This is a genomic window from Cellulomonas sp. KH9 (genome assembly GCF_900114185.1).
Taxonomy (GTDB): domain Bacteria; phylum Actinomycetota; class Actinomycetes; order Actinomycetales; family Cellulomonadaceae; genus Cellulomonas.
Genome location: NZ_FOSE01000003.1, coordinates 343,669 through 459,011, shown reverse-complemented (window position 1 = coordinate 459,011; position 115,343 = coordinate 343,669). Strand labels below are relative to the sequence as shown.

89 protein-coding genes, 1 tRNA gene, 1 pseudogene and 1 riboswitch (2 of these 92 only partly in view) are annotated in these 115,343 nt (G+C 74.1%); of the genes and pseudogenes, 33 read left to right on the top strand and 58 right to left on the bottom strand.

Going from position 1 to position 115,343, the window contains the following annotated elements; genetic code table 11:
• The 5 genes from BMZ16_RS11950 to BMZ16_RS11925 form a co-directional block, all read right to left on the bottom strand.
• Positions 1-1,536, bottom strand: the 5' portion of a protein-coding gene (locus BMZ16_RS11950) for a DEAD/DEAH box helicase (protein WP_369822554.1). 633 nt of this gene lie to the left of the window's left edge; the window shows 1,536 of its 2,169 coding nt (coding positions 1-1,536); its start codon is at positions 1,534-1,536; the stop codon falls past the left edge of the window.
• Between the two features lie 473 nt (positions 1,537-2,009).
• The gene (locus tag BMZ16_RS11945; protein ID WP_089800696.1) at positions 2,010-3,938 is read right to left on the bottom strand and encodes an endo-1,4-beta-xylanase; all 1,929 of its coding nucleotides are present in this window, start codon (positions 3,936-3,938) and stop codon (positions 2,010-2,012) included.
• 449 nt (positions 3,939-4,387) lie between these two features.
• Complete coding sequence (locus BMZ16_RS11935) at positions 4,388-5,689, bottom strand: GmrSD restriction endonuclease domain-containing protein (protein ID WP_255366594.1); 1,302 nt, start codon at positions 5,687-5,689, stop codon at positions 4,388-4,390.
• 100 nt (positions 5,690-5,789) lie between these two features.
• Positions 5,790-13,397 carry a hypothetical protein gene (locus BMZ16_RS11930; RefSeq protein ID WP_089800694.1) on the bottom strand — a complete coding sequence of 2,536 codons (7,608 nt, stop codon included), beginning with the start codon at positions 13,395-13,397 and terminating at the stop codon, positions 5,790-5,792.
• 80 nt (positions 13,398-13,477) lie between these two features.
• Entirely contained in the window at positions 13,478-14,218 is a 741-nt protein-coding gene (locus BMZ16_RS11925; protein ID WP_143082820.1) for a hypothetical protein, read from the bottom strand.
• Positions 14,219-14,772: 554 nt separating this feature from the next.
• Between BMZ16_RS11925 and BMZ16_RS19555 the strand changes: the two genes are divergently transcribed.
• Complete coding sequence (locus tag BMZ16_RS19555; protein ID WP_218143352.1) at positions 14,773-16,680, top strand: HNH endonuclease family protein; 1,908 nt, start codon at positions 14,773-14,775, stop codon at positions 16,678-16,680.
• Positions 16,681-16,743: 63 nt separating this feature from the next.
• Here BMZ16_RS19555 and BMZ16_RS11915 read toward each other — a convergent pair.
• Positions 16,744-16,816: transfer RNA gene (locus BMZ16_RS11915), tRNA-Arg, on the bottom strand.
• A gap of 461 nt (positions 16,817-17,277) precedes the next feature.
• On the opposite strand from BMZ16_RS11915, the gene BMZ16_RS11905 reads away from it, so the two are divergent.
• Genes BMZ16_RS11905 through BMZ16_RS11895 form a run of 3 tightly spaced genes read left to right on the top strand, consistent with a single transcriptional unit; the run spans position 17,278 to position 20,285 of the window.
• On the top strand, positions 17,278-17,568 hold the full coding sequence (locus BMZ16_RS11905; protein ID WP_089800688.1) for a hypothetical protein: 291 nt from the start codon (positions 17,278-17,280) through the stop codon (positions 17,566-17,568).
• Between the two features lie 21 nt (positions 17,569-17,589).
• On the top strand, positions 17,590-19,689 hold the full coding sequence (locus BMZ16_RS11900; RefSeq protein WP_143082819.1) for a hypothetical protein: 2,100 nt from the start codon (positions 17,590-17,592) through the stop codon (positions 19,687-19,689).
• The gene (locus BMZ16_RS11895) at positions 19,686-20,285 is read left to right on the top strand and encodes a hypothetical protein (RefSeq protein ID WP_089800684.1); all 600 of its coding nucleotides are present in this window, start codon (positions 19,686-19,688) and stop codon (positions 20,283-20,285) included. The genes BMZ16_RS11900 and BMZ16_RS11895 overlap by 4 nt, the downstream gene beginning before the upstream one ends.
• Positions 20,286-20,320: 35 nt before the next feature.
• Here BMZ16_RS11895 and BMZ16_RS11890 read toward each other — a convergent pair whose 3' ends face one another.
• The 7 genes from BMZ16_RS11890 to BMZ16_RS11855 all read right to left on the bottom strand — a co-directional run bounded on the left by BMZ16_RS11890 (position 20,321) and on the right by BMZ16_RS11855 (position 24,602).
• A complete protein-coding gene (locus BMZ16_RS11890; protein WP_089800683.1) occupies positions 20,321-20,770 on the bottom strand; it encodes a hypothetical protein in 450 nt (149 codons plus the stop codon).
• Positions 20,771-20,803: 33 nt separating this feature from the next.
• The gene (locus tag BMZ16_RS11885; protein WP_089800681.1) at positions 20,804-21,067 is read right to left on the bottom strand and encodes a hypothetical protein; all 264 of its coding nucleotides are present in this window, start codon (positions 21,065-21,067) and stop codon (positions 20,804-20,806) included.
• A complete protein-coding gene (locus BMZ16_RS11880) occupies positions 21,061-21,330 on the bottom strand; it encodes a hypothetical protein (protein ID WP_089800679.1) in 270 nt (89 codons plus the stop codon). Before BMZ16_RS11880 ends, BMZ16_RS11885 begins: the two co-directional genes overlap by 7 nt.
• A gap of 400 nt (positions 21,331-21,730) precedes the next feature.
• A complete protein-coding gene (locus tag BMZ16_RS11870; protein WP_089800675.1) occupies positions 21,731-22,627 on the bottom strand; it encodes a hypothetical protein in 897 nt (298 codons plus the stop codon).
• Positions 22,624-22,836, bottom strand: coding sequence for a hypothetical protein (locus tag BMZ16_RS11865; RefSeq protein ID WP_089800673.1), 213 nt, complete (start codon positions 22,834-22,836; stop codon positions 22,624-22,626). The genes BMZ16_RS11870 and BMZ16_RS11865 overlap by 4 nt, the downstream gene beginning before the upstream one ends.
• A gap of 175 nt (positions 22,837-23,011) precedes the next feature.
• On the bottom strand, positions 23,012-23,275 hold the full coding sequence (locus tag BMZ16_RS11860; RefSeq protein WP_143082817.1) for a hypothetical protein: 264 nt from the start codon (positions 23,273-23,275) through the stop codon (positions 23,012-23,014).
• A gap of 85 nt (positions 23,276-23,360) precedes the next feature.
• Positions 23,361-24,602: an alpha-amylase family protein gene (locus BMZ16_RS11855; protein ID WP_089800669.1), complete on the bottom strand. Its 1,242-nt coding sequence runs from the start codon at positions 24,600-24,602 to the stop codon at positions 23,361-23,363.
• Between the two features lie 300 nt (positions 24,603-24,902).
• Between BMZ16_RS11855 and BMZ16_RS11850 the strand changes: the two genes are divergently transcribed.
• On the top strand, positions 24,903-26,726 hold the full coding sequence (locus BMZ16_RS11850; protein WP_255366593.1) for a BCCT family transporter: 1,824 nt from the start codon (positions 24,903-24,905) through the stop codon (positions 26,724-26,726).
• Between the two features lie 131 nt (positions 26,727-26,857).
• Positions 26,858-27,256 carry a DivIVA domain-containing protein gene (locus BMZ16_RS20050; protein WP_089800667.1) on the top strand — a complete coding sequence of 133 codons (399 nt, stop codon included), beginning with the start codon at positions 26,858-26,860 and terminating at the stop codon, positions 27,254-27,256.
• 13 nt (positions 27,257-27,269) lie between these two features.
• On the opposite strand, the gene BMZ16_RS11840 is transcribed toward BMZ16_RS20050, so the two are convergent.
• From BMZ16_RS11840 to BMZ16_RS11825, 4 genes are all read right to left on the bottom strand, one after another.
• Positions 27,270-27,941 carry an AIM24 family protein gene (locus tag BMZ16_RS11840; protein WP_089800665.1) on the bottom strand — a complete coding sequence of 224 codons (672 nt, stop codon included), beginning with the start codon at positions 27,939-27,941 and terminating at the stop codon, positions 27,270-27,272.
• Between the two features lie 111 nt (positions 27,942-28,052).
• Positions 28,053-34,949, bottom strand: coding sequence for a DUF5979 domain-containing protein (locus BMZ16_RS11835; RefSeq protein ID WP_089800662.1), 6,897 nt, complete (start codon positions 34,947-34,949; stop codon positions 28,053-28,055).
• 217 nt (positions 34,950-35,166) lie between these two features.
• Positions 35,167-36,270: a helix-turn-helix transcriptional regulator gene (locus tag BMZ16_RS11830; RefSeq protein ID WP_143082816.1), complete on the bottom strand. Its 1,104-nt coding sequence runs from the start codon at positions 36,268-36,270 to the stop codon at positions 35,167-35,169.
• Positions 36,271-36,385: 115 nt separating this feature from the next.
• A complete protein-coding gene (locus BMZ16_RS11825; RefSeq protein WP_255366592.1) occupies positions 36,386-36,793 on the bottom strand; it encodes a transferase in 408 nt (135 codons plus the stop codon).
• Positions 36,794-37,030: 237 nt separating this feature from the next.
• Here BMZ16_RS11825 and BMZ16_RS11820 point away from each other — a divergent pair, with 237 nt between their 5' ends.
• Together BMZ16_RS11820 and BMZ16_RS11815 are read left to right on the top strand one after the other, a co-directional pair.
• Positions 37,031-37,570 (top strand): OsmC family protein, encoded by a 540-nt coding sequence (locus BMZ16_RS11820; protein WP_255366590.1) that lies wholly within the window; start codon positions 37,031-37,033, stop codon positions 37,568-37,570.
• A gap of 3 nt (positions 37,571-37,573) precedes the next feature.
• Entirely contained in the window at positions 37,574-38,398 is an 825-nt protein-coding gene (locus tag BMZ16_RS11815; RefSeq protein WP_255366589.1) for a hypothetical protein, read from the top strand.
• A 114-nt stretch (positions 38,399-38,512) separates the two neighbouring features.
• Here the strand turns inward: BMZ16_RS11815 and BMZ16_RS11810 are convergent, their stop codons facing one another.
• Positions 38,513-39,505 carry an aldo/keto reductase gene (locus tag BMZ16_RS11810; protein ID WP_089800657.1) on the bottom strand — a complete coding sequence of 331 codons (993 nt, stop codon included), beginning with the start codon at positions 39,503-39,505 and terminating at the stop codon, positions 38,513-38,515.
• Between the two features lie 33 nt (positions 39,506-39,538).
• Between BMZ16_RS11810 and BMZ16_RS11805 the strand changes: the two genes are divergently transcribed.
• From BMZ16_RS11805 to rocD, 3 genes are all read left to right on the top strand, one after another.
• On the top strand, positions 39,539-40,027 hold the full coding sequence (locus BMZ16_RS11805) for an SRPBCC family protein (protein ID WP_089800655.1): 489 nt from the start codon (positions 39,539-39,541) through the stop codon (positions 40,025-40,027).
• A 139-nt stretch (positions 40,028-40,166) separates the two neighbouring features.
• Entirely contained in the window at positions 40,167-40,994 is an 828-nt protein-coding gene (gene ddaH, locus BMZ16_RS11800; RefSeq protein ID WP_089800653.1) for a dimethylargininase, read from the top strand.
• Positions 40,991-42,217 carry an ornithine--oxo-acid transaminase gene (rocD, locus tag BMZ16_RS11795; protein ID WP_089800651.1) on the top strand — a complete coding sequence of 409 codons (1,227 nt, stop codon included), beginning with the start codon at positions 40,991-40,993 and terminating at the stop codon, positions 42,215-42,217. Before ddaH ends, rocD begins: the two co-directional genes overlap by 4 nt.
• Positions 42,218-42,242: 25 nt before the next feature.
• Here rocD and BMZ16_RS11790 read toward each other — a convergent pair whose 3' ends face one another.
• The 5 genes from BMZ16_RS11790 to BMZ16_RS11770 form a co-directional block, all read right to left on the bottom strand.
• Entirely contained in the window at positions 42,243-43,730 is a 1,488-nt protein-coding gene (locus BMZ16_RS11790; protein WP_089800649.1) for a hypothetical protein, read from the bottom strand.
• Between the two features lie 165 nt (positions 43,731-43,895).
• Positions 43,896-44,828: a universal stress protein gene (locus BMZ16_RS11785; protein ID WP_089800648.1), complete on the bottom strand. Its 933-nt coding sequence runs from the start codon at positions 44,826-44,828 to the stop codon at positions 43,896-43,898.
• Positions 44,829-45,035: 207 nt separating this feature from the next.
• Positions 45,036-45,530, bottom strand: coding sequence for an HNH endonuclease (locus BMZ16_RS11780; RefSeq protein ID WP_369822579.1), 495 nt, complete (start codon positions 45,528-45,530; stop codon positions 45,036-45,038).
• Positions 45,531-45,786: 256 nt separating this feature from the next.
• Positions 45,787-46,569 (bottom strand): C40 family peptidase, encoded by a 783-nt coding sequence (locus BMZ16_RS11775; protein WP_089800642.1) that lies wholly within the window; start codon positions 46,567-46,569, stop codon positions 45,787-45,789.
• Positions 46,570-46,572: 3 nt separating this feature from the next.
• Positions 46,573-46,797, bottom strand: a riboswitch (cyclic di-AMP (ydaO/yuaA leader).
• A gap of 319 nt (positions 46,798-47,116) precedes the next feature.
• Positions 47,117-47,806, bottom strand: a complete 690-nt coding sequence (locus BMZ16_RS11770; protein ID WP_089800640.1) for a metal-dependent transcriptional regulator — start codon at positions 47,804-47,806, stop codon at positions 47,117-47,119.
• A 127-nt stretch (positions 47,807-47,933) separates the two neighbouring features.
• Here BMZ16_RS11770 and serC point away from each other — a divergent pair, with 127 nt between their 5' ends.
• A complete protein-coding gene (gene serC / locus BMZ16_RS11765; protein WP_255366588.1) occupies positions 47,934-49,076 on the top strand; it encodes a phosphoserine transaminase in 1,143 nt (380 codons plus the stop codon).
• Between the two features lie 99 nt (positions 49,077-49,175).
• Here the strand turns inward: serC and BMZ16_RS11760 are convergent, their stop codons facing one another.
• From BMZ16_RS11760 to BMZ16_RS11745, 4 genes are all read right to left on the bottom strand, one after another.
• A complete protein-coding gene (locus tag BMZ16_RS11760; RefSeq protein WP_089800638.1) occupies positions 49,176-49,868 on the bottom strand; it encodes an LPXTG cell wall anchor domain-containing protein in 693 nt (230 codons plus the stop codon).
• Between the two features lie 153 nt (positions 49,869-50,021).
• Entirely contained in the window at positions 50,022-51,923 is a 1,902-nt protein-coding gene (locus BMZ16_RS11755) for a DUF4012 domain-containing protein (protein ID WP_255366587.1), read from the bottom strand.
• 95 nt (positions 51,924-52,018) lie between these two features.
• Positions 52,019-53,419, bottom strand: a complete 1,401-nt coding sequence (locus BMZ16_RS11750) for an MFS transporter (protein ID WP_089800636.1) — start codon at positions 53,417-53,419, stop codon at positions 52,019-52,021.
• Positions 53,416-53,898 carry a MarR family winged helix-turn-helix transcriptional regulator gene (locus BMZ16_RS11745; protein ID WP_089800634.1) on the bottom strand — a complete coding sequence of 161 codons (483 nt, stop codon included), beginning with the start codon at positions 53,896-53,898 and terminating at the stop codon, positions 53,416-53,418. Before BMZ16_RS11745 ends, BMZ16_RS11750 begins: the two co-directional genes overlap by 4 nt.
• A gap of 102 nt (positions 53,899-54,000) precedes the next feature.
• Here BMZ16_RS11745 and BMZ16_RS11740 point away from each other — a divergent pair, with 102 nt between their 5' ends.
• Positions 54,001-55,299: an EAL domain-containing protein gene (locus BMZ16_RS11740; RefSeq protein ID WP_143082815.1), complete on the top strand. Its 1,299-nt coding sequence runs from the start codon at positions 54,001-54,003 to the stop codon at positions 55,297-55,299.
• Positions 55,296-55,949 (top strand): CAP domain-containing protein, encoded by a 654-nt coding sequence (locus BMZ16_RS11735; RefSeq protein ID WP_089800630.1) that lies wholly within the window; start codon positions 55,296-55,298, stop codon positions 55,947-55,949. The genes BMZ16_RS11740 and BMZ16_RS11735 overlap by 4 nt, the downstream gene beginning before the upstream one ends.
• Positions 55,950-56,009: 60 nt before the next feature.
• Here BMZ16_RS11735 and BMZ16_RS11730 read toward each other — a convergent pair whose 3' ends face one another.
• Positions 56,010-57,335 carry a UDP-glucose dehydrogenase family protein gene (locus BMZ16_RS11730; RefSeq protein WP_089800628.1) on the bottom strand — a complete coding sequence of 442 codons (1,326 nt, stop codon included), beginning with the start codon at positions 57,333-57,335 and terminating at the stop codon, positions 56,010-56,012.
• A 111-nt stretch (positions 57,336-57,446) separates the two neighbouring features.
• On the opposite strand from BMZ16_RS11730, the gene BMZ16_RS11725 reads away from it, so the two are divergent.
• The gene (locus tag BMZ16_RS11725) at positions 57,447-57,920 is read left to right on the top strand and encodes a VanZ family protein (protein ID WP_089800626.1); all 474 of its coding nucleotides are present in this window, start codon (positions 57,447-57,449) and stop codon (positions 57,918-57,920) included.
• 5 nt (positions 57,921-57,925) lie between these two features.
• On the opposite strand, the gene BMZ16_RS11720 is transcribed toward BMZ16_RS11725, so the two are convergent.
• On the bottom strand, positions 57,926-59,419 hold the full coding sequence (locus BMZ16_RS11720) for an NCS2 family permease (protein WP_089800624.1): 1,494 nt from the start codon (positions 59,417-59,419) through the stop codon (positions 57,926-57,928).
• A 253-nt stretch (positions 59,420-59,672) separates the two neighbouring features.
• On the opposite strand from BMZ16_RS11720, the gene BMZ16_RS11715 reads away from it, so the two are divergent.
• From BMZ16_RS11715 to BMZ16_RS11705, 3 genes and pseudogenes are all read left to right on the top strand, one after another.
• Positions 59,673-61,163 (top strand): sugar transferase, encoded by a 1,491-nt coding sequence (locus BMZ16_RS11715; protein ID WP_089800622.1) that lies wholly within the window; start codon positions 59,673-59,675, stop codon positions 61,161-61,163.
• Between the two features lie 157 nt (positions 61,164-61,320).
• Complete coding sequence (locus BMZ16_RS11710) at positions 61,321-62,526, top strand: lipopolysaccharide biosynthesis protein (RefSeq protein WP_143082813.1); 1,206 nt, start codon at positions 61,321-61,323, stop codon at positions 62,524-62,526.
• A gap of 590 nt (positions 62,527-63,116) precedes the next feature.
• Positions 63,117-63,389 (top strand): annotated as a pseudogene (locus tag BMZ16_RS11705) (integrase core domain-containing protein); the annotation flags it as partial.
• A gap of 29 nt (positions 63,390-63,418) precedes the next feature.
• On the opposite strand, the gene BMZ16_RS18960 reads toward BMZ16_RS11705, so the two are convergent.
• The 8 genes from BMZ16_RS18960 to BMZ16_RS11665 all read right to left on the bottom strand — a co-directional run bounded on the left by BMZ16_RS18960 (position 63,419) and on the right by BMZ16_RS11665 (position 73,261).
• Entirely contained in the window at positions 63,419-64,231 is an 813-nt protein-coding gene (locus tag BMZ16_RS18960; protein WP_177199680.1) for a polysaccharide pyruvyl transferase family protein, read from the bottom strand.
• Positions 64,232-64,550: 319 nt separating this feature from the next.
• Positions 64,551-65,447 carry a glycosyltransferase family 2 protein gene (locus BMZ16_RS11695; protein ID WP_089800615.1) on the bottom strand — a complete coding sequence of 299 codons (897 nt, stop codon included), beginning with the start codon at positions 65,445-65,447 and terminating at the stop codon, positions 64,551-64,553.
• Positions 65,448-65,645: 198 nt separating this feature from the next.
• Complete coding sequence (locus tag BMZ16_RS11690) at positions 65,646-66,905, bottom strand: hypothetical protein (RefSeq protein WP_089800613.1); 1,260 nt, start codon at positions 66,903-66,905, stop codon at positions 65,646-65,648.
• Positions 66,906-66,908: 3 nt separating this feature from the next.
• Positions 66,909-67,808, bottom strand: coding sequence for a glycosyltransferase family 2 protein (locus tag BMZ16_RS20045; RefSeq protein WP_177199678.1), 900 nt, complete (start codon positions 67,806-67,808; stop codon positions 66,909-66,911).
• The gene (locus tag BMZ16_RS11680; RefSeq protein ID WP_255366586.1) at positions 67,805-68,683 is read right to left on the bottom strand and encodes a glycosyltransferase; all 879 of its coding nucleotides are present in this window, start codon (positions 68,681-68,683) and stop codon (positions 67,805-67,807) included. The genes BMZ16_RS20045 and BMZ16_RS11680 overlap by 4 nt, the downstream gene beginning before the upstream one ends.
• Before the next feature lie 310 nt (positions 68,684-68,993).
• Positions 68,994-70,562, bottom strand: coding sequence for a tyrosine-protein kinase domain-containing protein (locus BMZ16_RS11675; RefSeq protein ID WP_089801082.1), 1,569 nt, complete (start codon positions 70,560-70,562; stop codon positions 68,994-68,996).
• 201 nt (positions 70,563-70,763) lie between these two features.
• On the bottom strand, positions 70,764-71,306 hold the full coding sequence (locus BMZ16_RS11670; protein WP_089800609.1) for an LPXTG cell wall anchor domain-containing protein: 543 nt from the start codon (positions 71,304-71,306) through the stop codon (positions 70,764-70,766).
• A 62-nt stretch (positions 71,307-71,368) separates the two neighbouring features.
• Positions 71,369-73,261, bottom strand: a complete 1,893-nt coding sequence (locus BMZ16_RS11665) for a DUF4012 domain-containing protein (protein ID WP_143082811.1) — start codon at positions 73,259-73,261, stop codon at positions 71,369-71,371.
• A 436-nt stretch (positions 73,262-73,697) separates the two neighbouring features.
• Between BMZ16_RS11665 and BMZ16_RS11655 the strand changes: the two genes are divergently transcribed.
• Together BMZ16_RS11655 and BMZ16_RS11650 are read left to right on the top strand one after the other, a co-directional pair.
• The gene (locus BMZ16_RS11655; protein ID WP_089800603.1) at positions 73,698-74,267 is read left to right on the top strand and encodes an arsenate reductase/protein-tyrosine-phosphatase family protein; all 570 of its coding nucleotides are present in this window, start codon (positions 73,698-73,700) and stop codon (positions 74,265-74,267) included.
• Between the two features lie 80 nt (positions 74,268-74,347).
• Complete coding sequence (locus BMZ16_RS11650; RefSeq protein ID WP_143082810.1) at positions 74,348-74,668, top strand: DUF2530 domain-containing protein; 321 nt, start codon at positions 74,348-74,350, stop codon at positions 74,666-74,668.
• Positions 74,669-74,730: 62 nt separating this feature from the next.
• Here BMZ16_RS11650 and BMZ16_RS11645 read toward each other — a convergent pair whose 3' ends face one another.
• From BMZ16_RS11645 to BMZ16_RS11630, 4 genes are read right to left on the bottom strand one after another with little or no spacing between them, the layout of a single operon-like run.
• Positions 74,731-75,528, bottom strand: a complete 798-nt coding sequence (locus BMZ16_RS11645) for a CAP domain-containing protein (protein WP_089800601.1) — start codon at positions 75,526-75,528, stop codon at positions 74,731-74,733.
• Positions 75,529-75,584: 56 nt separating this feature from the next.
• Complete coding sequence (locus BMZ16_RS11640; RefSeq protein ID WP_089800599.1) at positions 75,585-78,710, bottom strand: sacsin N-terminal ATP-binding-like domain-containing protein; 3,126 nt, start codon at positions 78,708-78,710, stop codon at positions 75,585-75,587.
• On the bottom strand, positions 78,707-79,684 hold the full coding sequence (locus tag BMZ16_RS11635) for a DUF3027 domain-containing protein (RefSeq protein ID WP_089800597.1): 978 nt from the start codon (positions 79,682-79,684) through the stop codon (positions 78,707-78,709). The genes BMZ16_RS11640 and BMZ16_RS11635 overlap by 4 nt, the downstream gene beginning before the upstream one ends.
• Before the next feature lie 2 nt (positions 79,685-79,686).
• Positions 79,687-80,070 carry a cold-shock protein gene (locus BMZ16_RS11630; RefSeq protein ID WP_089800595.1) on the bottom strand — a complete coding sequence of 128 codons (384 nt, stop codon included), beginning with the start codon at positions 80,068-80,070 and terminating at the stop codon, positions 79,687-79,689.
• 189 nt (positions 80,071-80,259) lie between these two features.
• Between BMZ16_RS11630 and BMZ16_RS11625 the strand changes: the two genes are divergently transcribed.
• Both BMZ16_RS11625 and BMZ16_RS11620 read left to right on the top strand, forming a co-directional pair.
• Complete coding sequence (locus BMZ16_RS11625) at positions 80,260-82,017, top strand: hypothetical protein (RefSeq protein WP_143082809.1); 1,758 nt, start codon at positions 80,260-80,262, stop codon at positions 82,015-82,017.
• Between the two features lie 34 nt (positions 82,018-82,051).
• Positions 82,052-82,390, top strand: coding sequence for a TraR/DksA family transcriptional regulator (locus BMZ16_RS11620; RefSeq protein WP_089800591.1), 339 nt, complete (start codon positions 82,052-82,054; stop codon positions 82,388-82,390).
• A gap of 48 nt (positions 82,391-82,438) precedes the next feature.
• Here BMZ16_RS11620 and BMZ16_RS11615 read toward each other — a convergent pair whose 3' ends face one another.
• Positions 82,439-83,707 (bottom strand): M20 metallopeptidase family protein, encoded by a 1,269-nt coding sequence (locus BMZ16_RS11615; RefSeq protein ID WP_089800589.1) that lies wholly within the window; start codon positions 83,705-83,707, stop codon positions 82,439-82,441.
• A 139-nt stretch (positions 83,708-83,846) separates the two neighbouring features.
• On the opposite strand from BMZ16_RS11615, the gene BMZ16_RS11610 reads away from it, so the two are divergent.
• The 6 genes from BMZ16_RS11610 to BMZ16_RS11585 all read left to right on the top strand — a co-directional run bounded on the left by BMZ16_RS11610 (position 83,847) and on the right by BMZ16_RS11585 (position 93,231).
• Positions 83,847-85,082 carry a hypothetical protein gene (locus BMZ16_RS11610; RefSeq protein ID WP_143082808.1) on the top strand — a complete coding sequence of 412 codons (1,236 nt, stop codon included), beginning with the start codon at positions 83,847-83,849 and terminating at the stop codon, positions 85,080-85,082.
• Positions 85,083-85,116: 34 nt separating this feature from the next.
• Complete coding sequence (locus BMZ16_RS11605; RefSeq protein WP_089801080.1) at positions 85,117-87,456, top strand: helicase-associated domain-containing protein; 2,340 nt, start codon at positions 85,117-85,119, stop codon at positions 87,454-87,456.
• Positions 87,457-87,491: 35 nt separating this feature from the next.
• Complete coding sequence (locus BMZ16_RS11600; protein WP_089800585.1) at positions 87,492-89,138, top strand: DNA repair helicase XPB; 1,647 nt, start codon at positions 87,492-87,494, stop codon at positions 89,136-89,138.
• Between the two features lie 4 nt (positions 89,139-89,142).
• A complete protein-coding gene (locus BMZ16_RS11595) occupies positions 89,143-90,183 on the top strand; it encodes a GNAT family N-acetyltransferase (protein ID WP_089800583.1) in 1,041 nt (346 codons plus the stop codon).
• A gap of 101 nt (positions 90,184-90,284) precedes the next feature.
• Positions 90,285-92,351: a TPM domain-containing protein gene (locus tag BMZ16_RS19960; RefSeq protein WP_177199677.1), complete on the top strand. Its 2,067-nt coding sequence runs from the start codon at positions 90,285-90,287 to the stop codon at positions 92,349-92,351.
• 100 nt (positions 92,352-92,451) lie between these two features.
• Positions 92,452-93,231, top strand: coding sequence for a PspA/IM30 family protein (locus BMZ16_RS11585; protein ID WP_089800580.1), 780 nt, complete (start codon positions 92,452-92,454; stop codon positions 93,229-93,231).
• Positions 93,232-93,315: 84 nt separating this feature from the next.
• On the opposite strand, the gene BMZ16_RS11580 is transcribed toward BMZ16_RS11585, so the two are convergent.
• Positions 93,316-94,098, bottom strand: coding sequence for a type 1 glutamine amidotransferase (locus BMZ16_RS11580; protein WP_255366583.1), 783 nt, complete (start codon positions 94,096-94,098; stop codon positions 93,316-93,318).
• A 191-nt stretch (positions 94,099-94,289) separates the two neighbouring features.
• Between BMZ16_RS11580 and BMZ16_RS11575 the strand changes: the two genes are divergently transcribed.
• The 3 genes from BMZ16_RS11575 (at position 94,290) to BMZ16_RS11565 (ending at position 97,573) form a co-directional block, all read left to right on the top strand.
• Complete coding sequence (locus tag BMZ16_RS11575; RefSeq protein ID WP_089800579.1) at positions 94,290-95,018, top strand: response regulator transcription factor; 729 nt, start codon at positions 94,290-94,292, stop codon at positions 95,016-95,018.
• A complete protein-coding gene (locus tag BMZ16_RS11570) occupies positions 95,015-96,694 on the top strand; it encodes a sensor histidine kinase (RefSeq protein ID WP_255366582.1) in 1,680 nt (559 codons plus the stop codon). Before BMZ16_RS11575 ends, BMZ16_RS11570 begins: the two co-directional genes overlap by 4 nt.
• A gap of 84 nt (positions 96,695-96,778) precedes the next feature.
• Positions 96,779-97,573: an HD domain-containing protein gene (locus tag BMZ16_RS11565; RefSeq protein ID WP_255366581.1), complete on the top strand. Its 795-nt coding sequence runs from the start codon at positions 96,779-96,781 to the stop codon at positions 97,571-97,573.
• A gap of 79 nt (positions 97,574-97,652) precedes the next feature.
• Here the strand turns inward: BMZ16_RS11565 and BMZ16_RS11560 are convergent, their stop codons facing one another.
• Positions 97,653-97,943 (bottom strand): WXG100 family type VII secretion target, encoded by a 291-nt coding sequence (locus BMZ16_RS11560; protein ID WP_089800577.1) that lies wholly within the window; start codon positions 97,941-97,943, stop codon positions 97,653-97,655.
• Positions 97,944-98,146: 203 nt separating this feature from the next.
• Here BMZ16_RS11560 and BMZ16_RS11555 point away from each other — a divergent pair, with 203 nt between their 5' ends.
• Positions 98,147-98,410: a DUF4031 domain-containing protein gene (locus tag BMZ16_RS11555; RefSeq protein ID WP_089801075.1), complete on the top strand. Its 264-nt coding sequence runs from the start codon at positions 98,147-98,149 to the stop codon at positions 98,408-98,410.
• A gap of 42 nt (positions 98,411-98,452) precedes the next feature.
• On the opposite strand, the gene BMZ16_RS11550 is transcribed toward BMZ16_RS11555, so the two are convergent.
• Both BMZ16_RS11550 and uca read right to left on the bottom strand, forming a co-directional pair.
• Positions 98,453-99,433: an energy-coupling factor ABC transporter permease gene (locus BMZ16_RS11550; RefSeq protein ID WP_089800575.1), complete on the bottom strand. Its 981-nt coding sequence runs from the start codon at positions 99,431-99,433 to the stop codon at positions 98,453-98,455.
• A gap of 99 nt (positions 99,434-99,532) precedes the next feature.
• Positions 99,533-103,159 carry an urea carboxylase gene (gene uca, locus BMZ16_RS11545; protein ID WP_089800574.1) on the bottom strand — a complete coding sequence of 1,209 codons (3,627 nt, stop codon included), beginning with the start codon at positions 103,157-103,159 and terminating at the stop codon, positions 99,533-99,535.
• 247 nt (positions 103,160-103,406) lie between these two features.
• Here uca and BMZ16_RS11540 point away from each other — a divergent pair, with 247 nt between their 5' ends.
• Positions 103,407-103,865 carry a hypothetical protein gene (locus BMZ16_RS11540; protein WP_089800572.1) on the top strand — a complete coding sequence of 153 codons (459 nt, stop codon included), beginning with the start codon at positions 103,407-103,409 and terminating at the stop codon, positions 103,863-103,865.
• A 10-nt stretch (positions 103,866-103,875) separates the two neighbouring features.
• On the opposite strand, the gene BMZ16_RS11535 is transcribed toward BMZ16_RS11540, so the two are convergent.
• The 12 genes from BMZ16_RS11535 to BMZ16_RS11480 all read right to left on the bottom strand — a co-directional run.
• Complete coding sequence (locus BMZ16_RS11535; RefSeq protein ID WP_089800570.1) at positions 103,876-104,583, bottom strand: GntR family transcriptional regulator; 708 nt, start codon at positions 104,581-104,583, stop codon at positions 103,876-103,878.
• 78 nt (positions 104,584-104,661) lie between these two features.
• Positions 104,662-105,354 (bottom strand): urea ABC transporter ATP-binding subunit UrtE, encoded by a 693-nt coding sequence (gene urtE / locus BMZ16_RS11530; RefSeq protein ID WP_089800568.1) that lies wholly within the window; start codon positions 105,352-105,354, stop codon positions 104,662-104,664.
• Entirely contained in the window at positions 105,354-106,253 is a 900-nt protein-coding gene (gene urtD, locus BMZ16_RS11525; RefSeq protein ID WP_177199676.1) for an urea ABC transporter ATP-binding protein UrtD, read from the bottom strand. Before urtD ends, urtE begins: the two co-directional genes overlap by 1 nt.
• Entirely contained in the window at positions 106,250-107,449 is a 1,200-nt protein-coding gene (urtC, locus tag BMZ16_RS11520; protein ID WP_255366580.1) for an urea ABC transporter permease subunit UrtC, read from the bottom strand. Before urtC ends, urtD begins: the two co-directional genes overlap by 4 nt.
• Positions 107,446-108,330: an urea ABC transporter permease subunit UrtB gene (urtB, locus tag BMZ16_RS11515; protein WP_089800566.1), complete on the bottom strand. Its 885-nt coding sequence runs from the start codon at positions 108,328-108,330 to the stop codon at positions 107,446-107,448. The genes urtC and urtB overlap by 4 nt, the downstream gene beginning before the upstream one ends.
• A 114-nt stretch (positions 108,331-108,444) precedes the next feature.
• Positions 108,445-109,731 (bottom strand): urea ABC transporter substrate-binding protein, encoded by a 1,287-nt coding sequence (gene urtA, locus BMZ16_RS11510; RefSeq protein ID WP_089800564.1) that lies wholly within the window; start codon positions 109,729-109,731, stop codon positions 108,445-108,447.
• A 235-nt stretch (positions 109,732-109,966) separates the two neighbouring features.
• Positions 109,967-111,154 carry a glycerate kinase gene (locus BMZ16_RS11505; protein ID WP_089800563.1) on the bottom strand — a complete coding sequence of 396 codons (1,188 nt, stop codon included), beginning with the start codon at positions 111,152-111,154 and terminating at the stop codon, positions 109,967-109,969.
• Positions 111,151-111,897: a GntR family transcriptional regulator gene (locus tag BMZ16_RS11500; RefSeq protein ID WP_177199675.1), complete on the bottom strand. Its 747-nt coding sequence runs from the start codon at positions 111,895-111,897 to the stop codon at positions 111,151-111,153. Before BMZ16_RS11500 ends, BMZ16_RS11505 begins: the two co-directional genes overlap by 4 nt.
• A gap of 11 nt (positions 111,898-111,908) precedes the next feature.
• A complete protein-coding gene (locus BMZ16_RS11495; RefSeq protein WP_089800559.1) occupies positions 111,909-113,267 on the bottom strand; it encodes a C69 family dipeptidase in 1,359 nt (452 codons plus the stop codon).
• Positions 113,268-113,322: 55 nt separating this feature from the next.
• Positions 113,323-114,147: an ABC transporter ATP-binding protein gene (locus BMZ16_RS11490; protein ID WP_177199674.1), complete on the bottom strand. Its 825-nt coding sequence runs from the start codon at positions 114,145-114,147 to the stop codon at positions 113,323-113,325.
• Positions 114,144-115,178, bottom strand: coding sequence for an ABC transporter ATP-binding protein (locus tag BMZ16_RS11485; protein WP_089800555.1), 1,035 nt, complete (start codon positions 115,176-115,178; stop codon positions 114,144-114,146). The genes BMZ16_RS11490 and BMZ16_RS11485 overlap by 4 nt, the downstream gene beginning before the upstream one ends.
• Positions 115,175-115,343, bottom strand: the end of a protein-coding gene (locus BMZ16_RS11480) for an ABC transporter permease (protein ID WP_089800553.1). 722 nt of this gene lie beyond the right edge of the window; 169 of the gene's 891 nt are visible here — the last part of the coding sequence; its start codon lies off the right edge, out of view; it ends in the stop codon at positions 115,175-115,177. The genes BMZ16_RS11485 and BMZ16_RS11480 overlap by 4 nt, the downstream gene beginning before the upstream one ends.

Sequence of the window (115,343 nt, the reverse complement as noted above, 5' to 3'; positions counted from 1 at the left end):
CGCCAGGTCCAGGTCCAGCCCGTCGACGGACGGGTCGCCCGTGCGCGCCTCCAGGGCGGCGCGGTACCGACCGAGGAGCCGCTGCGCCAGCGCCGCCTCGGCCGCGCGGATCGAGCGCCCCGTGGCCCCGTCGAGCTCGACCGGCAGGTCGGCCACGCGGCGCGCGGGGATGTCGGCGGCGACGTCGACCTTGCGACGACGCACGATGCCCATGTCGATGACGGCGTTGCGCGCGGCGGTGTAGAAGCCCGGGTCGGCGGGCGTCAGACCCGTCTCCTCCAGCGCCGTCATGAGCCGGCCGAGCGGCTTGGTGTCGTCGATCCACCCGAGGAACTGCCAGATCGCGCGGAAGTCCTCGATGTCGTTGATGAGCGGCGTGCCGGTCAGCGCCATCAGCAGCGGGCGGCCCGCACGGGCGCGGATGCGCTCGGACAGCGCGAGCACGTGCTGCGAGCGCTGCGACGTCTTGTTCTTGATGAAGTGCGCCTCGTCGACGACCATCCCGCGGAACCCGAAGTCGCCGAGCCACCCCACGTGCCGGTCGAGGATGTCGTAGTTGACGATGACGACGTCCGCGAACGCGTCGACCTGCTCACCGTCGCCGTGCACGACCGTGGCCTGACGGAACGGCGTCCACAGCCCGACCTCGTGCGCCCAGTTGGTCTTGACGACGTTGGGGGCCACGACGAGCAGCGGGTAGGCGTCGGCGGCCTGCGCGGCCAGCAGCGCCTGGGCGGTCTTGCCCAGGCCGGGCTCGTCGGCGAGCAGGAACGTGCGGTGGCCGGTGGCGGTCGCGGCGACGACCTGCGCCTGGTGCGGCATGAGCTCGCGACCGGCGGGCACGGGCACGACCCGCGGCGTGGGCAGCGGCATGCAGGCGGGTGCGCCGGTGGCGCCGTACTCGAAGGAGCGGAACAGCGGCTCGAGCAGCTCCCAGCCGGCCAGCCGGCGGGGCTGCGCGGCCCGGCGCTCGGCGGCGGCCTCGAAGTCCGGTGCGAGGAACGGGTTGGCGAGCTGGCGCGAGCGCACCGACTGCGGCACCACGCGGTTCTCGGGGACGACGACGGGCGTCGTCGGGGCCGCGGGGGCGGGCTCCTCGGCAGGCGGCTCCATGCCGGCCGCGCGCATCACGGTCGCCTTGTACGCGTGCGCCGCGTCGGACAGCCGGGCGTCGTCGGCGAGCAGCGCGAGCAGGGACGTGTCGCGGGCCGCGGTGCGGGCGAGCATCGTCGCGATGTCGTCGAGCCGCTTGAGCTGCTGGCTGCGGCGGGACTGCCCGGTCTGCTCGTCGGCCATGAGGCGTGCGCGCTCCTCGCGGACCAGCAGCGCGACGACCTGGAACTTCGTCCGGACGGACGGGCGGGTGGGTGTGCGCTGCACGGCGCGGTCGACCTCGCGGGCGACCTCGGCGAGCACCGGGACGAGCCCGCGCTCGACGGCGCGCGGCGCCTTGCGGCGCTGGACACCGGTACCGGCGCGCGAGCCTCCGGTGCCCGCTCGCGAGCCTCCGGACCGACGTCGGCCTGCTCCTGCCACATCTCCTCCTTCGCACATCCGCACCCGCGACCACGGCACAGCACCGGCGCCCACGCCGCCACGGGTCGTGCGCCGGTGACCGGTCCGGCGCGCGGCAGCCCGGGCCGGGCACCCACCTCGGGCACCGGGTCGCCGGACGCCTGCGTGGAGCACCGGGGCGGGGTGGTGGCCCCGCGTCATCGCCGTTCCGAGGATCGCTCGCCGACGTCGCCGTGCGGTGACCGAGGGGCTCGCCGTGCACCTGGCGGTGTCCGGTCGGGGCGGCGGCTCACGGGGACCGGAGCCGCGCCTCCTTCCCAGGGTACGCGCACGGCGCCCACGGGGGCGGGACCAGCGGCCGGTCGCGCAGAGCACGGTTGGGTCACGATCCGGGCGTCGGGGCGGCCTGACGCCGCGCGGCGGGGCGGGTGGAGACGGCGAGGCCCCCGCAGGCGCGCCGGCTGCCACCGGCGACCCGCGGGGGCCTCGTCGACTCAGCGGTGCGGGCCGTGCGGCGGCTTCGGCGGCTTGGGGCCCTTCGGTCCGTTCGGCTCGAGCGCGGCGATCGCGTCGAGCAGCGCCGCGGTCGCCTCGTCGACCTTGGCCTGCGGCCCGCCCTTGGCCAGGACGTGCGTGGCCTGCCCGAGCGCCTTGCGCACGGCGCCGACGCTCTTGCCGGTGTACGTGTGCCCGCGCAGGTCGAGCGCCTCGGCCTGGTCGACCGCCTCCTGGAGCTTCGAGGTGTCGGACAGGTGTCCGCGGATCCCGAGCCACCGCTCCGGGTCGGCCACGGCGACGGCTCCCAGCTTCTCGGAGAAGTCGCTGTTGAGGATCAGCGGGTTGTGGGTCGAGCGCCAGCTCAGCTGGTCGTTCAGGCCCCAGAACGTCACGCGGTCGATGTCCGTCGCGTAGGTCTTGTAGACCGCGAAGTACTCGGCGAACCGCTGCGCCTGGATCCGCTCCAGCTCGGCGCGGTTCTCGATCTTGCCGACCCAGTAGGTGAAGCCCTCGCGCGAGATGCGGTCGGCGACGGTCGGGTCGCTCAGGTCGCGGTACGCGGCGCGGTCGTCACCCTCGGGCTGGCCGTTCCACGCCTCCCACACCTGCAGGTCGAGCTCGCTGATGCTGACCTCGAACCCGGCCTCGGTGATGAGCTGGATCGACCGCTCGACGGACGCCTCGTCCGAGCACGCCCCGGGCTGCCACTCGGCGGCGGCGTCGTCCACGAGCCGCGGCAGGCGCGTGAGGCTCGAGCACGCGAACGCCGGGGTCTGGTTGATGTAGTTGTGCGACTGCATGCCGATGGCCTCGACGAGCGGACGCGGGTCCTCGGGGTGCTCGGCGGCGTAGCGGGCGTTGAGGTCGGTCGCCATCGCGATGATCGCCTGCGCCTTGCCCTCGGACTGGAAGACGTTGAAGTCGTTGTACTCCAGCCGCATGTCCGGGTCGTAGGTGCGGGCGAACAGGAACGCGTCGTAGAGGAAGTCCGCCGGGTGCTCCCCCGCGGCGGTGTCCGCGCCGTTGGCGTACGCGGTGTACCAGCGGGAGAACCCGCCGTTGGGCCCGCCGCGCAGGAAGTCGCGCCAGTCCTGCGTCGCCGGGTCGAACTCCGCGAGCCCGTCGACGAACGCCTCGTTGACGACGTCCCAGGAGACGGCGCGGCCGTCGAAGTGTGTGAGCACCTCCTGGATGTACCGCTCCATGTTGGCGCGGGCCTGCTGGCGCGTGCCGCCCGTCTCACCGCTGTTGAGGCGCGGCGGCGATTGCCCGTGCCACACCAGCACGTGCCCGTGCACCTTCATGCCACGCGCGAGCGTCTCGTCGACGAACGCGTCGGCCTGCGCGAAGTTGAACGTGAACTCGCCCGTCACCGGGTCGATGTTGTCGTTCGGCAGCAGCTGGTCCGGCTTCATGGCGTTCTCGGCCGTCATCACGCTGTAGTGCCGGGCGATCGTCTCGGACGCCGGCGACCCCTGCTCGTACGTCCCCGCGTGCGACCAGATGTTGCCGACGTCGAAGTAGTCGCGGTACACGTCCTTGAGCGGCTTGATCGCCTTGCGGAACGACGTCTCCAGGACGACGTCCTGCTCCGGCATGGTGAACGAGCCGACGCGGGCTCCGATCCACCCCAGCTCGGGCGACGTCCACCCGCCCCACACGTGGCCCCTGCCCGGCGTGGCCGTCAGGTCGACGGTCTCACCGGCCTCGTAGCTGCCGGCGCCCGTGACCGTGCCGCCGCGTCCCTCCACGCGGATCTCGACGTCGAACGTCCCGTCCGTGCCGGCGGCCTGGACCGGCGCGGCGACACCCACCGCCGCCAGCGTCACCGCGGCGGCCGTCCCCAGCCAGCGCGCGGCCAGGCGGTGGGCGGAGCCCGCCCTCGTCCCGGGCGCCCCGTCGGGTCCTCGTGTGGTCGTCCTCATGGTCGCTTCCTCCCCCGGGCCCTGCCGCACCGTCGCCGCGGGCCCTTGATCCGGTCGACATGACCGTGCGCCACCCGGCGCCCCACCGGTCGTCGGCGACCGGCGCGTGGGCCGAGGCAGCCCACTTCCTCCCGCCCCGTCGTTTTTAACGTTAGACGCGGCAGATGGGTGACAACGTAAGGAGCCGTTCGGGTGACGTCAAGGGTGGGTGTGACGCAGGCGACCGCGGCCGGCCGCCGGAGGACCCGTGAGCGGAAGGTGTGGACGACCTCGGTGGCGCCGACGACGTCGTCGTTGAGCTCCTCGAGCCGCTCGGCCGGGATCCAGTACTCGCACGGTCCTCGTTGAGCACCGGGGAGAAGTTGGCCTGGTCCAGCATCTTTCGATTCCCGGAGTCCGTGGTCAGGCAGCGTGCCAGCGCTCACGACGTCCAGGCCAACCCTTTCGGGTCACTTCTCGCAGCCGACGCCGTCCTTGTCCCGGTCGAGGTGGGTGCCGTAGCCGGGCTGACCCTCGAGCACCGGCGCCGCCCCGGCGGCGCGGGCCGCGTCGCAGTTCTTGTAGTGGACCGCGGCTGGGCCGAGCTCAGCAGGAGCGGGAGCCGGGGCCGCGGGTGCCGGGGCCGCTGGAGCCGGGGCCGGCGCGGGGGCGGCGGGAGCGGGAGGGGCGGCGGCGGGGGCAGGCGGTGGTTCCGGCGCCACTGGCACGGGCGCCTCCTTCGCGCCGGCGGGCAGCGGCTCGTCGGGGCAGGCGGACAGGACGCTCACCATGGCGTTGCGCTCGGCCTCGGTGACCCACAGGCCGTAGGTGTGCTTCACGCCGACCTGGCGGGCCACGTACGCGCAGCGGTAGGGCTTGTGCGGCGGCAGCCAGGTGGCGGTGTCCCCGTCGCCCTTCTGCATGTTGAGCGGCCCGTCGACGGCCAAGAGGTTGAGCGGGTCGTTGGCGAAGGCGACGCGCGTGGGCTCGTCCCAGCCCTGGGCGCCCTTCTGCCACGCGTCGGACAGCGCGACGACGTGGTCGATCTGGACGGCGTTGCTCGTCTCCTGGCCGCGGGCGAACGCGATCTCCCGGCCGCTGTAGGGGTCCGCGAGCGTCCCGGTGAGCACCACGCAGTCGCGGGTGCCGGGCTTGAAGGTCTCGCTCTCCAGGTCGCGGGCGAGCATGTCGTTGCGGGTGTCGCAGCCGTTGCGGTCGGTGTCGACCCACCCGCTGCCGAACAGGTCGCGGTCGTACCCGGTCTTCGGCGCCCGCCCCTTGACCTCGAGCAGGGCGACGACGGCGAGGGCCGTCCGCGGGGCCGCGGACTGCTGGGCCGCGACGACGTCGACCTCGGGAGCGAGCTCGGGGGCGGGCAGCGAGGCGGCCTGCTGCTCGAGGGTCGGTGGCGTGGGGGTGGGGCCCGAGGTGGGGGTCCGCACGGGATCCGGCGTCGCTACGTCGGCGGCGGGTGCCTCCGCCGTCTCGACCTGCGACGCCGGGGGCGACGCGATCGCCCCGCCGGCCACGGTGAGGACGAGCCCGCCGGCGAGCACCGCCTTGGCCGCCCCGCGGCTGTGGCGTCCGAGCCAGGACCGGCCACGCCGCATCGCCCACGCGCCCGTGACCGCGAGGTAGAGGCCGGCGAAGGCGACGACCCCGCTGATGCCGCTGGTGGCACCCAGGAGAGCCACGAGGACCAGGCCGCCCAGCCCGACCTTCGTCCTCAGCGGGACCGGGGTCGAGGGTCGGGGCGACGCGGGTGAGGGCACGGTACGGACATCGGCACCCGGGGACCGGTCGTTGACGTGAGTCGCATCTCCCTGGCCGAGCGGTGACCCCGCGGCCAGCCGGGCGCCGCTGCGCGCCTCATCAGTCTCGCTCGCCGAGCGCGAGGCAGAGCAGGACTCCCACGACCACGACGCCGAGCACCACCACCAGGATCGCCACCAGCACGTTGAGCACCCAGACGGCGGCGAGCACGACGAAGGGCACGACGGGCAGGGCCGCGACCACCCCCGCGAGGACGACGAGATCCCGGTGACCGGGCCACGACGCAGGGTGGTGGACGAAGCTCAGCAGCTGCAGCAGGACCGCGGGCAGACCGAGGGCCACGACGACACCCGGCAGCGTCGCGTACGTCAGGAAGCCGCTGAGCGCGGCGACCACGTCAGGTCCGGACGCCAGGGCGACCAACCCCCGGTAGACCAGCGGCTCGGTTACCGCGTCGACCCCGTCGAGGTGCACCAGGACACACGCGCCGACACCCAGCAGCCAGCCCGCTGCGAGGACGCCACGCGCGGCCCAGGTGAAGGCACCGGTGGGTCGCAGCGCCACCCCGTGTCGGCGCGGTGAGGGCGTCGGCCAGCCGTGCCCGAGAGCCGGTACGCCGTACGGCGCGCCGACCTGCCGGTGGGCCCAGACCGCGATCTCGGCTGCGAGCCAGGCCGCCACGACCACCGCCGTCCCGAGTCGGACCGACAGCGTCGCGACCTCGGGGTCTGGGCTGCTGGACGCGACCGTGCCGACCAGCACGAGGAGGGCGGCCGCTCCGCGGACGCCCTGCCGCCACCAGCCGCGCGCCCCTGCGACCCCCGGCCCCAGTGCCACCCCCAGGCCGACGAGGGACAGCACGACAGCCCCGGGCCGCTGGAGCGTGAGGAGCGCCGCGCCTGCCGCGCAGATCCCCAGGAGCGAGGTGACGACCCACTGCGCCGCCGTCGGCAGGTCCCGCCACGCCCGAACCGGCGCCCAGCCCGACACTCCGCTGGCGCGCGACCTGTTGACGGGTGGTGCGGACCGCGTGGGGACAGCGGAGTCCCCACCCCAGGACGACCGGGCGGCCGCCGTGCCACCTGGCGTGGTGGACGCGCGGCGCTGCACTTCCCGCACCTGCCGGCGGGTCACGGCCGGTGCGGAAGGTGCGGCCGGACGGACCGTCGCTGCGGACCGCGGGCGCCCGGTTGCGTCCCGCCTGCCGGTCCGCGCCGCTGTGGGCCAGACGAGCACCGGGTCGGTGGAGTCGCGCACGACGAACGCCGTGCCCGAGGTCCGCACGACCACCGGCTGCGCCGCAGTCGGCCGACGGAGCCTGCCGAGCGGTACCGACGCCCGCGCCTCCTCGGACAGGAGGTCCCAGCCGTCCCAGGCTGCCGACCGTCGGCGCAGGTTGCCCCCGGCCATCACCCCCGCCAGGGCACGTGCGAGCGCGAGCTCCTCGCGCGGGTCCCCGCTGCGGGCCGAGAGCAGGCGTGCCGCCGTCGCGGCCGGCACCGGGCAGGCCTCCGAGCCGCGGGCGAGCCACCGCCGCGCCTCGGTGAGTCCGTGCGTGAGGTAGCGGACCAGCGCACGCCTGCTCATCCGCGGGCGCGGGTCGCCGCCGATCACCACCAGGGCGTCGAGCATCTCCGCCGTGCACAGGTCGTCGTCGGCGCACCGACCCGCGAGCTCCCGGACGAGGCCGACGAGGGAGCGCCCGGCGACCGGCTGCAGCGCCGCCACACCCACGAGCGCGGCGGGGTGCAGGACCGCGAGCAGCCGGGCGTGCTCCTCGGCGGCGCCGACGTCCGTGGTCCGTCGCAGCAGGTCGACCGCGCGCTGCCGGGCGGTCGGGTCCTCCCGGTCGACGGCGAGGACGGCGACCGCGTCGCGCTCGTCCATCCGCCGCCCCGCGACCGTCCACTGCAGGTGCCGCGCGGCCTCACGCCTCGCGACGGGCGTCGTCGCGAGCGCCACGAGCGCGTGGGTCGTCGACCGGCCACGACGCTGGGCGAGTGCGCGACGCGACTCGGCGACCGCCGCCTGCGCCGACGGCAGGGCACGGCTCCCGACGGCCATCCGCACCAGCCACTCGGTGGCAGCGGCCTGGGCGCGACGCGTGACGGTCCGTTCGGCCACCCGGACCACCAACCCGGGGTCCCGCAGGGCAGGGCCCGTCAGGCACCGGAACGCCTCACGCAGCGCCGTCCGGGGGGCCCCGCCGTGCTGACCGAGAGCGAGGGCGCACAGCGCCGCGTCGACGTCGGTCGGGGCAGCGGCGAGCAGGCCCGGCAGCGCGGCGACGAGCCGGGGGTCCGGACTCCTGGGGTCGGCCCTGCCGACCAGGGCCTGCACGACGTCCAGCCGGTCGCCTGCGTGCGCCAGGAGCGTCTCGGTCACGGCAGCGCGCTCGCCGTCGGTGAGCACCTCCTGCAGCCGGTCGGCCGCGACCAGCTCGAGCGCCAGGTCGACGTCGTCCCGGCTGCGGTCGAGCACCGGCTGCACGTACCCCGACCTCAGGGGACTGTGAGCCCGGGACGCGAGCCTCACCAGGCGCAGCCGCAGCCGGTCGGCGCCGGCCACGGCGGGGTGCGCGAGGAGGTACTTCTCGAGGATCCAGGCGAGCTCAAGGGCGTGCTCCGCCTCCTGGGCGGAGTCCGCGAGCAGCAATAGCTCCGCGACCGTGACCCGGGCACCCGGGAGGGCGACCTCCGTGACGAAGGCCTCGACGACGGGGCGCAGGGCGGCGGTACGGTCCTTCAGCGGTCCCAGCAGGGCAGCGGCGAGCCGGATGCCCGGACGGGTGCAGCCCGCCAGGTAGGTCGTCGCACGGTCCCGTTGTGCGCGGGTCAGGCTGAGGTGCACGGTAGCGAGGGCCAGCATGGCGCCGGTCGCGGAGTCGGCGGTCCGGTACCCGGCCTCGTGGCGCAGCCGGCGCAGGACGTCGGCGGCACGCCGGGAGGGGTCCTCCCCGTCCACGAGCGCGACGAGCGCGGCGAGCAGCGAGTGCGTGGCCGCCGCGCCTCGGGCCGCGTCGGCCAGTGCGCGCCGGGTCCGGGGGTCACCCAGCACCCGCTCCGCGAAGGGCTCCCACGTGGCCCACGCCTCGGTCGACGACGAGACCGCCAGGAGTGCGACGAGCCTCTCGACGTCGACCTCGGCACCTGTGTCGCCCCTGCGTAGCAGCACCCGCGCCGTGGCGACGAGGTCCTCCACCTCCGCCGGTGCGGCACTGCGTGGAGCGAGAGCAGCCACGGCCCTCGCCCAGTGCACATCCTCGTCCCCGAGGGGGCGGGAGAGATCCGGCCGCAGCAGGGCGGCGGCCCCCAGCGCGAGCTCGACGTGCTGCGCCGGTTCCTCCGGTCGCGCCGCGACGCCATCCACCCACAGGTGAAGCAGCTCGCGCTCGACGGAGCCGACCTGGGGCCGCAGGCCCGCCGCGACGACCCGTCGGACGCCCGGCGCGAGGGTCCAGGTGACCGGACGTGCGACCGTCGGGCCCGCGTGCCGTGCGAGGGCACGGAGCATCGGCAGGTGCCGGGCCGCCTCGACAGGGTGGTCCAGTGCGGCGCCGACGGCCGCCACCAGGTCGGCCCCGGCACCGGCCGTCATGAGCTCGCGCGACCGGCCGCCCGCGTCCAGCCGGCCGAGCAGCCAGTGCGCGATGCGCCGGTCTCTCCGTGCCGAGGCTATCCAGGACGCCGTCACGTCCGCCGCGTCGGCACCGGTCGCGGTCAGCTCGAGGGCGGCAGGCATCCCGTACCTCGCCACGGTGCTCACCACGTGGTCGCGCCGCCCGGAACCGCGCGCGCAGCCGCGCGCGTGACGCGCCATCCTCGACAGGGCTGTGAAGGCGTCGGCGGGGTCGGTGGCGCGGGCCCAGAGAGCCCCTGCGGCGACCGGGAGTCGCGCCGACAGCCGTCGCACGACCTGCATGTCGTCGTCGGACGGTTCCACCCCCTCCCTCGTCAGCCACTCGACGTAGCCCCGGGCCACGTCGGGTGCGGTCCTCGCCGCCGCCTGCAGCAGCGCGTGCGCGCCGGGGGTCAGCATCGGGGGACGGCCTGCCGTCATGTCACCGCCGGCAGCGTGGTGCTGCAGGTGCCGGAAGCACACCCGGGCGGCGCGCGCGGAGAACGGTGCGTGCTCCAGCAGGAGCGCGAAGGTGTGGTCGACCGTCGGGAGCCGGTAGCTCGTGGCGGCCTCGAATGCCGCGACAGCGATCTCGTGGTCCACGGCCGCTGCCGTGGACGCGGCCTCGACGCCGGCCGCGACACGCTCGTCGTCGAGCACGTCTCCGTCCCGGCGCATGTGCCGCAGGGTGTCCAGCAGGTGCCGTGCCGCGGTGGGGTGCGTACCCGCCGCCTCGCAGAGGCGCCGCCAGTACAGGCTCCCCCCGTCGTCGGTCATCCAGTCGATGCGCACGGCGTGCCGGACGAGCGCCGCCAGGACCGCCGGCTCGTGGCTGTGCGCGGCATACAGCGCGCGCAGGTCGTCCGGCGCCAGCCCCTGGCCGTCCCGCCTCGGCCCCCGCGACGGGCGCAACCGGTGGACGGCTGCTGCCGGGTGGTCCTCCGCGGCCGCCGCGAGCACCGCCTGCCCGAGGCCGCGGACCTCACGGGCCAGACGGTCCTCGGCACTGTCGTCCCCGGCGAGCCGGCGGACCCAGCCCCGCACCGGCACCGTCAGGGTGCACAGGTCCAGGCTCTGCTCGGGAACGGTCGTGACGTCGTCGAGGGCGGTCCTCGCCTCGTGGATCTCGCGCCGGAGCATCTCGACGACATCGACGAGGAGCTCGCGGTAGCCGTGGCCCGCGTCGCCGGCAGGAAGCGGGGAGCCCTCCGGGAACGCCGCGCGCATCCGGTCGAGCACGGCCGAGACATGGACCCGGACCGCCGAGGGGTTGCCCCGGGAGCGGGCGAGGTCGGCCGCCCACCGCTCGACCCGTCGCCTATCGGGCGAGCCAGCGCCCTGGCCGCGGCCCGTGCCCCGACGCTGGGTCAACGCGTCGAGTGCGTCGATGACCCCAGGCCGCTCACGCACCCCGTCGTCGGACAGGATCGCGAAGGCGGCGGCGGCGTCGGCCCGGCTTTGACGGTCCGTGCCCTCGGCGGCCCGCTCCAGCACCGCACAGACCCGCGCCTGCAGCGCCGGGTCCCGGCCGTCGTCGGTCGCCAGCAGCGTGGCAGCGACGACCGGCTCGTCGATGGCCGACTCCAGGTGGACCCGCGCGGCCTGCCGGTCCTTGACCGTCCGGGCGAGGCCCGCGAGCGCGACGGCGAGCCGCTGCGGGGGCAGGTGCCGTGCGTGCCGGTGGCACGCACGGATCGCGGCCTCGCGGTCCTCGCGTGCCGGGTCCTGCGGCAGCAACTCGAGGAACGCCTCGGTGGCCGCGACGTCCTCGAGCAGGTGGGGCCGCAGCCGCTCGAGGTGCTCGGCGCCCGCGGCCGGTTCCAGCTGCCACAGGGCAACGGCTGCCCGGGCGTGGGCCCCGGCGAGCTCGAGCAGTCGTGGACGCAGCCCAGGGACCTCGTTCGCCGCGTCGTCGGTCTCGTCCGCGCGGAGACACTCCGCCAGCAGGATCGCGGCGTGGTCGCTCGACCGGAGCACGGGCAGGAGCACGGCGCGGGCCGCGGCCGGCTCGTCGTGCTCCAGGTAGAAGCGGGCGAGGTCGCAGCGTTCATCGTCGAGGACGTCGCCCGACTCGTCGATGTGCGCCCCGAGCAGCGTCGCACCGTGGCGTCGCATGCCGGGGTCGGACCGGACGCCCAGCAGCACGTGCGCCGCGCGGCGGTGCAGGAGCGCCAGCTCGTGCAGGAGCGCCGTCGCGCCGCCCGCGTCCGGTCCGTCGCCGTCGGCCATGACGTCCCGGCAGACGAGCGCGACGGCGTACGACGCGTGACCCGCCGTCGTGGTGCTCTCCGCGGCGTGCATCACGGCCCGCTCGAAGGGACGCAGGTCCGTGGGGGTCACGTCCCGACGTCGCGCCGCGCGGACCAGTCCGGCGACGAGCAGGCACCACGCGCCGTCACGTGCGTCGCCGGGCACGCGCCCGAGGACGGTGAGCCGCTCGTGCGCACCTCCGGTGGCCGCGGCCAGCAGGACCGCTCGGGGCAGCTCGGCGACGCCCGCGCGCCGGAGCTCGTCGGCGTCGACGCCCCGGGGGATCCCCAGGCCGCGTAGCCCGTCCAGCAGCGCGGGGACGGCCGCCCCGTCGACGGTGTCGTGGATCGTCGGCAGCACGGCGTGCAGCTGCCGCCCGAGGGCGGCGGCGTGCGCCCGCCGCAGCGCGTCGTCGTCGAGGAGTGCCGCGTTCCGCAGGTGGGCGCGTGCCGTCTCGCCGACCGCCGCCGACACGAGCGCGACAGCCGGGTCCTCCCCGATAGGGAAGGGGACCTCTACGAGCAGCCCGTCGTGCACGAGCCGCTCGATCGCCTCCGCGACGCCGCGCGCGCTGCAGGTCTCGGCCGCGTCAGTGAGCACCGTCCGCAGCGTCTGCCCTCCCGCCGTGGCGAGCAGCGCGAGGACCACCGCGGCGGACGTCCCGGTCGGGGTGTCGGACGCGAGCAGGTCGTGGGCGGTGGCGAGCACCGCCGCATGCGCCGAGTCGGGGAGCGCCGCGAGCCACTCCTGCTCGACCGGCCCCAGCTGGACCTTGCGTGCGATCAGCCGCGCGTGGTCGACGACGAGCCCGGGCGCGACCCCCTCGGGCCCCGGGGGACGGGCGTCGACGTAGGCGTCGGCGAGGCTCCGTGCCGACGCCGTATCCCCCGTCGCGCGTTCCAGGTGCGCACGCAGCAGGGCTCGTGCCTCGTCCGCGCCGCAGCCGGCGAGGGCGTCGGCGGCGACGGCGTGCGGCGCGTCCGCCCGATCGCCCCATCGCCGCACCTCCATGACGCCGTCCAGCGCGTCGGACGCCCGCAGGAGGTCGAGGAGGCCGTCGTGCGCGCCGCCCGAAGGAGGCACGGGACCGCGCTGGTGCGGGACCAGGGGGACGTGCTGCGGGCTGCGCGCCGTGCTGACGACGACGACCGAGCTCCTGGCGTCGCTCGAGACCACCACGGACGTCAGGTTCGTGAGCCAGACGCTGAAGTCCGGCCGCGCGAGGTGCGCGTCGTCCAGCAGGACAACGAGGACGGGTGCCGGCACGCCGGCACGGCGGGCGTCCGCTGCGAGGTCGCGCAGGTGCTCCACGGTCTGCTCGGTGGTGTCAGGGCCTGCGGCCGCGTCACGCTCGGCGTACGCGCGGCGCATCTCCACCAGGTTGCGCTGGTGCTGCCGGACCTCCTGGGCCCTGTCGTACAGGTCCTTGAGGGTCAGCACCGCCTCCAACCCGGGCACAGCCAGCGCCACCAGGTGGATCGCGGTGTCCGGCAGCGAGGAGCGGACGTCGTCCCACGCCCGTGCGACCACCTCCTCGTACCGGCGTGCCGCCGACCATCGCGCGACCTCGTGCTGGACCTGGCCGAGGAGCATCATCGCGGCGACGTCCGGGCTTCCCGTCTCGCCGGCGGCGGAGAGCGTGACGACGACGGCGGACGGCGAGATGCCCTGCCCCGTCGGCGCGGCCAGCCGGTCGCGCAGCCGTGCCAGCAGGGTCGTCCGGCCGATGCCCGCCTGCCCGACGACCTCGTGGATGTGGGCACGGCCCGCGTCAGCGGACCGGACGTCCTGGATGGACTGCTCGACAGCCACCACCACCTGCTCGTGCAGGTCGAGCACGGCGCCCGACCGCCCCGGCGACGTCGTCGCCCCCGGGAGGGCCGACGACGGGTGCCCAGTGCCTTCCGCGTGGCTCATGCTCACCGTCCCAGCAGGTCGTACAGGCCGGGCAGGTCGTCGGCCGTCACGATCGCGGTGCGGTCCGACGCCTCGTCGTGGAACAGGACAGCCGGGTACCCGCCGGGCTCGTCGTCCGGCAGGAGCAGTGCCGCCTCGAGGGCCTCGAGCGCCTCCGGTGCTGTCGACGACCAGGGCAGGACTGTGACAGGGGTCGACCCCACGGAGGCGACCACGTCGCCCACGGTCGCGGAGAGGTCCAGGAGGACCAGGCCGCCCTCCGTGCACCGGCCGTGCACGAGCCGACTCACGTGGGCCCGTGTGAACAGTGCCCACGTCCCGTCGGGGTCGCGGAACGGCAGCTGCGAGAGGTCGTTCAGCGCCATGACGTCCAGGGCCCGCGACGCGGGTGTACCGACCGTGCACGTGACGGCCCGGGGTGCGACAGTGACGGCACGCCCGGGCGACGCGAGGCCGGCGGCGATGCGCTCGAGCCGTTCCACGACAGGGCGCGGGGGCAGGGTGACGGGTCCCTCGTACCCGTCGAAGACGATGTGCGCGTACGCGTTGCGCGCCTTGCGGCACGCCTGCAGGAACTCCGAGACGCTCGGGGTCACCCGGCGGGCCTGCTCCGCACGCCGCAGCACGGCACTCATGTCTGCCTCACCCCGGCGGCTGGCGCGCTCGTCGGTGAGGTGACGCTCGACGCGCTTCCACGCGGTGAGGAACCGCTCGGACAACGCCGTCTCCTGCGCCACCGTCACGTCGGCTCCCTCCGCCATCCCCCGACGCCATCGACCGGGGGGATGACGTGCTGAAGGGACTTCGCCGGATCGCGGGGCCGTTTCACCCGCGACCGGGCTGGTCACGGGTGACGCGCTCGGGAGGGCAGTTCGCCGGCTCGGGACCAGTCCGCGCTCGACCACGTCCGGGTCGCTGCCAGGTAGTCGGGCAGGAGGCGCAGGTCCGAGCTGCCGGCACCCGTTCCAGGACCTGGATACTGGTTCGTGAATGACGCTCGTACGGGACTCGATACGGGCATTTCGTGCGATGGCCCTTTTCCGGGCATTCGCCGACGACGCGCTGATCTGCCGGCGTGATCGGCCGCCGGGCGGCATTTCCACCCGCATGGCTACGTTATTCTCACTGCCTCGAAGAGGAGTGACCCATGCTGACCATTCGGGATGCCGGCACCGCATTCGTTGCCGCCCTGACGCTCTTCGCCGGCACGGTGGCCGGTCCCACCCCTGCGGCCGCCTCCCCGCAGCCGAGAGCCGCTGCTGCGTCCGCGAGCACGAGTACGAGTACGAGCAAGTACGTGCCACTCCCCCCGCACCGGATTCTCGACACCCGTGAGGGAGGGGCGGCGGCTCCTGCGGCCAGGTCGACCCTCGACCTGCAGGTGGCGGGCGTCGGCGGGGTCCCCGGTGGCGCCGCGACCGCGGTGACGCTGAACGTGACGGTGACGCAGCCGCGGCAGGTGGGCTTCGTCCAGGTGCTCCCCACCGGCAGCGGCGAGCTCGGGGCGTCGTCGAACCTGAACGTCTACCGGACCGACCAGACCGTCTCCAACCTGGTCACCGTCCCCATCGGCGAGGACGGAAAGGTGACCCTCTTCAACGTCGTCGGCGGCCATCTCATCGCTGACGTGCAGGGGTACTTCACGGGGGTCGACAACAGCGCGGAAGGCCGCTACACCGCCCTCACCCCGACCCGCGTGCTCGACTCCCGCGACCGGACGGGCATGCCGCCGATTCCGCCGCCCCCGGGGCCGACGAACCCCGGGGACGTCGTCAACTGCGGGAACTTCGCGACGTGGGCCGCCGCGAACGAGTGGTTCTGGCGGTACTACGACAGCTTCGGTGACGTCGCGAAGCTCGACGGCAACGGCGACCTCATCCCGTGCGAGTCGCTTCCCGGCGCGCCGAACCACCCGGTCCGACTGCCCCCGCCGGCCACCCCCTCGCACGACCCGCACCCGCGGCCGGCACCCGGTGAGACGATCACTCTGCCGGTCGCCGGCAGGGCCGGAGTCCCCGCGGTCGGGGCATCGGCGGTCGCGATGACCGTCACCGCCACCGACAGCGCCGGGCCCGGGTTCGTCCAGGTCGTGCCCACCAGCGGCCCCACGTCGCTCGGCTCGACGTCGAACGTCAACCTCACGGCCGCGGGCCAGACCGTCGCGAACCTCGTGATCGTCCCGGTCGGCAGCGACGGCAGCGTGCAGCTCTACAACTCCAGCGGCACCGACGTCATCGCCGACGTCGTCGGCTACTTCACCGGACCGACCGCCGGCACCTCCACCGAGGGCCTGTTCGTCCCGGTCACTCCCGGCCGCCTCGCCGACACCCGCCAGAGCCCCGGCGAAGCGCTCGCCGGGGGGACCCAGCTGACCGTCGACCCGCAGGGCCGGACCGGTCTGCCCGCGTCCGGGGTCTCCGCGGTCTTCCTCAACGTCACCGCCACGGACACCGCCGCTGCCGGCTACCTGCAGGTCATGCCCACCGGACGCGCGACACCGGGCTCGGCCTCGAGCGTGAACTTCACCGGCGCGGGCCAGACGACGGCCACGTCCACCATCGGCACCCTCGGGGACCACGGGCAGCTCAGCGTCCACACCCCGACGACGGCCCACGTCATCCTGGACGTCAGCGGGTACTTCACCGGCGCCGGGTACACCCCACCGCCCGCCACGCACCCAGCGCTGCAGAGCCTGACGGTCGCCCCCCAGAGCGACGGTGGCGTCGCCTACGACCGGCGCGCGTGGGAGCACTGGATCGACGCGGACGGCGACTGCCAGGACACGCGCCACGAGGTCCTCGCGGCCGAGTCGCTCGTGCCCGTCACCTACGACGGCCCCGGCTGCAACGTCACCTCGGGCCGGTGGGCCGACCCGTACTCCGGGCAGACGTGGACCGTCCCCTCCGACGTCGACATCGACCACATGGTGCCCCTGGCCAACGCGCACAAGTCCGGCGGGTGGGCCTGGGACGCCGCCACGAGGCGCGCCTACGCCAACGACCTGGCCTACGCGGGCCACCTCATCGCCGTCGAGGACAACCTCAACCAGTCCAAGAGCTCCCGGGGACCCGAGGAGTGGAAGCCGCCCGCCACGAGCTACTGGTGCACCTACGCCACCGACTGGGCCACCATCAAGACCACCTGGTCCCTCACGGTCACCTCAGCCGAGTACGACGCGCTCGCGGAGATGCTCGCCACCTGCTGACCAGGATCAGCGGCGCCAGGAGGAAGCCGCGAGCGCCGGCCCTTGACCGTCGACGACACTCGGTGCGCCTGGGCAGATTCGAACTGCCGACACCCGCTTTAGGAGAGCGGTGCTCTATCCCCTGAGCTACAGGCGCAGGGGACCTGCGGGAAACCTGGTCGAAAACCCGTCGCAGATCACGATCGGTACGTCCGTCGGCGCCCTCGTCAGTCCCTTGCGACGCCGGGCGGGCTTGCACGGCCCGTCTGACGCGGGTCCAGACTACCGAAGCGCGGCCAGGGCACGCGCCAGCAGCCCCTGGCCGGAGGGCTGGGGCTGAGGCTGTCGTTCCGTGTTCGGGTTCAGGCGACCAAGACGGGCGCCGAGGTCCGTTCGCTGCGGCGGTGGTACCAGTCAGCAACGACGTTGTGCGTGACGGCGAAGCTCAACATGACGAGGGCCTGACGTTGGGCTTTGAGTGCGACCATGCGTCCGCGGTAGAGCCAGTCGTCCAGCTGGGAGTGAGACGACTGGATCGTCCCCGCCTGATCCGAAGGCACCCACAACGGACGTTCCGTCCCCGTAGAGTGTGCCGGTCCCGATCGCCGTGGAGGTGAAGTGCCCGAGGACGAGCAGGTGCCGAACCGGTACCGCGAGCGGCTGGGAAGGGCGCTGCCGGGTGCTCGCCGGCAGGCCGCGCTGGTCGGTCGGGCGTTCGCGCGGGTCGACCGGGCGATGTCCGCCGGGGCCTGGGACAGCCCGCTGGCGCAGACGTTCTACGGCGGCTGCGTCGAGGCGCAGCACTCGGCGACGGTGGCGGCGGGCGGCTGCGTGGACGCGATCGAGCTGCGTCACAGCCGAGAGCCGGCCCTGGTGCCGCGTGACGACCGCAGGGCACGACCCGCGTGACGGGCGGGCACGGTGGCTGAGGTGCGGATCGACGTCGCCGGGATGGCCGACGTCGCGCGAGGGCTCGAGGAGGGCATCGAGACGGTGCTGCACGCTCGGGACCTGCTGCGCGCGGACCTCGACCGGCTGGACCTCGACCCGTCACGGACGTGGGCGCTGGACGGGCCGGTGGCCTGGGCGCGCGGTGAGCTTCCCGGGGTGCGGCGCCGCCTGGCGCTCGCGCAGGTCCTCGAGGGGCAGGAGGCGACCTGGCCGGCCGGGACCGTCATGCTCGACGAGGCGCTGGTCTCGACCGTCGACCCCGCGCACGCCCAGACCATGGCCCACCGGGTGGCGCATGCCCTGCGCGCGGTGGACGGACCGCTCGACGAGGACCTCGTCGACCTGCTGGAGTCGTACCGCGACGACCCGTACTTCGCCTCCGCCCTGGCCAAGAGCCTGACGGTGGGCGAGCTCGCCGAGGCCGTGAAGCAGCTGTCCTCCGCACACGCCGGCTCGGACCAGGACGACGCCTGGTACGCCCGCACGGTGGTGGGGCTCGCGCGCACGATGGGCACCGCGACGCGGGCCACCGGTGACCTGGCGCTGCCGTCGGGCTACGCACGGCAGTGGGTGCGGCACATCACCTCCGAGGTGAACCGAGCCGTGTACCCGGACGCGGTGGCGGCGCCGGACCACGCGAACGCCCTGGCACTGCTGGTCACGTCCGGCCGGTGGGACTCCGACTTCCTCGTCGAGGTCACCGGTGCGGTGATCGACGACGAGCGGTCACGTCCCGACGTGGAGGACATGTGGCTGTCACGCGGCAACCCGCTGTCGAACGCGGACGACGGCCCCGGGGTGTACGACGCGGTCGGGCTCAAGGTGCGTGACCCGCTGTCCACGTTGCTGGCGGGCCTGGCGAAGGACCCCGGTGCCGCGCAGCGGGTGTTCGTCACCGGTGAGCAGCAGATGGTGCAGGTGGGAGACCAGAAGCTGCAGGTCTCCTCACGGCTGAAGCACCTCGTCGAGAACCGCACCTGGGAGCTCGACCGTGTCCCCGGGCGCGCGTTCTCCCAGGTGCTGGACGCCGCGACGATGACGTTGCGTGACCGGGAGAGCACCGGGCGCACGTCGGCCCGGCTGACGACCCAGACGATCGCGCTCATCGGCGCGCACACCGGTCACGACGCCCGCGACGCAGCGTTCCTCCAGGCCCAGGACCCCGGATGGCACCTGCCCGAGAGCCTGCGACCGACCGTCGCCAGGATGCTGGCGACCTACGGCATGGACCTGCTCGAAGCTGTCGCTGTCGACGTGGACGACCTGTCCGACGGTGCCGTCCTGGACCGGCGTGCGATGAACGACGGGACGTCCGACCTGCTGTACGGGCCCGGGCAGGCGTACGGGGCGGTGTTCGACGAGGAGCTGCTCACGCCTGTGCTGAAGACGCTGGGGCAGGACGGTACACACGTCGACGTGGTGATGGCAGGGCTGGCCGTCGCGTCGAACCTGCGCCTGAGGACCGCCCTGGACCAGACGCTGGCGATCCACCCCGGCGCGCCTGTCGACCTGATCACCGGACGGCGGGACATCCCCCGGATCTCGAACACCCTGCTGAGGTCGTCCGAAGCGCTCTCGTGGACGGTCCAGCAGGGCTACGCCGGTGCGCAGGACGAGAAGGACCTGCGGGAGGCGCGCCAGGCGGCGTTCGCCGACGCGCTGGGCCTGGCCGCGAGCCTGCCGATGATCCCGGACGTCAGCGACAACAAGAACGTGCAGTGGCTGTTCGACAAGGCTGTGGGCGAGGCGATCAGCGCAGCCGGGAAGGTCGACGCCTCCGAGCAGGTGAAGCTCTTCCGGGTGCTCGACAAGGAGGTCCCGGAGAGCGCCGTCGAGAGCGTCCTGAACGCGTTGCTGCAGTCCGGCTACCTCGAGGACGACGCCTTCGCTGCGGCGAACGTGGACGCCTCGCTGTACACGGCACCGCTGGACACCGCCAAGGTCGACGGCGCCGACCCGCCCCGCTTCGACCGTTCGTCGGAGGACTACAGGGCGTGGGTCGCGAACCTGTCCAACGGGGCGTTGCTCCAGAACACGGTGCGAGACCCCTTCGGGTCGGCGTGGGGGAACATCAAGTGACCACTCACCAGCGGGCCGTCGTGATCGCCGTCGCAGCAGCGCTCGCCCTGGCCGGGTGCACCGGCGGGCCGAGCCCCACCGGCACGGCCTCACCCACACCCGTCTCGTCGGCCGTGGCCGCCGGTGCGCCGCTGGTGTGCGGGATCGCCGTCGCCGACGTCGAGCTCGCCACCGGCCTGTCGGTGGGGCGGTCCGACGACCAGATCGTCGTCCGTGACGGCGCGGGCACCGGAAGGTGCGAGGCGTTCAGCGACGACGCCGACGGCGAGCTCGTCGTCGTGGAGCTGCACCCGCTGGACGACGTCAAGGCACAGCAGGTGCGTGCCGCGATCGACGGTGACGAGCCGTCCCCCGTGCGGGTGCCGGACATCCGGTTCGACCCGGACGTGGCCGACGGCGCCGCCTGGGGTGTCGGCGCGACCTCCGACCAGTACGTGACAGCGGCCCCCATCTCACAGGTCTTCTGGGGCGACACGATGATCTACGTCTACCTCACCCAGACCGATTCATGGCGCGCCGGGGCAGACGACCTGCTGGCCATGACGTTCCAGGTAGCGCAGTCCTACGAGCTGGATCGGCCCGACCCGACCGGCTGACGCGTCGGCCCGGCGCGTCCGCGTCGCTCAGCGGGTCACGCCTGCAAGGTCATCGCGTTCGTCCGGGCGGTGACGGTCGAGGTCACCCCGGGCACCGAGGCGGTGACCTGGACCTCGGTCGCGGCGTTCTCGACCCACACGAACGTGTCCATGTTGACGACCGTGGCACCGGTGCCGTCCAGGGACGGGTTCCAGCGGATCACCCCGACGGGCAGCTCCATGTGCTCGAACGCGACCTCGGCGAGGAACTGCGGGTCCAGGCCCTCGTCGGTCGGTGGCGGGTCCGTGCCAGGCAGGACGTACACCGGCGGGTGCGCGGCGCGGTACGCCGCAGCGTCTTCGCGTGAGACGTGCGAGGCGCACTCAGCCGCGTACCAGCGTCCGGTCGTCTCGGACTGGTACTGCTCGAACCCGTCGTACAGGCTCGGCTCCAGGTACCCGTTGGCCGACGGGGACGTGTACGCGGTGCCGTCCGGGCCCCACACCTCGTCGTACTCCTGACCGCTGTACCCGGCCCATTACCAGCACCGGCGCGGGACGGGGACGCTCCTGGTCGAGGAGAACGGTGCGCCGGCCGTCGTCGAACCGCCGCTACTGACCGTCACCTCGGTCGTGGCACCGGCGTTCACCGCACCGTTGCCGGCGCCGGCGGTGGCGGCAGGTGGTGGCTGGTTGGTGTCCCAGTTCCCGAACCCTCCGGCGGCGTGAGCGGGCTGCGGCGCCAGCACGGTCAGCGCGACGAGGCACGAGACGGCGACGACACGCGCGTGTCGGTTCAGCACGGGCCGGTGTACTCGCTCGTCGCGACCTGCCAGACGCCGCCGACGTCGCGCAACGTGTCCACGTTGCGTGCGGGCTCACCCATCCCCGCCTCTTCCGGCGTGTACTGACCGTCGGCATCCACGAAGGACGCCTCGGCGTAGTTCGAGCACGTGGAGGCCGACGCCTGACCCTCACCCGTGATCGCGACCTCGCTGATCCGCACGCGGAAGGTGCCACCGATGTCGGCGCTGATGCCGGCGTTGGTCGCGGCGATCTGTTCCATCATCGACTTCAGCTCAGGCCTCGGTGGCGCGCGCCCCGAGAACAGGACAGGCCAGGTGGTTCCGGGTCAGGCTGTTCGGGCGCTCGGGCAAGCCGGAACACCACGTGGCGAGGTCCAGGAAGCCGAGGCACGCTGCGGGCGGGAGCGCCCGTCGGAGGGCGGCGCCGAGGAGCCGGGACCGGCCGCTGATGCCCAGGGACGACAACGCGCCGACCTCCGTCCCCGACGAGCCGCAGGCCCGTCAGGCCACTGCCATGCCGATGAGCAAGCAGCCGAAGCTCACGAGAGCCTCCTGCCCCCGTGGGGGTACCGGCGGGCCCTCGTGGCGATGGCTTCGCCCGCTCCCTCGTCGACGAGGCGGTGCTCGTCAGCGGTCCGCCTGTCGTTGCGCGTGCGGGACTCAGCCGCCACCGTGGGCGCCCGGCACCGTCAGCGGTGGCGCAGCCGCGTGACGGTCCGCGCCGCCGCGCGTCGTGCCCGCCCGCCGGCCTCGCACCAGTGCCCACCGGTCCCAGAAGAAGGCGAGGACGCAGAGGACGACGCCCGCTCCCGTGAACCCCAGCACCCACGCGGTGTCGTCCGGCGATCGCTGAGCTTCTGCTCGGGCGCTCTCCCGAGCGGCAGCGGCTTCGGCCACCTGCGCTTCGAACAGCTCGGTCCGAAGTGTCACGTCAGCGGCTGTGCCCTCGGGGATCGTCGGCCACGTCGGCAGGCACGCGCCACTCGCCTCGTCCCTGTCGGTCTCGGCCGGGCACTGCGCGGAGGTCGCGGTGACCTGCTCGGGCAGCGTCAGGAACGGCAGGGGCAGCGCCGCGACACCGATGAGCAGGGCGCACACGGCCGTGCGCAACCAGTGCCCCCGACGCAGCACGGACTCGTTGACCCAGCGCGTGAAGAACGTCGTCCGCTTCATCTCCCGTACCGGGGCCGACCCGCCACGGAAGTCCGCCTCCACGGGGGCGGATCTCCCCAGGAACGCCACGTACCCGGCAGCGAGCGCGATCGCCGCGCCGAGGAACAACCCGGGGATCGCGCCACGCAGGGGCAGTGGCTGGTCGGTCACGGAGAACGCGAGCGTCAGGGCACCGGTGTAGAGCGCGAAGATCGCGGTGGCGGACTTCTGCACCGTGTCCGCACCGGCGCGCGAGCGCTCGAGCGACCCGGCGCTGGCGTCCATCACCGCGGCGGCGAAGGCGGCGGACGAGGCGATCTCGGCTTCGAGCTCGAGCTTCACCAGGTCGCTGTCGTCCTGGGTCGTCGGCGTCTCGTCCGGTGCGTCCTGCCGCTCACCGGTCACAGGTCGACTTCTCCGTCGGCTGGGCCGAAGCCGCCCACGGCGTCGTACACCCACACTCCGCCGGCGCCGGGCAGCATCGAGAACCCCTGGTCGTCGTGAGCCGCGGACGCCGAGGTCACGTGCACCCACGTCCCGTCGCCCTGGACGGCGAACTCGCTGACGGCGACGCGCGCCTGCTCGCCGCGGCAGTAGTGCGTCCTGTCGCTCATGTGCGCTCCTGGGCGTCGTGCGTCAGTGGCCCCACGATGGTCGCCTGGTGCGTTTCACATCAAGACGTGCACGACGGGAGCGGACCCCGACCCCGGGTGATCTCGGCATCGACCCCCCGACACCACCGACGGCCCTGGGTGCACGCTCCGGTGAACCGGGGCGGCGAGCCGCAGGTCACGCAGCCGACCACCGGTTCAGCACCTGGCGTGCCCGCCCCACGGCGATCTCCTCCTCGCAGGCGATCGCCCACTCGCGGCGCGGGCCGCGCATCGTCGGGGCCGGGGCGAGCAGCAGCGCGACCACGGTCCCCCGGGCGTACGCGCGTCGCGGTGGGAGGCCCCGACCGCGTGCCTTCACGTACGTCTTCCCGAACGCGTCCAGGTGCGCCTCGACGAGCCCGTCCAGCGCCCGGCTCACGGGCTGCAGCAGCGTCGGCATGGTGACGACCTCCTCCGTTCCGTCGACCTCGACGCCCATCGGTGGGTCGCACGAGTGTCGCGCGCGAACCTGTGAACGCCTCGGGTCAGCCGTGCTGGAAGAGCACCGTCCCGGCGGGGTCGCGGACGACGGCCCGGGTCGCGTCGAGGTCGAGCTCGACGGTGAGGTGCTCCGTGCCGTCCGCCGACCGCGCCGTGTACACGTAGCGCGTGTTGCTGAGCTCGACCTTCTCGGTGCGGGCGCGCACGAGCCACGGGTGGCGGCGACGCAGGCCGATGAGCTGCTGGTGCACGCGGTACATCCACCAGCCCTCGGCGGCCAGGCCGCTCGGGTCGTCGGGCAGCGCGGGGCGCACCGCGTCGTCGCCGCCGAGCCGCTCCTCCTTCACGCCCGTGAACGCCTGCTCGTCGCCGTAGTACACGGAGGGCACGCCGCCGGTGGTCATGAGCACGACGAGCGCGAGGACGGCCTGCTCGGGGCCGACCCTGCTGGCGATGCGGGTGACGTCGTGGTTGCCGACGCTGGTCTGGGGGACGAAGTGCTCGAGGAACCCGTCGTGCCGGGTCAGGCACCAGTCGAGCTCGAAGAGGTTGCGGTCCAGCAGAGAGCTCCACACCGCCTTCCACAGCTCGTACTGCGTCACCGAGTCCATGCCGGACGCCTCGACGATCTCCGTGTAGTCGCCGTGGATGACCTCGCCGACGAACCACGCGTCGGGGTGCTCCGCGCGCACGGCGGGCAGCACACGCGCCCAGAACTCCGGCGGCACCGCGTACGCGGCGTCGAGCCGCCAGCCGTCGACGCCGCGGGCGAGCCAGTGCCGCATGACGGTCGCGACGTACTCGGCGACCTCGGGGGTGGTGTGGTCCAGCGCGACCAGGGCGCTGTGCCCCTCGAAGTCCGCGGCCCGGGGGCCGCCGGGTGCGTGCCAATCGATGCGGAACCAGGACGCGTAGCGGCTGCCGGGGCCTTCCCGCAGCGCCTCCTGGAAGTACGGGTGACCTGCGCCGACGTGGTTGAACACGCCGTCGAGCACGATCCGCAGACCGCGTTCGCGGCACGCGGCGACCAGCGCGTCGAAGTCCTGGTCGTCCCCGAGGCGCCGGTCGACCGCGAGCTGGTCGGTGCTGTCGTACCCGTGGGTCTGCGACTCGAAGACGGGCCCGAGCGACAGCCCGGACGCCCCCAGCTCGACGGCGTAGTCCAGCCAGGGCTCCAGCCGCCGCAGGCGGTGCCCGGCGTCGTCAGGGGTGCGCTCCCGGATCGGGGCCCCGGTCATGCCGAGCGGGTAGACCTGCCACAGGACGGCGTGCTCGACCCAGCTCACGCAGGACTCCTTACCGAGGCGGACTCACGGACGCTCGAGGCTACGCCTGACCCCGTCGCGCAGACGCGCGCGTTCTACCCACCTGCGGCGCGCGGTGCCAACACCGTGCGGTCCCGCTCGCGGTCTCCGCAACTTTCGGCCCGATCGCTCGCGCGGCGCGCGTCGAGCCGTGACCCTCTTCGGTGGCCCGGCCACCGACGAGAGGCAGCTGTGAACGACCAGCACACGGAACCCCCGCATACCGAAGACGGTCCGCGCACCGCCGCGCAGCGCGCACGCGCAGCGCGGATCCTGCAGGAGGTGACCTCCCCCAGCACCGTCGGGACACCACACCCCGCGCTGCTCCCGGGGATCGGCGTCGAGCAGACGCACCGCCGGTTCAGCGTCGACACGGTCGTGTTCGCGGTCGCCGCCGCACTGGTCGCCGGCGTCATCGTGTGGGGCGTCGCCAGCCCGTCGGGGCTCGCCGCCTTCGCGGGTGGCGGGTTCGCGATCGTCACGGAGGACTTCGGCTGGTTCTTCAGCATCCTCACCGTGCTCGTGTTCGGCTTCATGATGTGGGTCGGGTTCGGCCGCCACCGGGCGGTGCGGCTGGGGCAGGACGACGAGGGCCCCGAGTTCTCGACCGTCTCGTGGATCACCATGCTGTTCTCCGCCGGCATGGGCATCGGTCTGCTGTTCTACGGCCCGCTGGAGCCGATGACGTTCTTCACGGACGTGCCGCCGGCGTTCGCCGCGTCGACCGAGGCGGGCAGCAACGCCGCCATGCACGTGGCACTCGCGCAGACGACGTTCCACTGGGGCCCCATCGCGTGGGCCTACTACGCGCTGATCGGCGGCGCCGTCGCGTACGCGGCGTACCGCAAGGGTCGCGTGCCGCTGATGTCGGCGCTGCTCGAGCCGATCTTCGGTGCTCGCTCGCACGGCCTGCTCGGCAAGGTCGTCGACGTGTTCGCGATCGTCGTGACGCTGTTCGGCACCGCGGTGTCCCTGGGCATCGGTGCGCTGCAGATCGGCCGTGGTGTCGAGATCGTGGGCGGCATCGGCACCCTGGGCAATGCGGCGCTGGTCGGCATCATCGCGGTGCTCGCCGTGGCGTTCATCCTCTCGGCCGTGTCGGGCCTCAAGCGCGGCATCCGCGCGCTGTCCAACATCAACATGGCGCTGGCCGGTGCGCTCGGTCTCTTCGTCCTGGTGACGGGGCCGACCGTCCTGCTCCTCAACCTGGTCCCCGGCGCCCTCATGACGTTCGTCGGTGAGCTGCCGACGCTGATGGCCCAGTCCGCCGCGACGGCCCCCGACGCGCAGGAGTTCATGAGCGCGTGGACCACGTACTACTGGGCGTGGTGGGTGTCGTGGACGCCCTTCGTCGGGCTGTTCATCGCCAAGATCAGCCGTGGGCGCACCCTGCGCGAGTTCGTCACGGCCGTGATCGTCGTGCCCAGCGCCGTGTGCCTCGTGTGGTTCACGGTGGTCGGGGGCACCACCATGTGGCTCGAGCAGACGGGCGCCGGCATCAGCCAGGCGGAGTCCGGTCAGGACATGCTGTTCCTGCTGCTCGACGAGCTGCCGTTCGGTGCGCTGACCTCGGTGGCCGCGGTGATCTCGATCGTCATCTTCTTCGTCACCAGCGCCGACTCGGCGTCCATCGTCATGGCCAGCCTCTCGGAGCGGGGCAACCCCGAGCCGCGTCGCTGGACCACGGTGCTGTGGGGTGTCGCGCTCGCGACGATCGCCGCCGTGCTGCTGGTCGGTGGCGGGCAGGTCGCCCTGACGGGCCTGCAGAGCCTCATGATCGTCGCGGCGCTGCCGTTCGCGGTCGTCGTCATCTTCGTGATGGTCGCGTGGGCCAAGGACCTGGCGCGCGACCCGCTGACGCTGCGGCGCCGGTACGCCCGCGAGGCCCTGGAGCAGGGTGTCCGTGCGGGCATCGAGGAACACGGCGACGACTTCGTCGTGGGTGTCGTGGCCACCGAGCCCGACGAGGGTGCGGGCGCCTGGCTGGACACCGACGACCCCGTGCTCACCGACTGGTACCAGCCGGAGGACGAGACGCCCGCGGCCGAGGCTGCCGACCCGGACGAGCGGGACGCCGACGACCGCAAGGACCCTGTGCTGACCTGACCGGCGGCACGGTGCCGGTGCCGCGACCGACCGCCCGGTCGCGGCACCGGCCGTTCCACGGCGGGTGACGTCGCCGACCCGCCTCGGCACGTCCGGGCGATGCCTGGCGGTCCCGGTGGCACGATCTGCGCATGCTCACCGCCGACGACGTCCAGCAGGCCCGCCTGCCACTCACCACGTTCACCGAGGGGTACGAGAAGGGCGAGGTCGACGGCCTGCTCGCGAAGGTCGTCGCGACGCTGCGCGCGGTGGAGAGCGGGACGGCGATCGACGACCCGGCCACCGCCGACGGGGTGCTGCAGGCGCGGTTCCGGCCCACGAAGTTCCGTGAGGGGTACGCGCAGGACGCGGTCGACGACCTGCTCGACCGGGTGGTGACGACGCTCCGGGAGCGCCCCGCCGTCCCCGAGCCGCCGGCGGCGTCCGCCGCACAGCCCACACCCGCGCAGCCGGCAGGCGCACCCGACGGCGCCGTGCCCGGCCTGCTGGCGCCGCGGCGCTCCTGGTGGCAGCGCGTCCTGGGCGGCTGAGCCCCGGCGCCCGTCAGCTGGTCTGCACGACCCCCGCGAAGCCCTCGGACGGCTGCACCACCACGAACCCCGGACCGTGGAACTTGTACTGGAACGCCTCGCCGGACCCGCCGCGCAGCATCGAGGACATGTTCATGCTGGACACGACCTCGGGTGCCAGGTTCGCCGACCAGCAGACGGCGGCGTTGGGGTCGACGTACGTCGGCTGCTGCGAGCAGTCGAGGATGACGGGCTTGCCGTCGGACGTCAGGGCGACGGAGCCGTGCCCGTGCACGACGGTGTTGAAGAACCCGCCGGTCATCATCCCCGCGCCGCGGGTGCGGTGCAGGTCCCACTGCAGGGACGCGTCGAACGCGAGCAGCGACGTGCCGCCGACGCTGATGGCGTCGCCCTCGAGCTGGATGACGAAGACGTCCTCGGCGTAGCGGGCGAAGAACACGTCGCCCTGCCCGGACACGGTCATGAGCGCCTGGTCGTCGCTGCTGATGGCGCGCTTGACGAACGTGGCGAGGGAGTCCGAGCCCTTGTGGTGGAACTGCACGGCGCCCTGGTAGGCCACCATGACGCCCTTGGCGGCCAGCACGGGCTCACCGAGGGTCACCTTGAGCATCTTGGGGCTCTGGAGGACGAACCGCTGCCCGTTCTCCACCTCGAGGTTCGACCGGTCGAAGATGTCGCTGCGCATGGCGCACATCCTGCACCGTCGTCGCACGTCGCACGGCGCGCGTACGCCGCTCGGGTGAGCCGCCCCCGGCGACGCGGCGGCCGGGCCTGGTGGGCCCGGCCGCCGTGCTCGTCAGGACGCGCGCCTGCGGACCACCAGGAGCACCCCGCCGACCGCGGCGAGCAGCGCGGCCACGAGCCCGACGCGCAGCACGTCGGCGCCCGTCAGGGCGAGCGGTGGGCGGGCGGCCGCGGCCTCGGCGGCGTCGAACCGGTTGACCAGCTCGACGACCGCCTGCCCCGGCCCGGTCGTGCCGGCCAGCCCGACGACGGGCACCCGCGGGCCGTCCGTCGCCACGGGCTCGCCGCCGGCGACGGCGACGACCGCGGACACGTGAGCCGCGCCGCCGGTGACCGTCTCGGTGACGACGCAGTCGGCACCCACCGGCAGCCCCGCCCACGTCGCGGTCAGCGCCGACGGCGCACGCAGCACCCGCTCGGCACCACCGGGTACGGCGATCGGGACGTCGTCGCCGTCGACCGGCCAGGTGCAGGCCAGCGCGACCGTGAACGGCCCCTGCGCGCCCTCGGCCGTGGTGTCGCCCGTGACGCGCTTGACGACGTCGACGGACGTGAGGTCGAACGTGTTGGTCACCGTGACGACCGCCGTCGAGACCTCGTCGCCCGCCACGGGTGCGTCGACCGTCACCACGCCGTCGGCAGGCGCGAGGGCGGTGCGGGTGGCGCCGCCCGTGGCGACCTCCTCGACCAGGCACGACGTGCCGACGGGGAAGACGCCGAAGGTGCGGACCCGCCCGGCGCGCAGGTCGAACCGCTCGTCGAGCACGGTGCGCCCGGCGTACGTGCACACGGCCGTGAACCCGAAGGTCGCCTGCGCGCCCCACGTGGCGGCGCCGTCGCCGTCGACCTCCTTGCGGACCTCGAGCACTCCCGCGTCGAACCCGTTGACGACCTCGACGTGCACGGGCTCCGTGCCGACGCTCACGTCAGCCGCCCCCGGGCCGCTGGGCGCCACCCCGTCGCCGACCATGACGACGCTGTCGGCGCCGCCGGTACCCGTCTCGCGCAACGCGCAGGTCGCGCCGACGGGCACGGTGCCCGCGGGCACCGTGAAGGTCCCGCCGTCGGCCACCTCGAACGTCAGCTCCTCGGCACCCGAGAACAGCACCGGCTCCCCCGTGACGGCCGCGGTGCACGTCAGCGCGAACGTGTACGGGCCCGGCAGGCCCGTGGTCGCGGCCGAGTCGACGCGCTTGGTCACCGACACCTCGCCGTACGCGTAGGTGTTGGCGACGGTCGCGACCTGCGCCGCGGGCACGCTGCCGTCGGCCGCGGCGCGCTCGTCCACCTCGACGTGCACGGTGCCGGTGCGCGTCGCCTCGCCGTGGTCACCCGGCGCCCCCGTCTCGGTGACGGCACACCGCGCCCCCAGAGGGATGCCGTCGAGCCGCGCGACGTACCCGGACGCATCGTCGAGCGTGAGCAGCGCCGCGGCGCCCAGGTCGAGCGCCGCGCCGTCGAGCGTGCACACGACGTCGGCCGTGAAGCTCGTGGGCGCGTAGCCCGCCGCCGCGCCGTCGACGACCTTGCGGACCTCGAGCGGCCCCGTCAGCACCTCGACGCCCACCTTGGCGGGCGCGATCTTCTTCCACTCGGCCGCGCCCAGGTCGCGGTACCTCACCCCGAACTGGTTCCACGCGACGACGTCGTCGGCCGCGACGCCGGCAGGCACGCCGTCGGGTGCGTCGGCGTCCGCCGGCACGTTGCGCGTCGAGAACGTCACGTCGATGGCCTGGCCGCTGAGCAGCGCGCCCCCGGCGGACGTGCGCAGGTCCACGCGGACCCGCAGGCCCGTGACCGCGGACCAGTCGGTCCCGGGGCCCACGGGCGCCCACGACTCGCCGGACTGCTCGCACACCCCGGCGCTCGTCAGGCCCGCCCACGTGCCCGCGCACACGTCCGGCGTCGTGGTGACCTCAGTGACCACGGTGGCGCCCGTCGGCGCGGTGACCTGCAGCGATCCCGCCACGACCTGGGGGCGGTAGACCGACCCGCGCGGCTGGCCCGAGATGATCATCGTGTCGCCGGCGGCGGCCAGCGGGTCGAAGACCGTGAGCTCCTCGACGCTGGTGGTGCCGCCGTTGACGACCCGCAGCACCCAGTCGTCGACGCCGCCGACCAGGGAGCGCGCGACGCACGGGGTCCGGTAGTACGCGCCGCCGGTCGCCTCGACCAGCGGGGAGCACTCCTGCCCGTCGGGGGTCGCGGCACCGGGCTGCGACCCGCGGACGCCCTTGACGGTGAACAGGTTGGGCCCGCTGCGCGGCTGCACGTGGTCGGTCGCCCCGCACGTGGTCGCGTCGGACGCCCAGGCGCCCGTCACGGGCCGGCTGCCGTCGATCGCGGTGCACGCGTCGAGCGTCTGGTCCGTGCGCACCGTCATGGTGTTGACGGCCCGCTGGCCGGCGCCGAGCCCCGGCTGCAGCTCGAGCTGCAGCCGCACGGTCACCGACTCACCGGGCGCGAGCGTGCGCGCGTCGGCCGGCCACGCGACCACCAGGTCGGCCCCGTCGCGGGTCACGGTCACCCGGTCGGACATGCCCCCGCCCGCGGGCACCGTCACCTCGGGCGCGGTCTCACCGGTCCACACGAGCGACGCCGGCAGCGTGTCCCGCAGCTCGGCGACCGTCAGGTAGCCGGTGCCGGTGTTGCCGAACGTGAGGTCCCACGGGACGGCGCGGCCCACGTCGACCGTGCGGTCGCCCCCGTTGGCGAGCTTCGTGACCGCGAGCTCGTGGGTCCCCTCGAACGCCGTGACGACCGCCGCCGACGCGCGCTCCTGCGACACCTCGCCGTTCAGGCGGTCGGCCTGCGCCACCACCACGTTCTCGACGGCGAGCGGTGTGCCGTCCAGCGTGATCGGGTCACCGGACGCCCGCGCGGTGTCCCGCAGGCGCACCTGGAGCTGCACCTGTGCGGACCACCCCGCCGCGGGCACCGCGGTCGAGAAGAGGCCGCCGTCGGCGCGCGAGTACACGACCCGCACGCCCTGCACGTCGCTCAGCCGCTCCGCCGGTACCGGCAGGGCAGGGCTGCTCGCGGCGGGCGTCCCCGGGAGCCACGCGTCGGCGCCGTCCGCACCGAACGGGCCGTGCACGTCGACGGCGACCCGGTCGGCACCGGCCGGCAGCGTCACCGCGCCGAGCCCGACCAGGTCGAACGCGTCCCAGAACTCGGGTGAGGTGGCCGCGTCGTCCTGCAGCCGCACCTGCGCGGGCGCGAGCGTGCCGACCGGTGCCGTGCCCTGGTTCGCGCGCAGCGTCACCGTCAGCGGCTGGGCGCGGGTCGGCTCGGTCACCGTGGACGGCGTCACGGTCTTGGTGACGCCGACGTTGAGGTCGCCACCGGTGAGCCGCACCCGCGCGTCGTCCGTGCCCGCAGCGAGGACGTCGCCGGCGAGCACCGGGTCGTACGACTGCGCGTACGCGTGGTTCTCGACGTCGACCGTGGCGCCCGTGCGCAGCGTCTGCTCGGCGCCCGTCGAGCGCACGTGCGTGCGCAGCCGCGTGCTCAGCACGAGGCTCAGGCGGTTGCCCTGGGTGATCGTCCCGCCCGTGACGGCCGGGTCCGTGCCCTGGAAGGTCGCACTGACGCCCACGACGTCCGCGAGCTGGGCGGCCGTCATCGCGGCCAGCGCCGCGACGGTGGTCCGCTCGCTGACGTACGCGCCGTCGCGGTACCGCAGGACCCACGCGGTGGATGCCGCGAGGTCCACCTCGGCCGGACGGTCCACCGCGACCGCCACGCCCACGAGGTCGAACCTGTCGAACGCGCTCGCGCCGGCACCGGGTGCGAGCCAGTCCACCGACGTCCCGAACGGGTCGGCCGTGGGGTCCGCGAGCGCGCACGACGCCTGCACGTCGACGTCCGAGCACGCGGGGTCGCTCACGCGCACGTACGACGCCCGGGCCACGGAGTCGTTCCACGCGCGCACGGTGAACGTCCGCGCGGGCCAGTCCGCCGCGGCGACGACCCCGGGACGCGGCACGTACGCGACGTCGGAGGTCGACACGGTCTTCTCGATCCGCACCAGCGGCGTCGAGCCGGTGACCACGATGTCGGCGTGGTTCGTCGCGGACACCGGACCGCCGGGCCGCTGCGCGGTGACGTCGACGGTGTTGCGCACCACACCCGCGCCGGGCCGGTTGTAGGTCGCCTCGTGCGTCACCCAGCCACCCGAGCGACGCACCTCGCGCAGCTGCCACACCAGGTCGAACGTGCGGTCGACGGACGCCGCCGCGACGCCCGTGCCGGGCAGCGGCGCGAACGGGTCGAGCGTCGCGCCGAGCGTGCCCGCGGCCTGCCGCGCGGCGGTGTTCTCACCCAGCACCAGGCGCACGCCCCGCGCGTCGGCACGCTGGGCGGCGGTCAGCCGGTGCCCGACGAAGCCGGTGGCGTCGTGCCAGCCACCCGCGGGTGCCGTCACCGACTGCCACGTGCGGGTGCCCCCGGCGGCGGGCAGCAGCAGCTGCACGTCCGTCACGGTGTCGTACCGCAGGTACCAGCCGTTGCTGAACGGGGTCGGCGAGTACGCGACGGCCGGCACCCGCACCAGGTCGAACGCGTCGAACACGGTCTGCGCGGGGTCGGTCAGCGCGTCGGGGTCGGTCGCCTCGGCGGGGTCGGTGATCGCCACCGACGACGCACCGGGGGCCGTGCGCCACGCCAGGCGCGTCGTGCGCTGCTGACCGGTCTGCGCGGCCACTGCGGCCTGCGTCCAGGTCTTGCGGGCCTCGACGGCGCCGGCGCCCGACGGGACGGGCGTCACGCCCGCCTCGTCGACGGCGGCGTCGGAGTCGGAGACCGGCGTGCCGCCCGTCGTGGTGCCGCTGCCGCCGGCCACGGCCGCGTTCGGCAGGGTCGTGGTGCCCGTGGGCAGCGCGCCACCGCTGCGCAGCTGGGCCCGCGCCGTGGTCACCAGGTACGGCGTGACCGTCGTGTTCTCCTCGAACCCGTCGACGTCGGTGAGGACGAGGCGCACGCCGGTGACGCTCGTCAGGTCGGTCCCGCCCGGCAGGGCGGCGGCGAGCGCGTCGGCGTCCATCGCGAGCAGCCACGTGTCGGGCCGGGCGGGCTCGGGGGGCAGGTCCACCCACGTGCCCGGCACCGTCTGCACCGACACCGCCACGGCGACGCCGGACGGCACCTGCGTCGCCGCGATCCCGGCCAGGTCGAAGGCGTCCCAGAAGCCGCGGGCGGCGCCGTCCCACGCGTCGGTGACCTCGAGCTCGCGGGCGGTCACGTACGACGAGGACACCGCCAGGGAGGTGCGCAGCTCGGTGACCGCGCGGTCCCCCGGACGCAGCGTGGCGCCGGGCCGCACGGTCTTGGTGAGCCCGACCGTGATCGACGCCGGCACGATCTCCAGGACGGCGGACGCGTCGTCGGTCGCGGTGTTGCCGTTGGCGGCCGTGACCGTGCCGGTCGCGGTGTTGGTGAGGCGACGCACGGGGCCCGTCGGGTCCTCGGCCGTGGTCACGACCACCCGCGCGCCGGCGGCCACGGCGTCGGGCTGGATCACGCCGGTGAACACGATCTCCACGCCCGTGACGTGCACGCCGGCGGGGAGCGTGGGCGCGCCGGGCACGTCGCCCTCGTCGAAGGCGACGTCCTGCGTCGTCCCGTCCGACAGGTGGTGGACGACCGTCGCGGTCGCCGCACCGGTCGGCCACGTCGGTGCGTCGGCGAACCCGCCGAACCGTGCGACCGTGCCGAAGAACCCGAGGTCGGCGATCCGCAGCTCGCTCACCGGCACCTCGGACGCCTGTGCGGCGACCAGCGACAGCACGCTGGACTCGCCACCGGACACACGGGCGGGCGCGAACGACTTCTCGACCTCGGTGCCCAGCCGGGCGGGTGTGACGCGGTACGGGGCGGTCGCGGTGCGGGTCACCGGCGCCAGGCCCGTGACGTCGGCCGTGGCGGCCACCGTGTTGACCAGCGAGTGCGTCTGGCGCGACAGGTCGGCACCGGACGTCCGGTGGGTGGTGCGCTGCGTGACGCCCAGGTCGAGCGACAGCGTCGCCCCCACCGGGACGTCGCCCTCGCACGTCACGCGCACGCCCGCGACGTCGCCCGCGTCGACGCCGGGCAGCACCAGGCCACCCGTGCCCGGCACCCACGTCCACACGCCGTCCACCAGCACGTACGCGTCGACCGTGACGTCGGTGCACTGGGCCGGCACCGCGACGCCCGTGAGCGAGGCCAGGTCCACCAGGGCGAAGGGGTTGCTCGCGTCGAGCGACTCGGCACCCTCGGGCGCGACCGCCGGCTCCTGCAGCACGAGCCGCGCCGCGGCGACGTTGGCCGCGTTGGTGGCACCGAGCCGCACGGTCGACGCGGCACCCGCGACGAACGCGACCTCACCGGGGGCCCACGACTTGGTGGGGGTGACGGCCACGGTCACGGGCACGACCACGTGGACGGAGGCCGCACCCGTCGCCGGCGACGAGTTCGACGCGGTGACGGTCGCCGTGTTCTCCAGCGTGACGTCGGTGCGCGGCGGCAGGTCCGCCGGGACGCGCAGCGTCATGGTCACCGTGAACGTCTGCCCCGACTGGATGCCGACGCCCGTGGGGCTCACCGTGGGCTGCGTGAACGTGACGTCCAGACGTGTGTCGGCGGCGACGACGGTCGGTGCGGTGCCACTGGTGACACCGCCGGACGTCCACGTCGGCACGAACGTCAGGCCGGGGGCCGACGCCAGCAGCTGCACGTCGCGCAGCTCGTGCCCGGCGTGCTCGCCCAACGTGTCCCGCAGCACCGCGTCCAGGCAGGACTGCTCGGAGCACGACACCTCGACCCGGTACGTGTACGAGTCGCCCGGGGCCAGCTCGGACCGGTCGACCGTCTTGGTCAGGCTCAGGTACTGCGGGTCACCGGGGGCGGCGGACGCCGCCGTCATCGGCAGCGCCAGCACCGCGGCCAGGCAGACGGCGACGGCGGACATCAGGCCACGCGCACGCGAGCGGCCTCGGGACGACAGGGGCACGGCGGAGCCTCCGGCAGGTCAAGGGTGATCGACCACCATGCGCGGCCCACCGGCCCCGGAGCGGTGAGCGGACCCATAACGTCACGCCCGCGTGCACGCAACGTCACCCCTGCCCGAATCGCCGCATCACCGGGTGCGCCGGCCACTCGAGGCCCACCCGCCGACGCGGGCCTGCTCAGCGGCCCCCGGGCAGCGGGAGGCCCCGCAGCGCCGCGGCGCGGAACTGCGTGGGCGTGACCCCGAAGCGCTCGCGGAACGCGCGCGCGAGCTGCGTGGGGCCGTTGAAGCCCGACTCGCGGGCGACCCGGCGTACCGCCATCCCGTCGTCGGCACCGGCGAGCAGCTCGGCCGCGTGGTCGAGGCGGATGTCGCGCAGCGTGGTCGCGAACGTGTCCGTGCTCTTCTCGAACTGCGCGAACAGGTGCCGCCGGCTCACCCGCAGCTCACGTGCGACCGCGTCGGCGTCCAGAGCAGGGTCCGCGAACCGCTGCAGCAGCACGGCCCGGGCACGGTCGCGCAGCTCCAGGTCCAGGGGGTGCCCGCGGTCGATGGCCCCCGTCACGGTCGCCCTGACCAGGGCCTGCAGCGCCTGCGCGGCGGTCAGCGACACGATCGGGTCGACACCCGGCACCAGGAGCACGTCGACGAGCCGCTCGGCGGCGGGCGCGAGCGGCGCAGCGCGCTGCACCAGGTCCTCCGCGCGCAGGACGGCGTCGGTGCGTCGCCCGAACACCGCGGTGCCCACCAGGACGTACGTGCGCCGGCAGCGCGGCGACGTCCACTCGACACGGTGCCGGCCCTGCGGAGGATGCAGCAGCATGTCCCCGGGGCCGACCGGGCTCGCCTCCCCGTCGCGGACGAAGACCCCGTGGCCCTCGTGCACGATCTCCACCACGGCGAGGCGTGCCACGTCGGGACGCCCGGGCGGCTCGCGACGGTAGCGGGCCGTGAAGGGGGACCCGTCGTAACGGATGAGCACCGTGCGGTCGGCGACCGTCGAGTGGACCGTCGCCGTCGTGACGTCCCCCTCGGGGAACGTGACGGTCCAGCCCAGAGGCGTCAGGAGCGATGCCAGGACCGTGCGGTCCACCCGCCGGGGCCCTGTGCCGAGCACGTGGTCGATCCAGGCCAGGATCGCCCGCGTCGAGCCGTCCTGCCGCAGGGTGGGGGTGGTACGTGCCGGGACGCCGCTGCCCGCGTCGCTCGCCGCCCCGGGCGCCCCACCGCCGGCCCCGAGGACGCGGACGGCGGCCGCAGGGCTCTCAGCGTCGACGCCCATGACCCGCACGTCCACGGCACCACATGGGGCCGACCGTAGCCGCCGCGACAGCGAGCCTCGGGCGCGGATGCGCCCCTCGCACCGTCACCCCGCTCGGCGCTGCAGGCCTGCGTCGTCAGGCGGCCAGGACGTGCGGCGGGTAGCCGCTGCGCTCGGCGTGCGCACCGTCGGCGATCCGCGCCTCGGGCTCGACGACGAGTCCGGCGTCCAGCCGGGCCTGCGCCCCGACGTCGACGCGCAGCCCGAGCCGGCAGCCGCGCCCGACGACCGCCTCGCGGCCGACGTGCACGTGCGACCCGAGCCGCGCGCGCTCCTGCACGACGGCTCCGGGCTCGACCCAGACGAACTTGCCCACGGACGCACCGGCCTCGACCACGGCGCCGGGGTCGATCCACGCGGAGTCGGCCACGTAGGCGGTCGGATCGACCTTCGCGCCCTTGGCGACGAGGCCGCCGCCGTTCTCGTGTCGCTGGTAGCGGACGACCTTGCCGTCCTCGGTCTCGAGTTCCTCGTATCTCTTCATCCTGGCCATCAGAACGATCGGACACGACGGGGTGTTCCCGACGGAACCCCGGGCACAGGACCTTCACGCGAGCCGCCCGCATCACCTCCACGTCCCCCGTCCGCGTCGCCCTCCGTGTCGCCCTCCGTGTCGCCCTCCGCGTCGTCGCACGGTGCCCGCGCCGGGGCCCACGACGGGCCGGTGCGAGACGCCGCGTCCGCCCGGCGCGCGTCGCACCTGCGTGCGAGGATCGGCCCCATGACGACCGACCAGGACGCACGCGATCTCGCCGGGGACCCGGCACCGGCCGGCTCCGGCTCGGCGCTGGGTGACTCGTCCGACGTCCCCGCGGTGAGCGACCCGCAGGACCCGCTGGCCAACGCGGACGACACGGCGCTGTGGCTCGAGCGCACGGGCACGCGGCAGTACGTGGGGCGCAGCTCGCGCGGCGGTGAGGTGCGCATCGGGTCGCTGGGTGACCCGGACTCCTTCACGCCCGGTGAGCTGCTGAAGATCGCGCTGGGTGCGTGCACCGGGCTGTCGTCGGACGCGGCGCTCGCCCGTCGCCTCGGCGACGACGTCCAGGTGACCATCCGCGTCGGCGGCCTGGCCCACCCCACCGAGGACCGCTACCCCGCGCTGGCCGAGGTGCTCGAGGTCGACCTGTCCGGTCTGGACGACGCCGCCCGCGACCGGCTGCTGACCGTGGTGCACCGCGCGGTCGACCAGCACTGCACCGTCGGGCGCACGCTCGAGCACGGTGCCACCACCACCCTGACCGTCACCGGGGAGCGCTGAGCCGTGCCGCACCTGCTGCAGTCCGCCCTGGAGAAGGCGGTGACGATCCCGTCGACGACGATCCACGCGCACGTCGAGAACCTGCGGCGCCGCAACCCCGGGGCCGGGCCGGACCAGGTCGTCAGGCTGCTGGAGAAGGAGTACCTGCTGGTGGTCGCCGGCACCGGCGGCGCCGTCGGGGCCGCCGCGGCAGCGCCGATCGTCGGCACCGGCCTGGCCACGGCGCTGACCGTCAGCGACGTCGCGACGTTCTTCGGGGCGTCGGCCGCGTTCTCCCTGGCCGTCGCGTCGGTGCACGGCATCGAGGTCGCCGACACCGAGCGTCGCACGGCGCTGCTCCTGGCCACGCTGCTGGGCGAGTCCGGCGCGAAGGTCGTCAGCGACGCCACGGAGATCGCGACGCTGCGCGTCGGGCGGGTGCTGCTGACCCGCATGCCGATGAGCACCGTCAAGAAGGTCAACAACCAGCTCACCCGTCGCCTGGTGCGCACGCAGGCCGCACGGTTCGGCGGCCTCGCCCTGGGGCGGCTGGCGCCCTACGGCATCGGCGCCGCCATCGGCGTGGCCGGCGGCCGCGCGCTGGGTCAGACGGTCGTCAAGGGCGCCCGCACGGCCTTCGGCCCCCCACCCATGACGTTCCCGCAGGTCATCGAGACCGCGGCCGCGCCCGCACCCGCCTGGGGCCTGCCGCCGGGCACCCCGCCGGAGCTGTGGCCGGCCCCGAGCAGCACGGCGCACCCGGTCGACCCGACCGGGCCCGAGGACGCGCCGGCACCCGGGACCGCCACCCGGCGCGGGCGGCGGCGCGGGCTGCCGCGCTCGAGCTGAGCGGACGCCGGAGCCGGTCGTCGCTGCCGCGCTGCGGGGCGCGGCGTGGTGCTGCGGCGCCGCCCGTCCGACCGTGACCGTCGCGCACGGGGCGCGACGGTCACGACCTGCCGGCTACCAGCGGTCGTGGACGTGCCCGCGGACGCTCTCGTCGTAGACGCGCTCGAGTGCGGCCAGCGTGCTGTCGTCCAGGTCCGGGAACGCGTCGGTGGCGGCGTTGGCCTGCGCCTGCGCGGGGGTGCGCGCACCGGGGATGACGACGGACACACCCGGCTGCTGCGTGATCCACTTCAGCGCGAGCTGCGCCGTCGTCATGCCGGACGGCGTCAGCGCGGCGACCTCGCGCGCGGCGGCGACACCCACCTCGTACGGGACGCCCGCGAACGTCTCGCCGACGTCGAACGCCTCGCCGTGGCGGTTGAAGGCACGGTGGTCGTCGGGCGCGAACTGCGTGTTCTCGTCGTACCGCCCGGAGAGCAGACCCGAGGCCAGCGGCACGCGGGCGATGATGCCGACGCCCGCCTCGACGGCCGCGGGCAGCACCCGCTCCAGCGGCTTGCGGCGGAACACGTTGAGGATGATCTGCACGCTGGCGACGTGGGGACGCTCGATGGCCGCGAGCGCCTCGTCGACCGTCTCCACCGAGACGCCGTACGCGGCCGCGCGGCCGTCCTCGACGATCCGGTCGAGCGCGTCGTACACGGCCTCGGTGCGGAACACCGGCGTGGGCGGGCAGTGCAGCTGCACCAGGTCGAGCGTGTCGGTGCGCAGGTTCTGGCGGCTGCGGTCGGTCCAGCGGCAGAAGTTCTCGTACGTGTACGCGGCGGGCTCGTGCGGGTCGGCGCGCCGGCCCATCTTGGTGGCGACGGTGACACGCTCGGCCACGTCCGGCCGCGACGCGAGGAACTGCCCGATGGCCCGCTCCGAGCGGCCGTCGCCGTACACGTCGGCGGTGTCGAGGAACGTCACGCCCGCGTCGACCGCGGCCTCGAGGACGCTCAGTGCGGTGTCGTCGGCGACGACGCCCCAGTCCCCGCCGAGCTGCCAGCAGCCCAGCCCCACGACCCCGACCTCACGACCCGTCCGTCCGAGCACTCGCGTCTGCATGCGCCAGACGCTACCCCGCGGGAGGATCGTCGGATGACGCCCCGCCCGCGCGCCGCAACGGCCGTCGTGACCCGTGCGCTGCCCGTCCCGGCGGACGTCGCCTGGCGGGCGCTGACGGACGCCCGACGGCACGGCGAGTGGATCCCGATGACGCGTGTGCTCACCGACGGACCGCCGCGCCTCGGGTCGCACGTGGTCGGCGTCTCCGGGCCCGGTGCGCGGCGCGGCGGGCCCGGGCTGGTCGACCGGATGGTCGTCACGCGGTACGTGCCGCCCGGTGCCACGGCGGGCGACGCCACGGGCGAGGCCGTCTTCACCAAGCAGGGCCCGCTGCTGCGCGGGACCGCGTCGATCGTCGTGCTGCCCACGTCGCCCACGACCTGCCGGGTGACGTGGTCGGAGCACGTGCCGCTCGCCGGCCCCCTGCCCGCGGCGTGGACGGCGCGGCTGACCGCTCCCCCGCTGCGGGTGATGCTGCGGCTGGTGCTGCGGCGGGCCGCGGCGGACCTGACGGCGGACTGAGCCGCGGGCGGTGCGGCGGCGGCCCGGCCCACGGCCGTCCCGCGCGCCGCCGGGCCCGCGACGGCCCGGCACGGCCCGCGACTCGTAGGCTCGTCACGGGCCGCCCACCCCCCGCGGTCCCCGTCCCGCGAGGAGACCCATGACCGCGCACGCGCCCGGCGCCACCCCCCGCCACTACCTGATGTGCGAGCCCACGCACTACACGGTGGCGTACGAGATCAACCCGTGGATGGACCGCACGCGGGCCACCGACACGGACCTGGCGGTGCGGCAGTGGCGCACGCTGCGTGACACCTACCTGAACCTCGGGCACACGGTCGACACCATCGAGCCCCTCCCGGGGCTGCCGGACATGGTGTACGCGGCCAACGGGGCGACCGTGGTCGGCGGCGTCGTGTACTCGGCGCGGTTCCGGTACCCCGAGCGGCAGGCCGAGGGCCCCGCGTACGAGAAGTGGTTCGCCGACCGCGGCTACCTCACCCACACGGCCCGGGAGGTCAACGAGGGCGAGGGCGACATGCTCGTCGCCGGCGACATGCTGCTGGCCGGCACCGGGTTCCGCACCGAGCGTGCCGCGCACGCCGAGGCGCAGGAGCTGTTCGGCCGCCCGGTGGTCTCCCTGGAGCTGGTCGACGCCCGCTACTACCACCTGGACACCGCGCTGGCCGTGCTGTCGTCGGACCCGGCGGACCCGCAGATCGCGTACTACCCGCCGGCGTTCTCCCCCGGCTCCCGCGAGGTGCTGCGCACGCTGTTCCCCGACGCCGTGCTCGCGACGGACGACGACGCCGCGGCGCTGGGCCTCAACGCGGTGTCCGACGGGCTGCACGTCGTCGTGGCGCCGCGCGCCACGCACCTGGCCGACGCGCTGCGCGAGCGCGGCTACACGCCCCTGCCCGTCGACACCTCCGAGCTGCTCAAGGGCGGCGGCGGGGCCAAGTGCTGCACGCTGGAGGTCCGGCGGTGACCGGGCAGCCCGCCGGGACGTCCGCGCTCGCGCCCAACTACCACCCGCTGCCGGTCACGCTGGCCACGGGCGAGGGCGCGTGGGTCACGGACACCGGCGGGCGGCGGTACCTCGACCTGCTGGCGGGGTACTCGGCCCTGAACTTCGGGCACCGGCACCCGGCGCTGGTGGCCGCGGCGCGCGCGCAGCTGGACCGCCTGACGCTCACGTCACGGGCCTTCGACCACGAGCTGCTCGAGCCGTTCGCCCAGGCGCTCGTCGGGCTGGTCGGGCCGCTGCTGACCGGCCGCTCGCACCTGGTGCTGCCCATGAACACCGGCGCCGAGGCGGTCGAGACCGCGATCAAGGCGTCCCGCAAGTGGGGCTACGAGGTGCGGGGCGTGCCCGCGGACCGCGCGACGGTCGTCGTCGCCGACGGCAACTTCCACGGCCGGACGACGACGATCGTGTCGTTCTCGTCCGACCCGGACGCGCGGCGCGGGTTCGGGCCGTTCACCCCCGGGTTCGTCAGCGTGCCGTACGGCGACGCGCGGGCGCTGGCCGCGGCGGTCGACGAGACGACGGTCGCGGTGCTGCTCGAGCCGGTGCAGGGCGAGCAGGGCGTCGTGGTGCCGCCGGTGGAGTACCTGCCGGCGGTGCGTCAGGTGTGCGACGACGCCGGCGCCCTGCTGGTGGCCGACGAGATCCAGTCCGGGCTGGGGCGGGCGGGTGCGACGCTCGCGTGCGAGCGGTTCGACGTGCGCCCCGACCTGGTGACGCTCGGCAAGGCGCTGGGCGGCGGGATCGTGCCCGTCTCCGCGGTCGTGGGCCGGTCCGACGTGCTCGAGGTGCTGACCGCCGGGACGCACGGGTCGACGTTCGGCGGCAACCCGCTGGCCTGCGCGGTGGCGCTGGCCGTCGTGGACCTGCTGACGCCCGGCACGCTGCAGGCGCGCGCCCGCATGCTCGGTGAGCACGTGGGTGACCGGCTCGCCGCCCTCATGGACGACGGGTTGCTCACCGGCGTCCGCACGATCGGGCTGTGGGCCGGCATCGACATCGCCCCGTCCGTGCCGGGCGGTCCGGCGAGCGGGCGCGAGCTCTGCGAGCGGCTGCTGGCCCGTGGCGTGCTGGCCAAGGACACGCACGGCGGCACGATCCGCCTCGCCCCGCCCCTGACGATCGACCCGGCGGACCTCGACGCGGCGCTCGACCACCTGGAGGCGGCGCTCACCACGCCGTGACGGCGGGCGGTGCGCCCGGGGCCGGTCAGCCGAACGTGATCGAGGTGTAGAGCCAGCCGTCGTACGAGACCGCGCCGATGTACGCGGTCGAGTAGCCGCCCAGCATCTGCTGGTTGTGCCCGCTGGACCCCGCGTACGCCGCGATCATGCGCGTGGCGTTGCCGGGGCTGACGCGCCCGACGATCTCGGGTCGCGCCTTGGGCGAGCCCGCCCGGGTGCCGGAGTGCCAGATGCTGTCCGAGGCGGCCATCTGCATCGCGTGCTCGACACGGGCGCCGGAGCGCACGATCGACAGCGCACCCAGGCCGTTGGCGGCGCGGTGCGCGTTGAGCGCCTCACCGACGGCCCCGGCCGACGCCTCCGAGCCGGCGGTCGGCAGACCGACCACCGCGGGCGCCTCGCCGGCGGACGCGGGGGCACCACCGGACGTCCCGCCGCTCGGCGCGGCGCCGGTCGACCGGCGGGTGCTGCCGGCGCTGGTGCCCTTGGCCGTGGCGGTCCTGCTGCCGGCGCGGGCGGCGGCCTGCGCCGCCGCGGCCTCGGCCGCGGCACGCTCGGCGGCGAGGCGGGCGTCCTCGGCCGCCTGCCACGCGGCCTGCGCGTCGACGACGGCCTGCTGCGGCGCGGCGAGCGCGGCGGTGGTGGTCCGCAGCGTCGTGAGGGAGACGGCGGGGGCGTCGAGGGCGCCGGTGGCCCCGCCGACGGCGGCCTGCAGGGCGCCGCGCGGGCCGTCACCGGCCTGCGCGGACACGGCCAGGGTGGCGTTCGCGCGCTCGACGGCGGCACGGCCGGCGGCGCCCGCGTCGGCGCGCAGCGCCGAGGCGACCGCGGTCCCGGCGACGAGACCCTCGGGACGCGGCGCGGCGAGCTCCGGCGCGAGCGCGACACGGACGGCCTCGACACGGCTCAGCGCGGCACGGCGGGCGTCCGCGCGCTCCGCACGCTCCTGCTGCACGGCCCACACCCCGCCCGCGGAGACGAGGACCCCGGCCGCGGTCAGCAGCGCGACGATCCGACGCCCGTGGGGACGCGCCCCGGCCCGCGGCTGCGCCGCGGGCTCGGCGACGGCCGGCTCCGGGGCGGCGTGGTCGGCGACGGTGGACGCGGGGGCGTGGACGTCGGGTGCGGGGACGTCGGGTGCGGGCAGCACGGGGGTGGGCGCGACCGGCGCGGCGACGACGGACGCCGGTACGACGGGCACGCTCGCGGAGTGCGTGGGCACGCCGGGCTGCGTCGGGACGACGGTGAGCCGGTCCGGGCTCGTCGGCTGCGCCGCGGGCGTGGGCGTCTCGTCGCGCACCCCCGCCGACGTCGGACCACCCGGCGCCGGCACCACGGGGACGGGCCCGGAGACCGCGTGCCCGCTCTGCGTGGGCAGCCCACCGGCGGGGGCGCCCGCGACGTCCGTCCGGGCGGTGGCGGGCGTGTCCTGCGCCACCGGCCCGCGTGCGGACGCCGAGGTCCGCGCCCCGCGGTCGCCCGGGCGCGCGCCGTTCTCCTGCCGTCCGCTCATCGGTCCCCCCCGTAGGCGTGGTCGCTCGAACACGACTCCATCGGCAGGTGAAGCGTCCGACCTGAGGGTTTCCGTCGCAAATGGTGGCACCAAATGCCCCGCCTCATGCACATCCGTGCACGCGCACGGCGTGAGGGCGCGAGCCCGCCGCGCGGCGCGGACGGCTCAGGGGCGGGTGACGTCGTCGCCGCGGGTGGTGACGACCATGACGGGGCAGCGGGCGTGGTGCAGCACCGCCTGGCTCGTCGAGCCGAGGAGCAGACCGGCGAACCCGCCGCGGCCGCGGGACCCGACGACCACGAGGTCCGTGGCCGCCGAGAACTCGGTGAGCAGCTCGGCGCCGCTACCGTCGAGCACCCGCCGCTGCACGCGGGCGCCGGGGATCTCGGCGACCGCGCGGTCGACGACGACGTCCAGGCCCTCGGCCGCGTCCTTGAGCACCTGCTCGTGGTCGACCGCGGAGGGCAGCCACGCCAGCGCACCGGCCATGGAGGCGATCGGGACGCCGGAGACGGCGAACACCTCGGCGTCCCAGACCACCGCCTCGCGCAGCGCCGCGCGCAGGGCGCGCTCGGCGGGGGGCGAGCCGTCGACCCCCACCACGATGCGGCGTACCGGCCGCACGGGTGCGGTCGCACCCTCGGGCAGCGGGTGGCCGTCCTCGCCGCGCAGGGGCACGACGACCGTGGGGCACCAGCCGTGCGCGGGCAGCGCCGAGGACACCGTGCCGAGCAGCCGGTCGGCGAACCCGCCGCGGCCGCGCGTGCCGACGACGGCGAGCTCCACGTCGCGCGACTCCTCGACCAGCACCCCGGCGGCGTCGCCCGTCAGCACGCGGCCCTGGACCAGCACGCCCGGGTCGTGCAGCCGTCCGATCGCCTCGTCGAGCACGGCCTGCGCGCCGGCACGGATCGTCTCGTCGTCGAGCGCGGCGTACCCGCCGTCGAGCGAGGCGGCCGTGAACGTCGGCAGCGAGTACGCCACGACCACCTGGAGCCCGGCGCCCCGGGTCCGGGCCTCCGCTGCGGCCCAGTCCAGGGCGTGCAGGCTCGCGCTGGACCCGTCCACCCCCACGAGGATCTCGTGCTCGCGTGCCATGCCGACCTCCGCATCGCGTGCCGCGCACCGTCGCGCCGCCGTTCGGTTGTCAGCCATCGTGGCACAGCAGCGCGCGGGGACGGCAGCGAACCGCCAGGTGGGCGGCCTGTGGTCACCTGACGGTCACGGGCCGGGCAGCGACGTGGGGCACGTGCACCGCGGGCGCCGTCGGCCCCTCTCCCCCGTCGGCGGCCGGGCCCCCGGGCGTCAGGCCACGAGGTACGGGGACCACGCCGGGTCGGCGCGGCCGGCGGCCCCGCCCACCGTGACGGACCAGCGCGGCGCCCGGGGGCGGAACGGCAGCTCCCACCCGAGCTCGTGGAGCGTGCGGTCCGCCTTGCGGTGGTTGCAGCGCACGCACGCCGCCACGACGTTGGTCCACTCGTGCCGCCCGCCGCGCGAGCGCGGGTGCACGTGGTCGACCGTGTCGGCACCGGCGCCGCAGTACGCGCACCGGTGGTCGTCACGCTGCAGCACCGTGCGCCGGGTCGGCGGCACGGGGCGACGCACCGGCACGTGGACGTACCGCGTGAGGACCAGCACCACGGGCACCGGCATCTGCAGGCGGTTGGAGTGCAGCACGCGGCCGTCGGACTCCAGCACCGTGGCCTTGCCGCTCATGACCAGCAGGACGGCGCGGTGGAGGCTGACGATGCACAGCGGTTCACCGCTGGCGTTGAGCAGGAGCGCGCGGGACGGCACCGGGGCACGTCCGACGTCGGGGTGGGTGGCCTGGTCGGCGGCGGTCGTCAGCACGGTGCACTCCTGACCTCGAGGGTCGGACCGGCTGGCTGCCGGCCCGGGACGAGAGGGAACAGCGTGGATGCGCGACCAGGGTACGCGCATGTCCAATTCCCGCAGCAGTGCGGGCGGCAGCGCGCGCGACCGGTGTGTCACGCAGAGACGACGAGGCCCCGACGACGTGGACGTCGTCGGGGCCTCGTGGCATCGGAGCGGCTCAGCCGATCCGGATGAACGTGGGGCTGCTCTGCCAGATGTTGCGGAACTGGACCGTCTTGCCGGGGCGCGGCGCGTCGATCATCTGGTTGCCGCCGGCGTAGATGCCGATGTGCCCGGGGCTCCAGATCAGGTCACCCGGCTGGGCGTCCGCACGGGACACGACGGTCCCGGCGTTGCGCTGCGCCGACGACGTGCGCGGCAGCGAGATGCCGAGCTGCGCGTAGACGTACGACGTGAAGCCGGAGCAGTCGAACCCGTCGGGCGTCGAACCGCCGGAGACGTACGGGACGCCCACGTAGCGGGCGGCGATCTCGAGGACCGCGTTGCCGGACACCGACTGCGGGATCGGGTTGCTGGCGGGAGCCTGCGTGGTGGCCGTCGTCGCAGCACGCTCGGCCGTGCGAGCGGTCGAGCGGGTGCGCACGGGCTCGGGCTCGGGCTCCGGCGGCGGCGCGGGCTTCTCCGCGACGATCACCGGGGCGTCGACCGTGAAGACGGCCTCGGCCGGGGAGGCGACCACCGGCGAGGTGTTGAGCACGGCGCGCGCCGATGCCGTGAGGGCAGCGGTGTCGACCGCGGCCAGCGCCGGGGTGTCGGAACGGTCCGTCGCGTAGGACGGCACCGCGATCATGGAGACCATCAGGCCGGACGACGCGGCGACGACGGCGGTCCGTCGACCGACGGTGCCCATCTGCTCGGACGCGGCGTTGGCCAGCTCGGTCAGCGGCGTCGAGGGGCGCCGTGCGGCGCGGTGACGCGCCTGGTTGGTGCATTCGGACAAGGTCGTGCCTCTCCTGGCGCCTACGAGGTGAGCTGTCGGGTTCGGGTGGGAGATCACCCGGCCGGTCTTCCGTCACGACCTGCTGCGCACCGTGGTGCCCTGCTGTCGTGCCGTCGTCCCGGCTTCACCCCAAGGACACCGTGACCGGTGCCCAGAAGTGGTTCCCCCGCCCCTGCCGGCGAGTCGTACGGACCTGCGAGCGGTGGCAGGGTTCGGCGTTCCGCTCGAGGGCTCCCACGGAGGAGGGTTCCGAGAAGCAGGACGAACGTACATGACGCTCTGCGGGATTGTCACGCTCTGGTCACGAAGATCTCGGAAAGATCTTGGACGCACGTCCGGGGATGTCCGGCGGACATCGCGACACGCCGTCGACACGCCGCTGGGGACCGGACGAACCGGGCTGCCGGCCCGCGATCGGACAGCCTCAGACAGGCTCAGACAGGCTCGGACAACGCCGGATCGCGTCACGGAGACCCGCCGATCCGGCGTCGCGGCCCGGGACCTCGGTCCCGGACGCCGCCCGCCCCCGCGGGCCGCAGCGGCCCGCTCAGGCCCCGACGAAGATGTGCCGCGCGACGTCGTACGGCAGGTCGAGCACGGTCCCGGACCCCGCCACGCCGACCGTGACCACGCCGGTGGTCCGCTCGACGCTCACCGCGACGCCCGGCACGACGCCGGCCTCGGCCAGCCGGGCCAGCAGCTCGACGTCGACCTGCAGGGGCTCGGCGATGCGCGCGATCACCGCGCTGCCGTCGGCGGCCGCCCCGGGCGCGGTCAGCGGCACCACACCGTCGAGGAACCGCACGGGCGTGCGCTCCTCGCCGATCTCGTCCAGGCCGGGGATGGGGTTGCCGTAGGGGTCGAAGTGCGGGTGGTCCAGCAGGGCGGCCAGGCGCTTCTCGACCCGCTCGCTCATGACGTGCTCCCAGCGGCACGCCTCCTCGTGGACGTGCGGCCAGTCCAGACCGATGACGTCGGTGAGCAGGCGCTCGGCCAGACGGTGCTTGCGCATGACCCGCACGGCCTTGCTCAGCCCGTCGGGGGTCAGCTCCAGGTGCCGGTCGCCGGTGACGACGACGAGGCCGTCGCGCTCCATGCGGGCGACGGTCTGCGACACGGTGGGACCGGAGTGGCCGAGGCGCTCGGCGATCCGCGCGCGCAGGGGGGTGATGCCTTCCTCGGTGAGCTCGTAGATCGTCTTGAGATACATCTCGGTCGTGTCGATCAGGTCGCTCACCGCTCGGCCTCCCACATCGCCTCCGGCGGCCCGGGAACCCCGCGCCGCGTGCTGCGGTCCAGGGTAGTCGGCGACCCGTGCACGGACGGGGCCACCCGTGCGCAGCGCGCGTCGATATCCTCGACGGGTGCCCGACGCCGACGCCCTGAGCCACCTGACGATCCCCGCCGACCTGCTGCCCCGGGACGGGCGGTTCGGCTCCGGCCCGTCCAAGGTGCGACGCGAGCAGGTCGACGCGCTGGCCGCCGTGGGCACGACGCTGCTGGGCACGTCGCACCGGCAGGCGCCGGTCCGCAGCCTGGTGGGTCGGGTGCGCGCCGGCCTGGCCGCCCTGTTCGACGCGCCCGACGGCTACGAGGTCGTGCTGGGCAACGGCGGGTCGACCACCTTCTGGGACGTCGCGACGCTCTGCCTGGTGCAGGAGCGCGCCGCGCACGCGCAGTTCGGCGAGTTCGGCGCCAAGTTCGCCGCCGCCACGACGCGCGCGCCGTTCCTGGCGCCGTCGCACGTGGTGAGCGCCCCGGCGGGCCAGGTCGCGGTGCCGGAGCCCGTCGACGGCGTCGACGCGTACGCGTGGCCCCACAACGAGACGTCGACGGGCGTGCTCGCACCGGTGCGCCGCGTGCCGGGCTCGCGCGACGCGGGTGCGCTGATGCTCGTCGACGGCACGTCGGCGGCGGGCGGCACGACCGTCGACGTGTCCCAGACCGACGTCTACTACTTCGCCCCGCAGAAGTCGTTCGCCTCGGACGGCGGGCTGTGGCTCGCGCTGGCGTCCCCGGCGGCGGTCGAGCGGGCCGCGCGCCTCGAGGGCGGCGACCGCTGGGTGCCGGAGTCCCTGTCGTTCACGACGGCGGTCACCAACTCGCGCGCCGACCAGACCCTCAACACCCCGGCGGTGGCGACCCTGGTGCTCCTGGCCGAGCAGATCGACTGGGTGCTGGAGCAGGGCGGCCTGGCGTGGGCAGCGCAGCGCACCGCGACGTCGGCCGGGCACCTGTACTCCTGGGCGGAGAGCCGCGACTGGGCCGCGCCGTTCGTCACGGACCCCGGGCTGCGCTCCCCCGTGGTCGGCACGGTCGACCTGGCCCCGGAGGTCGAGGCGTCGACCGTGACGGCGGTGCTGCGCCGCCACGGGGTGGTCGACATCGAGCCGTACCGCAAGCTGGGTCGCAACCAGGTGCGGGTGGGCATGTACCCGGCGGTCGAGCCCGACGACGTCCTGGCGCTCACCGCGTGCATCGACCACGTGGTCGAGCAGCTGGTCTGAGGACGCCCGCACGCACGCGGCAGGGCCCGGCACCTCGCGGTACCGGGCCCTGCGTGCGTCGGGCGGTCAGGCAGGCGTCGGACGGCCTGCGGTCCGGCGTCAGGCGCGCCGGCGACGAGCGGCGAGCACCCCGGCGACCCCGGCCAGCACGGCCCCGGCGCCGATCAGCGCGATGGGCCCGGCGGACGAGCCGGTGGCGGACAGCACCTCGGCACGCTCGGCGGGTGCGGCGGCCGCGGGCTCGACCCCGGCGGACAGGACGTCGGAACGCTCGGGCTGCGTGAGGCAGACCGGGCTCGACGGCGGGTAGGCCACGACGGCGGACGCGGTCGGGTTGACCGCGAACTGGACCTCGACGGACGGGCGGACCCAGTCGTACTCGTCGCCGACGACCCACGTGCCGTTCTCGAGGCGCCAGCCGGGCCAGTCGACGCCAGTGCCGTCGGGGCCGACGACGGCACCGGGCCACAGCACGCTGCCGGACAGCGGCTGGTCGGCCAGGACGACGTCGGGACCGGTCGGGTTGACGAAGGTGACGGTGACGGTGGTGCGGTCCGTGCCCACGGGCTGCACGGCGTACCGCAGCCGCGGCACGCCACCGTCGCACACCGGCGACAGGACGGTGACGTCGACCTCGCACGGCAGCTCGGCGCCGTAGCCGTCGGTGCCGCGCGTGCAGTCGTCCTGGGTGGCCGGGGGCGGCGCGGGGGTCGCGGCCGTGGCGGACGGGGCGAGCGCCGTCAGGGCCAGGACGAGGCCTGCGGCGGCACAGACCCGGATGAACGCGCGCATGGTGGCTCCTGTGTCGAAACGGACATTTCGTCTCATCCTCACCCCGCGCGACGCTGATTCCCATCCTCGTTCGGGTGAAACGGACAGATCGGGCATTCTTCACCCGGACGCGCGTCCAGGGAGACCTGCCGGACCCCGCCGGGAGGCCGGGGCTCAGCCGCAGCGGTAGGTGGCGACGCCCGGCTGGGTGAGGGTCGGGGTCGTCCAGAGCGTCACGGCGCCGTCGCGCAGCGGGACGTCGACGGCGAGCTCCTGGACCTGCCCGGGCGCCAGCTGCGAGGCGATCCGCTGCACGCGCCGCCCGTCGGCGGCGGCCGCGCTGCCGGTGGCCGGTGCGCCGTCGCGCGTGACGACCAGCGGCGGCCCGTCCTGCGCGGACCACACGGACACGGCCGTGAGCAGCGTGCCGAGCGGCACGTCGGGCCCTGGCGTCCCGGTGACGTAGCGCGGGAACCCCTCGATGCCCACCGGCGGCCGGTAGTCCAGGCGCAGCACGGCGGTCACGGCAGGGTCGGGCCCGGTGCAGCGCGCGTCGCGGAACGTCACCCCGGTGGTGAGGTAGGCGCCGAGCTTGGCCTGCGTGGCGTCGTCGAGGAAGATCCCGGGCTGGTCGGCGAAGGGGCCGGAGGTGAACGCACCGCCGGCGACGGTCGCGACGAGCCGCTCCTGCTCGTCGGGGTGCGCGGACCACACGCGCAGGCGGCGCTCGTCGACCGCGTCGCGACCCGCGGCCAGGAGGTCGCGCGGGTCCCCGGCGCCGGCCCCGACGGCGTCGAGGATGCCGGCGACGACGGCACCGAAGTAGTCGTCGGAGTCCGCCGGCTCCGGGTGGGCCACGTAGGCGTCGCGCAGCAGCGCCGTGGCCAGGCGGTCGGCCCCGAGGTCACCGCCGTCGGGGTCGGGCACGGGTCCGGTCGCCCCGACCAGTCCCGCGACGGCGACGGCGTCGGTGGCGAGCACGCCGTCCACGGGCCCGCCGCCGCTGCGCGCCCAGTGCGCGACCACCAGCTCGGCGGTGCGCGGGAAGTCGGGGGTCGACACGGCGTTCTGCACCCACCGCCCCAGGTCGTCGCCCCACAGGGCGGACTCCTCGGCGGTCAGCGGCAGCACGAGCCGTCCCGCGCCGGCCAGGCCGCGCGTGGTGCGGCGGTCCGCCAGGGTGACCCGCCCGTCCTCGACCCGCACCGCGACGAGCGTGCCCACGATGCCGCCGGCGGCGCGCAGCTCGGCGGTGTTGAGCGCGAGCACCAGGTAGGTGCGCGGACCGTCGACCCCGAGCATGGCCGGCAGCACGCCGGCGGTGCGCCCGGCCGGGCCGAGGGCCGCGTCGACGCCCGCGAGGGCGTCCTGCGTGGTCCGCACCGGCCCGGCGAGCGGCCCGACCAGGCGGTCGGGGTCCAGCGCGGCGACGTCGGCGTGGGCGCCGGACGCGGTGGCGGCGGCCTGCTCGACGCGGGCGACCACGGGCACCAGTGCCTCGACGTCGACGCGCCCGTCCGGGCCGCGCACGGCGCCGCCCAGCAGGTCCCGCAGGTCCTCGACGGCGGGCAGCACCTCGCCGGCGACGGCGTCGAGCGCGTCCGCGACGACGCGGACGGCCGCGAGCTGCTCCCCCGCCCACGGCAGGTGCTCGGCGGCGCGCCACACCGGGTCGGTGCTCGCGGCGGCGGCGCGCGAGGTCGCGGCACGCGCGTCGGCGAGGTCGTCGGCGAGCGCGGGGTCCAGCGCGGCGTCGACGGACGTCTCGAGAGCGACGCCGCCGAGCAGGTCGCGGGCGTCCTGCAGCGCCGTGACGGCCTGCCACACGCGGGACGCGAGCCACGCGCCGAGCAGCAGCAGGACCACGGCGACCAGGGCGAGGACCCGGGCGACGGTGCGCCGGCGGCGGGGCCGGGCGACCGGCCGCACGGCCGCGGGCTCCCCCACCGCGACGGTGGTCGGCCGGTCCGCGGGGGCGTCGGCGGCGCGCTCGCCGTCGACGGCACGCTCGCCCGACCCCGGTGCGTCCGCGCCCGTCGCGCCGTCCGGCTCTGCCCTGGTCCCCGACGTGCCCACGCGCCGATCGTCACATAGGGGGCGTACCGGACAGTCGTGCCGGGGTGCCTTTCACCCGGGGAACCACCCGGGCGGGGCGGCGACCGGGTGAGGCCTCAGGCGGCGTGCTGCGCGTCCGCCGCGTCCTGCGCGGCGACGCGGGCGGGCGCCTCGGTGGCGCGGCGCCGGCCGGGGGTCGTGGGGGACGTCGGCGGCGTGGGGCGGGTGCTGTCGCGCTCGAGGTCCCGCTCGGTCCGGTCGCCCGGGTACAGCACCTCGAGGTGGGGGCGGGAGGCGACGTGGTACCGCACCTGCACACCCCACCGGTTGCGGGCCCACAGGGCCGCGCCGACGGACACGAGGATCGCGGAGATCGACCCCACGCCGATGGACCAGCGGGCCCCGAACGTCTCGCCGATCCACCCGACGATGGGCGAGCCGACGGGCGTCGCGCCGAGGAACACGACCATGTAGAGGGACATGACGCGCCCGCGCATGCGCGGGTCGGTGGACATCTGGATGCTGGTGTTGGCGGCGGTCATCATCGTCAGCGACGCGAGGCCGACGGGGATGCAGGCGATCGCGTAGGACACGTAGGTGGGCATGAGCGCCATGACGCCCGTCGTGACACCGAACGCGAACGCGGAGCCGATGACCAGGCGCACGCGGGGGCGGTCCCGCCGGGCGGCGAGCAGCGCACCGGTGAGGGAGCCGATGGCCAGGACGGACCCGAGGATCCCGTACTCCTGCGCGCCGCGGCCGAACTCGGTGCGGGCCATCAGGGCGCTGGTGAGCTGGAAGTTCAGGCCGAAGGTCGACACGACGCCGACCACCACCATGATGACGAGGATGTCGGAGCGGTTGCGCACGTAGGCGATGCCCTCGCGGATCTGCCCCTTGGCGCGCGGTGCGTGCGGCATGGAGTAGAGCTCGCTGCGCCGCATGAGCGTCAGCGACACGATGGTGGCGGCGAACGTGGCGGCGTTGATGACGAACACCCAGCCGCTGCCGACGGCGGCGATGAGCAGGCCGGCCAGGCCCGGGCCGATCAGGCGGGCGGCGTTGAACGACGCGCTGTTGAGGCCCACCGCGTTGGACAGGCGCCCGGCGGGGACCAGCTCGGCGACGAACGTCTGGCGCACGGGGCCGTCGATGGCGGTGACGACACCGAGCAGGCCGGCGAACGCGTAGACCTGCCACAGCTGGGCGTGCCCGGACAGCACGAGGGCACCGAGCCCGGCGGCGAGCACACCCTGGGCGACCTGCGTGAGGACCAGCAGCTTGCGCCGGTCGAACCGGTCGGCGAGCAGGCCGGCCCAGGCGGAGAGCACCAGGGTGGGGGCGAACTGCAGGGCGGTGGTGATGCCGACGGCCACGCCCGACTCGTCCGTGAGCTCGGTGAGGACGAGCCAGTCCTGCGCGACGCGCTGCATCCAGGTGCCGACGTTGGCGACGAGGGCACCGGCGAACCACAGGCGGTAGTTGCGGAACGAGAGCGAGGAGAAGGTGGCACTCACGACGTGGTGATCCTCCGGAGGATCTCGGCAGCCTGGACGAGGACGGCGCGCTCGTCCGCCTCGAGGCCCGCGAGCCGGGCGGACAGCCAGGCGTCGCGGCGACGGCGGGTCTCCGCCACCTCGGCCTCGCCCTCGGGGGTGAGGCTGACGACGACCTGACGGCCGTCGGTGGGGTGCTCCTGCTTGCTCACGAGCCCGCGGTCGGCGAGGCAGCCGACCGTGCGGGTCATGGCGGGGGCGGCGATGCGCTCGTGCTCGGCGAGCCGGCCGGGGCTGGTGGGCCCCTCCCGCAGCAGGATCGCGAGCACGTTGAACTGGGGGTCGGACAGGCCGGCGTCACCGCGCTCGGCCTTGAGGCGCCGGGTGGCGCGGCCGAGGGTGACGCGGAGCTCGGCGGCGAGCGCGAGGTCCGCGGCGCCCGCTGCGGGAGGCCCGGACTGCGCGACGGCGGGGCTGGCGGGGGCGGGGGCGACGGTCACAGATGGTTACCCTACATCATGACCTGAGGTAAATACATCTGGACGTGCTCTTGCGCAGGTCACCGGGGTGGTGAACAGTCAGGCCCGGGGAGGGATGCGGTCATGAAAGGTTCCAACTGGGACGTGTCGAACGACGCGCTCGTTGCCGAGCACGTCCTCGCCTCGACGATGGACCCGGTGACGAACCGTCCCGCCGCGACCGCGCTGAACACCGGCTGCCTCCACCCGGCACCCGACGACGCGGTGGTCAGCGTGGTCACCCTGGCCTACGACACCCCCACCACCCGCAGCCTGCCGGGCCGCGCCCGGGGCGTCGACGTCGCCGAGCGTGCGCTGTGCCGGGACCTCGAGCTGTGGGCCGACGCCCCGGGCAGCGTGGTGGCCATCGGGGAGGCGGCCGCGGCCTACGTCGCCCTGCACTCCCCCGACGAGTCGCGCGAGCTGCGTTCGCGGCTGGACGAGCTGCGCGTGCGCACCCGCCGCGCCGTGGGCCCCCGGCCGCTGGTCGCCGCCGCGCAGGGGCCGGCCGCCACGTCCGCCGACGTGACCGCACGGGCCATCGAGCGGCTGGTGCTGCCGCCCGGGACCGTCCCGGTGCAGGACCACTGGTCCGCCGGTGAGGTCTCGCGGCGTCCGCTGTGGGACGCGGTGACCGGCGAGCGGTTCGGCACGCAGGTGCGGCTGCACGCCGCCGGGCTCGACGGCGCGCACGCCGAGCGCGCCGAGGGCCTGCTGTCCCTGACGCGCTCCACCCGGTACGTCGACGTCGCCCGGGCCGCGCACGGCGCGATCCCCCATATCGTGGCGGCGTCACCCGTGGAGGGACCGGTGCTGTGGGACGCCTCCGCGGTGCTGTCCGGCACCGGACCCGCGCGCGGCAGCCTCGCGCAGCTGCTGGCCGAGCAGTGCCCGCCCGGGGTGTGGATCGGCGTGTCGGCGTGGCTCGCGGCCGTCGACGAGGTGATGGAGGCGCTGCGCACCCTGCGCGCGCAGGGGCGCCGCATCGTCCTGACCTTCTACGGCTCGGGGCGTGAGCCGCTGGCCGCGTTCGACGAGCTGCCGGTCAACGCCGTGCTGATGGACCCGTACCTGGAGCACGGCGCCGCGCTGGAGGCCGAGGACCGGTCGGTGCACGCCGCGATCCTCGAGCACGCGGCCCGCAACGGGATCCCCGCCCTGACGGGCACCCGCGCGGCCCTGCAGCTGCACCGTCGGCCCGTGCCCGCCCCCCGCCCGCGCACCCCGCACCCCGGCGGGCAGCTGCTGGAGCGCGCCCGCCTGGTGGGTCTGACGCTGCGGCAGACCGCCGTGCTGGTCAACGCCACGCACGGGCAGGACACGCTCGCACCACGCTGGGACCGGTACGACGTGGCGATGCACTGGGCGCAGGACGCGACGTGAGCGACCCGACGGCGCAGCCCGACCCCGCCGCGCAGCCCGACCCGTCCGCGCGGCCCGACGCGTCCGACACCCCGCGACGCCGCGGCTCCGGCGTCCCGCGACGCCGCGGCAACGCCCTGCCCGTGGCGCTGCTCGTGGGGGCGTTCGTGCTCGCCGCGGCGGCCGCCGTCACGGGGCTGCGCGACTCCGGCACGGGTGCCACCGCGGCGCCGGGTGGCACGGCTGCACCGGGTGGCACCGCGGTGACGCTGCGGCCGTGGTCGTCCGCCGGCGTCGAGCCCGACGACTACGCCGCCGACCTGCTGGCTGCCGCCCAGGCGGAGCGCACGGCGGCCGGGCTGCCCGCGTGGGGGGACGCACCGTGCGCGGCGGACGTCGCCACGCAGCGTGCCGCCGCCCTGGTGGGGCAGCCGCTGGAGCACGCACCCCTGGACGACGTGCTGACGGCGTGCGCGCCGCGGGCCATGGCCGCGGAGAACCTCAGCCGCGCGGCCGCGGACCCGCGCGACGTCGCGACCGCGTGGATGGGCTCCCCCGGCCACCGGTCCAACGTGCTGGACCCGGCGCTGACCGACGCCTCCACCGCGTGCGCCCAGGACGGCGACGAGCTGGTGTGCACGCTCGTGCTCGTCGGCGACGGGGAGGGCTGAGCGCCCTCCCGTGCACCGGCCGCGCCGGCACCGGTCGGCACGGCGCGGCGCGGGACGACGTCAGGGGCGGCCGAGGGCCCGGTACGTGAAGCCGGCCGCGCGCCAGGCCCGCGGGTCCAGCACGTTGCGCCCGTCGACGATGGCGCGCTGCGCCACGACCGCACCGAGCTGCGCGGGGTCCAGGTCCCGGTACTCCTCCCACTCGGTGGCGAGCACGACGACGTCGGCGTCCTGCGCGGCCTCCAGCGCGGTGGCGGCGTACTTGAGGTCCGGCCACTTGGCGCGCGCGTTCTCCACGGCCTGCGGGTCGGTGACGGTCACGTGCGCGCCCTGCAGCTGCATCTGGGCGGCCACCGACAGGGCGGGCGAGTCGCGCACGTCGTCGCTGTCGGGCTTGAACGCGGCCCCGAGCACCGCGACGCGGCGTCCGACGATCGAGCCGGCGCAGACCTCGCGCGCCAGGTCGACCATGCGCACGCGGCGGCGCATGTTGATGGAGTCGACCTCCCGCAGGAACGACAGGGCCTGGTCCACGCCGAGCTCCCCCGCGCGCGCCATGAAGGCGCGGATGTCCTTGGGCAGGCACCCGCCGCCGAACCCGAGTCCGGCGTTGAGGAAGCGGCGGCCGATGCGCTCGTCGTAGCCGATGGCGTCGGCCAGGCGGGTGACGTCGGCGCCCGTGGCCTCGCACAGCTCGGCCATGGCGTTGATGAAGGAGATCTTGGTGGCGAGGAACGAGTTGGCGGCGACCTTGACCAGCTGGGCGGTCGCGTAGTCGGTCACCACGAGGGGGGTGCGCTCGGCCAGCGGCGTCGCGTAGACCTCGTCGAGCAGCGCGCGGGCGGCGTCGCCCTCGGCGGTGGGCACGCCCTCGTCGTCCGTCGGCAGGCCGTAGACCAGACGGTCGGGGTGCAGCGTGTCCTTGACGGCGAAGCCCTCGCGCAGGAACTCGGGGTTCCACACCAGCGTGGCGCCGGTGCCGGCGAGGCGGGCGGCCAGCGCCTCCGCGGTGCCGACGGGCACGGTGGACTTGCCCGCGACGACGTCACCGGGGGCCAGGTGCGGCACCAGCGCGTCGAACGCCGCGTCGACGTAGGACAGGTCCGCGCGGAACTCGCCGTGCTTCTGCGGGGTGCCGACGCACAGGAAGTGCACGCGGGCGCCCGCGGCCTGCGCCGTGTCGGTGGTGAACCGCAGGCGGCCGGTGGCGGAGACCTCGTCGAGCAGCTCGGGCAGGCCGGGCTCGTAGAACGGTGCGGTCCCGGCGGCGAGGCGGGCGACCTTGTCGGCGTCGACGTCGATGCCCACCACGTCGTGGCCCAGGGACGCCATGCTCGCGGCGTGGACGGCGCCGAGGTAGCCGCAGCCGATGACCGATATGCGCACGTGAATGCTCCGCTTCAGCAAAAAGAATGGGGGCTTTGCTGCGAGCCTAACCGCGGGCCGCCGCGGGTCCGGTGCAGGCACGCCCGTCCGGGTGACGGGCATGCTGGGCGCGTGCTCCCCGCCACCGTCCCCGCGCCCCGCCGTGTCGTCGTCCCGCTCCTGGTGGTCTACCTGGCCGCCGTCGGGGCCGTCACGCTGACACCGGGACGCACCCACGACGGGTCGCTGGGCGTGGTCCGCACGGTGCTGGCCTGGCTGGACGAGCGGGGCGTGCCGCTGCGGTTCGAGGTCGTGGAGCCCCTGGCGAACGTGGTGATGTTCGTGCCGTTCGGCGTGCTGGTGGGGCTGCTGGTGGGGCTGCGCCGGTGGTGGGCGGTGGTACTGCTGGGCCTGGCGACGTCGGCGGCGATCGAGACGGTGCAGCGGGTGCTGCCGGACCGGTTCTCGACCGTGCAGGACGTCGTGATGAACACGCTGGGCGCGGCCGTGGGTGTGGCGGTGCTGGCGTGGGTCGTGGCCCGCGCCGGACGCACGCGGCCCGGGTCCGCGAGTGCGGACCCGGGCCGGGTGACGTCGGAGGGCTGAGGCCGTTACAGGCCGATCAGCTCCTGGATGGGGCCGAGGGTGAAGTACACGACGAATGCCAGCGCTGCGAACCACATGAGCGGGTGCACCTGCCGGGCCTTGCCGACCGCGACCTTGATGAGCACGAACGCGATGAACCCCGCGCCGATGCCCGTGGTGATCGAGTAGGTGAACGGCATGAGCACGAGCGTGAGGAACGCGGGGACCGCGATCTCGGGGGACTTCCAGTCCACGCCGGTGATCTGCGTGACCATGAGGAAGCCGACGACGACGAGGACGGGCGCGGCCGCCTCGGACGGGACCATCGCGACCAGCGGCGACAGGAACGTCGCGAGCAGGAACGCGATGCCGGTGACGACGGACGCGAGGCCGGTGCGGGCGCCCTCGGCGACACCGGACGTCGACTCGACGTACGCGGTGTTGGACGAGACGGACCCGACACCACCGGCGACGGCACCCAGGGAGTCGACGAGCAGGATCTGCTTGCTGCGCGGGGGGTTGCCGCCCTCGTCGAGCAGCTTGGCCTCCGACCCGACGGCGACCATGGTGCCCATCGTGTCGAAGAAGTCGGCGAGCAGGATCGAGAAGACGAGCAGCGCCACGGCGAGGACGCCGATCTGGCCGACGGCACCGAACAGCGAGAACTGACCGAGCAGCGACAGGTCCGGCACGGACGCGATCGCGTCGGGCACGGCGGGCACGTTCTGGTGCCAGCCGACGGGGTTCTCGCCGCCGGCCTGGTCGCCGATCTCCGCGATGGCCTCGACGATCACGGCGATCACGGTGGTGCCGACGACGGCGATCAGCAGGCCGCCGCGCACGCGCTTGACCATGAGGACGATCGCCAGGACCAGGCCGAGGACGAACACGAGCGACGGCCAACCCGCGAGGGAGCCACCGATGCCCAGCTCGAGCGGCGTGCCGCCACCCTGGCGGACGAACCCGCCGTTGACGAAGCCGATGAGCGTGATGAACAGGCCGATGCCGACGCCGATCGCGACCTTCAGCTCACGCGGGACGGCCCGGAACACGGCCGTGCGGAACCCGGTGAGCACCAGGACCGTGATGATCAGGCCCTCGAGGACGACGATGCCCATGGCGTCCGCCCAGGACACGCCCGGGATCGCCGCGATGGTGAAGGCCACGACCGCGTTGAGGCCGAGGCCCGCGGCCAGCGCCATGGGGAAGTTGGCCACGAGGCCCATGAGGATCGACAGGACACCGGCGACCAGCGCGGTCGCCGCGGCGATGAGCGGCAGGTTGCTGCCGTCACCCGGGCCGCCACCCAGGAACTCCCCCGTGCCGTCCGGCACGAAGCCCAGGATGAGCGGGTTGAGCACGATGATGTAGCTCATCGTGAAGAAGGTCACGAGTCCACCGCGCACCTCGGCGCCGATGGTGGAGCCTCGCTCGGTGATCTTGAAGAAGCGGTCGACGCCGTTGCGGGGGGCGCCTGCGGGAGCGTCGACGGGCTTCTCCGCAGAGGGAGTGGTCGCCATGGGCCGCAGTGTGGCAGAGGCGGGTTACCGCGCCGTACCGCGTCCGCAGTGAGGACGCTCACCTCTCATCCGTCATCGAGGGGTGTCACGAGTCATCACCACGGGTGAAATCCCTTCGGAGCGTGAGACGGCTTGGGTTGAAACGATCGCAAATGTCGGAGTTTGAGCGATACCGCGTAACACGCTTCCGTTAGCGTGCACCCCCTAACTGCGATAGCGATGAATATCTCGCTGCAGCAGCAAAGGGGGGCTCATGAACACGGCGGTGGACACGGACCGTAGAGGTACCCCGATCGGGGAGCACGCCGCGGTGCCCGCACCGCACTGGGCGCGGGCGTACGCGGACCGGGTGGCGGTCACTGACGCTGTCGCCCTCGCGGTCGCGCTCGGCATCGCCTACGCCGTGCGGTTCCCCCTCGACGGGCGAGCTGTGGTGTCGGGGGAGTTCTCCCCGACCTACCTCGCGGTGTCGGTCGTCCTGTTCATCGCCTGGTTCGCCGGGTTGACGGTCGGGCGCACCCGCGACCGCCGGTTGGTGGGGACCGGGACCAACGAGTTCAGCCGCGTAGTCGAGGTCACGTGGCACCTCTTCGCCGCTGTCGCGGTGATCGGCTTCCTGCTGCGCATGGACTTCGGGCGGGGGTACCTGGGTATCGCCGCGCCTCTCGGTCTGGCCCTCGTCCTGGCCGGCCGATTCGCCTGGCGTTCTCGGCTGCACCGCCGCCGCGACGCGGGGCACGACCGCTCCACCGTGCTCGTAGTCGGCCCGCGCACCAACGTCGAGACTCTCATCGACCAGTTCCACCGCAACCCGCGCGCCGGGTACGAGGTTGCTGGCGTATGCCTCGTGGGCGCGGACGAGGCACGCGCCGTCGAGCACGTCCTAGGAGTACCAGTCCTGGGCAGTCACACCCGAGCCGCCGAACTCGCTCGGCGTCACCGGGTCACGGCAGTCGCCGTCGCAGGCTCCTACTCGATGTCGCACGAGGAAGTGCGCGCCCTCGCCTGGGACCTCGAGGGAAGCGGAGTCGATATGGCCGTCACACTCAACCTGACCGACGTCGCTGGACCCCGTGTCCTAATGCAGCCTGTCAACGGTTTGCCACTGATGTATGTCGACGAGGCGCGCTTCACCGGCTCGAAGTACCTGGTCAAGTCAGCCTTCGACTGGATCGGGGCACTGCTGATCATCATCGCCATCGCACCACTGCTCCTCACCCTTGCCATTCTGGTGAAGGCCACGAGCCGCGGACCGGTCCTGTACAAGCAGGAGCGCATCGGAAAGGACGGCCGCACATTCAAAATGCTGAAATTCCGGTCGATGCAGGACCGTGCACACGAGCGTCTTGGCGAGGTCCTCGCCGCCGAAGGAACAGACAGTCTTCGCGCCTTCTACAAGCCCACGAACGACCCACGCGTCACAAGAGTTGGCCGCGTGCTTCGGCGATACTCCCTTGACGAACTCCCTCAGCTTCTAAACGTACTGCGAGGCGAGATGAGTCTCGTCGGTCCGCGACCCCAGATCGCGGCGGAAGTCGCGACCTACGACCGCGCGGCTCACCGCCGGCTGCTCGTCAAGCCCGGACTCACCGGGCTCTGGCAGGTATCGGGTAGGTCAAGCCTCGACCCGTCGACGGCGATCCGCCTCGACGTCGCATATGTAGAGAACTGGACACCGTTCGGCGACTTGATGATCCTGGCCCGGACTGCCCGGGCCGTGGTGTCGTCTACCGGCGCCTGGTGAGATCTGCCGAAGCCCGAGACTCTGCGGAGGCCACCGCCGCCATCCTCAAAATTCGCAGAAAGTGGCGCTAGATATAAACTAGACTGCTACCCCTCAGTCATCCCGAAGCAAAAGGCAGGTCGATGGGCGCGCGCAATGGGGCAAGTGTAGACACCGCATGAGTCGACACTCCCAGGAACTCATTATAGGCCAGATCGTCGGTCAAATAGCTATGCTCGGAGCAATCCCGTTCCTGACGCGGCTGGTCCCTCCGGACGAAATGGGCATCTATCAGGCCGGATTCTCCATTGCGCTCATAATCCAACCTCTCGCTACGCTCCGCCGAGAACTGCTCATACCTGTGAGCAATATCCTTGACTCGAGGAAGCAGCGCTCCAGCGCGATTCGCTTCTCGCTCATCTGTAGCGCGATCCTCCTTGCGCTATCGATTATCGCGATATACATCGAAGCACCAAGGCTAGGCGAAACCCTTGCCGCGGCAGCTCTGGTTCTCGCGTCGATAGCCATGCTGACAATCGAGAACGCTTATCTCATTCGTGTGGGCCAACTGCGCCGACTGGCCATGCGCAACCTGCTGGCGGGCGCACTGACGGCCGCCATACAGGTTGCCGTTGCCGCCGTTCTCCCGAGCGCACTCGGTATCGCCGCGGCGATGCTCCTGGGCCGCTTCGTCGCAACGGCCTTGACAAGGGCACCACGAATTCAATTTCAAGATGAGAGAGCGGGCGGAGAGCGCAATCAGCAGCGCACGGCGAGTGCCATTCTCTCTGCAACCGTGGCGTCGGCGTCTACCCAAGCGGTGATCATCGGATCATTCTGGACGCTTGGTCCCGGCGCGTCGGCCCAAATCGCAATTGGGCAAAGAATTGCCGGGGCCCCGGCGACCCTCCTTGGCCAGGCCTTGTCCCAGATCGCACTCGGTGCCGCCGCGCCGCTCATACGCCACCGACGATCCGGCCTCGTGAGCCTTCTGCGGACCCAGGTAGTAAAGACGTCCATCGGCGCCGCCATCGCTTCAGTCGCGCTCATCACTTGCGCCCCACTGCTCGCGGAACCCGTATTAGGACCGGGATGGCAGCGTGCAGGCGACCTCACAGCGATATTTGCCATACCGCTTAGCGTTCAGATCGTCGCCCTGCCGGCCACGACTCTAATGATTCCACTTGGTTACGAGCGTCAGCTATTGGGCCTGCAGATATGCAGACTCGTGGCAATACTCACCGCACTGAGCGCCTCGTCCGCGTTGACCGGGGACCTGGTCATCACGTGCGTAGTGACCTCGGCAACGTGGACCCTCGCCTACGTCCCCATCATGGCGGCGGCGTTCACCGCGGCTCGAAAGCATGACCGGACCTGCTCATAACTGGGCATCGTCACGAGCCTTCTGAACGCCCATTTGTGGAATATTTGTCCCTCTGGAGGGACGTCGCCGCGCCCAGATTTGCGCTCGGGTTCGAGCCTCATGGCGCCCGGGCCACCCTGTGACGACCTCAGCGTGCCCGGCGTAACCGCCGGCTTCGAAGTCCCGTGGAGCGCGTGCCGCGTTGGATGCACCAGGACGACATCGGCCACGGCGCCGTCGCTGGCAGGACAACCAGCGCAGCAGTCCGAACTGTTCAGCCGCAGGGAACATGACGACGCCGAACTTACCAACGCGTCGAACGGCGTCAATGGCAATGCCCCCGCGGCTGGTCGCTCGTTCCCGTGCCGATGAGATAGAGCGCGCAAGTGACGGCGTCCGGGCGTCATGACCCCCGGCTGGACTGCCAGCAGCGCCGTGGCCGGCGACCCGCGCGCAAGTGTGCCCGCGGGCCCCAACTCACCGGGCCTAGCTCGGTGACTCTCACGTCAAGCGCAGTTCAGCCGCCCCCGAGCCTGAACAGTGACTGTCACCGCGGCCGCAACCACCCTCGCGCTTGCTTGCCCCTACTAGCTGTACTGACCGGGGAGTGGGGCTGGCGTCTCGTGGGGCGCGCCCAGGGCGAGCGCAACCGTGCGGCCACGCCCGGCAAACCCAAAAACAGGCACTCCAACCCGAAGATGGCTCACGCGTTCGTCCACACCGTCATCGACGACCGCTCTCGCGTCGCCTACACCTCAGAGGCCGAACGCCGGACCGCCCTGGCAGCGTGGCTCCACGAGTACAACCATCACCGACCCCACACCGCCTACGAGAACAAACCACCGGTCACCCGATTGGCCAACGTCCCCCGTAAGTACAACTAGCCGCCACGGAGGGCGCAGCGTCGTTCCTCTCAGGCCACGAACAGTCTTTCGACAGAAGTCTTGAGATCTCGGATCTCGTCGTGCGCCTCACGCACCCGCGCCCGCACTTCGCTCCTCCTCAGCAACTGAGCACTGAGAAACTCTGTCGCTTCCGCCGTGCTCGTCTCGCTAAGATCCAGAGAAATACCCTCCAGCCCAATCTGGGCGAAGTGGGATCGTACCTTCTGACGCGGACCAGTCACCATTTCCGTCGGAACTGCACCGCCAAGGCTGGCGAGCACCAGTACGTGAAGCCTGTCGGAGATAACCATCCTGGCACTACCGTACAGCTCGCGCACCCGCTCTTCGTGGACGTCTGGCGTATCCGTCCAGCGGTAGTGGACTGCGCCGAGCTGGTTCGCGATCGACATAGCTCGGTCTTCGTCCTCGACCACCTGAGCGACCGTTACGACACGCAGGCCGTTCGACTTGGACCACGCATCCACTGCTGTGAACCACGCCGCGCTCGGCGAAGGCCTATCGCCTCGAAGACTGACGACGAGCGTTTCGCGGTCATCCCACGGCAGCCCGTCCCGAATGTCGCACCCGAAGGCGATATCCGGAACCACAGTTCCTACACCGATCTTTCTGAAACTCACTTGGTCGCGCCAGTACACGCGGCTTGCGAACCGGCAATGCAGACGATGCGCAGCCAGAGACGCCCTACTGTTGCCCACGATCGCTCGGGGCGGCAGAACCACAGCCCCGCCACGCAGCCGGGCAATCACAGCAGCAACTGCGAAAGCAATCTCGCGAGGTATTGCCCTGCGATCCAGCAAGATCTCGCCAGGCTCGAACACCACGCGAGGACGCTCTGCCCGAATAACGGCCTTCAGCCATCGCGCCCGACCCTCCCGAAACACCTCGTCGCCCTCTGACAGCCCCAACTGGGAATCCCAGACATCCGGTGCGTCACGTGCGTACACAACGACACCTTCGTCCGCGGATATCCACTCGTAGGCCGCCCGCCGGATAACAGCGTCACCAATGTTCGTGTAACCGCCCGTGACGGAGGCGAATCTAGTTGTAGCCACAATTACCTCTCGTCTTGCCCAGATCTGTCTATGCGAAACGAATCGGAACCGCGAACCGTCCAATGGGGCCGGCCGCCGGGGACATGATCTACTTTCGAAGCATCAGTAGCGTCGCTCTGACGAATTGATACGCCGCGAAGCCGAAGGCCGCTACGCCCGGACTTCCGACCGATACTCCTCTGCGGATGGTCGACAAGACCTCCGCGGGCGAGCCGCGCCTGGCTGCATATATCGTAGACGTTGTCAGAATGAAGTCGCCAAGGCTCCGACCGTCGCCGGTTATTCTGGCCTCCGCCCACATAGCCGAGTCCTTTGCGGCGATCCCGGTACCACCTGAGATCGACGGCTCACCGATCACATACACCGTTAACGCCTCGTCGGCCTGGACGATCTCAAGGCTAGGGGTTCTTTGATCCACGTCGAGAAGCCACGCGACGTCCTGGTGAAATCTCAGACTCTCGTCGAACGGCACACGCAAGGCCAGGCTACGAGGGAAGAGCAAAGTGGACGCCTGAATGAACCCTTGTCCTCCCTTAATTCTATGCTTTCGGCATATATACTCGGTGACGCTCTCGTCGTGCTCGATCAAACGCGCGGGCCATATCTCATCACGCTCCCGAGAGCGTGCAACAAGTCTGGATGTGGCTATCCAGTCACTGCGGTCGAGCCGGGCGGGACCGATTAGCTCTAGCTGAGTCGTGAGCTTTTCTGCTGCCCAGAGATCGTCATCGTCCAGCAGCGCCACCAAATCTCCTGTCGCCGCCATCACGCCGCACTGCCGCGCCGCATTGCCGCCCGCGCCGGGCCCGACACGTAGGGCGCGCACGCGAGGATCGACAGGAAGCAGTGAAGTCACGTCAGCGTCCGAATCCACACAGACGATGACCTCGTGCACTGGGAAGCTCTGCGCCATGACCGAGGCCACCGCGTCGCGCAACCTGTCCCGACCGATCGTCGGGATCACAACGCTTACAGAGGGTCGCATAACTCTCGCTGTCCTCGAAGGTATTTGTCTACTAGCACGCGGACACAATCACGATACCATGCCAGACATCAGAAAAATGGCGGCGGGTAGGGATTGCGCAGATGCCGTCATCATCTCCACCATCCTTTCGTGTGCAAGAGCCGCACCGGGTCCGAACGGCGGAGCCCATGCAGCAAGCCGCCGATAAGCGGTCCGCGTTCACGGGAACGACGCGATGGAACGTCGGTGCGATTGTCCTGGTAACAGCACGGCCGCACACGTTCCTATGGCGGCAAGGAAAGCAACGACTGCTACATAGTTCACGGCGTGGTAAGCGAGCCCGCCCTTGGCCAGCCACCCCGTGATCATGAGTCCGAAGACCGCGCGTGCCACGAGACCTGTAGTGGAACGTTGCTGAGCCGACTCGAAGTAAGAAAGTGCGACGCCAGCAAGGAGGATCATGATCAACGCGATCGCAAATCCGAACGACACGTACGCCTCTGCGAAGCCGCTGACGGTCACCGGTGTCGTCCACGCCGATGACGCCGGGTCGACCCCGATCATTGATGCAGATACGGCGCGCTCGAACGAATAGCTGCCCGGCGCCTCGTTTCCCGAGTACTTTCGAATGAAGTACCCAAGATCTGAAAAGACCGGCACATTAGCACTAATGTGCGCATAGCCTTCGATGGCATAGGCGACAGGTTCCGCCGGGACGGTTGTCAGCCGGCGCGAGAGTTGGACCCATACAGACTGCCCGCTAGCTGAGTATGTCGGGTACAGCGCCGCGACTGCCGCGAAATAGCCCACGGCGAGGGCGCCGGTCCACCAGAATCGCCTTACCATCTCACCGAGTGTGATTCGGGTACCCGATATGATGATGTAGAGCGCAACGATGGTGAGGACCAAGGACATCGCGTCCCCCTTGAAACCGCTCAAGAGGGTTGTGAGGACCAAGGCGGCGGTCGCAACTCGCCAAGGACGATAGGTTGGCCATGCCATCCCCAGAGCGCGCGCGTTGGCCGAAGCTATGACCCACGCGATCGGGATACCGAACAAGTACATGCGCCCGGGAATGCCAAATAGGCCAGACGAACTGAAATCGAATCTCTCCGTCTCGATGTTGTCGGAGAAGATGGGCAACCCGCCGACGAACAGATGGTACGTACCCAGCGCACCAGCAACGAGAACAATGGCCCAGACTGCACTCTCGCGCAGGGGGGCCAGAGCGCGCGTGGGCCTGGCGGGCAGGTTACGAAGAAAGAACTCACTCGTGAAGTAGCCAGTGAGGAACGCGACCACCGATGCGAGGAACATCCAGGCCGTCGAGTACTGCGCCTGCCCGGAGTCGGCGAGCATTGTCAAGCCCGCGACGCGGAAAACCTGCTGGACGGCGGCGACGAGTGCGAACCCAAACGTCGAACGCCACAAGATGCATACTGCGAGAAGCGCGATAGACGAAAGCGCCCAGAAATCCATAGGTCATTTCCCTGTAGGAGACGTGAGCCTCGTGGGCCCGCTCGGCCTATAACGTAGGCCCGCGAGAACACCCCGGGCAGCCGCCCACCCCTGTCGTCCGTTGACAACGGCGAACGCCAGCCTCGCGACTACAAGAAGGGGGACATACGGCCGGAGGCTCGCGTGGCGCTGAAAGAGCACGACTTTGCTTCGCGCGGCATGGTACAGGGTTACTTGCGACTTCCCGTGCTCCGACGAACCCGTACTTGCGCCGACGGAATGTGCTACAAGCAACGAATCGCTAGGCACAATCTCGGCGCGGTCCCCGAGACGCAGAACTAGGTCCACTTCCTCCGCATACAAGAAGTAGTCCTCTGAGAGGCCCTCCGACCGCACCCACAGATCGCGGTTCATCATCAGAAAATGGCCAGCCGGGTACACGATCCACCGAGAACCAGGCGCCTCCGCCCGGCTCATCTGTCGGGTGCGTCCCGAGAAGCGGTCTATCGCCGCCCGGCCGTCCGACACGGATCCAGCGTGGCTTGTTTCAGGTACAGCGATCGCCCAGCTGCTTGACGTGCACGCCTGCGATAGTTGGACCACCGACCCCGCCAAGATTCGAACATCGGGGTTGACGACACTGACAAAGTCGAACTGCTCGGCCTCGACTGAGCGATACGCCAGGTTGTTTCCCCCTGCATACCCGAGGTTGTCAGCCGCAGCTGTCACTCGTATAAGTCGGAATGTTCCCGAATGCGCCTCTGCCATCCGTTCAAGCCTGAGTCGTTCATCTTCATCCAACGAGTTGTCGACGATCGACACGATCAGTTGACCAGACGCGGGCTGGGCGGAAAGATCGGCGAGGAGATTCGCGACATGAGCAGCACTGCGGAAATTGACAATCAATACTGCAATCCTGGTCATGGCCGCGCTCCGTCCGCTAGCGGATCCCCCGCGACCCATCTCGCGATTTCATTCTCGAATCTGTCATGCGCGAAGTGCTTCGCGCGCGCCTTCGATGCGGACGGGTCGAGCCTTCCAAGCGAATCCACAGCTCGTGTGAGATCTTCTTTTGACCGAAAATCGACCAGGGCACCGGTCTTCCCATCTTGGACCGATTCGGCGGCGCCGCCCTGTCTGTTCGCGATCACCACTGCGCCAGCAGCCATCGCCTCCACGGGCATAATTCCAAAATCCTCAACGGGCGGGAAAACGTAGGCCAAGCAGCGCTGATATAGTGCGTATAGCAGCGCATCAGAGGGCCGTTCAATGAACGTGACCTCCGCCCGCAACTCCCTCGCGAACTCACGCAGCCGCGAGGCTTCAGGCCCGCCCCCCGCAAGCACAACGGGGACCCGGGTCATTGCGGCCAAGCGAATTACATCGTCTAGGCGTTTGTACGAGACAAACCTAGATGCGCCGAGCAGGAACTGATCTGGCAACTGCTCATAGCACTCTCTATCGGCAGGCGATAGATTGACATGCCATTCCGGAACCGAGGAGATGCGACCCACGTCGACCGGGGGATAAATGACCCGCGCGTCGACGCCCCAGGCGTCTCTGATTCGACGTTGCACAAAACGGCTATTTGCCGCGAGATCGGCACCCTCGTTGGCGCGGCGTCTGTCCAACGTCCTAAGCGCTGGGGCGACGGCGCGCACGAGTGCGGCGTTTCCTCGCTCGTCGAGTTCAGGGTTCCAGATGTAGCGCGCAGGGGTGTGGACGTACACAAATTTCTTGGGATCGTTACGCCCACGAACCTTGGCGTGATGGGCGAAGAGATGTGAACTGATCAGCATCCAGTCTGCGTCCGTAGGCGGCAGAGTGCGCCAGGTGATAGGCATAAACGGGAGGGCTAGCGCCTTATTTCGGCGAAGAGACGTTCGGGAGATCCAACTCGGCTGAATCCGGGGATCGTGCGCTCCGGTCTCGTCCCAGAGGCACCTAACTGGCGCATCCGGGAAAACTCGCATGAATGATTCAACGACCTTTTCGGATCCCCCGGACCGCGCGATCCATTCATGAACAATGAGCCCCGTCATCTACGTTCCCCGAACTCGCGATTGGCGAATTCCTCCGTGGTGCCAGCCGGGTAGTCTGACACGCCACTCAGTTCCGACCGGGCTGATGATGAGGCGAGCTCCCGCCCTGCGGCTGGCCGGGGGACGTCCCACCAGATCGCACCGCCGGCCATGCGACCGCCGAGGGGCCCTCCCGGAGCTCCGAACCGCCTGGGCGCAGGCCAGCCGAAGGGCGCGCCTCCGTCCGGCCGCGGGCGGCGCGACGAGGGGTTTGCTTTCCCCGATTTTTCCCTGCCTGCCGAGTGGTCTCGGTCGAGTCATAGCGATAGTAGCCGTACGCGCTCGTTCGACGGCGCGGTTCACGGTTGACTACCACGCCAAGGGTCTTGGCTCCCACACTTGATAGAGCGCCAAGCGCCGCAGACAGCTGATTTCGATTGATCTTGCCGGCCCCCACGACTACTAGCACCCCACCTGCAACCTTGGCGAGCACAGCGGCGTCCGTGACCGGGAGCAAGGGCGGAGTGTCGATGAGGACGACGTCGTATGCGGCGACAAGTTCTCGTACGAGGGTCGACATCGCCTGGGAGCCGAGCAACTCGCTCGGGTTTGGAGGAATCTGCCCCGAGGGAATCACAGTGAGGTTCCCGTTGCCCCAAGACTGCACAACGTCCGCGAGTCTCGCGCGGCCGATGAGAATCGTTGTGAGGCCAGCCGCGCCTTCCAGACCCAGGTACTTAGCTACCGTCGGCCGGCGTAGATCCGCGTCCACGAGGGCTACCCTGTTGCCCGCTTCAGCGAGCGTGATAGCCAGATTGATCGTCGTAGTCGACTTACCTTCGCCGGGGATCGAGGAGGTGACGACAATGGAGCTGGGCCGGCTCGCAACGTTCAAGAACTGCACATTGGTTCTCAGGCGGCGAAACTCTTCGGCCCTGGTGCTGTGCGGGTCGGTCTGGACAATCAAGGGTCTAGCGGTTGAATCGTCATCATATAGAATCGTGCCGACGACAGGAACCTGTGTGACTTTCGGAAGGTCTGCTTCGGACCGAACTCCGGTGTCGAGAAGTTCTCGGAGAATCGCAATCCCGATGCCGAGAGCCGTCCCGAGGAGTAGCCCCAGTAGAGTGTTGAGTTGTATATTCGGCTCCGACGGCGACGTCGGAGCCGCAGCGTCGCGGACGACCGTCAGCCTTACCGCTGACGGACTTCCGTCAGTCGGTCGCTCGAGTTCTGCAACGACGTCTCGAAATTCGCTCGCTATTGCGTTCGCAAGTGCCGCAGCGACTGCCGGGGAAGAGTCAGCGACTGTGATGTTTACAAGTGAAGAGTTGATCGGCGAATCAGACGTTACCCGGGAAGCGAGTTCGCTGGCTCTGATGTCAAGGCCCAGATCGTCGATCACAGGGCCGAGGACTAGTGGGCTCGTCACAATCTTCGTGTAGGACGCGACCTGTTGCCGTGTGAAGTTTGCGCCCTGGGCCATTTCGCTGGTGGAACTGCCGCCCTGCACCGACACATAGAGCTGCGTGCTCGCCGTGTACATCGGCGTAGTCATGAGGCTAATGCCCAGGCCCAGGACCAGGCCGACAACGCTGAGTGCAGCGATGGAGATCCACCGCTTTCTGGCGACCGCCAGATAGTCACTGAGTTCCATAATCACTTCCGCTTCGCTCGGCGCGCCGTGCGCGCCGATTCACTAGAGGCACCAGCGAGGTCATCGTGATCCGCACGCGCCATAGGGTGCGTGGCGACCCTGGACACACGGAAAGACCCTGGCGGCGGCCGCAAGGGTCTTCCCGTTGGTGTCGCGAAGTGTCACATCGGTCTCTTTGACCGGTGCGGTACGCGATCTAGATCAGGCGCTGACGCCCTCACGGCGCTTCTTGGCGAGCACGACACCGCCCGCACCTGCGAGCAGCAGCGCACCCGCGCCCAGCGCGATCGACAGCGCGTTCGAGCCGGTGACTGCCAGATCGCCCGCACCACCCGATGCGGCACCGCCCGCGCCGGTCGCACCGTCGACAGCCAGCGTCTGCGTGCTGAGCACCTCACCCGAGACGCCGTCCACGACGACCGCCGTGTACGACCCGCCCTGCGAGATCGTGACGCTGAACGCCGCGGCACCGGCCGCGTCGGTGTTCTTCGTCGCCGACCGCGTACCGGCGATGGTGATCGCGGAGTCAGGGATCGAGGCCGGGTTGGTGGTGATCGTCAGGGTGACGGGCGTGTTCGCCGGCCCCTGCACCGTCACGGTGAACGGCGTGCCGAGCGCGGGCGTCGTGTCCGACACCGTGCCCGTGTTGGTGTAGTCCTCGGCGCCGTAGGCGAACGCGGCGGTCGGCGCCAGCGCGAGCGCGGCAGCAGTGACGGCCGTGGCGACCGTACGGCGGATCTTCATCGTGGAACTCCCCCAAGAAGTGGCATGGGCCGCCCTCAAGCTCGAGCGACGATGACCCGACACTAACCGCTCACCGCACAGGAGGAAAGCGCTGACACATTCTGGAAACCTCCCGCGGTGGGCGTTGTGCGGAGCACGACATCACCCACCTGTCCGGGTTTGGTGGTGATGGATGCGGCGATTGTCCGCTTCTGTCCCGGCACGAAGTCCCAGGTGACGACCCCCACCGTCACCCCTTCGTGTACCTGGACGTGGAGATGGCCCGGTTCCCCGTCGATCCGCAAGTCACTCATTCGAGCGTTTTTCGGCAGGTACAGCAGCGCGTTGGTGCGAAATTCACCCGGTCGGACGATCTCGTCCAGCCCCAGCAGATACTCGGGAAGCTCTTCGACGTCCTCCGGCGGGGCGTAGGTGAATTCCATCTCCAGCCGCAGCTCCTGGCTCCCGTCCGGGCTGCACGCCAGCGACTCGACCCCGCCCTGGACGTCCAGGTAGTACCCGACCTTGGCCTGCGTCCCGTCGTTGAGGAACACGCCGACCACGGGCGAGTCCCCTGCCACGCCGCGCAGCTCGCCGGCCAGCACGGTGCCGGACAGCAGCGCCTGCTCGTCGTCGTCCGCCGACCACACCATCAGCCGGCCCTGCCGGGCCGCCTCCGCCAGCGCGTTCACCACACCGGCCGGGTCCCCCTGGCCGCCCGCCACGGCGGCGAACACCGCGGCGGCGGTGTCGGCGAAGAACGCGTCCTGGTCCTGCGGGTCCTCGATGGTCAGGTACACCTCGTTGAGGAGCTGGGCGACCACGTCGTCCGCCGTCAGCTCGCCGCCGGGCAGGCTCACCGGGCCGGTCGCGCCCAGCACCAGGGCGAGCGTGCCCGGGTCGACCGAGAGCACGCCGTCCACCTGGCCGCCCACCTGCTGCTGCCAGATGCGCTGGGCGATGTGCGCGGAGCGCGGGAAGTCGGGCGTGAAGTTCACGTCCCGCATGTCCGTGGCCAGCAGCGGGCCGAACAGGTCCTGCTCCACGTCCGTCAGCTCGACCACCGGCTGCTCCAGGCCCGAGAGCTCGCCGCCCGTGCGCTGCTCCACCACCGACAGCCGCCCGCCCTCGGCGCGCAGCAGCAGCACCGCACCCGCGATGCCGCCGGTCGCGCGCGGCTCGGCGTTGTTCTGCACCAGCACCAGGTAGTCGCGCGGCCCGTCGGCGCCCAGCATCGGGGGGATCAGCTGCACGGCCCGCGCGGCGGTGGCGGTATCCGCGCCCACGGCCGCCACCTTGGACTGCAGCTCGGCCACCGGCTCCGCGATCTGCGGGTGCAGGTCCAGCGCCGCCACGGTGGCCAGCTGCTCACCCGCGACGCGCACCGCCGTGTCCGCGGCGGTCACCTGCGGGGCGATCGCCACCAGCGGGCTCACGTCCAGGCGCCCGTCCAACGGCGCCAGCGCCGACGGGTCCACCACGGCCGTCGCCTCCACCAGGGGCGGCAGCGCGCGCTGTGCCAGGTCGTCCACCACGGACGCGACCGTCTGCACCGCCTGCACGTTGGGGCCGGCCCACGGCAGCGCCGCCGCCACCGACCACAGCACCCCCTCGGTGCGTCCGTGCGCGTCCGCCGCGTGCTCCTGCAGACCCGGCATCACGGCCTGCGCACCGGCCACGTCGCCCGCCGTGACGAGCTCCTGCATGCGGGCCACGTCCTCGGCCGCCGCCATCAGGGCGTCACGCGCCCGCAGCGCGTCCCGCGCGAACCAGCCGCCGACGACCGCCAGCACCACCACCACACCCGCGACCGACAGCAGCGCCGCCCGCAGCCGACGCCGCGCCTGCCGCTGCGGGCGCCGGGACCGGCCACGCCGACCGCGTCGACGGGCATCGGAACGGCCCGCCGGACGCGGTGCACCCGCCAGGGGGACGGGCCCGGTCGCCCACTGGTCGCCCCACCCCGGATGTGCCACGCCACGCCCCCCACCCTCACGTCGTCGCACGCCCGCACCGCCGGGCGCACCGGCGGCGATGCTAACCGCCGGGCACGACCGGGCCACGGTGCGGCGCCCGGATGACCGAGTCGTCCTGCTCTGCGCACCCCGTCCGCACCGCGCAGGAGGTCACGGCACAGACCGGACAGGGGAACGAGCATCTGGCGAGGGCCTGCGGCGGCGCCAGATCGATGCGACCGTCGACCGGGGTCAGCCGCACGGGGCCGACCACCCGCGCCGCGTGCGTGAGCGTCGGCAGCGCGTCGCTCGCCAGGTCACCGACGGCACCGGTGACCGTCTGCAGCGGCCGCACGTGCGGGCGCCACCCCCGCGGCGGCGGCACGGCGTACGGCGGGACGGGTGACCCCGGCCTGCGCGCACCCGTCGGGACCGTCCCGTCCGGCAGGATGACCCCATGACGCAGCCCCCCGCGCCCGCCCGGATCCTCACCGTGTGCACCGGCAACATCTGCCGGTCACCGGCGGTCGAGCGGCTGCTGCGCGCGCGGCTGACCGGCACCGACGTGGTCGTGGAGTCCGCCGGCACCCACGCGGTGGTCGGGGCGGGCGTCAGCACGCCCATGGTGCCGCTGCTGACCGCGGCGGGCGCCAGCGCCGACGGCTTCGTCGCCCGTCAGCTCACGCCGGCCGTCCTGGGCGACGTCGACCTGGTGCTCGCGCTCACCCGCGGCCACCGGTCCGCGGTCGTCGAGCACGCACCGGCCGCCGTGCGCCGCACGTTCACGCTGCTGGAGCTGGCACGCCTGCTCGCGCACGTGGACCCCGCCGCCCTGCACGCGGCCGGCGCGACCCCCGGCGAGCGCGTGCGGGCGCTGCCCGCGCTGGCCGCCGGCGTGCGGCACCTGGCCGGCACGGGCGACGACGACGTCGTCGACCCCATCGGCCGGTCCGACGCCGTCTACCGCGACTCGTTCAACTCCCTGGCACCGGCCGTGGACACCCTCGCGGCGGCGCTGCTGCGCTGAGCGGCGACGCGGCTGCACCGCACAGGGTGCCCACCGCGACGCCCGACGGCCGCACGGGCACCGCGGTCTACCATCGAACGGTGCCCCCGATCGTCGACACGCTGCTGCACCCGCAGCGCACGCCACCGCCGCCGATCGACGTCGACCTGGCCAAGGTGATGGGTGCGGGCACCGTGGTGTGGGCGGCGGCGCTGGTCGTCACCGGTGTGCTCTCGCTGCTGGACGTCGTCCCTGTCTCGTGGGTGCTCGTGTGCGCGGCCGGGGTGCTGCTGGGGATCGTCGGGGTGCAGTGGGCCCGGCGCAACGGCCGGCTGTCCCCCGACGGCACCGGCGCGATGGTCCGCCCGGATGACGAGCCGACCGAGCCGCCCGCCACGGACGGCACGCCCACCGGCCGCTGACGCAGGGCCCGTCACGCAGGGCTCCTCGCCCAGGTCCCTGACGCAGCCCTCCGGACGCGGGCTCAGCCCAGGAACACCTGGGCGCACAGCCACCCTCTGGCACCCGACGCGCACCCCACGCCGATCTGCGTGTACGCGGGACGCAGGATGTTCTCGCGGTGCCCCGGCGACGCCATCCACCCCGCGACGGCGCCCTGGGCCGTCGGGTAGCCGAGCGACAGGTTCTCCCCCACCGTGCCCGCCGAGCACGCCTCGAGCACCGGCCCCAGCGGGTCGTGCTCGAACCGCCCCTGCGTCACCAGCAGGGTGGCCCGGGCGACGGCCTGCTCGGTGGCGCACCCCGACACGGCCAGGGTCGGCAGCCCGGCAGCGGTCCGCTCCGCGGACGTGAGCGTGACGATCTCGGCCGCGAGCGCGCTCGCGGCGTCGGCGGGCGCCGCGGGTGGCTGCGCGGCGGGCGCCGCGGGTGGCTGCGCGGCGGGCTGCGGCTGCGGGGAGGGCGAGGCGGGCGGTGCGGGCGGTGCGGCGGGGGCCGGCGGCACCTCCGCATCCCCGTCCGCGGGGGCGGGCGCCGTCTGCGGTGCGGCGGAGCTGGTCAGGGGCGACGGCTCGGCGGGGCCGGGGTCGGCCGACCGCTCACCGCCGCGCGACGCGGCGTCCTGCACCCGGGAGGTGAGCCCGCCGTCCGGCAGCGCCGTCACGGCCTCGCGGGTGGGGGCGTGCGCGCCGGGTGCGGCGGACAGGAGCACGGCCATCGCGACGACGAGGGTCCCCGCACTCCCGACCAGCCGCACCCGGCGACGTCGGCGTGCCCCACGGTCCTGCCAGCGGCGGATGTCGCGGCGGTGGACGACGGGCACACCCGGACGTTACCCGCTCGTGACCTGAATCGGTAGTTGGTCCCGCGCCGGGTGTTTCACCCGATCACGAGGTCGAGGGCCGCGTCGCCGTCGTCCGGGTCCACCAGGAGCGTCGCGACGGCACCGCGGGACGCCCACCGACCGGTCGCCCACGCCAGGCCCGCCGCCAGACCCGCCCCGTGCACGGCGTGCACCCGGGCGCCGGCACCGGAGCCCTCCGCCCACCAGTCCACGGCCACCCCGCCGACGCGCAGGTCGTCGTGCCGCCACCACACCGTGGGGGCGTCGGGCAGCAGCGCGAGCAGCGCGTCCGGCACCTCCTCCGGGTCGCCGCCGTCGACGTCGGCATCCGCACCGTCCGACGCGAACGGCAGGTCCAGCAGGTCCGCGACGGTCCGGGCGGCGCCGACGACCTCCGACCGGGTCGCCGCCTCCGCGTCCGCCGTGCCCCCGTCGGCGGTGTCGGCGCCGGTGTCCGTGGCCGCGGCGTCACCCCCGCCGGGCACCGGCACGGGCACCAGGGGCGCGTCGGGCGCGGCCCGCTGCCACCACCGGGGGTCGTCGGCCACCGCGGCGTCGTCCACCACCTGCGCGACCCCCGGCCCCACCAGCGCGACGACCGTCGCCGGCGGGTCCTGCGGCCCCGCGCCGCGGGCCCACGCCCGCCAGACGTGCCCCGCGACGTCCAGCGGCACCCGCGAGCCCACCGGCCCCAGCCGCTCCAGCAGCGCCGGCCACCGGTCCGCGGGCACCTCGGCCAGCGACCCGATCCCGCCCAGCGCCCGCAGCACGCCCGTGTCCAGCCCCTGCAGCAGCTCGGGCGCCGGCGGCACCAGCGCCGCGGGCAGGCCCCGCGCGCCGGGCAGCGCGAACACCTCCGGCAGCGGCAGGTCCGCCCGCGTGCGCAGCCACCACGCCGTGTACGACGGGCCGGCGGCCGCCGCGCCCTCGCCGCGCACCGGCGTCACGAGCGCGGCCCGCAGCGCCGGGGTGCCGGCCACGTGGGCCAGCAGCGCGGGCCAGCGCGTCTCGTCCACGGCGTCCAGGTCCGCGACGGCGGGCACGTCACCGCAGTACGTGCCGGCCCCCAGCACGTCGGCCAGGTCGTCGACGTACCGCTCCCAGCCGTCCAGCGACGCCGCGGCCAGCGCCGCCGGGTCGTCGCCGTCGTCGTCCACCACGCCCGCGACGACGTCCGGCACGGTCGTCACCACCAGGTCGTCCCGCACGCCGACCGCGGCGAGGACGTCCCGCCCCCACCGCTCCACCGCGTCCGGCGCGACGGGCGCGAGCACCCGGTCGTCCAGCAGCCGCGCCGCCGCGCCGCCCGGCAGCACAAGCCCGTGCGCGGGCGCCGGCTCACCGTCCGCCGCCTCGAGGGTCAGCAGCCCCAGCCACCCCGCCGCGTCCGGCGGCACCGTGCCCGCCGCGCCGACCACGTCCAGCACCGCGGCGGTCACGTCGTCCGCGTGCTCCAGGTCGTCGTCGTCCGCCTGCCCCAGCACGGCCGCCCGCAACGCCGGGTGGGCCAGCAGCCCCGCCGCGTCCAGGCGCTGCGCACCCAGCCGCGCCAGCAGCGGGCGCACCACCGCCGGGTCCGCGACCCGCAGGCCCCACGCCCGCAGCGCGTCGAGCGTCGCCGGGGCCAGGCCCGCCGCGTCGTCGTCCAGCAGCACCACGCCCCGCGGCCCGCGCACCACCCGTCCGTCGACCAGCGGCACCGGCAGCGCCGCCAGACCCTCGCGCGCGGTCGCGTCCTGCGCCGCCGCGTCGAGCGCGTCGTACAGGGCGGTCCAGTCGACGTCACCGCCGGTGGGCAGCTCGTCGACCACCTCGGCCAGCGTCCGCTCCTCCACGCCCAGCGCACGCAGCGCCGACGCCCCGGACGGCGGCACCCGCACCAGCCCCGCGACCACGGCCCCGAGCGCACGCACGGCGGGGCCGTCGGGCAGGTCCCGCACCACGGTCGCCCGCAGCGGCGGCACCAGGTCGTCGTCCGGCGAGGCGGGCACCAGCAGCGGCGTGCGGACCAGCGCCGCCAGGGCGTGCTCGCGCAGCGCCGCGTCGAGCGCCCCCGCGGCCAGGCCCGTGGGCACCAGCGCCGTCGCGTCGTGCCCGGCGGCCGCCTGCCGCCCGACCAGGTCCGCGTACGCCTCACCCGCGCGCGCCAGCACCTCGTCCGTCAGCGGCCCGGGCACCACGTGGCGGCGCGACGGGTCCAGCGGCAGCGTCGCCACCAGCACCGCCGGCAGCGAGCACGGCTCGTCCGTGGGCGTCGGCGCGTGCACCACCCGCGGCGCCGCGGCACCCGGCACGTCGTCGGGGACGCGGGGCAGCGCCCACGTCACCCGCCACGTCCGCGCCGTGCGCTGCTCGACCGGACGGTCCGCGACGACGCCCAGCGGCACCTCACCCTCCGCCGTCAGGACGTCCCAGCGGTCGTGCACGTCGGCCAGGCGGCGCGGCGGCTCACCCTCGACGTCGACGAGGACCTCCACGAGCCCCGGCAGCGCGAGCAGCAGCAGGTCGTCCACGTCGGCCAGCAGGGCCCGCAACTCGTCCAGGGCGGGCGCGTCCCGCAGCTCGAGGACCACCGCGGTGTCGTACCCCGACGGCGGGCGACCCTCGGTCGGCCACGGCAGCCGCAGCGCCGGCAGGGACCCGTCCCGGCGGCGCACCTCGTCCGTCAGCGCGGTCCGGCCCTGCGCGGCCTCCTGCGCGGCCGTCCGCTCGACGGCCTCCCGCGTGTCCGCGAGCGAGAACCGCACCGCACCGGACGTCGAGCAGACCGTCACCTCGTCCGCGACGGCCCGCACCGCCGCGAAGCCGACGCCGAACCGCCCGACCGTGCCCGCGAGGGCGTCCCGCTTGGCCGACGCCCGCAGCGACGCCATCGACGCGAGCCCCGCGGCGTCCAGGGGCGCACCGGTGTTCGCGGCCACCAGGACCGCCGTGCCCTCGTCGGTCGTCGCCAGGCGCAGCAGCAGCCGCCCCGCCACCCCCGCGCGCGTCGCCGCGTCCGCGGCGTTCTGCGCGAGCTCCACCAGCACCCGGTCGCGGTAGTACCCGCGGGCGTGGTCCTCCTCGGTGTTGGCGTCCTCCCGCAACCGCGTCGGGGACGCCCGCCACGCCTCCAGCACCGCGCCGCGCAGGGCGGCGGTGCCGAAGACGTCGGCGGTCACGACCCGTCGGCGGGTCGCGCGTCGGCGTCGGTGCCGGCGTCGGGGGCGTCCTCGGTGCCGGGGGCGTCCTCGGTGCCGGAGGCGTCCTCGGTGCCGAGGGCGACCTCGGTGACGACCTCGGTGACGGCGACCTCGGCGACCGGCTCGCCCTCGGCGACCGGCTCGGCCTCCGCGACCGTCTCGACCTCCGCCGCAGGCGCGGCCTCCGCGGCACGCTCGCCGCGGGCGGGCAGCTCGAGCACGTCGACCGCGTTCTCGTCGAGCAGCGGGTCCGCCGCGGGCCACTCGGTGGGTGCGGGGTCCACGTCGGTCTCCGAGTGGGCGCCGCAGCCGTGGTCCAGGCTGACGACCTTGCCGTCGTCCGGCGACCACTCGTTGGCGCAGACCGCGAACAGCGTGCCCAGCGACCCCTGCAGGGGGACGAGGAACCCGCACGACCCGCACGCACCGGTGGACGCGACCGAGCCGGGCGTCGCCGGGCCGCGCGACCCGCGGTACCAGCGCTCGGCGGCCTCGGAGATGCCCTGCGGCGACAGCACCCGCACGCGCGCCAGCGCGAGCTCGTCGATCGCGACCTCGTCGACCTCGGGGTCGCCCGTGGGCGTGAAGCCGGGCTCCAGGCGCGGGTCGTCGGGGCGGAAGGGCAGCACGTCGCCCGGGCCGATGTCGCCCGGGCGCAGCCGCTCGGACCACGGCACCCACGGGCGCGGCAGGATCGCGTCGTCGCCGGGCAGCAGCTCCGCCTCGCAGACCGTCGCGGTCCGCCCGCGGGGCACCCGCGCGACCGTGACGGTCCACGCCCAGCCGCGGTACCCGCGCGCGGTGCAGGCGAACCGGTGCGACACCAGCCGCTCCGCCTCACGCACGGCACCCAGGTACTCGCCGACGTCGTGGGGCTCCTCGGCGATCTCGACCGCGACCTGGCGCGCGAGGTCGACGGCGCGCTCCAGCACGGCGTCCTTGACGGCTGCCACGCTCAGGCCTCGAGCTTGTCGGCCACGCCACGCAGCAGCGTCGCGAACTGCGCGGCACGCTGACCCTCGGGGTAGCGGCCGCGGCGCAGGTCGTTGCCGACCTTGTCGAGCACCTTGATGAGGTCCTCGACCACCACGGCCATCTCGTCCGCCGGGGGGCGCCTCGCCTTGACCACGGACGGCACCGGGTCCAGGACGGTCACGGACAGGGCCTGGGGTCCACGACGGCCGTCGGCCACGCCGAACTCGACCTTGGTGCCCGGCTTGGGGGCGGTGACCCCCACGGGCAGCGCGGAGGCGTGCAGGAAGACCTCACCGCCGTCGTCGCCTGCGATGAAGCCGAATCCACGCTCGGTGTCGAACCACTTGACCTTGCCGGTGGGCACTTCCGCTCCTTCAGCGCCGGACACATCCGCGAGCACTCCCGCAGACCGTCACCAGGCTACCGGCCCGGGCCCGACTTCACGCTCCGCGGACCACCGTGGACCCCCCGTGACGTGCGCTCGTGCGGGTGAACCCGGACCACGCGCACCCCGCCGGTCGCTAGGGTCGCGGCCAAACAGGAGGAGTGCGACATGACGGATGGCCCCTTCGGCATGTGGGTCCAGGAGTCCGACCACGCCCAGTCGCGTCGGATCACCGAGCTCACCGGGGAGCTGGAGCACCTGCACCACTCGCTCCAGGCGCAGCACCGCACGGCATCCGCCCTGCGCAGCGACCTGGCGTCGTTGCGGGGGTCGATCGAGTCCCGCCTGACCCGGCTGTCCGAGGCCTTCGACGCGTTCGTCGAGCTGAGCTCCCTGCGCGACCAGCTCGCCCTGGTCGCGGGTCCCGCGCTCGTGCGGCAGGCGGCCCGCGCCCGGCTGGTCGCGCTCGGCACGCAGGCCGGGGGCACCGGACCCGTCCTGGACGTCGCCGGCGCGCCCGTCGCACCCGGCTACTGGCTCGCGGACGCCGTGGCCGCCCTCGGGCCCGACGACGAGGCCGCCGCCCGGCGCGCCGCCGCGATCGACCTGCGCCGTACCGCCACGTTCCTCACGGTGGCCGGGGCCGCGTGCGGGCGCGCGGACCTGGTGGCCCGGTGGGCACCCGACGCGCTGGGCACCCTCGACGCCACCCGCCCCGTGACCCGGGCGCAGCGCGTGCTGTGGCTGGCCGCCGCCGAGGGGCGGCTGGGACCGGCCGCCCGGACCGCCCTGCTCGACCGGCTGGCGGCCGCGGTCGCCGACGTCCCCGTCACGACGGCCGAGGACGCGGTCGCAGCGTGGACGGAGGAGCTCGAGGGCGAGCCGTACCGCGGGTCGAGCGTCGCGGGCGCCCCCGAGGTCGCCGAGGTCCGGCGCGGAACCGACGGGCTGGGCCGGCTGCGGGACCTCCTGGCCCCGCCGCCGGCCGCCGCTGCGCCCGCCGGCCCGGACGCCGCCGGGGACGGCGACGGCGCGGCCCCGGCACCCGACCCCCTCGTCACCGAGCTGGTCGACGTCCTGCGCGCGCTGATCGACGAGGGCGCCGAGGAGGAGTCGCACCTCATGGCCCGGGTGGCCGAGCTGGAGGCCGTCGTCACCGGCCGCGACGCACCCGGCCCGGCGTGGGACGCGCCCGCCGACGACCTGCTGCCGCTGCTGCGCACCGACGCCCTGGGGCGTCGGGACCCGGTGGGCGACGTCGCGCGGGCCGCGTGCGCACCGTGGGTCCTGCGGGCGGCCGACCGGCTGCTCGCCACGGCCGAGGTCTCCGCGCCGGACGTGCTCGAGGCGACGTCGGCCGGTGTGACGCTGCGCGCCCGGGCGGGCGCGGGCGAGGTCGAGGGCACCACGCAGGCCCTGGCCCGCGCGTCCACCCCGCCGCCGCCCGTTGCACCGCGCAGCACCCGGCTGACGGCCGGCCTGGCGGCCGGTGCGGCGCTGCTGTGGCTCACGACCGCGGTGACCCGCGGCGACGCGCAGTGGCTGCTGACGGTGAGCGCGATCGCGCTCACCGTCACCGCCTGCGCCCGCGGCGTGCAGCACGCCCTCGCCCGGCGCGCCGAGGCGGAGCGCGCCGCGCGTGCCGTCGCCGCCGTCCGCCGGGAGGCGGACCGCCTGCAGGCCCGCGTCGAGAGCGTCACGGCCGAGATCGCCGGCCACCGGGACGGCGCCCAGGAGTCGCACGCCCGGGTGCGTGCCGCGCTGACGGCCACGCCGGGCGGAGCGCCGACGGGCGGAGCGGCGGCGCCCGGTCCGGGGCCCTACGGCGACCCGGACGGCGCACCCGGGTCCGGGGACGGCCTGCCGCCGGGCAGCGTCGCCGGCGTCCGCGTCGGTCAGGCGTCGGAGGTCGTGGACGACGCCTGACGTGCGTGTCGCCACCGGGTGGTAGACCGGTGCCGTGGAACACGACCGGGCACGTGCGCTCCTGCTCGAGCTGCGGCGGGACGCCGTCGCTCGGCTGTCGGGGCTGGGTGACGCCCACCGGGACGTCGTCGACGCCGCCCGCGACGCCAACGTGGACGACGAGCACGACCCGGAGGGCGCGACGATCGCGTTCGAGCGCGCCCAGCTGGAGTCGCTCGCGGACGGGGCGCACCGCCGCCTCGCGGAGGTCGACGCGGCCTTGGCGCGGCTGGCGGACGGCACGTACGGGACGTGCGTGGTGGGCGGGGAGCCCATCGACGACGCCCGCCTCGAGGCGCGGCCCACGGCCACGACCTGCATCGCGCACACCTGACGGAGTCGCGCACGCCCGACCGGCGGGGCGCCGGACGCCGCTGCGAGGTCAGCGGGCGGTGCCGGTCCCCTGGTCCTCGGCCAGCCGGTCGAGCGCGAGCGCGGCCAGCACCGCGGAGCCCGCGACCAGGGCCTCGTCGTCGAAGCGGGCGCGCGGCGAGTGGTTGTACGGCGCGGTGCGGAAGTCCTCGCCCGGGGGCGTCGCGCCGACGAACACGAACGCGCCCGGCACCTGCTGCAGCACGTACGAGAAGTCCTCGGCACCGGGCACCGGCACGGGTGCGTCCTGCCAGGCGTCCGCGCCCAGCACGTCCTGCGTGACCCGGCGGGCGCGCGCCACCTCGTCCGCGTCGTTGGCGGTCACCGGGTAGCCCCGCTCGTAGTCGACGGTCGCACGCATGCCGTGCGCGGCCGCGACGTGCTCGCACAGCCGCGCGACACGCTCCGGCACCGCCGCGTGCGTCGCCGCACTGAACGTACGGACGGTCGCCTCGAGGTGGGCCACGTCGGGGATCACGTTGTCCTTGGTGCCCGCCTCGACCCGGCCGACCGTCACCACCACCGGGTCGAACACGTCGAACTGCCGCGTGACCATGGTCTGCAGCGCCAGCACCATCTCGGCCGCGACCGGCACCGGGTCCGCCGCCAGGTACGGCTTGGAGCCGTGCCCGCCGCGCCCGTGCACCGTGACGCGCACCGTGTCCGACGCCGCCATGAACGTCCCGGGCCGCGACGCGACCACGCCCAGCGGCAGCGTCGAGGCCATGACGTGCACCCCGTACGCCGCGACGACGGGCGTGCCCGCCGCGTCCAGCACGCCATCCTCGAGCATCAGGCGCGCCCCGTGCTCACCCTCCTCGCCGGGCTGGAACATCAGCACGACCGACCCGGCGATCTGCTCACGGCGCGCCGCGAGCAGCCGCGCGGCGCCCACCAGCCCGGCGACGTGCAGGTCGTGCCCGCAGGCGTGCATCACGCCGGGGTGCTGGGACGTGAACGGCTCCCCCGACTCCTCGGTGACGGGCAGCGCGTCCATGTCGCCCCGCAGCAGCACCGCCGGGCCCGGCCGCGCCCCGCGCAGCACCGCTGTGACGGAGGACAGCGCCCGCCCGGTCGACACCTCGAGGTCCAGGTCCGCGAGCGCGTCCAGGACCAGCCCCTGCGTGAGCGGCAGGTCCAGGCCCCGCTCGGGCACCCGGTGCAGCGCGTGCCGCAGCGCGGCGGTCCGCGGCAGCGAGCGGCGCGCCTCCTCGTGCAGGGCCGCCAGCGCGGTGCCGGTCGCTCGCTCGTCCGGGGTCGTGCTCTCGTCCAGCGCCATGCGGCCACCCTGCCACAGGCCCAGCGGGGCGCTCCTGCGCCGTCGTACCCCCGTCCGGGTAGGCCGAACGGGGGTTTCCGCGGCCCGGCCTCCCCTCACGTCACCCGGGCGCGCCCGCCGCGCTCACTAGCCTGGGCGGATGTCCTCGAGCGCCGACGCCGGCCGTCCCGCGGCGCCGACACCGGCGCCGGGCCCGGCCGTGCCCCCCGCAGCCGTCGCCGCACCGCTGCGGGTGCCCGCACCCGTGCCCGCGACCGCGGTCGTGCCCGCGGCCGGCGGCGCCGTGGGCACGGTCCCCGCCGCGTCACCGAGACCCCTGCCCCGACGCCCCGGCGCCCCGGTCGCGGTCGACGTCGTGCCGACGCCGCTGCGGGCCCCGGCGACGCGGACACCCGCACCGCCTCCGACGCCCCTGTCCACACCCGCACCGACACCGGCGCCCGCACCCGCACCGGCCGCGCGGGCATCGGCGCCGACGTCCGCGTCGGCGCCCGTCCCGACCGTGCCCGCCCGCGCCCCGGCGTCCCCGTCGGCACCCGCACCGGCCGCGCAGGCACCCGGCCCGAGGACGGTGCCCGTCTCGATGTGGGACGCCGCACCCGCGTCCCTGCGGGCTGCCCCCGTCCCGGTGCCCCGCCCGGCGCCGCTGCGCGCCGCACCCCGCGGCCGGGTGGCGGGCCTGGCAGCCGTGGTGGCCGTGCTGTCGATGTCGGTGGGTGCCGCAGCGGCCGCCACCCTCACGTCCGGCGCCGACGCAGCACCGCAGGTGACCGCACCGCCACCCGTGGAGCGCAGCGCCCCCGCCGCACCGGCCGCCGACCCCGGTCCGCGGTCCGACGAGCTGGCGCGGGAGCTCGGCCTGCTCGAGGTGGACCTGGCCGTCGCGCGGGCCACCTGGTCGGGCACGGACGGCACCGACATCCCGGCGCGCGAGGACCTCTCCCGGGCCGTCGACGCCGCGCAGGCGTGGCTGGACGCCTACGCGGAGCCGGCCACCCCCGCCGCCACCGAGCAGCTGTTGCGCGAGGTCGCCGCGCACCGCACGGAGCTCGCGACCCGCGTGGAGCAGGTGCGGCAGGACGCGGCGCCGCCGCCGCCGCAGGCCACGCCGGCACCCGCGCCCCCGGCGGCGCAGGTCCCCGCGACCCGCCGGCCCGCCGCGGGCACGCCCGCGCGGGGCGACACGCCGTCACCGGCAGCCCCGGGCGCGGGCTCGGCGGACCCGGCACCGACCGCCGCACCCACGGCCCCGGCCGCACCGTCCCCCGGCGCACCCGCCGCACCCGACCCGCCCGACACCCCCGACACCCCCGGGGAGCCCACCACACCCCCGCCCGACCCGGCCGCGCCGCCGCAGGAGCAGGGCACCGACTGACCCCCTGCGCCCCGTCCCACGTATCGTGGTGCGGATGGCCACGTTCACCGGGTACCTGCGCGCACGCAGCGACGACGAGCTCGTCGCGCTGCTCGTGCGCCGGCCCGACCTGGCCACACCGCACCCCGCGACGCTCGCGTCGCTCGCCGCGCGGGCCACCAGCCGGTCGAGCCTGGACCGGGCGCTGACCTGGGTCGACGCACTGGTCCTGCAGGTGCTCGAGTCCGTCGTGGTGCTGACCTCGACGGTCGGCCCGCCCACGACGGCGCAGGTGCAGGCCGCGGTCGGCGCCGCCCCGGACGACGCGCCCCGGGTGGCGCGGGCCGTCCAGGACGCCGTCGCGCTCGCGCTGCTGTGGCCCGACGACGACGGCACCCTGCACGTCACGCCCGGCGTGACCGACGCGCTGGGAGCCTCCGTGGCCGGCCTCGCACCGCCGGGTACCGGTGACGACGACGCACCGGGCGACCCCCTGGCCGACCTGGTCGACGCCCCGCCCGGTGCCACGTCCGTGCTGGACGCGCTGACGTGGGGCCCGGCCGTGGGGCTCGTCCCGCCGCCGGGCACCGCGGCCGCGGACACCGTGACGTGGCTGGTCGGGCACGGGCTGCTGACCCGCGCCGACGAGCGGCACGTGCTGCTGCCGCGCCGGGTCGCGCTCGCGCTGCGCGCCGGGCGCACCCACCGGGCACCGGCCCTCGCCCCCGCGTTCGCCGACGCCCCGGTCCGCGACGCCGGCGTCGTGGCCGCCGAGTCCGCGCGCGCCGCCGAGCAGACCGTGCGCCTGGTGCGTCAGCTGCTGACCCGGTGGGAGCAGTCCCCGCCCGGTGTGCTGCGCGCCGGCGGCCTGGGCGCCCGCGACCTGCGCCGCACCGCGCAGGCGCTCGACGTCGACGACACGCACGCGGCGTGGCTCGTCGAGACGGCGGCGACCGCGGGCCTGCTGGCCGACGACGGCGAGGAGAGCCCGTCGTTCGTCCCGACCCTGGAGGCCGACGTGTGGGCCGCGCAGGACGTCGCACCCCGCTGGGCGACGCTCGCGCGGGCGTGGCTGACGTCGGCACGCACCCCGTGGCTGGTCGGTGAGCGGGACGACCGCGGCACCCGGCGCGCCGCCCTCGACCCCGAGCTGACCCGACCGTGGGTGCCGCGGCTGCGGCGCGCCGTGCTGGACGTGCTCGCGTCGGCACCGCGCGGTGCCGCCCTGACCGCGGACGACGTCCACGAGGCGCTGCGCTGGCGCTCGCCGCGGTCGGTGCCGCCGCTGTCCGCGATCGAGGCCGTGCTCGTCGAGGCCGGGAGGCTCGGCGTCGTGGGTGCCGGCGCGCTCGCGTCGGCCGGCCGGGCGCTCGTGGCCGACGAGGACGCCGGCGAGGCCCTCGCGGCGGACCTCCCCGCCCCGGTCGACGAGATCCTGCTGCAGGGCGACCTCACGGGCGTGGTGCCCGGGCGACCCTCGCCGGACCTGGAGGACCTGCTGGAGCTCGCCGCCGACGTGGAGTCGCGCGGCGGCGCCGTCACCGTGCGGTTCACCGCCGACTCGGTGCTGCGTGCGCTCGACGCGGGCACCACGGCCGACGACCTGCTGACGCGGCTCGGTGCCGCCGCGCGCGGCCGCGTGCCGCAGCCCCTGGAGTACCTGGTGCGGGACGTGGCGCGCCGCCACGGGCGGCTGCGGGCCGGTGCGGCGTCGTCGTACGTGCGGGCCGACGACCCCGCGCTGCTGGCGGGCCTGGCCGACGACCCGCGGCTGGCGTCGCTGCGGCCCCGGCTGCTGGCCCCGACGGTGCTGGTCGCCGACGCGTCGCCGGCCGAGCTGCTGGAGGCCCTGCGGGCTCGCGGCCTGGCGCCCGTCGCCGAGGACGCCCGCGGTGCGGTGGTGCACGCCGTCGCCCCCGAGCGGCGCGTGCGCGCCCGTCCCCGCCGGTCCGCACCGGTGCACGAGCGGCCGCTGCCGCAGCGCGCCGCGTCGGTCGTCGCGACCCTGCGCCGCGGTGACCCGCCCGTGTCCGCGCCGGTCACGGCCGTGCGCGCGACGGGCCCCGCGGGGGCGCCCGTCGACGCCGGCGGTGCTCCCGCGCCCGCCGCCGGCCGCCGCGGCGGTGCGTCGTCCGCCCTGCCCGCACCCCTCACGCGGGGCGCCGGCCGTGGAACACCGGAGCCCGGTGACGCGTTGGTGGTGCTCCGTGAGGCCGCGCAGGCGCGGACGGCCGTGTGGGTCGAGATCGTCGGCCCCGACGGGCGCGCCGACCGGCGGCTGGTGCGCCCGCTGAAGGTCGAGGGCGGCCGGCTGCGCGCGCTGGACCCGCGCCGCGAGGCCGAGCTGACCGTCGCCGTCCACCGCATCGCCGACGTCACCCACGCCACCGACTGACCCCGCACGCCTGCCCCCGACCCCCGGAGAAGCCAGTGCCCGACGGCCCGCTCATCGTCCAGTCCGACAAGACCCTCCTGCTGGAGGTCGACCACGACCAGGCCGACGCGTGCCGCCGCGCCATCGCCCCGTTCGCCGAGCTCGAGCGCGCCCCCGAGCACGTCCACACGTACCGGCTGACGCCGCTGGGCCTGTGGAACGCGCGCGCCGCCGGGCACGACGCCGAGCAGGTCGTCGACACGTTGCTGCAGTACAGCCGCTACCCGGTGCCGCACGCGCTGCTCGTCGACGTCGCCGAGACCATGTCCCGGTACGGGCGGCTGCAGCTCGTCCAGGACCCGGTGCACGGGCTGGTGCTGCACGCCCTGGATCCCGCGGTGCTGGCCGAGGTCACCCGCTCCAAGCGCACCGCCGGGCTGCTCGGCGCGCGGCTCGACGAGACCGACGTCGTCGTGCACCCGTCCGAGCGCGGCCACCTCAAGCAGGTGCTGGTCAAGCTGGGCTGGCCGGCCGAGGACCTGGCCGGGTACGTCGACGGCGAGGCCCACGAGATCGCCCTCCTGGAGGACGGCTGGGCGCTGCGGCCCTACCAGAAGCAGGCCGTCGACGGGTTCTTCCACGGCGGGTCGGGCGTCGTGGTGCTGCCCTGCGGCGCCGGCAAGACGCTCGTCGGGGCCGGGGCCATGGCGCGGTCGTCGACGACCACGCTGATCCTGGTGACCAACACCGTCTCCGCGCGGCAGTGGCGCGACGAGCTGGTGAAGCGGACGTCCCTGACCGAGGACGAGATCGGCGAGTACTCGGGCACCCGCAAGGAGGTCCGTCCCGTCACCATCGCGACGTACCAGGTGCTGACGACGAAGCGGAAGGGCGTGTACACGCACCTCGAGCTGCTCGACGCCCGCGACTGGGGCCTCATCGTGTACGACGAGGTGCACCTGCTGCCCGCGCCGATCTTCCGCATGACCGCGGACCTGCAGGCGCGCCGCCGCCTGGGGCTGACCGCGACGCTCGTGCGCGAGGACGGCCGTGAGGACGAGGTGTTCTCCCTCATCGGCCCCAAGCGGTTCGACGCGCCGTGGAAGGACATCGAGTCGCAGGGGTACATCGCACCGGCCGAGTGCGTCGAGGTGCGGCTGACGCTGCCCGACCACGAGCGCATGGCGTACGCGACGTCGGAGCCGGAGGACCGGTACCGCCTGGCGGCGACCGCGTCCGGCAAGAACCGCGTCGTGGACTCCCTGGTGGCCAGGCACGCCGGCGAGCAGACCCTCGTGATCGGCCAGTACCTCGACCAGCTGCACGAGCTGGCCGAGCACCTGGGCGCCGACCTCATCACCGGTGAGACGACCGTGCGCGAGCGGCAGCGGCTGTTCGACGCGTTCCGCACCGGCGAGATCACCACGCTCGTCGTCTCCAAGGTCGCCAACTTCTCCATCGACCTGCCCGAGGCGTCCGTCGCCATCCAGGTCTCGGGGTCGTTCGGTTCCCGCCAGGAGGAGGCCCAGCGCCTCGGCCGCATCATGCGCCCCAAGGCCGACGGCAAGACCGCGCACTTCTACACGGTCGTCGCCCGCGACACCGTCGACCAGGAGTTCGCCGCCCACCGGCAGCGGTTCCTGGCCGAGCAGGGGTACGCCTACACGATCGTCGACGCCGAGGACCTGGGCGTCGCCCGGTGACCCGATGAGCCCGCTGCAGCCGATCCCCGACCTGCCGCCGTCCGCGCTGCCCGCCGGCTGGCGTGCCCGCACCCCCGGGCCGCAGGACGTCCCCGAGCTGCACGCGCTGCGTGCCCGGCACGAGGTCGCCGCACGCGGTGCACCGACCGCGACAGCCGACGCGACGCTGGCCGAGGTCGCGGGCGACGGCGCGGCGACGCGGGAGCACCTGGTGGTGCGCGACGCGTCCGGCGCAGCGCGCGGCTGGGCGACCGTGACCGACCGCGCCGCCGGGCGCGTGCTGGTCGCCGTCGTCGTCGACCCCGACCTCGACGACGCGACCGGAGACGCACTGGCCGCCGCCCTGTTCGGGTGGGCGCAGGCCGCCGGCGTCGCGCTGGCGGGCGCCCGCGGGCTGCCCCGCACGCAGCTCGACAGCGGCGCCTTCGACACGGACGCCCGCCAGCAGCGGTGGCTCGCCGCGGCGGGGTACGCGCGGGTCCGCACGTGGTGGCAGATGCGGCGCCCGGTGACCCGCGAGGACCGCGTCGTGCCGGCGCCGCGCCCGGGGGTCGTCGTCCGCCGGCTGGCGCGCGCCGCGGACGGGTCGCCCGACGAGCGGGACCTCGTCGCCTCGCACGACGTGCTGGAGGAGGCGTTCGCCGACCACTTCAACCACCACGAGGAGACGTTCGACGAGTTCCTCGCGCGGCTGCGGGCGGACCCGGGCCACCGCTGGGACCACTGGTGGATGGCCGAGCTCGTCGACGGGGACGCCCCCGTCCCGGTCGGGGTGCTCATCGCGAGCGAGTCGCTGGACGCCCGGGGGCACCCGGTGGGCAGCTACGTCGAGTACCTGGGCGTGCTGCGCACCGCCCGCGGGCGCGGCGTGGCGCGCTCCCTGCTGGACGCGGTGACCGCGGACGCGGCCGAACGCGGGCGCGGGTACGTCGGGCTCGAGGTCGACGCGGACTCCCCCACGGGCGCGGCCGGGCTCTACCTGTCGCAGGGCTTCACCACGTCGTACGTGACGCAGTCCTGGCACCGGTACGTCGACGTCGCCTGAGGCGTCGGGCGCACCTGACGTCGACGGCCTCACCCGCCTGGCGGAACCAGCGCGCGGCGGGGTGCGTTGCCACAGGTGCAGGCCTGAGAAAGGATCGAGACGTGCACCTGGCTCGTCATGCCCTCCACCCGTTCGCCGCCGTCGCCGTCGGGGCGGTGGTCCTGGTCGCCGGCGCGGGCGGTGCGGCCGCGGAGGCGCCGTTCGACCTGCGCGGCGAGACCGTCGTCGACCCCGCGGATGTGCTCGACGACGTGTCGACCGTGCAGGACGCGGTCGACGAGGTGCGCACCGAGACGCCGTACCGGCTGACGGTCGTGTACGTCGACACGTTCGACGGGTTGTCGCCCGACACCTGGGTGCAGCGCACCGCCGAGGCCTCCGGCCTCGGGTCGTCCGACGCCGTGCTGGCGGTCGCCGTGGAGGACCGGGAGTACACGCTGGCCCCCCGGAGCCTGGGGTCCGTCTCGTCGTCCCAGCTCGACGGCGTCGCCGCCGACGTCGAGTCGGAGCTGGCGAACGACGACTGGGACGGTGCCGCGATCGCGGCCGCGTCGGGCATCGTCGCAGCGGCGAACGGCGAACCCGTGGGGTCGGGGTCGGACGGGTCGTCGTCGGGCGGCGGGTTCACCGTGGTGCTGCTCCTCGGGTTCGTCGCCATCGGGGCGGTCCTGCTGTTCACGTTCCTGCGGCGCCGCTCCCAGCCGGCGGGCACGCTGCGGGACACCGCGGGCGCCACGCGGGTCGCGGGCGCCGCCGACGAGTTCGCCGGCCTGCCCACGGCCGAGCTGGACCGCCGCTCCGCGTCGGCGCTGGTGGCGCTCGACGACGCCCTGCGCTCGTCGGAGGAGGAGCTGGGGTTCGCCCAGGCGCAGTTCGGCGAGGAGCAGACGCGCGGCTTCGAGCAGGCCCTGGTGCAGGGCAAGCAGACGCTCACCGAGGCGTTCCGGCTGCGGCAGACCCTCGACGACGACGTGCCCGACACCGAGGAGCAGGTGCGGGCCACGTCCGCGCAGATCCTGCGGCTCTGCGGGCAGGTCGAGCAGCAGCTCGACGAGCAGAAGGACGCGTTCGACCGGCTGCGCGCCATCGAGGCCCGCGTGGACGACGCCCTCGCCGCGCACGACCGCGAGGCGCAGCGCCTGCGGGGCCGCGTGGAGCCCGCGCGCGCCACGATCGCGACGCTGAGCGCGCGCTACTCCCCCGACACGCTGGGCTCGGTCGCCGGGAACGCGGACCAGGCGGCCCGGCTGCTGGACGACGTCGAGACCACCATCGGACAGGGCCGCGAGCGCTCGGGCGCGGGCGACAAGGCCGCGGCCGTCGGCTTCGCGCGCGCCGCCGAGGAGGCCCTCGCGCAGGCCACGACGCTGCTCGACGCCGTCGACTCGGCCGAGGCGGACCTCGCGACGGCGGGCGCGCGGCTCGAGGCCGGCATCCGCTCGATCACGTCCGACCTGGCCGACGCCGACCGGCTGGCGCCCGGCGACCCGCAGGTCGTGCCGCACGCGCAGGAGGCGCGCGCGGCCGTCGAGGCCGCCACCGCCGCACGTGGGGGGAACGGCGACCCGCTGGCGGCACTGCGTCGCCTCACCGACGCCGAGGCCGCGATCGACGCGGCCCTCGCGCCCCGCCGCGACGCCGAGGAGCGTGGCCGGCGGGCCCGTGCGCTGCTGGACGACACGCTCGGCCGGCTGGACTCCGCGGTGCGCGCCACCACCGACTACGTCAGCACCCGGCGCGGCGCGGTCGGCCCGCAGGCCCGGACCCGGCTCGCGGAGGCGGACCGGCTGCGGCTGCGCGCGCTCGACCAGCGCAGCACCGACCCCGAGGCCGCGCTGGCCACCGCCCAGCAGGGTGAGCGGCTGGCCGCGGAGGCGCAGCGCCTCGCGCAGATCGACGTCGAGAACGCCCGGTACGACGACCACGACCGCCGCGGCGGCACCGGTGGCGGCACGGACGTGGGCGGCATGATCCTCGGCGGCATCCTCATCGACTCGATCCTGCGCGGCGGCGGCCGCGGCGGCGGCGGCTGGGGCGGTGGCGGCGGTGGGTTCGGTGGCGGCGGGTTCGGTGGCGGCGGGCGCGGCGGCGGGTTCGGCGGCGGCGGCTTCGGTGGCGGCGGGCGCGGCGGCGGGTTCGGCGGCGGCGGGCGCGGCGGCGGGTTCTGACGCCGGCCCGGCATTCTCACGCGGCTGCCGAGAGCGGCGGACGCGGCACGTGACACCGGACGGACGGTCCGGGTCGGCAGCACAGGGAGGGCACGACACGATGACCGAGAAGCAGTCGATCTTCGGACGGATCACGCAGCTGGCGCGCGCGAACATCAACGCGCTCATCGACCAGGCCGAGGACCCGCAGAAGATGCTCGACCAGCTGGTGCGCGACTACACCGGCTCCATCGCGGACGCCGAGAAGGCGATCGCACAGTCGATCGGCAACCTGCGGCTCGCCGAGCAGGACTACAACGAGGACGTCGCCGCGGCCCGCGACTGGGGGCAGAAGGCGATGGCCGCGTCGGCACGCGCCGACCAGTTCCGGGCGGCGGGCGACGCCGCCAACGCGGACAAGTTCGACAACCTCGCGAAGATCGCCATCGGCAAGCAGCTCACCGCGGAGCAGGAGGTCCGCGACGCGGAGCCCCTGATCGCCTCGCAGCGCGAGACGGTCGAGAAGCTCAAGTCCGGCCTGGCGCAGATGAAGGACAAGCTCGGCCAGCTGAAGTCGCGCCGCGACTCGCTGATCGCACGCCAGAAGTCCGCGCAGGCGCAGCGTCAGGTGCAGGAGGCGATCGGCTCGATCAACGTCCTGGACCCGACGAGCGAGATCGCGCGCTTCGAGGAGAAGGTGCGCCGCGAGGAGGCGTACGCGATGGGCCAGGCCGAGCTCGCCGCGTCGTCGCTCGACTCGCAGTTCGCCGAGCTCGAGTCCGCCGGCGCGGAGATCGAGATCGAGGCGCGGCTCGCCGCCCTCAAGCAGGGCAGCGCGCCGCGGCAGATCGAGGCGACGACGGTCACGCCCGCCGTGGGCACCGGTACCGACGACGCCTGACCCGCACCACGTCCGACGGTGACGGCCCGGTCCCTGCGGGGACCGGGCCGTCGTCGTCGGTGGGCTCGGACGGTGCCGTGACGGTCAGAGGGGCGTGCGGCGCGCGGACGCGCGGTCGTGCACCACGTTGACGAACGCCCGGGCGACGGCGCGACCGGCCGCCTCGACCTCGGCGGCCCGCTCGGTCATCTGCGCGACCACCGCGTCGGTGTCGACCCGGTCGTCACCCTCGGCCCAGCCGCGCAGGGTCTCCGGGCCTGCCTCCGGGTGGAACTGCACACCCCACGCGCTGCCGATGCGGAACGCCTGGAACGGGTAGGTGGCCGACGACGCGAGCCACACGGCGCCGCGCGGCAGGTCGACCACCGCGTCGGAGTGCATGCTGGGCAGGGCGGTGGTGCGCGTCGACCCGGCGAGCACGACCAGCGGCGCGACGAGCGAGTCCGTCGCGGCCTCGGGCCGCCACCGCACGTCGATCACGCCGGCCTCGCACCCGGGGGGCGCCGCGACCTGGACGCGTCCGCCGCGGGCGACGGCCAGCAGCTGCGCACCCAGGCAGATGCCCAGGGCCGGGACGTCGGTGGCGCTGACGACGGCCAGGAGGTCACGCAGCGGGCGCAGCCACGGGGCGGCGTCGTCGTCGTAGGCGGACATCTGCCCGCCGAGCACGAGCAGACCGTCGCCGACCTCCGTCGGGCCCGGCAGCGCGTCGCCGCGGTCGGCGCGGACGAGCTGGACGTCGACGCCCGGCAGCCACTCGGCGAACCGGTCGAGGCCCACGTCGGGGGAGCTCTGGACGACGGTCACCCGGGGCGCGGTGGCGTCGGCGGAGGCGTGGAGCGTGCGGTCGCTGAAGTCAACGGTCACCCGTCAACGGTAGTCGCCGGGTCGGCGCGGACCCCCCGTCCAGGTCACGTGTCCATCACGATCGTGGGGTGTCCGGCGCGCCCCGGGGTGTCCGTTCCCGGCGACGGTGCCCGGTCGTGGACGCCCCACCCGCCCGCACGCGTCCTGCGCGTACCCAGGCGGCTCCCAGGATCCGACGCCAGACTGGGGGGATGACCAGCACGCCCAGCGCGCCGGAGGCCCGGCTCCTCGTCGTGGACGACGAGCCGAACATCCGCGAGCTGCTCGCCACGTCGCTGCGGTTCGCGGGGTTCGAGGTGCACGCCGCGGCGGACGGCACCTCCGCGCTGCGGCTGGCGCGGGACACGGACCCCGACCTGGTGGTGCTGGACGTGATGCTGCCCGACATGGACGGCTTCACCGTGACGCGGCGCCTGCGCGAGAAGGGCCACCACGTGCCGGTGCTGTTCCTCACGGCGCGCGACGACACGGCGGACAAGGTGCAGGGCCTGACGGTGGGCGGTGACGACTACGTCACCAAGCCGTTCAGCCTCGAGGAGGTCGTCGCCCGCATCCGCGCGATCCTGCGCCGGACCCATCCCGACGAGGGCACCGACGCGCACGTGCTGCGGTATGCCGACCTCGAGCTCGACGACGACACGCACGAGGTGCGCCGGGCGGGGCACGAGGTGGAGCTGTCCCCCACCGAGTTCAAGCTGCTGCGCTACCTCATGCTCAACCCGCAGCGGGTGCTGTCCAAGACGCAGATCCTGGACCACGTGTGGCAGTACGACTGGGGCGGCGACGCCAACATCGTGGAGTCGTACATCTCCTACCTGCGCCGCAAGATCGACCACCTCACGGACGCCGACGGCAACCGGCTGCCGCCGCTCATCCACACCCGCCGGGGTGTGGGGTACCTGCTGCGCGAGCAGCCGTGAGCGGGACGGCCGGTCCCGGGTCCGACGAGCGCGTGCACGCCGCTGCCGGTGACACCGGGGCCGCCGGGTCCGGCGAGCCGGCGCCCTCGCCGGGTGCCGCGGCCGGTGCACCGACGCGCCGTCGCCCGCTGGCAGCGCTGCGGGACGCCTGGCGGGCCGCGTCGCTGCAGCGCCGGCTGGTCACGATCACGGCGGTCCTGCTGGGTGCGGGCCTGGTGGTCGCCGCCGTGACCGCCGCGACCCTCCTGCAGCGCAGCCTGCTGGCGCCGGTGGACGACAAGCTCGACGCCGAGGCGCAGGTCGTCGCGGAGAACGCGCTCGCGTTCCTCACCAGCGGCGGCGGGCAGATCGTCCCGACCGACTACTACGTACGGGTGCAGACCGCGGGGCAGCAGGCGGCGCTGGCCGGCCACGCCTCACAGCGGTCGTACGGCACGCCGCGCGTGGCCGACCTCACCGCGGACGAGGCCGCGGCGACCCGCGGGGAGCCGTTCACGGTGTCGTCGACGCGCGCGGGGTCGGGGTGGCGCGTCGTGGCGTACCCGTTCTCGGCCCCGGACGGCACCACCGGCTCCGTGGTCGTCGGTCTGCCCCTGAAGGACATCCACAGCACCCTGGTGCAGATGAGCCGGACGCTCGCCGCCTCGGGCGTGCTCATCGTCGTCGCGGGGGTGCTGGTCGGCGGCATGGCCGTGCGCCGGTCCCTGCGTCCGTTGGGCGAGATCGAGCGCACGGCGGCGAAGATCGCGGCGGGTGACCTCTCCCAGCGAGTGCCCGTCGCGCCGCAGACCACCGAGGTCGGCCGTCTGGGGATCGCGCTGAACGGCATGCTCACGCAGATCGAGGAGGCGTTCACCGCGCGCACGGCGTCGGAGGCCCGCATGCGCCGGTTCGTCGCGGACGCGTCCCACGAGCTGCGCACGCCCCTCGCGGCCGTGCGCGGGTACGCCGAGCTGTACCGGATGGGTGCCCTGACGACCCCGGAGCAGGTCGGCGACACCATGCACCGCATCGAGGAGTCGGCGCGGCGCATGGGCTCGCTGGTGGAGGACCTGCTGGCGCTCGCCCGGCTCGACGAGGGGCGGCACGGCCGGCTGGGTCCGGTCGACCTGACCGTCCTGGCGGCCGACGCGGTCAGCGACCTGCGGGCGCTGGACCCGCTGCGCCCGGCCCGCCTCGAGGCGCTGGGCGGTGTCAGCGGGCCGCGCGTGGTCCGCGGGGACGAGGTGCGGCTGCGGCAGGTGCTGGCCAACCTGGTGGGCAACGCGGCGCGCCACACGCCGCCGCGCACCCCGGTCGAGGTGGTCGTCGGGGCGGCGGACGACGACCGCACGGCCGTGCTCGAGGTGCGCGACCACGGCCCGGGCATCCCGCCCGAGCACGTCGAGCGCGTCTTCGAGCGCTTCTACCGCGTCGACCCCTCGCGCACGCGGGACTCGGGCGGGTCCGGGCTCGGCCTGGCGATCGTCGCCGCCATCGTCGCGTCGCACGACGGCCGCGTGACCGTGCGCGAGACGCCCGGCGGCGGCACGACGGTCCGCGTCGAGCTGCCCGTCGCCGGCCCCCACGGGGTCGCCGGCGGACCGGCCGACGCTCCCCGCGCCGACGCGGGTGCGGGTGCGCCCACCGACGGGACGGCGGAGCCCGACGACGGCGTCCCGTCCGGTACACGCTGAGCGCCCGATCCGTGGTCGACCACTCCCCCGGGCGGGGACGTGGCTACGATGGCGCTTCCTTCGCCATCGTCGTGAGGCTGATCCATGGGCGTCCAAGACGCACCCGCCTGGCTCGTCCCGGCGTTCACCCGGAACGTCGTCGAGGCCGGCGGCACCGCACCCGCACCTGACATCCGACGTACCGCCGAGGGGCTGCTCGACCGCTGGACCCGGCCGGAGCGCCACTTCCACAACCTGCGGCACCTGGTCGACGTGCTCGCGCGCGTCGACGAGCTGGACGAGGAGGCGCACCACCCCGAGCTCGTCCGCCTGGCCGCCTGGTACCACGGCGCCGTGTTCGACTCCGCCGACGGCAAGGCGTACGCCAACCGGGGCGGCGAGGACGAGGCCGCCAGCGCTGTCCTCGCCCGCGAGGAGCTCACGGCCCTCGGGGTCCCGGAGGGCAACGTGCGGAAGGTCGCCGCACTGGTCTCGGCACTGGTCCGCCACGCGCCGGACCCGACCGACACCGACTGCGCGGTGCTGTGCGACGCCGACCTCGCGATGCTCGCGACCGAGCCGCAGCGGTACAAGGCCTACCTGCAGGACGTGCGGGCCGAGTACGCGCACCTGCCCACCGAGGACTACGTGCGCGCCCGCATCCGCATCCTCCACAAGCTGCTGGCCCGCCCCTCGCTGTTCGTGAGCCCGCTCGCCCAGCCCTGGGAGGAGCCCGCCCGGCAGAACGTGTCGGCCGAGCTCCAGCGGCTGGAGAAGGAGATCGCCCGGCTCGAGGCCGCCGACGCGGCGGCCGCCGGGTCGATCGCGGAGGGCGCCGCCCCGCCCCCTGCGGCACCGTCCGCCCCGACGCCGTACACCTCGGGGACCGCACGGCCCTGACCTGCGGCCACGCCGTGCGACCCCGGGGTCCCGCCCGGCGGACGCCCCCTGCGGCAGCGCCCGCGACCCGACGCGGCACTCAGTGCGCGAAGAGCCGCGAGGCATGGGCCTCGGCCTCGGCGTACGTCCGGGCGGCGGCCTGCATGGCCGTCGCGATCTGCGCCAGCGACTCCTCGACGCGCGCCTGCGTGACGTTCCACTCCCCGACCACGGCGCCGAACGCACCCGCGGCGCCGCCGCGCCACGTCGCCTGCAGCTCGGTGAGCTGCCGCTGCATCGCGGCGACCTCGGCCCGGATGCTCGCGGACCGTGCGAGCACGCCCGCCGCCGACCCGTCGAGCTGTGCGCTGTCGACCTCGTACCTGCTCATGGACGTCCTCCCGGGGACCGCCGCGGGCCGCGGGCTGCGGCACCGGTGACGACGGCAGACCCGACGCTAGGGGCGCCCGTGCGGGTGCCCGGAGCGCACCGAGCGGCCTGGGGACGCGCGGCCCGCCGGCGGTGCTGTGGTGCGCTGACCGCGGCGCCGGGACGCTGCGGGCGCCCCGTCCGCGCGCCACGTACCCTCGGCCCGTGAGCGTGCTGGTCGACCCCCCGCTGTGGCCCAACCACGGCACGGTCTGGGGTCACCTGGTGAGCGACACGTCGTACGACGAGCTGCACGCCTTCGCCGCCCGGGCCGGCATCCCGCGGCGCGCCTTCGACCACGACCACTACGACGTGCCCGCCGAGCGGTGGGACGACGTCGTCGCGCTGGGCGCGGAGCCGGTGAGCACCCGCGACCTCGTCCGCCGGCTGCGCGCGTCGGGCCTGCGGGTCCGCGCCCGCGACCGCTGACGCGGGCGACGCCCGCACCGGCGGACGACGGTCGCCCGGGTCTCAGGCCCCGGCGGTGAGCGTCCGCGCGCGTCCTCGCGTCATCGCGGCGGCCAGCCCCGTCGCGACGAGCAGGCACAGCACCAGGCCGATGCCCCCGGCCACCCCGACGACGATCCCCCCGACCTCGCCGTAGTCGGCCAGCGGCATCCCGCCGAGCGCGTGGTCACGTGCGGCGCCGGCGAACCCCGCGCGCTCCGCCGTGGCCTCCAGGCCGTCGGGGGCCGCGGACGCGACGGCGGACAGCGCGAGCGCGGCGAGCGCGGCGATCCCCGTGAGCACGCCCGCAGGCGCGAGGACCCCGGCCCGCGAGGGCAGCCCGTCGGGCGCCGTCAGGGCCACGGCGGACGGCCGCACCGCGGCGACGACGGCGACGACGGCACCGGCGATCACGGCCTCCCCGACCGCGATGAGCAGGTGCACCCCCAGCATCTGGCCCGCGAGCGCGCCGAGCGGCACCGCCACCGTGCCGCCGGCGGCGTACAGCCCGACGAACAGCAGCGCCGCCGCGACGACGCTCACCGCGCCGCCGACGGCCGCGCCCCCGGGCGCCGACACCCGGACGTCGCGATCCGCCCGTGGCCGGCCCGCCCCGAGCACCCCGCGCGCGACCGCCCACCCCATGAGCGTGCCGACCACGGCGATGAGCAGCGTGTTCGTGCCCAGCGCCGTCAGGCCGCCGTCGGCGAAGACGACCGACTGCACCACGAGGACCAGCGTCACCGAGAGGATCCCCCAGGCCGGCCCGAGCAGCGCCGCGGCGAGCGCACCCCCCATGAGGTGGCCGCTCGTCCCGGCGCCGACGGGGTAGTTGAGCATCTGGAGCCCGAACACCGCGGCGGTGGTGGCGCCGATCATCACCGGGTGCGGGGCGTGGGCGCCGTCGCGCCGGGCACGCACGGCGGCCGCGACGACGACCGCGCCGGCCGCGACGGCCGTGCCGGCGGAGACGGGGTCGCTGAGGACGTGGTCAGGAACGTGCATGGTCGTGCTCCTCGCTGACGGTGTGGGCGGCACCGGACGGGTGTCCGGGCGAGAGCGCAGGGGTGGGGCGCGGCGGCGGGGTCCGCCGCGGGGGCGCGGTCATGCCGTCGCCGCCACGACCGCGAGCGGCGCCCCCGGGCCCACCTGCTGCCCCGGTTCGACCAGCACGCGGACCACCCGCCCGTCGCACGGCGAGGGGACACCCAGCTCGAGCTTCATGGCCTCGAGCGCGACCACCGGGTCGCCGGCGCGGACCTCGGACCCGGGCGCGGCCTCGACGCGCCACACCGACCCGACCATCGGCGCCTCGACGAGCACGTGCCCGGCGGCCAGCTCGACGCGGTGCCCGACGGTGGCCACGGGCGCGGGCGGCGCGAGGTCGAACGGGCCCTGGTCGAACGGGCCGAGCTCGCCGGCCGCGGCCCACGCGGCCCGCTCGACGGCGAACGCGGCCGCCTGCCGGGCACGGTGCTCCGCGATCTCGTCGGCGTGGGTCGCGAGCAGGTCGAGGTGGTCGCGGTACCGGAACGTGCCCTGCTCGACGCGCAGGTCCAGCCGGCCGGCGGAGGACGCCCGGCGCCGCGCGCCGAGCTCGGCGGCGGTCACCGGCTCCCACACGATGCGGTCGAAGAACCGCAGCAGCCACGGGACGCCGGGCTCGAAGGCCCCGTGCTGCCGGTGCCCGGACCAGATGGGGAGGGTCCGCCCGACCAGCTGGTACCCGCCCGGGGAGTCCGTGCCGTAGACGCACAGGTACTGGCCGCCCAGCCCGACGGTGTCCGCGGCGGTCCACGTGCGCGCGGGGTTGTACTTGGTCGTCATGAGCCGGTGCCGCGGGTCGAGGGGCACGGCGAGCGGCGCACCCAGGTACACGTCGCCCAGGCCCAGCACCAGGTACTCCGCGGCAGCCACGGTCGCCAGGACGTCGTCGGTCGACGCCAGGCCGTTCGCGCGCCGCACGAACTCCAGGTTCGAGGGCAGCCACGGTGCCCGCGCGCGCACGCCGACCGCGTACCGGGTGACCGCGTCCGCGACGGCCGGGTCGTCGAACGCGATCGGCAGGTGCACCCGCCGCGACGGGACCTCGAGGTCGACGGTCGCCGGCAGGTCGGCCTCGAGCGCGACGAGCACCTCGACGAGCGCGGGCACCGGCAGCAGCGCGGGGTCGACGTGCACGTGCAGGCTGCGGACCCCGGGCGTGACGTCGACGACCCCGGGCAGCGCGCGCCCCCGCAGCGCCTCGGCGAGGGCGTGCACCCGCATCCGCAGCCCGAGGTCGAGCACCATCGGCCCGTACTCGACCAGCACGTTGTCGTCCGCGCCGCGCAGGTACACCACGTCGGGCCGGCCCCGCGGGTCGCCGGGGTCCCCGGTGACCCGCGCGAGGACGCCGTCGTCGCCGTCGGGGCCGGTCGCGAGGTCCGCGGGGACGCACGCGCCCGCCCGCCGGGGCGACACCCGCAGCGCGTCGGCCGTCGCCGTCGGGACGGGCACGAGACGGACGGTGTCGCCGGGGCGCACCTGCCCCAGCTTCCACCGGTGCCCCACGACCACCGTGACGGGGCACACGAACCCGCCGAGCGACGGGCCGTCGGGACCCAGCAGGATCGGGGTGTCCCCCGAGACGTTGAGCGCACCGACGGAGTACGGGTTGTCGTGCAGGTTCGACGGGTGCAGACCCGCCTCGCCGCCGTCCGGGCGCGCCCAGCGCGGACGCGGCCCGGACAGCCGGATGCCCGTGCGGTCGGTGTGCGCCTGCACGTGCCACGTCGTGGCGTGGAGCATCACCATGTCGTCGCGCGTGAGGTAGGTCGGCGCCGGCTGCGGCCCCTCCTGCACGGCGAGCTCCCACGCGTGGCCGATCTGCGGACGGGCCTCCCGCGGCACGGCGGCCGGGGCCGGGGCGCCCTCCGGGACGGGCGCGGGGACGAGCACGTCACCGGTCTCCAGCGCCCGCCCGGTGTACCCGCCGAACCCGCCGAGCGGGAACGTCGCGGCCGACCCGAGGTACTCCGGGACGTCGAGCCCTCCCCGGAGCAGCACGTACGTGCGCAGCCCGGCACCCGACGGCGCGCCGACGGCGAGCACGGCACCGGCCGGGACGTCGACGGGCTCCCACTGCGGCACGGGAGCACCGTCGACGGTCACAGGAGCGGCGGCACCCGAGACGCACACGACCGCCGCGTGGCTGAACCGCAGCGCCGGCCCCTCGAGCGTGCACTCCAGGCCCGGCGCACCCTCGGGGTTGCCGAGTGCGACGTTGCCCAGCCGGAACGACAGGTCGTCCATGGGGCCCGACGGGCAGATCCCCACGTCCCAGTGCCCCAGGCGGCCGGGCCAGTCCTGCACCGTCGTCAGCACGCCGGGTCGCAGCACCTCGACCCACGGCTCGTCGTCGACGATCCCCGCGAGGGTCCCCGTGGTGTGGCGCACCGCCCGCACGGCGTCGTCGGCGACGGCGGCGCGCAGCAGCGGCAGGTTGGTGCTGACGCCGTGCACGGACGTGCCCGCGAGCGCGGCACCCGCCGCGGCCAGGGCGGCGTCCCGGTCGTCGGCGTGCACGACGACCTTGGCGAGCAGCGCGTCGTAGTGGGTCGTGACCTCCTGACCCGCCTCGACCCCGGCGTCGACCCGCACGCCGTCCGGGAACGTGACCGAGGTGAGCAGGCCCGTGCCGGGGCGGTGGTCGCGCCGCGGGTCCTCGGCGTGGACGCGCGCCTCGACGGCGTGCCCGCGGACCGACGGACCTGCCTCCGGCAGCGCGGCCAGCTCGGTGCGCAGGTCCGCGTCACCGCGTGCGAGGCGCAGCATCCAGGCGACGAGGTCGACACCCGTGACCTCCTCGGTGACGGTGTGCTCGACCTGAAGCCGTGCGTTGACCTCGAGGAACGCCGCGTCCCCCCGGTCGACGTCGACGACGTACTCCACGGTCCCGGCCGACCGGTACGCGACCGACGAGGTCAGGGCGCGCGCCGACGTGGCCAGCCGCTCGCGCAGGTCGTCGGAGAGCTCCGGTGCCGGGGCCTCCTCGATCACCTTCTGGTGCCGGCGCTGCAGCGAGCAGTCGCGGTCCCCCAGGCTCACGACGCGCCCGGTGCCGTCGCCGAACACCTGCACCTCGACGTGCCGCGCGCGGCGCACCAGGCGCTCGACGTACACGCCGCCGCCCCCGGCCGGCAGGCCGCGGAGGCGCGCGTACGCCGCGCGGAGCTCCGCCGGCGTCGCGCACGCACGTACCCCGGTGCCACCGCCCCCGCCGACGGCCTTGACCATCACCGGGTAGCCGAGCCCCTCGGCCGCTGCCACCGCCTCCTCGACGTCGCTCAGCAGACCGCTGCCGGGCAGCAGCGGGACACCGGCCGCGCGTGCCGCCCGCCGCGCGCGGTGCTTGTCGCCGAACACGGCCAGGTGCTCGGGTGCCGGGCCGACGAACACCAGCCCGGCGGCCTCGACCGCCGCGGCGAAGCCCGCGTCCTCGGACAGGACCCCGTACCCGGGGTGGACCGCCCCGGCCCCGGTGGCCCTCGCCGCGGCGATGACCGCGTCGGCGTGCCGGTAGGCGCCGGGGGGACCGAGCGGCACCGCGACGTCGGCGAGGCGCACGTGCGGCGCAGCGGCGTCGACGTCGGTGTGCACCGCCACCGTGCGCAGGCCCAGCCGGGCCGCCGTGCGCAGGACGCGCACGGCGATCTCGCCGCGGTCGGCCACGAGCAGGGTGTCGAACACGGTGTCCTTCGGGTCGGCGGCCAGGTGTCCACGCGCCGGCTGTATACGTGCCGGTATCCGGACCGTAGGAAACCGCTGTTTCCCCGGAGGCGCGTGGGCGTGAACGGGGGGTTACGCCCGGGCGGGGGCGCGGGACCGACGCGAGGACCGGTTTCACCCCGTGCGCCGGGTGTCCCTCGCGCACCCGCGTGCGGCTCCCGTCTACGTTGGGCGACCCCGCCACCCGACCCGAAGGACCCCCGCACCCATGGCACGACGCACCGTGGCCGCACTCGCCGCGACCCTCACGCTGACCGTCGTGCTCGGCGGTTGCAGCGCCCTGCGCGACCAGGCTCTCGGGCCGCCGGTCGACGAGGACGGCGTCGCGATCACCACGGTCGTCAAGGACGCCGTGGCCGAGGCGCTGCCGGACGCCGACGAGACGCACGTCGGCGCGCACCTCGACGGCTTCGCCAACACGATGACGGTGACCGTCAGGTGGCCCGACGAGGTGCCGCTCGACGTGACCGTCGTGCGGGACGGTGCGCGCGCGGTCTGCGAGAACGTCAAGGGCTACGACGTGGTGAACTTCGGGTTCTACCTGATCGGCACCGAGGGCCGCGCCGACATCGGGGACATGTGGTCGCAGGCGTTCCCCGACCTCCCCCCGGCCCGCGACACCGTGGCGCGGATCTGGGAGGACGACTGTCCGGTGGTCCTCGCCTGACGCGCGCGCCTCAGCCCGTGAGCGCCATGCGCGCCATCGCGTGCGAGGCGCGCTCCATGACGACCTCCAGCGACTCCCCCACGTGCCGGTGCAGTGCCGTGAGCGCCTCGGCCAGCCGCTCCGCGAGCACGAGGTCGAGGATCTCCAGGTGCTCCTCGATGGTCGCGGTGACCCGTTCGTCCTCGACGAAGTCGTGCATCCGCACGGCACGGATCTTCTGGTTCACCGTGACCAGCGCGTCCGTGAGCTGCGCGTTGCCGGACGCCTGCGACAGCGCCCGGTGGAAGCCCTCGTCGAGCACCACGAAGCTCGGGTCGGGGTCGGGCACGACGTCCCGCAGCTCCTGCCACCGCGCGAGCTCGGCGCCCAGCACCGCCCGGTCGTGGCGCACCTGCGGGTTCTCGATGGCCCGGGCGATCCCCCGCAGCTCCAGGGTGATCCGCAGCTCGTACAGGTCCCGCAGCGACGCGAGCGACGGCACGACCACCGCGTAGCCGAAGTCGGTGCGCTCGACCAGGCCGTCGGACAGCAGGCGCGACAGCGCCTCCCGCACCGGGGTGCGGGACACCTCGAACGCCCGGGACAGCTTGGGCTCGGTGAGCCGCTCCCGCGGTGAGACCCTGCCGTTGAGGATCTCGTCGCGCAGCCGCTGGTAGACGTGCTCCCGCAGCGAGCCGCTCGCGGCCGCGCCCGCCGACGGACCCGTGGACGCGCCCATCACTCCCACCCCCTGACTCGTGGCCGGCGGCGACGCCGCTCGGCCGTGCTCCCGCGGTCCGCCCCGGGCCGGTCGCGCTCAGATCGCCATCGCGGCACGCACGTCGCCCTCCTGCGCCACGCCGCCGGCGCCGTGCGCGGTGACCCGCCCGGACTCCAGCACGTAGTAGTGCGACGACGCGGCGAGGGCGAACCCGACGTGCTGCTCGACCAGGAGCACCGACAGCCCGCCCGATGCGAGCTGCACGATCGCGTCCTCGATCTCGGCGACGACCGACGGCTGGATCCCCTCGGTCGGCTCGTCGAGGACGATCAGCCGCGGGCCTGTGATGAGGGCCCGGGCGATCGCGAGCTGCTGGCGCTGACCGCCGGACAGCAGACCCGCGCGGCGCGTGAGCAGCCCCCGCAGGGCGGGGAACAGGTCGAGCGCCTCGTCGAGCCGGCGCGCCCCCTGCGACCCGGCGACGTCGGCGACGAGCTGCAGGTTCTCCCGCGCCGTGAGCTGCCCGAACGACTGCTGGCCCTGCGGCACGTACGCCAGACCGGCGCGCACGCGCTGGTGCGGCCGCGTGCGCGTGACGTCCTCACCGCCGAGCAGGACCGTGCCGGAGCGGGCGGGCAGCAGCCCGACCGCCGCCCGCAGGAGCGTCGTCTTGCCCGCGCCGTTGTGCCCCATCACGGCCACGACGGCGCCGTCCGGGACCTCGATGTCGACGCCGTGGACGACGGCCGTGCGGCCGTACCCCACGTGCAGCCCGCGCAGCTCCAGCATCACTCCACCTCCGTGCTCGCGGCGGGTGCGGCCGCCGCGGCGGTCGTCCCCCGCCCTCGGCCGTGCGTGCCCGACCCCAGGTAGACCTCGACGACGCGGGGGTCGGCCTGCACCTCCGCGACCGTGCCCTCGGACAGGACCCTGCCCTGGTGCAGCACGGTGACCGAGGCGGCGAAGGCCCGCAGGAACTCCATGTCGTGCTCGACGACGACGACCGTGCGCTGCTCGCCGATGCGCTGCAGCAGCAGACCGGTCTCCTCGCGCTCGGCCTGGCTCATGCCGGCCACCGGCTCGTCGAGCAGCAGCAGGCGGGCGTCCTGGACCAGGAGCATCCCGATCTCGAGCCACTGCTTCTGCCCGTGCGCGAGGATGCCCGCCGGCAGGTCCCGGACCTTCGTCAGACCGACCGTCTCCAGCGCCGCCTCGACCTCCGGCGGGACCCCGCGCCGGCGGCGCAGCATCGTCACGGGTCCGCGCCCCGCGCCCGCGGCGATGTCGAGGTTCTGCAGCACCGTGAGCTCGTCGAAGACGCTCGCGGTCTGGAAGGTGCGCCCGACGCCGGCGCGCACGATCCGGTGCGACGGCTTGCCCAGCAGGTCGACACGGCCGAACTGCACGGACCCGGTGGCGGGGGCGAGCCCGGTGATCGCGTCGACGATCGTCGTCTTGCCGGCGCCGTTGGGGCCGATGAGGAACCGCAGGTCGCCGCGGGTGACCGTGAGGTCCACGCCGTCGACGGCCACGAACCCGTCGAACACCACGCGCAGGTCGCGGATCTCCAGGTAGTCGTGCCGGAACCGCTCGCCGGGTGCGGCGATGACCTGCTCGAGGGCCTCGGGGTCCAGGCCCCCGGCGTCGTCGGGCACGACCGGCTCGACGCTCTCGGGGTGCGGGGTCATGCGGTCCTCCCTGCGGTGCGGGCGTCGTCGGTCGTCGTCGTGCCGGCGCCGTCGTCCGCGGTCGCGTGGCCGGGCGCGGTGCCGGTCGGTCCGGGGTCCGTCGGCGGCTCACCGGGGGCGGCGCCGGCAGCTCGGCGCCGACGCCACAGCCCGCCCAGGGACGCGAAGCCCTGCGGCAGGAAGGCGACGACGAGGATGAACAGCGCACCCTGGAAGTAGGTCCAGAACGACGGGAACTGCTCGGACAGGCCCGTCTCGGCCCAGGACACCGCGACCGCGCCGAGCACGGGGCCCAGCAGGGTGGCCCGGCCGCCGATCGCCACGCCGACGAGGAAGCCGATGGAGGGGATCACGCCCACGTCGGCCGGCGAGATGATGCCGACGACCGGCGCGAACAGCGCCCCGCCGATCCCGGCGAAGCACGCGGCGATCGCGTAGGCGACGACCTTCACGTTCGCCGGGTCGTAGCCGAGGAACCGGACGCGGTTCTCCTGGTCGCGCACCGCGACGAGCAGCTCGCCGTAGCGGGACACCATGAGCAGCCGCACGACGACGACCATGGCGATGAGCACGCCCGCGGCGATGAAGTAGAGCATCCGCTTGTTGACCGGGTCGGCCAGGTCGTAGCCGAAGAACGACCGGAAGCCGTTGAGCCCGTTGGTGCCGCCGGTGACCTTCTGCTGACCGACCAGCAGGATCGCGAAGGCGGCCGCGAGCGCCTGGGACAGGATCGCGAAGTACGCGCCGCGCACCCGCCGGCGGAACACGGCCAGGCCGAGCAGCGCCGCGGTGCCGGCCGGCAGCACGAGGATCGCCAGGACGGTGACCAGCGGACTGCGGAACGGCTCCCACCACCCGGGCACGACACCGTCGCCGTACAGGAGCATGAAGTCCGGGACACCGCCCGGGCCCGCGTCCGACAGCTTCATGTGCATCGCCATGAGGTAGCCGCCGATGCCGAAGAACACGCCCTGGCCGAGCACGAGCATGCCGCCGCGCCCCCACGCCAGGCCGATGCCGACCGCGACCATCGCCAGGCACAGGAACTTGGCCAGCAGGTTGAGCCGGAAGTCCGAGAGGACCGCGGGGGCCAGCCCGAACAGGACGACCGCGGCGACGGCGACGCCGATCCACACGCGCACGGCGGGCCGCCGCCACAGGGCGGCCGGGGCGGACGTCGTCCCCGGGGCGCTCACGCGAGGCTCCTCGTCCGGACCGAGACCAGGCCCTGCGGCCGGACCTGCAGGAAGGCGACGATGACGACGAACAGCAGCACCTTGGCCAGGCTCGCGGTCGTCGAGTACTCGAACGTGGCCTGCAGGATGCCCAGCGAGAACGCCGCGATGACGGCCCCCTTGAGCTGCCCGATCCCGCCGACGACGACCACGAGGAAGGCGTCGACGATGTAGTTGGTGCCCAGCGTCGGGCCGATCGACCCGAGCAGGGTCAGCGCGACGCCCGCGACCCCGGCGACGCCGGAGCCGACGAAGAAGGTGAGCCGGTCGGTGGCGCGCGTCGAGACGCCCGACGTCTCGGCCAGGTCGCGGTTCTGCACGGTGGCGCGGATGCGCCGGCCCAGCGACGTCGTCTTCAGCACCAGCGAGAGCGCGACGACGCAGGCGATCGCCAGCGCGAGGATGAACAGGCGGGTCTTCGGCAGGTTCATGCCGAGGACCGGCACCGCGCCGGACAGCCACGCCGGGGCGCGCACGTCCACGTTGGGGGCGCCGAAGACGTCGCGCGCCAACTGCTGCAGCACCAGTGCGACACCGAAGGTGACCAGCAGCGTGTCCAGTGGTCGGCGGTACATCCGGGAGATCAGCGTGACCTCCAGCAGCAGGCCCAGCAGGCCGCCGACGACGAACCCGACGGGCAGGGCCACGAGCAGCGAGACCCCCGCGTCGGGGATGAACGCCTGCAGGACGAACGCCGTGTAGGCGCCGGCCATCATGAACTCGCCGTGCGCCATGTTGATGACGCCCATCTGACCGAACGTCAGGGCCAGGCCGAGCGCCGCGAGCAGCAGCACCGAGCCGAGGCTCAGGCCCGCGAAGAGCTGGGAGAACAGGGCGTCCATGCGGCGCCGCCTTCCGTGGGGGTGGTCGACGTCCCCGGCGGGTGGCCCGGTCCGGACCGTACGGCTCGGACCGGGCCACCGCTCAGGGGTGCGTCCTGGTGCGCGGGACGGGGATCAGGACAGGCCCTCGGCCCACTCGTAGCCCTCGAGGAACGGGTCCGGCTCGATCGGGCCGTCGGACTCCCACACCGGGTAGATGAGGCCGTCGGCGTCGATCTTGCCGATGTACGCCGTCTTGGCGATGTGGTGGTTGTCGCCGTTCACGGTGACGGTGCCCTCGGGGGCGTCGAAGGTGACGCCGTCGGCCGCGTCCTGGATGTCCGCGACCTCGAAGGACTCGGCCTTCTCGACCATGCCCTTCCACAGGTACAGCGAGGTGTACGCGGCCTCCATCGGGTCGGAGGTGGGGCGGTCCTCGCCGTACTTCTCCTTGAACGCGGCGACGAACGTCTCGTTCGTGGGCGACTCGACCGTCTGGTAGTAGTTCCAGGCGGTGAGCTGGCCGACGATGTTGTCGACGCCGATCCCGCCGACCTCCTCCTCGGCGATCGACACCGAGACGACCGGGACGGCGTCCGCGGTCAGGCCGACGTTCTTGTACTCCTTGAAGAACGCGACGTTGGAGTCACCGTTGAGCGTGTTGAACACGGCGTCCGCCCCGGACGCCTTCAGCTTGTTGACGATCGTCGCGAAGTCGGTGTGGCCGAGCGGCGCGTACTCCTCGCCGACGATCTCGATGCCGTTGGCCTCGGCGTAGGCGTTGATGATCTTGTTCGCCGTGCGCGGGAAGACGTAGTCCGAGCCGACGAGGAAGACCTTCTTCTTGCCCTGCTCGGCCAGGTAGTCCATGCCGGGGATGATCTGCTGGTTCGTCGTGGCGCCCGTGTAGAAGATGTTCGACGACGCCTCGAGGCCCTCGTACTGGACCGGGTAGAACAGCAGCGAGTTCCTCGACTCGAAGACCGGCAGCATCGCCTTGCGCGACGAGGACGTCCAGCCGCCGAAGACCGCGGCGACGCAGTCGGACGAGATGAGCTTCTCGGCCTTCTCGGCGAAGACGGTGGGCTCGGACGCGCCGTCCTCGGCGACGATCTCGAGCTGCTTGCCGAGCACGCCACCGGCCGCGTTGATCTCCTCCGCGGCGAGGTCGAGGGAGTCGCGGACCGTCTGCTCGGAGATGGCCATGGTCCCGGACAGGGAGTTGAGGAACCCGATCTTGACGGTGTCGCCGGACGTGTCGACGCAGGAGGAGCCACCGGACGCGGACGGCGAGCCGTCGGCGGCGTCCGCGGTGCGGGCGCCGCCGCAGGCCGAGAGCGTCAGGGCGGCCGCGAGCGCGGCCGCGGAGACGGCGAGCGCGCGCTTCCGGGTCGTCCGCGAGGGGAGGGGGTGAGTGGTCAACGGGATGCCTTTCGATCAGGACGAGCTGACGGGCGATGCCGGGCCCGGGCGCCGACCCACCGCGTGCCACCGCGCTGTGTCCCGCGGCGTATACAGGCCGGTGCCCATGGCCGAGGACGCTAGGGATGCCGTGTTTCGCGGATCGCCTGCGTTCGGTAAACATCGGGTTTCGCTCCGGACAGCACGAAGGCGGTGGACCGTCGGGTCCACCGCCTTCGTCAGGTCACGCACCGGGTCACCCGGCGACGCCCACCCCCCGCTGCAGGGACGCGCCGCGCAGGTGCCGCTCCGCCAGCAGCGCCCCGGCCCGCTCCAGCAGGACGGCCGCGTCGGTCATGCACCTGCGCACGTCGGGCTCGAGCTCCAGGAGCGACACGGCGCCCTCGACGCCCAGCCCCTGCAGGGCGGCGGCGGGCAGGTCGCACCGCCCCGAGACGACCAGCAGGCGCTTGTCGAGCGTGCGCGCGGTCTGCGCCACCCCCGCCACGACCTTGCCGCGCAGCGTCTGCTCGTCGACGCGCCCCTCCCCGGTGACGAGGACGTCGGCGCTGCGGGCGTAGGCGTCGAAGCCCACGAGCTCCTTGACCACCTCGATCCCGCTGCGGTACTCCGCACCGAGGGCCGCCAGCAGGGCGTAGCCCGCGCCGCCGGCGGCGCCGGCCCCGGGCCGGTCGGCGATCTCGCGGTACCCGGGCCCGTACGTCGCGGCGGCGACGTCCACCAGCCGCGCCAGCCCGCGCTCGAGCCGGTCGACGTCCTGCGGGGTCGCCCCCTTCTGCGCCGCGAAGACGTGCGCGGCGCCGGCCGGGCCGAGCAGCGGGGCGTCGACGTCGGCCACCAGGGTGACGGCGACCCCGTCGGTCGACCGCCACACGTCCGCCAGGTCCACCGTGCACAGGTCCTCGAGGTGCCCCCCGCCCGGCCGCAGGTCGCGGCCCCCGGCGTCGAGGAACCGGCCGCCGAGCGCCGCGAGGAGCCCGACGCCGCCGTCGGTCGACGCGCTGCCGCCGAGCCCGACGTAGACGTGGTCGGCGCCGTCGCGGACCGCCGCCCGCACCAGCTCGCCGACCCCGGCCGTCGTGGCGTCGAGCGGGCGCAGCCCCGGCCCGCACAGCGTCATGCCGGCGGCGTCGGCCAGCTCGACGAACGCCGCGCGGCCCCGGCGGTAGTAGGGCCCGTCGACGGGCTCCCCCAGCGGGCCGGTGACGGTCGCCGGCCGGGCGGTGAACCCGGCGGCCACGAAGCACCCGGCGGTCCCCTCCCCGCCGTCGGCCATCGGCAGGCACACCACCTCGCAGCCCGGCCGGCCGTCGGCCGTGGCCTCCCCCAGCACGCGGCGCACGCCGGCGGCCACCGCCTCGGCCACGTCGAGGGCGGACGACGAGCCCTTGAACTTGTCGGGGGCCACGAGGACCCGGATCACGTCACCGGTCCCGTCGACGCGTCCGGCCCCGCAGCGTCCGGCCCCGCAGCGTCCGGCCCCGCAGCGTCCGGCCCCGCCGCGTCGGCCCGCGCCGACTCGGCGACCCACTCGAAGGCCCGCACGACGTGCTCGCGGGAGCACGCGGAGACCTCCTCGACCTCGCCGCGGCGGATCGCGTCGATGATCTCGCGGTGCTCACGCCACGACACGCTCACCCACGACGTGCTCGACGTCCGGCGCATGACCCGCTCGATGTCCCGCCAGTTGGCGCGCAGGAACCGCAGCATGAGCTCGCTGTCGGCCGCCTCGTAGAGCAGGGTGTGGAACCTGCGGTCGAGCACGGCCAGCTCGACGCCGTCCTGCGTCCGGTCGGCCTCGTCGCACAGCTCCGTCAGCTGCGTGGCGAGCCGCTCCCGGTCGGCGTCCGGGTACCGGGCCACCTTCGCGGCGATGAACGGCTCGAGGCACGACCGCGCCTCGTAGATCTCCCAGGTCGCCTTCATGCTGACCTCGGCGACCACCGACGTGCGGCGCGGGCGCGCCTCGACCAGCCCCTCACCCTCCAGCACCCGCAGCGCGTGCTTGACCGGCTCGCGGCTCACGCCGAGCTGCTGGGCGAGGTCCCGCTGGACGAGCTGGGACCCCGGGGGCAGCCGGCCGTCCATGATCGCGTCGCGGATCCGGTCGACGACCAGCACCGCGAGCGCAGGCGGGTCGACCGCGTCCATCCGTTCCGTGCCCATGGGGTCCGTCCTCATACGGTCGTGGGAAGGGACGCGCCGGTGCCGACGTCGTCCAGGTAGGTGGCCCTGCGGTCGGTCGGGGGCACGCGGCCCTCGAAGCCCGTGCGGTCGACGAGGTCCGCCACGTGCTCGACGTGCGCCTGCGCCGCGGCGAGCGCACGGCGGGTCAGGTCCGCACGGCCGGCCGCCGGCGTCGCCGCCTCGTCGGCCAGCAGCGCCGCCTGCTCCACGTCGACCAGCCGGGCGACGACGGGGTGCAGCACGTCGAAGTAGCGCTCGACCCTGCGCTGCGTCGTCTCGGTCCGCCACCAGAGGTCCGGCCCGTCCAGGCTCTCGGGGCGGCGCAGCTGGGCGGGGACCTCGAGGTCGTTCCAGAGGGGGACGAAGACCGACATGCACGGCGAGGCGAAGGACGCCCAGATCGTCGCGTTGCCGCGCTCGGCGTCGCCGTGCAGCTCGGCGACCGTGCTCGCCGCCGTCTCGAACCCCTCCGCCGTCGCGGCGTGCATGCACAGCGAGCCCTCGCTCGACGCGCTCGGCGCCCAGTCGTTGCCGGTCCGCCCCGAGTCGTCGCTGTGGTCGCGCAGGAAGCCCATCATCGTCGCGGGCACGACGCCCGTGCGGGTCCCGTCGCCGGCCAGCAGGCTCCCCGAGCGCCCGAGGCGCGCACGGCACGAGGGCAGCCGGTCGAGCCCGGTGTCGGTGTACGCCAGGGTCCAGCTGAACGGCTGCGACGGGTCGTGCCAGCCGTTGTCGACCGCGTGCTGCACGGCATCGCGCGAGATCAGGTCGTACTCGGTGCCGATCGAGTAGACGTTCGAGATGGACGCGACGTCCGTGACCTGCCGCGCCACCCAGTGCCGGGCCGACGTCTCCAGGACCCACGCCGTGGTGGGGTCCGCGAAGATGAAGCTGTTCTGGTACGCGGTCCGCCCCTCGAAGGAGCACGAGCCGGACTGCCCGTGCTCCTCGAGCAGGGCCGTCACCAGGTGCAGCGCCTCCGTCGCCGTCGTCGCGCGCTCGAGGGCGATGCGGACGTAGTCCATCCCCAGGAGGCCGGGCTCGACCGACGCCTCGTCACGCGACCACGCGGCCTCGTTCCCCACCGCGAGGCCGTGCTCGTTGATGCCGTGCTCGAGACCCCAGATCCACCACGGCTGCGACCCGATGAAGGCGTGCGTCCGCTCGACCTGGGGGATCGCGACGTGCGTGCACTGCACCATCGGCTCCTCGTGGGTCGCACGTGGCTGCTGGACCAGGTACTGCGCCTCGTTGGGCTCCCGGTCCGAGTTCTTCGCGAAGACCGGGTGGCCGGAGGCGGTCACGGAGCCGAGTGCGACCATCGTGTCGCACGACGGGGAGAACTTCATAGGGACGTCCCTTCTCGGAGGTGCCGGGCGCCGGTGCGACGCCGCGGGGCGTGCGTCAGACGGTGCCGGCGACGGCCGGTCGCTCCTGCGGCGCGCGGTTCGCGAGGCTGCGCTCCACCGACGGCGCGGCGCTGACCAGGAGCTGGGAGTACTCGTGCCGGGGGCTGTGGAGGACCTGCGTGGCGCTGCCCTGCTCGACGAACCGGCCCTTGAGCATGACCGCGACCTCGGCGGCGAGGATCTTGATGACGTTGAGGTCGTGCGAGACGACCACGTACCCCAGACCCCGCTCCTCCTGCAGGTCGATGAGCACGTTGAGCACCTGGGCGCGGACCGACACGTCCAGGGCGGAGACCGGCTCGTCGAGGAGCAGCGTCTGCGGGTCGAGCACGAGCGCCCGCGCGATCGCGACGCGCTGCCGCTGCCCGCCGCTGAGCGTGCGGATGCCCCGGTCCAGGGTCCGCTGCGCGAGCGACACCGACTCCAGCGCGCGCAGGATGCGGGCGCGGCGGTCCTGCGAGCTGCCCAGCCGGTGGATGGCGAGGGGCTCCTCGAGCGCCTGCGCGACCGTCGCGTTCACGGGCAGCGACGTGTACGGGTCCTGGAGCACCAGCTGGACCCGCCGCCGGTACGCCCGCATCTCCTGGCGGGACATCCGGCCCACGTCCTGGCCCTCGTACGTCACGCGCCCGCCGTCGGCGGGCAGCAGCCCCACCAGGCACTTGAGCAGCGTGCTCTTGCCCGCACCGCTCTCGCCGACGATGCCGAACGCGCGGCCGGTGCCGAGCGTGAAGCTGACCTCGTCCACCGCCGGGGCGGCGTCCGGGCCGTGCGCGAACGACTTGGTGAGCCGCTCGCAGACGAAGCTGTCCGTGGTCACGGGGCCACCGCCTCCAGGGGGTTGTGGCACGCGCGCAGCGTGCGCGTGCCGGGGACGAGCGGGGGTGTCTGCGTCACGCAGCGGTCCGTCGCGTACGCGCACCGCTCCGCGAACGCGCAGCCGGGACCGAGCCGTGACAGGTCCGGCGGCGTGCCGGGGATCGTCGGCAGGCGCGTGCCGGCGGTGATCCGCCCGGTGGGGACCGACTCGATCAGGGCCCGGGTGTACGGGTGGGCGGGACGCGTGAGCACGTCCGCGGTCTCGCCGTGCTCCACGATCCGGCCCGCGTACATCACCACGATCTCGTCGCTGACCTGGCTGACGACGCCCATGTCGTGGCTCACGATGATCACCGTGGTCGAGTACTCGACCTGGATCCGGGCGATCGCGTCCAGGATCTGCGCCTCGACAGTGACGTCCAGGTTGGTCGTCGGCTCGTCCGCCAGGATCAGCTTGGGGCCGTGCACCAGTGCCATCGCGATGAGGATGCGCTGGACCACACCGGACGACAGCTCGTACGGACGGGTCGCCATGAGCGCGGCCGCGTCCTCGAACCCGACGTCCGTGACCAGGGCCAGGGCCCGCTCGTACGCCGCCTGGCGGGAGACCCGCTCGTGCAGGCGCACCGCCTCGACGAACTGGTCGCCGACCTTGACCACCGGGTTCAGCGCACCGGCGGGGTTCTGGAAGACCGTCGAGATGTCCCGCCCCCGGATGCGGCGCAGCGCCGCCTCCGACGACTGCGTCAGCGAGACGCCCTCGAAGACCACGTCACCGCGCTCGACCACGCCGGGCGGGTCGATCAGGCCCAGGACCGAGCGCAGCAGCACGCTCTTGCCCGACCCCGACTCGCCGACGATCCCGACGGTGCGTCCGGCCTGCACGGTGAACGAGACGTCGTCGAGCGCCTGGACGCGACCCCCGTCGCCGTCGGGGAAGGACGTCGTCAGGCCGCTGACCGCCAGCAGCGGGTCGCGCCTGCGGGGGGCGTCGAGCAGCGCCCCGGTCCCTGCTGCGGGCTGAGCCGTCATGACTGCCCCTTCCTCTCCCGAAGTGCCACCCCGACGAGGTTGATGCCGAGGATGGCGGCGAACGTGACGAGCCCGGGGACCACGGAGATCCACCACGCGGAGGTGATGAACTGCTTGCCGTCGGCCATGATCGAGCCGAGCGACGGCGAGTCGGGGGGCGACCCG

Bases quoted from the DNA above. Each gene is read 5' to 3' on its own strand.
- BMZ16_RS11945 (WP_089800696.1), bottom strand. From the start codon at position 3,938: ATGAGGACGACCACACGAGGACCCGACGGGGCGCCCGGGACGAGGGCG.
- BMZ16_RS11880 (WP_089800679.1), bottom strand. From the start codon at position 21,330: ATGGAACAGATCGCCGCGACCAACGCCGGCATCAGCGCCGACATCGGT.
- BMZ16_RS11865 (WP_089800673.1), bottom strand. From the start codon at position 22,836: ATGAGCGACAGGACGCACTACTGCCGCGGCGAGCAGGCGCGCGTCGCC.
- BMZ16_RS11860 (WP_143082817.1), bottom strand. From the start codon at position 23,275: ATGCCGACGCTGCTGCAGCCCGTGAGCCGGGCGCTGGACGGGCTCGTC.
- BMZ16_RS20050 (WP_089800667.1), top strand. From the start codon at position 26,858: ATGCTCACCGCCGACGACGTCCAGCAGGCCCGCCTGCCACTCACCACG.
- BMZ16_RS11840 (WP_089800665.1), bottom strand. From the start codon at position 27,941: ATGCGCAGCGACATCTTCGACCGGTCGAACCTCGAGGTGGAGAACGGG.
- BMZ16_RS11835 (WP_089800662.1), bottom strand. From the start codon at position 34,949: ATGTCCGCCGTCGCCGTCTGCCTGGCCGCGGTGCTGGCGCTGCCGATG.
- BMZ16_RS11830 (WP_143082816.1), bottom strand. From the start codon at position 36,270: ATGGGCGTCGACGCTGAGAGCCCTGCGGCCGCCGTCCGCGTCCTCGGG.
- BMZ16_RS11825 (WP_255366592.1), bottom strand. From the start codon at position 36,793: ATGAAGAGATACGAGGAACTCGAGACCGAGGACGGCAAGGTCGTCCGC.
- BMZ16_RS11820 (WP_255366590.1), top strand. From the start codon at position 37,031: ATGACGACCGACCAGGACGCACGCGATCTCGCCGGGGACCCGGCACCG.
- BMZ16_RS11810 (WP_089800657.1), bottom strand. From the start codon at position 39,505: ATGCAGACGCGAGTGCTCGGACGGACGGGTCGTGAGGTCGGGGTCGTG.
- BMZ16_RS11805 (WP_089800655.1), top strand. From the start codon at position 39,539: ATGACGCCCCGCCCGCGCGCCGCAACGGCCGTCGTGACCCGTGCGCTG.
- ddaH (WP_089800653.1), top strand. From the start codon at position 40,167: ATGACCGCGCACGCGCCCGGCGCCACCCCCCGCCACTACCTGATGTGC.
- BMZ16_RS11790 (WP_089800649.1), bottom strand. From the start codon at position 43,730: ATGAGCGGACGGCAGGAGAACGGCGCGCGCCCGGGCGACCGCGGGGCG.
- BMZ16_RS11785 (WP_089800648.1), bottom strand. From the start codon at position 44,828: ATGGCACGCGAGCACGAGATCCTCGTGGGGGTGGACGGGTCCAGCGCG.
- BMZ16_RS11760 (WP_089800638.1), bottom strand. From the start codon at position 49,868: ATGCGCGCGTTCATCCGGGTCTGTGCCGCCGCAGGCCTCGTCCTGGCC.
- BMZ16_RS11740 (WP_143082815.1), top strand. From the start codon at position 54,001: ATGAAAGGTTCCAACTGGGACGTGTCGAACGACGCGCTCGTTGCCGAG.
- BMZ16_RS11720 (WP_089800624.1), bottom strand. From the start codon at position 59,419: ATGGCGACCACTCCCTCTGCGGAGAAGCCCGTCGACGCTCCCGCAGGC.
- BMZ16_RS11715 (WP_089800622.1), top strand. From the start codon at position 59,673: ATGAACACGGCGGTGGACACGGACCGTAGAGGTACCCCGATCGGGGAG.
- BMZ16_RS11710 (WP_143082813.1), top strand. From the start codon at position 61,321: ATGAGTCGACACTCCCAGGAACTCATTATAGGCCAGATCGTCGGTCAA.
- BMZ16_RS11695 (WP_089800615.1), bottom strand. From the start codon at position 65,447: ATGCGACCCTCTGTAAGCGTTGTGATCCCGACGATCGGTCGGGACAGG.
- BMZ16_RS11690 (WP_089800613.1), bottom strand. From the start codon at position 66,905: ATGGATTTCTGGGCGCTTTCGTCTATCGCGCTTCTCGCAGTATGCATC.
- BMZ16_RS20045 (WP_177199678.1), bottom strand. From the start codon at position 67,808: ATGACCAGGATTGCAGTATTGATTGTCAATTTCCGCAGTGCTGCTCAT.
- BMZ16_RS11680 (WP_255366586.1), bottom strand. From the start codon at position 68,683: ATGCTGATCAGTTCACATCTCTTCGCCCATCACGCCAAGGTTCGTGGG.
- BMZ16_RS11675 (WP_089801082.1), bottom strand. From the start codon at position 70,562: ATGGAACTCAGTGACTATCTGGCGGTCGCCAGAAAGCGGTGGATCTCC.
- BMZ16_RS11670 (WP_089800609.1), bottom strand. From the start codon at position 71,306: ATGAAGATCCGCCGTACGGTCGCCACGGCCGTCACTGCTGCCGCGCTC.
- BMZ16_RS11655 (WP_089800603.1), top strand. From the start codon at position 73,698: ATGACGCAGCCCCCCGCGCCCGCCCGGATCCTCACCGTGTGCACCGGC.
- BMZ16_RS11625 (WP_143082809.1), top strand. From the start codon at position 80,260: ATGACGGATGGCCCCTTCGGCATGTGGGTCCAGGAGTCCGACCACGCC.
- BMZ16_RS11615 (WP_089800589.1), bottom strand. From the start codon at position 83,707: ATGGCGCTGGACGAGAGCACGACCCCGGACGAGCGAGCGACCGGCACC.
- BMZ16_RS11610 (WP_143082808.1), top strand. From the start codon at position 83,847: ATGTCCTCGAGCGCCGACGCCGGCCGTCCCGCGGCGCCGACACCGGCG.
- BMZ16_RS11605 (WP_089801080.1), top strand. From the start codon at position 85,117: ATGGCCACGTTCACCGGGTACCTGCGCGCACGCAGCGACGACGAGCTC.
- BMZ16_RS11595 (WP_089800583.1), top strand. From the start codon at position 89,143: ATGAGCCCGCTGCAGCCGATCCCCGACCTGCCGCCGTCCGCGCTGCCC.
- BMZ16_RS11585 (WP_089800580.1), top strand. From the start codon at position 92,452: ATGACCGAGAAGCAGTCGATCTTCGGACGGATCACGCAGCTGGCGCGC.
- BMZ16_RS11575 (WP_089800579.1), top strand. From the start codon at position 94,290: ATGACCAGCACGCCCAGCGCGCCGGAGGCCCGGCTCCTCGTCGTGGAC.
- BMZ16_RS11565 (WP_255366581.1), top strand. From the start codon at position 96,779: ATGGGCGTCCAAGACGCACCCGCCTGGCTCGTCCCGGCGTTCACCCGG.
- BMZ16_RS11560 (WP_089800577.1), bottom strand. From the start codon at position 97,943: ATGAGCAGGTACGAGGTCGACAGCGCACAGCTCGACGGGTCGGCGGCG.
- BMZ16_RS11550 (WP_089800575.1), bottom strand. From the start codon at position 99,433: ATGCACGTTCCTGACCACGTCCTCAGCGACCCCGTCTCCGCCGGCACG.
- BMZ16_RS11540 (WP_089800572.1), top strand. From the start codon at position 103,407: ATGGCACGACGCACCGTGGCCGCACTCGCCGCGACCCTCACGCTGACC.
- BMZ16_RS11535 (WP_089800570.1), bottom strand. From the start codon at position 104,583: ATGGGCGCGTCCACGGGTCCGTCGGCGGGCGCGGCCGCGAGCGGCTCG.
- urtE (WP_089800568.1), bottom strand. From the start codon at position 105,354: ATGCTGGAGCTGCGCGGGCTGCACGTGGGGTACGGCCGCACGGCCGTC.
- urtD (WP_177199676.1), bottom strand. From the start codon at position 106,253: ATGACCCCGCACCCCGAGAGCGTCGAGCCGGTCGTGCCCGACGACGCC.
- urtB (WP_089800566.1), bottom strand. From the start codon at position 108,330: ATGGACGCCCTGTTCTCCCAGCTCTTCGCGGGCCTGAGCCTCGGCTCG.
- BMZ16_RS11500 (WP_177199675.1), bottom strand. From the start codon at position 111,897: ATGGGCACGGAACGGATGGACGCGGTCGACCCGCCTGCGCTCGCGGTG.
- BMZ16_RS11495 (WP_089800559.1), bottom strand. From the start codon at position 113,267: ATGAAGTTCTCCCCGTCGTGCGACACGATGGTCGCACTCGGCTCCGTG.
- BMZ16_RS11485 (WP_089800555.1), bottom strand. From the start codon at position 115,178: ATGACGGCTCAGCCCGCAGCAGGGACCGGGGCGCTGCTCGACGCCCCC.